This is a genomic window from Rhodococcoides fascians A44A, from assembly GCF_000760735.1.
Lineage (GTDB): Bacteria > Actinomycetota > Actinomycetes > Mycobacteriales > Mycobacteriaceae > Rhodococcoides > Rhodococcoides fascians_E.
In genome coordinates this window covers 1,575,173-1,690,515 of the sequence record NZ_JMEX01000008.1, presented here as the reverse complement: position 1 = coordinate 1,690,515, position 115,343 = coordinate 1,575,173, and the positions used below count along the sequence as shown (strand labels likewise).

98 protein-coding genes (1 of these 98 cut by a window edge) are annotated in these 115,343 nt (G+C 61.5%); 41 read left to right on the top strand and 57 right to left on the bottom strand.

What is annotated here, in order from left to right; translation table 11 throughout:
- From BH95_RS20215 to BH95_RS20190, 6 genes are all read left to right on the top strand, one after another.
- Positions 1-106, top strand: partial view of an ROK family protein gene (locus tag BH95_RS20215; protein WP_080738057.1) — the end only. The gene continues 1,088 nt to the left of window position 1, outside the view; 106 of the gene's 1,194 nt are visible here — the last part of the coding sequence; its start codon lies off the left edge, out of view; its stop codon occupies positions 104-106.
- Positions 107-532: 426 nt separating this feature from the next.
- Positions 533-1,483, top strand: a complete 951-nt coding sequence (locus BH95_RS20210; RefSeq protein WP_037183766.1) for an aldo/keto reductase — start codon at positions 533-535, stop codon at positions 1,481-1,483.
- A gap of 104 nt (positions 1,484-1,587) precedes the next feature.
- The gene (locus tag BH95_RS20205; RefSeq protein WP_037183763.1) at positions 1,588-2,358 is read left to right on the top strand and encodes an SDR family NAD(P)-dependent oxidoreductase; all 771 of its coding nucleotides are present in this window, start codon (positions 1,588-1,590) and stop codon (positions 2,356-2,358) included.
- 49 nt (positions 2,359-2,407) lie between these two features.
- Positions 2,408-3,094: an NAD(P)H-binding protein gene (locus tag BH95_RS20200; protein ID WP_208601189.1), complete on the top strand. Its 687-nt coding sequence runs from the start codon at positions 2,408-2,410 to the stop codon at positions 3,092-3,094.
- Between the two features lie 435 nt (positions 3,095-3,529).
- On the top strand, positions 3,530-4,621 hold the full coding sequence (locus BH95_RS20195) for a PQQ-dependent sugar dehydrogenase (RefSeq protein ID WP_080738056.1): 1,092 nt from the start codon (positions 3,530-3,532) through the stop codon (positions 4,619-4,621).
- Positions 4,622-5,341: 720 nt separating this feature from the next.
- Positions 5,342-6,577 carry an MFS transporter gene (locus tag BH95_RS20190; protein WP_244165063.1) on the top strand — a complete coding sequence of 412 codons (1,236 nt, stop codon included), beginning with the start codon at positions 5,342-5,344 and terminating at the stop codon, positions 6,575-6,577.
- A 154-nt stretch (positions 6,578-6,731) separates the two neighbouring features.
- On the opposite strand, the gene BH95_RS20185 is transcribed toward BH95_RS20190, so the two are convergent.
- Positions 6,732-7,682, bottom strand: coding sequence for a hypothetical protein (locus BH95_RS20185; protein WP_157773111.1), 951 nt, complete (start codon positions 7,680-7,682; stop codon positions 6,732-6,734).
- Between the two features lie 158 nt (positions 7,683-7,840).
- On the opposite strand from BH95_RS20185, the gene BH95_RS20180 reads away from it, so the two are divergent.
- Positions 7,841-8,227, top strand: coding sequence for a winged helix-turn-helix transcriptional regulator (locus tag BH95_RS20180; RefSeq protein ID WP_052060110.1), 387 nt, complete (start codon positions 7,841-7,843; stop codon positions 8,225-8,227).
- Positions 8,228-8,373: 146 nt separating this feature from the next.
- Here BH95_RS20180 and BH95_RS20175 read toward each other — a convergent pair whose 3' ends face one another.
- Both BH95_RS20175 and BH95_RS20170 read right to left on the bottom strand, forming a co-directional pair.
- Entirely contained in the window at positions 8,374-9,078 is a 705-nt protein-coding gene (locus tag BH95_RS20175; RefSeq protein ID WP_157773109.1) for a serine hydrolase, read from the bottom strand.
- Between the two features lie 259 nt (positions 9,079-9,337).
- Positions 9,338-10,522, bottom strand: coding sequence for an MFS transporter (locus BH95_RS20170; protein WP_052060108.1), 1,185 nt, complete (start codon positions 10,520-10,522; stop codon positions 9,338-9,340).
- Positions 10,523-10,741: 219 nt separating this feature from the next.
- Between BH95_RS20170 and BH95_RS20165 the strand changes: the two genes are divergently transcribed.
- Both BH95_RS20165 and BH95_RS20160 read left to right on the top strand, forming a co-directional pair.
- Entirely contained in the window at positions 10,742-11,404 is a 663-nt protein-coding gene (locus tag BH95_RS20165; RefSeq protein WP_037183756.1) for an SDR family NAD(P)-dependent oxidoreductase, read from the top strand.
- Positions 11,405-11,501: 97 nt separating this feature from the next.
- Positions 11,502-12,548: an NAD(P)-dependent alcohol dehydrogenase gene (locus BH95_RS20160; RefSeq protein WP_037183754.1), complete on the top strand. Its 1,047-nt coding sequence runs from the start codon at positions 11,502-11,504 to the stop codon at positions 12,546-12,548.
- A gap of 128 nt (positions 12,549-12,676) precedes the next feature.
- On the opposite strand, the gene BH95_RS20155 is transcribed toward BH95_RS20160, so the two are convergent.
- Positions 12,677-14,167 (bottom strand): NAD-dependent succinate-semialdehyde dehydrogenase, encoded by a 1,491-nt coding sequence (locus BH95_RS20155; protein ID WP_037183752.1) that lies wholly within the window; start codon positions 14,165-14,167, stop codon positions 12,677-12,679.
- Between the two features lie 122 nt (positions 14,168-14,289).
- Positions 14,290-15,129 carry a hypothetical protein gene (locus BH95_RS20150; RefSeq protein WP_037185304.1) on the bottom strand — a complete coding sequence of 280 codons (840 nt, stop codon included), beginning with the start codon at positions 15,127-15,129 and terminating at the stop codon, positions 14,290-14,292.
- Between the two features lie 148 nt (positions 15,130-15,277).
- On the opposite strand from BH95_RS20150, the gene BH95_RS20145 reads away from it, so the two are divergent.
- From BH95_RS20145 to BH95_RS20110, 8 genes are all read left to right on the top strand, one after another.
- Positions 15,278-16,099 carry an SDR family NAD(P)-dependent oxidoreductase gene (locus BH95_RS20145; RefSeq protein ID WP_037183750.1) on the top strand — a complete coding sequence of 274 codons (822 nt, stop codon included), beginning with the start codon at positions 15,278-15,280 and terminating at the stop codon, positions 16,097-16,099.
- A 39-nt stretch (positions 16,100-16,138) separates the two neighbouring features.
- Positions 16,139-17,593 carry an aldehyde dehydrogenase family protein gene (locus BH95_RS20140; protein WP_037183749.1) on the top strand — a complete coding sequence of 485 codons (1,455 nt, stop codon included), beginning with the start codon at positions 16,139-16,141 and terminating at the stop codon, positions 17,591-17,593.
- A gap of 107 nt (positions 17,594-17,700) precedes the next feature.
- Positions 17,701-18,417 (top strand): HpcH/HpaI aldolase family protein, encoded by a 717-nt coding sequence (locus BH95_RS20135; RefSeq protein WP_208601188.1) that lies wholly within the window; start codon positions 17,701-17,703, stop codon positions 18,415-18,417.
- 17 nt (positions 18,418-18,434) lie between these two features.
- Complete coding sequence (locus BH95_RS20130; RefSeq protein WP_037183746.1) at positions 18,435-19,430, top strand: ketopantoate reductase family protein; 996 nt, start codon at positions 18,435-18,437, stop codon at positions 19,428-19,430.
- 45 nt (positions 19,431-19,475) lie between these two features.
- The gene (locus tag BH95_RS20125; protein WP_037183744.1) at positions 19,476-19,898 is read left to right on the top strand and encodes a nuclear transport factor 2 family protein; all 423 of its coding nucleotides are present in this window, start codon (positions 19,476-19,478) and stop codon (positions 19,896-19,898) included.
- Positions 19,898-20,425 (top strand): cupin domain-containing protein, encoded by a 528-nt coding sequence (locus tag BH95_RS20120; RefSeq protein ID WP_052060105.1) that lies wholly within the window; start codon positions 19,898-19,900, stop codon positions 20,423-20,425. The genes BH95_RS20125 and BH95_RS20120 overlap by 1 nt, the downstream gene beginning before the upstream one ends.
- A 475-nt stretch (positions 20,426-20,900) precedes the next feature.
- A complete protein-coding gene (locus BH95_RS20115) occupies positions 20,901-22,337 on the top strand; it encodes a sugar porter family MFS transporter (RefSeq protein WP_244165062.1) in 1,437 nt (478 codons plus the stop codon).
- A 54-nt stretch (positions 22,338-22,391) separates the two neighbouring features.
- Positions 22,392-23,159 carry an SDR family oxidoreductase gene (locus tag BH95_RS20110; protein WP_037183743.1) on the top strand — a complete coding sequence of 256 codons (768 nt, stop codon included), beginning with the start codon at positions 22,392-22,394 and terminating at the stop codon, positions 23,157-23,159.
- 89 nt (positions 23,160-23,248) lie between these two features.
- Here the strand turns inward: BH95_RS20110 and BH95_RS20105 are convergent, their stop codons facing one another.
- Complete coding sequence (locus BH95_RS20105) at positions 23,249-24,025, bottom strand: IclR family transcriptional regulator (protein WP_167336911.1); 777 nt, start codon at positions 24,023-24,025, stop codon at positions 23,249-23,251.
- Between the two features lie 283 nt (positions 24,026-24,308).
- On the opposite strand from BH95_RS20105, the gene BH95_RS20100 reads away from it, so the two are divergent.
- Together BH95_RS20100 and BH95_RS20095 are read left to right on the top strand one after the other, a co-directional pair.
- Positions 24,309-24,767, top strand: a complete 459-nt coding sequence (locus BH95_RS20100; RefSeq protein WP_037183742.1) for a MarR family winged helix-turn-helix transcriptional regulator — start codon at positions 24,309-24,311, stop codon at positions 24,765-24,767.
- Positions 24,764-26,158, top strand: coding sequence for an MFS transporter (locus BH95_RS20095; protein ID WP_037183741.1), 1,395 nt, complete (start codon positions 24,764-24,766; stop codon positions 26,156-26,158). The genes BH95_RS20100 and BH95_RS20095 overlap by 4 nt, the downstream gene beginning before the upstream one ends.
- Positions 26,159-26,243: 85 nt before the next feature.
- On the opposite strand, the gene BH95_RS20090 is transcribed toward BH95_RS20095, so the two are convergent.
- Both BH95_RS20090 and BH95_RS20085 read right to left on the bottom strand, forming a co-directional pair.
- Positions 26,244-27,743 carry an aldehyde dehydrogenase family protein gene (locus BH95_RS20090; protein ID WP_080738054.1) on the bottom strand — a complete coding sequence of 500 codons (1,500 nt, stop codon included), beginning with the start codon at positions 27,741-27,743 and terminating at the stop codon, positions 26,244-26,246.
- Between the two features lie 225 nt (positions 27,744-27,968).
- On the bottom strand, positions 27,969-29,087 hold the full coding sequence (locus BH95_RS20085) for a tartrate dehydrogenase (protein WP_371828335.1): 1,119 nt from the start codon (positions 29,085-29,087) through the stop codon (positions 27,969-27,971).
- Between the two features lie 158 nt (positions 29,088-29,245).
- Between BH95_RS20085 and BH95_RS20080 the strand changes: the two genes are divergently transcribed.
- The 4 genes from BH95_RS20080 to BH95_RS20065 all read left to right on the top strand — a co-directional run bounded on the left by BH95_RS20080 (position 29,246) and on the right by BH95_RS20065 (position 33,468).
- Positions 29,246-30,139, top strand: coding sequence for a LysR family transcriptional regulator (locus BH95_RS20080; RefSeq protein ID WP_037183733.1), 894 nt, complete (start codon positions 29,246-29,248; stop codon positions 30,137-30,139).
- 161 nt (positions 30,140-30,300) lie between these two features.
- Positions 30,301-31,836: an MmgE/PrpD family protein gene (locus tag BH95_RS20075; protein ID WP_208601187.1), complete on the top strand. Its 1,536-nt coding sequence runs from the start codon at positions 30,301-30,303 to the stop codon at positions 31,834-31,836.
- A complete protein-coding gene (locus BH95_RS20070; protein ID WP_037183731.1) occupies positions 31,833-33,170 on the top strand; it encodes a TRAP transporter large permease subunit in 1,338 nt (445 codons plus the stop codon). Before BH95_RS20075 ends, BH95_RS20070 begins: the two co-directional genes overlap by 4 nt.
- Positions 33,171-33,186: 16 nt before the next feature.
- Entirely contained in the window at positions 33,187-33,468 is a 282-nt protein-coding gene (locus BH95_RS20065; protein WP_052060103.1) for a hypothetical protein, read from the top strand.
- 55 nt (positions 33,469-33,523) lie between these two features.
- Here the strand turns inward: BH95_RS20065 and BH95_RS20060 are convergent, their stop codons facing one another.
- Positions 33,524-34,645, bottom strand: coding sequence for an XdhC family protein (locus BH95_RS20060; RefSeq protein WP_052060102.1), 1,122 nt, complete (start codon positions 34,643-34,645; stop codon positions 33,524-33,526).
- A gap of 291 nt (positions 34,646-34,936) precedes the next feature.
- Here BH95_RS20060 and BH95_RS20055 point away from each other — a divergent pair, with 291 nt between their 5' ends.
- From BH95_RS20055 to BH95_RS20045, 3 genes are read left to right on the top strand one after another with little or no spacing between them, the layout of a single operon-like run.
- Positions 34,937-35,572 carry a (2Fe-2S)-binding protein gene (locus BH95_RS20055; protein WP_037183729.1) on the top strand — a complete coding sequence of 212 codons (636 nt, stop codon included), beginning with the start codon at positions 34,937-34,939 and terminating at the stop codon, positions 35,570-35,572.
- Between the two features lie 3 nt (positions 35,573-35,575).
- Positions 35,576-36,553, top strand: coding sequence for an FAD binding domain-containing protein (locus BH95_RS20050; protein WP_037183726.1), 978 nt, complete (start codon positions 35,576-35,578; stop codon positions 36,551-36,553).
- Positions 36,550-38,715, top strand: a complete 2,166-nt coding sequence (locus tag BH95_RS20045; RefSeq protein ID WP_037183724.1) for a xanthine dehydrogenase family protein molybdopterin-binding subunit — start codon at positions 36,550-36,552, stop codon at positions 38,713-38,715. Before BH95_RS20050 ends, BH95_RS20045 begins: the two co-directional genes overlap by 4 nt.
- An 80-nt stretch (positions 38,716-38,795) precedes the next feature.
- On the opposite strand, the gene BH95_RS20040 is transcribed toward BH95_RS20045, so the two are convergent.
- The 10 genes from BH95_RS20040 to BH95_RS19995 form a co-directional block, all read right to left on the bottom strand.
- Positions 38,796-42,203 carry a pyruvate carboxylase gene (locus BH95_RS20040; RefSeq protein ID WP_037183722.1) on the bottom strand — a complete coding sequence of 1,136 codons (3,408 nt, stop codon included), beginning with the start codon at positions 42,201-42,203 and terminating at the stop codon, positions 38,796-38,798.
- Between the two features lie 55 nt (positions 42,204-42,258).
- Positions 42,259-43,128 (bottom strand): NAD(P)-dependent oxidoreductase, encoded by an 870-nt coding sequence (locus BH95_RS20035; RefSeq protein ID WP_037183720.1) that lies wholly within the window; start codon positions 43,126-43,128, stop codon positions 42,259-42,261.
- Positions 43,129-43,187: 59 nt separating this feature from the next.
- Entirely contained in the window at positions 43,188-44,453 is a 1,266-nt protein-coding gene (locus BH95_RS20030; RefSeq protein WP_244165061.1) for an MFS transporter, read from the bottom strand.
- A 62-nt stretch (positions 44,454-44,515) separates the two neighbouring features.
- On the bottom strand, positions 44,516-46,174 hold the full coding sequence (locus tag BH95_RS20025) for an AMP-binding protein (protein ID WP_037183718.1): 1,659 nt from the start codon (positions 46,172-46,174) through the stop codon (positions 44,516-44,518).
- Positions 46,171-47,097, bottom strand: coding sequence for an SMP-30/gluconolactonase/LRE family protein (locus tag BH95_RS20020; protein ID WP_306430906.1), 927 nt, complete (start codon positions 47,095-47,097; stop codon positions 46,171-46,173). The genes BH95_RS20025 and BH95_RS20020 overlap by 4 nt, the downstream gene beginning before the upstream one ends.
- Positions 47,090-49,600 carry an ATP-binding cassette domain-containing protein gene (locus tag BH95_RS20015; RefSeq protein ID WP_037183716.1) on the bottom strand — a complete coding sequence of 837 codons (2,511 nt, stop codon included), beginning with the start codon at positions 49,598-49,600 and terminating at the stop codon, positions 47,090-47,092. Before BH95_RS20015 ends, BH95_RS20020 begins: the two co-directional genes overlap by 8 nt.
- A complete protein-coding gene (locus BH95_RS20010) occupies positions 49,597-50,730 on the bottom strand; it encodes a substrate-binding domain-containing protein (protein ID WP_037183714.1) in 1,134 nt (377 codons plus the stop codon). The genes BH95_RS20015 and BH95_RS20010 overlap by 4 nt, the downstream gene beginning before the upstream one ends.
- Positions 50,731-50,919: 189 nt before the next feature.
- Positions 50,920-51,978 (bottom strand): ABC transporter permease, encoded by a 1,059-nt coding sequence (locus tag BH95_RS20005; RefSeq protein ID WP_037183712.1) that lies wholly within the window; start codon positions 51,976-51,978, stop codon positions 50,920-50,922.
- A gap of 168 nt (positions 51,979-52,146) precedes the next feature.
- Positions 52,147-53,001, bottom strand: a complete 855-nt coding sequence (locus BH95_RS20000; RefSeq protein ID WP_080738113.1) for an HpcH/HpaI aldolase/citrate lyase family protein — start codon at positions 52,999-53,001, stop codon at positions 52,147-52,149.
- On the bottom strand, positions 52,974-53,981 hold the full coding sequence (locus BH95_RS19995; protein WP_037185282.1) for a MaoC family dehydratase: 1,008 nt from the start codon (positions 53,979-53,981) through the stop codon (positions 52,974-52,976). Before BH95_RS19995 ends, BH95_RS20000 begins: the two co-directional genes overlap by 28 nt.
- Positions 53,982-54,198: 217 nt before the next feature.
- Here BH95_RS19995 and BH95_RS19990 point away from each other — a divergent pair, with 217 nt between their 5' ends.
- Both BH95_RS19990 and BH95_RS19985 read left to right on the top strand, forming a co-directional pair.
- On the top strand, positions 54,199-54,921 hold the full coding sequence (locus BH95_RS19990) for a FadR/GntR family transcriptional regulator (protein ID WP_037183709.1): 723 nt from the start codon (positions 54,199-54,201) through the stop codon (positions 54,919-54,921).
- 56 nt (positions 54,922-54,977) lie between these two features.
- Positions 54,978-55,946 carry an NAD-dependent epimerase/dehydratase family protein gene (locus BH95_RS19985; RefSeq protein WP_037185279.1) on the top strand — a complete coding sequence of 323 codons (969 nt, stop codon included), beginning with the start codon at positions 54,978-54,980 and terminating at the stop codon, positions 55,944-55,946.
- Between the two features lie 53 nt (positions 55,947-55,999).
- Here the strand turns inward: BH95_RS19985 and BH95_RS19980 are convergent, their stop codons facing one another.
- Genes BH95_RS19980 through BH95_RS19945 form a run of 8 tightly spaced genes read right to left on the bottom strand, consistent with a single transcriptional unit; the run spans position 56,000 to position 64,656 of the window.
- A complete protein-coding gene (locus BH95_RS19980) occupies positions 56,000-57,019 on the bottom strand; it encodes a zinc-dependent alcohol dehydrogenase family protein (protein WP_037183708.1) in 1,020 nt (339 codons plus the stop codon).
- A 47-nt stretch (positions 57,020-57,066) separates the two neighbouring features.
- Positions 57,067-58,266 (bottom strand): CoA transferase, encoded by a 1,200-nt coding sequence (locus BH95_RS19975; protein ID WP_244165059.1) that lies wholly within the window; start codon positions 58,264-58,266, stop codon positions 57,067-57,069.
- A gap of 8 nt (positions 58,267-58,274) precedes the next feature.
- Positions 58,275-59,765, bottom strand: coding sequence for an aldehyde dehydrogenase (locus tag BH95_RS19970; protein WP_037185277.1), 1,491 nt, complete (start codon positions 59,763-59,765; stop codon positions 58,275-58,277).
- Positions 59,766-59,773: 8 nt separating this feature from the next.
- Positions 59,774-60,943 carry an acyl-CoA dehydrogenase family protein gene (locus BH95_RS19965; RefSeq protein WP_037183704.1) on the bottom strand — a complete coding sequence of 390 codons (1,170 nt, stop codon included), beginning with the start codon at positions 60,941-60,943 and terminating at the stop codon, positions 59,774-59,776.
- Positions 60,940-61,710 (bottom strand): enoyl-CoA hydratase/isomerase family protein, encoded by a 771-nt coding sequence (locus BH95_RS19960; protein ID WP_037183702.1) that lies wholly within the window; start codon positions 61,708-61,710, stop codon positions 60,940-60,942. Before BH95_RS19960 ends, BH95_RS19965 begins: the two co-directional genes overlap by 4 nt.
- Positions 61,707-62,963, bottom strand: a complete 1,257-nt coding sequence (locus BH95_RS19955) for a CaiB/BaiF CoA transferase family protein (protein WP_244165058.1) — start codon at positions 62,961-62,963, stop codon at positions 61,707-61,709. Before BH95_RS19955 ends, BH95_RS19960 begins: the two co-directional genes overlap by 4 nt.
- Positions 62,960-63,889 (bottom strand): acyl-CoA dehydrogenase family protein, encoded by a 930-nt coding sequence (locus BH95_RS19950; protein ID WP_037183700.1) that lies wholly within the window; start codon positions 63,887-63,889, stop codon positions 62,960-62,962. Before BH95_RS19950 ends, BH95_RS19955 begins: the two co-directional genes overlap by 4 nt.
- Positions 63,886-64,656, bottom strand: a complete 771-nt coding sequence (locus tag BH95_RS19945; RefSeq protein WP_037183698.1) for an enoyl-CoA hydratase-related protein — start codon at positions 64,654-64,656, stop codon at positions 63,886-63,888. The genes BH95_RS19950 and BH95_RS19945 overlap by 4 nt, the downstream gene beginning before the upstream one ends.
- A 150-nt stretch (positions 64,657-64,806) precedes the next feature.
- Here BH95_RS19945 and BH95_RS19940 point away from each other — a divergent pair, with 150 nt between their 5' ends.
- Entirely contained in the window at positions 64,807-66,273 is a 1,467-nt protein-coding gene (locus tag BH95_RS19940; RefSeq protein WP_037183696.1) for a 3-hydroxyacyl-CoA dehydrogenase NAD-binding domain-containing protein, read from the top strand.
- Between the two features lie 48 nt (positions 66,274-66,321).
- On the opposite strand, the gene pntB is transcribed toward BH95_RS19940, so the two are convergent.
- The 10 genes from pntB to BH95_RS19890 all read right to left on the bottom strand — a co-directional run bounded on the left by pntB (position 66,322) and on the right by BH95_RS19890 (position 76,549).
- Positions 66,322-67,713 carry a Re/Si-specific NAD(P)(+) transhydrogenase subunit beta gene (pntB, locus tag BH95_RS19935; protein WP_176458691.1) on the bottom strand — a complete coding sequence of 464 codons (1,392 nt, stop codon included), beginning with the start codon at positions 67,711-67,713 and terminating at the stop codon, positions 66,322-66,324.
- A 6-nt stretch (positions 67,714-67,719) separates the two neighbouring features.
- A complete protein-coding gene (locus BH95_RS19930; RefSeq protein WP_037183692.1) occupies positions 67,720-69,261 on the bottom strand; it encodes a Re/Si-specific NAD(P)(+) transhydrogenase subunit alpha in 1,542 nt (513 codons plus the stop codon).
- Positions 69,262-69,269: 8 nt separating this feature from the next.
- On the bottom strand, positions 69,270-70,067 hold the full coding sequence (locus BH95_RS19925; protein ID WP_037183690.1) for an enoyl-CoA hydratase/isomerase family protein: 798 nt from the start codon (positions 70,065-70,067) through the stop codon (positions 69,270-69,272).
- A gap of 1 nt (position 70,068) precedes the next feature.
- Positions 70,069-71,679 (bottom strand): class I adenylate-forming enzyme family protein, encoded by a 1,611-nt coding sequence (locus BH95_RS19920; protein WP_244165057.1) that lies wholly within the window; start codon positions 71,677-71,679, stop codon positions 70,069-70,071.
- A gap of 2 nt (positions 71,680-71,681) precedes the next feature.
- Positions 71,682-72,455: an SDR family oxidoreductase gene (locus BH95_RS19915; protein ID WP_037183687.1), complete on the bottom strand. Its 774-nt coding sequence runs from the start codon at positions 72,453-72,455 to the stop codon at positions 71,682-71,684.
- 63 nt (positions 72,456-72,518) lie between these two features.
- Positions 72,519-73,286 (bottom strand): SDR family NAD(P)-dependent oxidoreductase, encoded by a 768-nt coding sequence (locus BH95_RS19910; RefSeq protein ID WP_037183685.1) that lies wholly within the window; start codon positions 73,284-73,286, stop codon positions 72,519-72,521.
- 98 nt (positions 73,287-73,384) lie between these two features.
- Positions 73,385-73,726 (bottom strand): carboxymuconolactone decarboxylase family protein, encoded by a 342-nt coding sequence (locus tag BH95_RS19905; RefSeq protein ID WP_037185272.1) that lies wholly within the window; start codon positions 73,724-73,726, stop codon positions 73,385-73,387.
- A gap of 5 nt (positions 73,727-73,731) precedes the next feature.
- A complete protein-coding gene (locus BH95_RS19900) occupies positions 73,732-74,550 on the bottom strand; it encodes an aspartate/glutamate racemase family protein (RefSeq protein ID WP_244165056.1) in 819 nt (272 codons plus the stop codon).
- A gap of 25 nt (positions 74,551-74,575) precedes the next feature.
- A complete protein-coding gene (locus tag BH95_RS19895) occupies positions 74,576-75,787 on the bottom strand; it encodes an acetyl-CoA C-acetyltransferase (protein ID WP_037185268.1) in 1,212 nt (403 codons plus the stop codon).
- 18 nt (positions 75,788-75,805) lie between these two features.
- Positions 75,806-76,549, bottom strand: a complete 744-nt coding sequence (locus BH95_RS19890; RefSeq protein WP_037183683.1) for an SDR family NAD(P)-dependent oxidoreductase — start codon at positions 76,547-76,549, stop codon at positions 75,806-75,808.
- 62 nt (positions 76,550-76,611) lie between these two features.
- On the opposite strand from BH95_RS19890, the gene BH95_RS19885 reads away from it, so the two are divergent.
- Positions 76,612-77,802 carry an acyl-CoA dehydrogenase family protein gene (locus BH95_RS19885; RefSeq protein ID WP_037183681.1) on the top strand — a complete coding sequence of 397 codons (1,191 nt, stop codon included), beginning with the start codon at positions 76,612-76,614 and terminating at the stop codon, positions 77,800-77,802.
- A 116-nt stretch (positions 77,803-77,918) separates the two neighbouring features.
- On the opposite strand, the gene BH95_RS19880 is transcribed toward BH95_RS19885, so the two are convergent.
- Complete coding sequence (locus BH95_RS19880; protein WP_037183679.1) at positions 77,919-78,341, bottom strand: universal stress protein; 423 nt, start codon at positions 78,339-78,341, stop codon at positions 77,919-77,921.
- Positions 78,342-78,397: 56 nt separating this feature from the next.
- Complete coding sequence (locus BH95_RS19875) at positions 78,398-79,141, bottom strand: SDR family oxidoreductase (RefSeq protein ID WP_037183677.1); 744 nt, start codon at positions 79,139-79,141, stop codon at positions 78,398-78,400.
- Between the two features lie 99 nt (positions 79,142-79,240).
- Here BH95_RS19875 and BH95_RS19870 point away from each other — a divergent pair, with 99 nt between their 5' ends.
- Positions 79,241-80,773 carry an aldehyde dehydrogenase family protein gene (locus BH95_RS19870; protein ID WP_244165055.1) on the top strand — a complete coding sequence of 511 codons (1,533 nt, stop codon included), beginning with the start codon at positions 79,241-79,243 and terminating at the stop codon, positions 80,771-80,773.
- Positions 80,774-80,783: 10 nt separating this feature from the next.
- Here BH95_RS19870 and BH95_RS19865 read toward each other — a convergent pair whose 3' ends face one another.
- Positions 80,784-82,076, bottom strand: coding sequence for an MFS transporter (locus tag BH95_RS19865; protein ID WP_244165160.1), 1,293 nt, complete (start codon positions 82,074-82,076; stop codon positions 80,784-80,786).
- Here BH95_RS19865 and BH95_RS29630 point away from each other — a divergent pair.
- Positions 82,009-82,194 (top strand): hypothetical protein, encoded by a 186-nt coding sequence (locus BH95_RS29630; protein WP_244165170.1) that lies wholly within the window; start codon positions 82,009-82,011, stop codon positions 82,192-82,194. The two genes, BH95_RS19865 and BH95_RS29630, sit on opposite strands and share 68 nt — an antisense overlap.
- Before the next feature lie 6 nt (positions 82,195-82,200).
- Here the strand turns inward: BH95_RS29630 and BH95_RS19860 are convergent, their stop codons facing one another.
- Positions 82,201-83,589 (bottom strand): MFS transporter, encoded by a 1,389-nt coding sequence (locus BH95_RS19860; RefSeq protein ID WP_037183671.1) that lies wholly within the window; start codon positions 83,587-83,589, stop codon positions 82,201-82,203.
- Between the two features lie 404 nt (positions 83,590-83,993).
- A complete protein-coding gene (locus BH95_RS19855) occupies positions 83,994-84,590 on the bottom strand; it encodes a DedA family protein (RefSeq protein WP_052060096.1) in 597 nt (198 codons plus the stop codon).
- A gap of 278 nt (positions 84,591-84,868) precedes the next feature.
- On the opposite strand from BH95_RS19855, the gene BH95_RS19850 reads away from it, so the two are divergent.
- The gene (locus BH95_RS19850; RefSeq protein ID WP_037183669.1) at positions 84,869-85,744 is read left to right on the top strand and encodes a helix-turn-helix transcriptional regulator; all 876 of its coding nucleotides are present in this window, start codon (positions 84,869-84,871) and stop codon (positions 85,742-85,744) included.
- Positions 85,745-85,877: 133 nt separating this feature from the next.
- Here BH95_RS19850 and BH95_RS29625 read toward each other — a convergent pair whose 3' ends face one another.
- The 8 genes from BH95_RS29625 to BH95_RS19805 all read right to left on the bottom strand — a co-directional run bounded on the left by BH95_RS29625 (position 85,878) and on the right by BH95_RS19805 (position 94,307).
- Complete coding sequence (locus BH95_RS29625; protein ID WP_037183667.1) at positions 85,878-86,237, bottom strand: cyclophilin-like fold protein; 360 nt, start codon at positions 86,235-86,237, stop codon at positions 85,878-85,880.
- 206 nt (positions 86,238-86,443) lie between these two features.
- The gene (locus tag BH95_RS19840) at positions 86,444-86,902 is read right to left on the bottom strand and encodes a lipocalin-like domain-containing protein (protein WP_037183665.1); all 459 of its coding nucleotides are present in this window, start codon (positions 86,900-86,902) and stop codon (positions 86,444-86,446) included.
- Between the two features lie 454 nt (positions 86,903-87,356).
- Complete coding sequence (locus BH95_RS19835; RefSeq protein WP_037183663.1) at positions 87,357-87,695, bottom strand: carboxymuconolactone decarboxylase family protein; 339 nt, start codon at positions 87,693-87,695, stop codon at positions 87,357-87,359.
- A gap of 180 nt (positions 87,696-87,875) precedes the next feature.
- Positions 87,876-88,904, bottom strand: coding sequence for a zinc-dependent alcohol dehydrogenase family protein (locus tag BH95_RS29830; RefSeq protein ID WP_037183661.1), 1,029 nt, complete (start codon positions 88,902-88,904; stop codon positions 87,876-87,878).
- Between the two features lie 29 nt (positions 88,905-88,933).
- On the bottom strand, positions 88,934-90,307 hold the full coding sequence (locus BH95_RS19825; protein WP_208601185.1) for an MFS transporter: 1,374 nt from the start codon (positions 90,305-90,307) through the stop codon (positions 88,934-88,936).
- 809 nt (positions 90,308-91,116) lie between these two features.
- Entirely contained in the window at positions 91,117-91,968 is an 852-nt protein-coding gene (locus BH95_RS19815) for a class II fructose-bisphosphate aldolase (protein WP_037185259.1), read from the bottom strand.
- A 76-nt stretch (positions 91,969-92,044) separates the two neighbouring features.
- A complete protein-coding gene (locus tag BH95_RS19810; protein ID WP_208601184.1) occupies positions 92,045-93,586 on the bottom strand; it encodes a four-carbon acid sugar kinase family protein in 1,542 nt (513 codons plus the stop codon).
- A gap of 43 nt (positions 93,587-93,629) precedes the next feature.
- Complete coding sequence (locus tag BH95_RS19805) at positions 93,630-94,307, bottom strand: aspartate/glutamate racemase family protein (RefSeq protein ID WP_037183658.1); 678 nt, start codon at positions 94,305-94,307, stop codon at positions 93,630-93,632.
- A 524-nt stretch (positions 94,308-94,831) separates the two neighbouring features.
- Here BH95_RS19805 and BH95_RS19800 point away from each other — a divergent pair.
- A complete protein-coding gene (locus BH95_RS19800) occupies positions 94,832-96,070 on the top strand; it encodes an MFS transporter (protein WP_157773107.1) in 1,239 nt (412 codons plus the stop codon).
- Positions 96,071-96,096: 26 nt separating this feature from the next.
- Here the strand turns inward: BH95_RS19800 and BH95_RS19795 are convergent, their stop codons facing one another.
- The 3 genes from BH95_RS19795 to BH95_RS19785 are packed head-to-tail and all read right to left on the bottom strand — an operon-like array spanning position 96,097 to position 99,743.
- The gene (locus BH95_RS19795; RefSeq protein WP_208601183.1) at positions 96,097-96,855 is read right to left on the bottom strand and encodes an SDR family NAD(P)-dependent oxidoreductase; all 759 of its coding nucleotides are present in this window, start codon (positions 96,853-96,855) and stop codon (positions 96,097-96,099) included.
- A 53-nt stretch (positions 96,856-96,908) separates the two neighbouring features.
- Positions 96,909-98,390, bottom strand: a complete 1,482-nt coding sequence (locus tag BH95_RS19790; RefSeq protein WP_037183653.1) for an aldehyde dehydrogenase — start codon at positions 98,388-98,390, stop codon at positions 96,909-96,911.
- A 51-nt stretch (positions 98,391-98,441) separates the two neighbouring features.
- The gene (locus BH95_RS19785) at positions 98,442-99,743 is read right to left on the bottom strand and encodes an MFS transporter (protein WP_157773105.1); all 1,302 of its coding nucleotides are present in this window, start codon (positions 99,741-99,743) and stop codon (positions 98,442-98,444) included.
- A gap of 374 nt (positions 99,744-100,117) precedes the next feature.
- Between BH95_RS19785 and BH95_RS19780 the strand changes: the two genes are divergently transcribed.
- Positions 100,118-100,900 carry an IclR family transcriptional regulator gene (locus tag BH95_RS19780; RefSeq protein ID WP_037185251.1) on the top strand — a complete coding sequence of 261 codons (783 nt, stop codon included), beginning with the start codon at positions 100,118-100,120 and terminating at the stop codon, positions 100,898-100,900.
- A 34-nt stretch (positions 100,901-100,934) separates the two neighbouring features.
- On the opposite strand, the gene BH95_RS19775 is transcribed toward BH95_RS19780, so the two are convergent.
- From BH95_RS19775 to BH95_RS19765, 3 genes are all read right to left on the bottom strand, one after another.
- Entirely contained in the window at positions 100,935-102,281 is a 1,347-nt protein-coding gene (locus BH95_RS19775; protein WP_052060091.1) for an MFS transporter, read from the bottom strand.
- A gap of 79 nt (positions 102,282-102,360) precedes the next feature.
- A complete protein-coding gene (locus BH95_RS19770) occupies positions 102,361-103,740 on the bottom strand; it encodes an MmgE/PrpD family protein (protein WP_037183651.1) in 1,380 nt (459 codons plus the stop codon).
- A gap of 136 nt (positions 103,741-103,876) precedes the next feature.
- The gene (locus BH95_RS19765; RefSeq protein ID WP_037183649.1) at positions 103,877-104,632 is read right to left on the bottom strand and encodes an SDR family NAD(P)-dependent oxidoreductase; all 756 of its coding nucleotides are present in this window, start codon (positions 104,630-104,632) and stop codon (positions 103,877-103,879) included.
- 1,590 nt (positions 104,633-106,222) lie between these two features.
- Here BH95_RS19765 and BH95_RS19755 point away from each other — a divergent pair.
- The 4 genes from BH95_RS19755 to BH95_RS19740 all read left to right on the top strand — a co-directional run bounded on the left by BH95_RS19755 (position 106,223) and on the right by BH95_RS19740 (position 111,687).
- On the top strand, positions 106,223-107,674 hold the full coding sequence (locus BH95_RS19755; RefSeq protein ID WP_037185246.1) for an NAD(P)/FAD-dependent oxidoreductase: 1,452 nt from the start codon (positions 106,223-106,225) through the stop codon (positions 107,672-107,674).
- A gap of 1,168 nt (positions 107,675-108,842) precedes the next feature.
- Positions 108,843-109,286, top strand: coding sequence for an acyl-CoA thioesterase (locus BH95_RS28345; protein WP_244165159.1), 444 nt, complete (start codon positions 108,843-108,845; stop codon positions 109,284-109,286).
- A gap of 528 nt (positions 109,287-109,814) precedes the next feature.
- Complete coding sequence (locus BH95_RS19745) at positions 109,815-110,630, top strand: SDR family NAD(P)-dependent oxidoreductase (RefSeq protein ID WP_037183643.1); 816 nt, start codon at positions 109,815-109,817, stop codon at positions 110,628-110,630.
- 52 nt (positions 110,631-110,682) lie between these two features.
- Complete coding sequence (locus BH95_RS19740; protein WP_037183642.1) at positions 110,683-111,687, top strand: GAF domain-containing protein; 1,005 nt, start codon at positions 110,683-110,685, stop codon at positions 111,685-111,687.
- Between the two features lie 95 nt (positions 111,688-111,782).
- On the opposite strand, the gene BH95_RS19735 is transcribed toward BH95_RS19740, so the two are convergent.
- A complete protein-coding gene (locus tag BH95_RS19735) occupies positions 111,783-112,235 on the bottom strand; it encodes a helix-turn-helix transcriptional regulator (RefSeq protein ID WP_037183640.1) in 453 nt (150 codons plus the stop codon).
- Positions 112,236-113,356: 1,121 nt separating this feature from the next.
- Here BH95_RS19735 and BH95_RS19730 point away from each other — a divergent pair.
- Both BH95_RS19730 and BH95_RS19725 read left to right on the top strand, forming a co-directional pair.
- Complete coding sequence (locus BH95_RS19730) at positions 113,357-114,697, top strand: hypothetical protein (RefSeq protein WP_244165053.1); 1,341 nt, start codon at positions 113,357-113,359, stop codon at positions 114,695-114,697.
- 49 nt (positions 114,698-114,746) lie between these two features.
- On the top strand, positions 114,747-115,340 hold the full coding sequence (locus BH95_RS19725) for a hypothetical protein (RefSeq protein ID WP_244165050.1): 594 nt from the start codon (positions 114,747-114,749) through the stop codon (positions 115,338-115,340).
- Positions 115,341-115,343: the final 3 nt, after the last annotated feature.

Below are 115,343 nucleotides of genomic sequence, written 5' to 3'. Positions count from 1 at the left end.
AATCACCTTGGCCACATACGGACTGGAGTCTCCACTGATCGGTGCCTGGCATCACGCGCGCAGAACCGTGCTGGACAACCCAACCGTCGTTCCATACTTGTCGTGAGGCCGGTGGCCACAAATCAGAAGTAAAGCAAGCACGCCTGCCGAAGGTCGACCCGTCCGTCGCGGCAGCCCAACCGCGACACATGAGTCGGGGCACACTTTCCCAACTCGTTCTCGGGCTCCTGTGACGGAATCCGACGATTCCTCTGTGAGGTCGCGGGAGGTCGAGCAAAACGGGACCCCACATTTTCTGGTCCTCGCCGGGAGCTGAACACCCGCCGGTGGCCGGGGTGCCCTGTCAGGGTATTCCACCCAGCATGCCGATCGTCCTACGGTGGAAAGCGAAGCCGGCATCAGCGAGCGGGTTTGTCGTCGCGGGCGCGTTCGCGAACACGAAATGGCAAGTCGGCAGGCTCAACCGTCCGCAGAGCCTCACCAAACGAGGCGATGCGACGGATCACCCCTTGACGAGACCTTCGGAGGATCTATGCGTACCGTCCGGTTCGGATCGACGGATATTCAGGTGTCCAACATCGTGGCTGGCATGATGCGGATTGCTGGTAGTACCGATCAGGAGATCCGGCAGCTGTACGGGACAGCTCGCGAGGCAGGGATCGACTTCTTCGACCACGCTGACCTCTATGGGTTCAACCACCCCGGCGGTGGTCCACACCTGTGCGAGCGCCGGTTCGCCGAGGCTTTACAGCTGAGCCCGTCGGAGCGGGAGCAGATCACTGTGCAAACCAAGACAAGCATCGTCGCCGACCCGTGGGGTTACGACCAGTCTTACGAGCACATCGTGACCTCGGCGGAGAAATCCCTGAAGGCATTGCGCACCGACTACCTCGACGTGTTGCTGTTGCACCGTCCCGACGCACTGGTTGAGCCAGAAGAGGTTGCCCGTGCGTTCGATCACCTGGAATCCACCGGGAAGGTTCGCGCGTTCGGGGTCTCCAACCACACACCACGGCAAATCGACCTGCTCGAGACTGCGGTCACGCAGCCACTCGTCGCAAACCAGGTGCAGCTGTCTTTGACGCACTCCACCATCATTGCTCAGGGACTGTCTGCGAATATGGCCGGACAACCGGACTCTGTGACCCGCGACGGCGGCGGTATCGTCGACTACTGCAGGATCAAGAAGATCACCCTTCAGGCGTGGTCACCCTTTCAAAAGGGCTTTCAAGATGGCGTGTTCTTCGGCTCCGAGGACTACCTCGAGTTGAACGCCGAACTCGACCGGCTCGCTGAGAAGTACGGTGTCACCCCGATTGCGATCGCGACCGCCTGGATCACCCGACATCCCGCCGGGATCCAGGTCGTCCTTGGAACGACCACGCCGCGACGGGTGTCCGACGCTGCGGCGGGGTCGAACATCGCGCTGACTCGCGGAGAGTGGTACGGACTGATTCAGGCTGCCGGCCACAACGTGCCCTGACCACCCCGCGCAAAGCTCGAGGCCGAGCAGCCACCGCAATCTGGGGTCATCTCACTGAAATGCAGCGGGTCGGCCGGTCTACCCCGAAACACGAAAGGTCGATCATGCCAGTAACTTTCGACTTCACCAACAAGAATGTCTTCATCACCGGGGCCGGCAGCGGCATCGGCCGAGCCACAGCGGAAGCCTTTGCGGCCGCGGGTGCCGACGTCGCCGTCAGCGACACTACAGAAAAGCCACTACAGGAGACCGCTGAGCTCGTCGAAGCGCACGGCCGGCGCGTGCACATCGCCATCTGCGATGTCACCGACAGCAAGAGTGTCGAGGACGCGGTGAAGTCCGCTGTCGAAGCTCTGGGTCCAATCGACATCGGGGTGAACAATGCCGGCATCGAGCAGCCACCCAAACCCCTCGCCGAGATCAGCGATGAGGAATGGGACCGTCTCATCGCGGTCGACCTGCGTGGGGTGTTCGTCTCCATGAAGCACGAGATTCTCGCCATGACAGGCCGCGGCGGCTCGATCGTCAACATCTCCTCAGGTGCCGGAGTCATCGGCATCAAAGGCCAGTCCGCCTACGCAGCTGCGAAGCACGGCATCCTCGGTATGACGAAGTCGGCGGCCCTCGACTACGCCGCCCAGAACATCCAGATCAACGCGATCTGCCCCGGAATCATCGAGACTCCGATGATGGGCCGGTTCTCCGGTGACACACCGGAGGGGCGGGCGCGGGTCATCGCCCAAGAGCCGATCGGGCGCATGGGTACCCCCGAAGAGATCGCCTCAGCCGTCCTGTGGTTGTGCTCAGATCTCGGAGGTTTCACAATCGGCCATTCCCTGGTCGTGGACGGTGGCCAGACCATCGGCATCAGCTAGCACCAGAATCCGCCGGACGGCGCAAGTGTGACCTGGTTCGCGGTGTGGCGTGCCGATCACGCACCGAACCCGCAAAATCGTAGGAAGTGAACCCATTAAGAACGTCGTCATCATCGGAGCGAACGGCCGTTCTGCACGAGAGATCATCTCTCGCCTGGCCCAGCAGGAAGACGTTGCCCTCACGCTGTTCCTGCGCCGTCATCATCGACTCGACGGCGTCGCGACGGAGACCATGACGCTGGTCGAAGGTGACGCACACGACCGGGACTCGCTCCGTGCAGCGCTGACGGACCAGGACATCGTGATCGTCGCCCTCGGAGGCGAAGACCTGGACATCACCACGGCCGCAGTGGTGGACGCTGCGGAGGAGGTCGGCGTTCGCCGAATTGTCACAATCAATGCCGGAGGCATCTACGACGAGCTGCCGGAGCCCTTCAACACCTGGGACTACCAACGCGCCGGGGCCACCCGACCCAGGAACCGGCAGTCCGCAGATATCGTCGAGCAGTCATCGCTGGAATACACCATCCTGCGGCCGGTCTGGCTTACGGACGAGGCGGTGACAGATGTTGAACTCACACGGAAAGGCGAGACCTACAAAGGCACCGAGACCTCGCGCGCGAGCCTCGGAAAGTTCATCGCGGACATCGTCGCTGACCCCAACTCCTACATCGGTGAGAATTTGGGGATAACGCAGCCGGACACGGACGGGGACACACCGACGGCGTACCGCTGACCTCGATTGCTGGGCTCCGATCGTCCCAGCGAAGAGGACAGAACGGTGGTCGTTGCGTTCAGGTTCATCGCGCGGATTTCGGTTCGAAAACCCTGAGCAGTCGAGTCACTTCCTTCCCAGACGGCCGCACGGGTGCCCTGATGTTGGGTGTATCAGGAGGGCGTCCCATACGTCCCAATTGTCACCTAGTGTCGATCCAGGCCCTGTCGAGATCGACACATGGGTCGCCGACATCGCACTTACGAGCGGGTTCAGCACGAACGGGAGCAACACAATGCCGCACGACAGATTGTTCGGCGCATCAGGTCGGGCAGCCGCCCCAAGCGCGATGAGAAGAAAAGCTGGACACTCCATTCTGGCTGCAGACAGCGAACCATTGGGCACCGCGCAATCGAGATTCAGGACGCTCTCGATCGGTGCAGGAACGGGCACCCGATGAGAACTACGCATCCCGTTGCCCTCTGCGCCGCGGCGTCCGTCATCGCCGTCACTCTGTCGTCGTGCGCATCGCAGGCCATCGACAGCGAGACGGTGCCTCCAAGGTCCACTGCGTCGATCGAGGTACCCGTGTCGTCGAGCTCCGGTGGGGCCTCGGTCGTGACCGATGGCTTGGATGCACCATGGGCGATTGCCATTTTCGAGACCAGCATGCTGGTCAGCGAACGCGACACCGGACAGATCATCGAACTCGGCGCTGACGGCAACCGAACCACTGTGGGGACAGTGGATGTGGCCCCCGCGGGCGAAGCCGGGCTTCTGGGGCTCGCGGTCCGCGAGGGTGACCTCTACACCTATTCGACCGCCGCAGATGGAAATCGCATCGATCGATTCGACGTCCTCGGCGCACCAGGCTCTCTCACCTTGGGTGAACGAACCGCTGTGCTCGACGGCATCCCGGCGGCCAGCTATCACGACGGTGGCCGGTTGGCTTTCGGGCCGGACGGCATGTTGTACGCCACAACTGGGGACGCCGGACAACGCGACCGGGCCCAAGACCTCTCCTCGCTCGCTGGCAAGATCCTGAGAATCACCCCCGAAGGGGCTGTGCCACCGGACAATCCGTTCCCGGACTCATTCGTGTACAGCTATGGTCACCGCAACCCCCAAGGCATTGCATGGGACGCAGATGGCGCGATGTACTCGAGCGAGTTCGGTGCCAACACGTGGGACGAACTGAACCTCATCGAGCCCGGAAGCAACTATGGCTGGCCACTGATCGAAGGCATCGGGAATACCGACGGCTTTGTCGACCCGATCCACCAGTGGGCCACGAGTGAGGCCAGCCCGAGTGGCATCGCTGTCGATGGTTCCACCGTGTTCATTGCGAGTCTCAGAGGCGAGCGCCTGACCGAAGTCAACCTCGACGACCCCGACTTGTCCGTCGATCGACTTGTCGGTACATACGGACGCCTGAGAGACGTCACCGTCGCCCCCGACGGGTCCCTGTTGATACTGACCAACAACACAGACGGGCGCGGTAACCCCGAGATCGGTGACGACAGGTTGCTCCGGTGGCGCATCCAATGATGTGAAGGTGCGCACCGGTGCGTGAGCATCGGACTGGCCGGGTGTCGAGAAGTGCCTTGATCCGCAAACTTCGACAAAGGACTCAACATGGACAACGACAATCCCCGCGGTCCACTGCCCGGGCCCGACCCACCAATGCCCACTGTTGTGCTTTTCGTCGCTCTGATAGTTCTACTAGGAGTGCTGACCTATCTGGACGCGCGCGGTACGTGAAACGACCGTTCAGCTCGATATTCCGGACTACGGCATTGACTCGGGGCTCATCAGAGGTCCGTGAATGCAATCGATGTCACTGAACGCGTGCATCGAGATTTATGTCACTCAGGTGCTGGTCGCTGCACGCAGCCGCATAGGCATGTCGGTGAATTCTACCTCCGCCGGAAACCGAGAGACCAACGAGATTGCAACTCACTTTCGGTCAAAACCATTCAGTACGAATAACTTTGACTCTCGCGTTCGCGAATTCTCCCGGCGTGCCCGAACTTCGGATACATCTGAGACAAACTGCGCCGTGCGCCTTCTCCTCGTTCGACGCAGGTGGGGTTCCCTGTCCGTGCCTTCCAAGGCTACGTCGTAGCAAATACTGTCGAAGACGGAGCAGTTCAGGACGAATCCCGGTTCAGTTGGCAAGTCGGTATTGCCATATAGGGCCGAAATCGATCTCGCCGGCGCCTGTTCCCAACTAGTCATCAATACGACCCCACCCGAGAGAATTCAGCTGTGTCTACTTCCACCATTGAACGAAAGTCCTTGCCCTTCCTCGTCTACATCCTCGCAATGGGTACGTTTCTCATGGGCACGTCGGAATTCGTCGTTGCCGGAATCCTGCCCGATATCGCCTCGGATCTCACCATCGGCATCTCGGAGGCCGGACTGTTGGTCACTGCGTTCGCAATCGGCATGATCGCCACCCCGTTGATCGCAGTGGCGGCACTCGAGATTCCCGAACGGACGACTCTTCTCCTCGCACTCGCCGTCTACTCCGCCGGACACATCGTCGTTGTACTCACCGATGACCTCTCGCTCGTCCTCGTGGCCCGGTTCGTGACCGCGCTCGCAACGGGTGCGTTCTGGTCTATCGCAGCATCTGTCGCGTCCCGCGTTGCGGGACCGGACGCCAGCGCGCGCGCCATCGGCCTGGTCCTCAGTGGCGGCATTCTCGCGACGGTAATCGGGGTGCCCCTCGGCTCTGTTGTCGGCCAGCTCGTAGGCTGGCGCGGTCCGTTCTGGATCCTCGCGGTACTTGCCGTGCTCGCATCGGTGCCCATTGCCCGCTTCGTTCCTGGTGGTCGTCCGTCATCTACGGTCATCCCTCTGCGCTCACAACTCGCATCGATCGCCACTGGACGCTTCTGGGTGGTCATGGCAGCGTGCGTTCTCATCTCGACCGCCGTCATGTCCACCTACTCGTTCATCGCACCCCTACTCACGGAACGCTCCGGCTTGTCCGAGGACCTTCTACCCGTCGGTCTCGCGATCTTCGGTGTCGGTGCCGTCACCGGCACTCTCAACAGCGGCCGCTTCGCAGACCGGGCACCTTACGCCACCGCTTTGACCGGTGGCATCATCGTCGTGACAGCACTCGGCTTGCTGAGTATCTTCTCGTCGTTCGCGGCGCCATCGATCGCCCTTCTCGCAGTTGCAGGAATGGCCGGCCTCGGCACGAACCCCGTGCTCATGTCGATTGCCGTCCGATTTGCAGAGGGAGCGCCGACTCTGGCCACCTCACTGTGCACGTCGATGTTCAACCTCGGCACCGCCGTCGGCACCTGGGTGACATCTCAGGCGATCAGTGGATACGGACCTGCCGCGATCCCCGTCGCGGGTGCGCTGTTCGCGGTATTGCTCCTGCTTCCTCTGGCCACGCTCGTAGTCATGGACAGGGCACGTCGGAGCGACGTTGGCGCGTCGGCACCCAAGCAGTCTGTCGCCGACCACGACGTGGCGGTGTGCTGACCGATCCGGTCATGAACGCATCGCGGTGCGGCGGTAGTTCGGACCCGTAAGCACACCGGCGACGATCCAGGGGATGGCCTTGCCCATCGGTCGAGTGGCACGAGATTCAGCACGGAAGACTTTGGGGCTGAGCACTGCAAGGCACTGGTCTTCATCACAGCGGCGTCTTGCTTCGCCACTCTTTCAAAAGTGTGAGTCCACCTGCCACCACGATCCAGACAGTGAGTACCGACCAGCCCACCCAGTGGTGCTCACCGCCGAAATAACTGACGTCGCTGATCGAACGGATTGCAGCCCCGGGCGGGAGTGCCTGACCGAAAACCCGTGCGAGGTCCGGCAGCAAGTCGAGGCCGACAGTTGCGCCACTGGTGGAGTTCCCGACCGTGATCAGCAGCACCGTCGCGATCGGGACTCCGACCGCCCCGAACCACGCACCCAGCGCCGTCGTGGCCAATGCCGTCGCCGCCGACAGCAGCGCAAGCGTGATGGCCAACGACACACTGTGACCGGGAATTGCCCCCAGGACCGGGCCGGCCAGGACTGCCGCCATCACCCCGACCAACGCCGCAAAAGCGGTGACCGTGAGGAGTCGATGGTGCAGGTGCAGCCGAGCAGCCGTCAAGATCAACATCTGCGCGAGAACGAACGACGCCAGAGTCACACCGAAGGCCACGTAGAACCCGGCAATTCCCCGACTGTCGTACCTGACGAGTGGGATGACGTCTTCGGTGACGACCTGCATTCCGGTTGCCCTGCCGTATACGCCCACCAACTGTTCCACAGCACCGACCGTCGAAGGACCATTCGCACCGGCCACATCGAGATCGATTGCTGTCGGTGACGCCGACGAGACCATCGCGACAATATCGCCCCTGTCGAGAAGGGCTTTACCGCTTTCTATATCGGGAACCGACTGCACGCTCACCGCACTGCCGAGAGCATCCGCCAGCCCATCAGCGAGCTCGGTCCCCACGACCGCGATCGGTATGTCGTGTGGCACTGGTTCGCGTTGCAGACCTACGTACATACCGATGAATGCCACGGCGATGAGGCTGGCGATGATCAGCGGCTGCAACCAGGCACGAACGGGCGGGCGGGCGGGCATGTGCGCATGCTCGGGCCGGTCTTCGGACACCGCAGCTGGAGAAGTCGAATCGGACACAACACCCCTCGAGGTAATTTGGTTGGATAACCAGACCAAATGTAGGGGCAATCAGTTTGAAAGTCCAACCAAATGACGCGCTCACAATCGCACTCGATGCTGTGAGCGACCGCTGGTCTCTCCATGTCGTTCGCAGCCTTGCACTCGGCTCGGTGCGGTTCACCGATGTGATCGCCGATACGGGAGCGCCGAGAGACGTGCTGGCCAGTCGCTTGCGCAAGCTCGCCGACGAAGAAATCGTCGAAAAGCGTCCCTACAGGGAAGGATCGCCCCGCGACGGTTACTTCCTCACCACGAAGGGCCTGGACCTGGCGCGAGTGTTGCTGGTGCTCAAATCATGGGGCGATGCCTACAGTCCGCCGGATGCCCGGCGTCGCCGTTTCGTTCACACTCGCTGTGGAGAAGCCTTCGAGGCCATGGTCGTCTGTTCCCACTGCCGAGAACCACTCGGAACCGACGAACTCACCGACGAGACGCCGAAGAGCTGAACTGGAGACGCACCGGGCCCCTGACCACGTTCAAGCTTTCGACTTCCACTGAAAGAATGGTCCCGGCTTGCCATCGAGCGAGGCACCGGACAAACCTCGAAGTTCGGAGGGGTCACGACCGAGATCGAACTCGGTCAGCTGAGGGGTCAACTGGGATCGACACGGCCCGAAGGGAACAGCTCGGACGCAATCGCGGTCATGGTCCGACGAGCATGGTCCGCACCGACCGAACCTCCGCCGTATTCGCTCGCGGCCTCGCGAGAGGCGATTGCCACCAAGTAGCGGTGGTCGGGACCGACGAACCCGGTCGACAAATGAATCCAGTCGCCACCCACGCAGCACATCCACCCCTGCTTGACACCGAGGCTGTTCTCATCGGGTAACGCATCGGGAAGTCCAAAACGCTGGTAGTAGCCGTCCGCGCCGAAACGCGTGAAGTTCTGCAAATTCGATAGGACAGCAACCGACCGCGAGCGCGAGAGACCACCGGCACCGTCGATCATCGCGGAGTAGAAGGTCACCACATCGTTCATCGTGGTTCGAGTTCGACACCATTCGTCCCCCGGCTGCACCGAAGTGGAGGGCAACCCGTAGCGAGCAGCTACACGCCCCACGATGTCGTTGCGCCCAAAACGATTCCAGAGTTGCTCGGCCGCGGCATCGTCCGAGGAGCGCAGCATAGCGTCGATCTGGGTTCTGTCACTTCCGCTCAAATCGACCTCACCGCGCTCGTTACGGAACAGCAGATCGTCCGCGATGAAGAGCTTCGACACCGACGCAGTTTCGATCGGCTCCTCGTTACCGTTGGTAGCCCGAATCCCGCTGACCCGGTCCATGAAAGTGATAGACACTCGCGCACCGTTCAGCGCCCCCACCTCGGTGGCAGCGCGCATCCTCGTCTCGAGGCTCGCCGGTTCGATCCCTGACACTTCGGTGGCAGTCTCGGCAGGTGGTTCCGCACTCTCGACAGCGCTAGGCGCAGTGACCAAATCGGTGGCAACGCAGTGCATCGGTGCCGACACGGACAATACGAGAACGACGACTGCAGTCAGGGCAGCACGGCCGACTGCAGTTCGAGACACGGCCCGAGCGATCTGCCGGCGCGGTATTTCAGCGCTCTGCACGAGAAGTCCTCACTGTGACGACGGCGGACACCGCGGCGATCGCCGCATATCCGAATGCGACGTGCGGGAGGGCAACAATGCTGGACAAACGGCCGGCGACAAGGCTCGGTGCGGCGGCTCCACAATAGGAGAAGAGGTACACCGCCGACATCAGGCCTGCACGTTCGCCCCCAGCCGTTTTTGACAGTAACGCGCGGACGGACCCTGTGAACGTCATACCCTGTGCCGCACCGGCGATTACGCCGAAAGCGATGACCCCGAGGGTCGATCCGGCAAGCAAACTTGTTGCGATGCCGACGACGGCAACTGCGAACACCACGATGCCCGCGCGCTGCGCCCCGGATGGCGTAAGGCGGGCGGTGAGTGGGCCGCCCAATGCGTACGGGGCCATGAACGATGCGAAAACCACTGCAGCCACGAGGGTGTTGGTGGTCCCCAGGTCTCGGGCCGCGATCGTCGGGCTGAAAGCTTGGTAGAAACCGCCAAGCGCCCACGTGGCACCGAACACGGCAACAGCGCCCGGCAACAACGGTCGAACCGCAGCGGGAATGGACACGCGAGGACGTAGCGACGTCAATGCTCCCTGTCGTCGGTTCACAGGATCGTGAGCGAACAGGAGCAGCACAGCACACACAGCGAGCAGGCCGACATCGATCACGTAGGTGGCCGCCAGGGGTGCCGGAGCGTACTGAGCGAGAGCTCCGGTTCCGAGCGAACCGATGGTGAGCCCCGAGACCGGCGCACCCGCAGCTGCGCCGGCAGCAAGCCAGCGCGGGCGGTCGGGGGCAGTGTCGATGACGTAGGTGGTGAGCGCCGAAGACGCAAGCCCACATGCCAAGCCGTGAAAGACTCTGCCGGTCAACAATATACCGAGGTTGGACACATCGAGCAGAATGAGGCTTCCGATCGCGGCGAGGATCACAGCCGCGACTGCAACGACACGGCGGCCAAGATGGTCGGACAGGCGGCCCAGTACTACCAGTGCGATCAGGACGGCGACGAAGTACGCGACCGCGGCCAGCGACAGGTCTTGCGTGCTCAATCCTGCCGCAGCTCGATATCGCTCGTACAACGGAATAGGGGCCCCGGACGCAGCGAACACCGCAACGAGCGCCGCTGTTGCGGTGGCGAACGCGAACGGTTGCGGCGTTCGATCGTCAGGCGCGGTCATCGGCGGCGATGAAAGGCGATTGTCGTAGGGGCATGCGCTCGAGTAAACAGAGCGAGCGGCGACCGCGGGAGTCCCTGCTGTGGGGTGTACTGACAGGGAACCGCTCACGGCGGAAAAGACCTGGTCGCCGCCAGCGCCGAACTTGCCACTCGGGCGATTTCACGCCACTGTGGAAAGGACGGAAATCGGTGAGCGCCCCAACACGAGGAGATAGAAGAAATGACCACGATCGCAATCATCGGCGCGGGTGAAGGTCTCGGCTCCGCTGTGGCTCGACGTTTCGGGCGTGAAGGACTCGCAGTAGCGCTCATTTCCAGGAACCAGGACAACGTCGACCGCATCGCCGGACGGCTTGTCGACGAAGGAATTACCGCCCAGGGTTTTGCCGCCGATGTACGGGACGCGAAATCGCTGACAGCAGCACTGGATTCAGCGGCCGAACGACTGGGCCCGATCGAGGTACTGCAATACAGCCCCGTGCCCGCGAAGGAATTCATGAAGCCTGTACTGGAGACCACCGCCGATGATCTTGCCGGTCCAGTCGAGTTCTCCATCTACGGACCTGTCACGGCTGTGACGCACGTGCTGCCCGGAATGCGCGCGCTCGGGCGTGGCACCGTCCTCTTCGTGAACGGGTCGAGCGCTGTTCGGCCCGGACCCTCCGTCGCGGGCACCTCGATCGCGTTTGCCGGGGAAAGTGCTTATGCTCGACTGCTTCACGATGCCCTTGCACCCGAGGGTCTGCACGTCGGCCAGCTGATCATCCCGCGGGGAATCGGCGCAGGTGAGCCATCGCACGAGCCGGATGCCCTCGCCCAGTCGCTGTGGGGAATCCACACCGAGCGCAAGGAATTCCGCGTCTTCGTGGCCCCTCTGGATTGAGCTTCGGACCGGCGGTCGAGCGCCGACAAAGGTACCTTGCCAGTACACCTTTTCTCAGAGACTGGTTCGATTGCCGTCCGCGGTGTTCCATCGAAACATGACAACTTCAGTGAAGGCTTACGCCGCCACCGCAGCCGACCAGCCCCTGTCCCCCGCCACCATCGAACGCCGCGACCTCGGGCCGCACGACGTTCGCATCGACATCAAATTTGCCGGCATCTGCCACTCCGACATCCACACCGCACGCGGCGAATGGGGACCGATCAACTACCCCCAGGTCGTCGGACACGAAATCGCCGGCATCGTTGCCGAGGTCGGATCCGAGGTCACCACGCACGCCGTCGGCGATCGCGTCGGCGTCGGCTGCATGGTCAACTCCTGCGGCGAATGCGCCCAGTGCGTCAAAGGACTCGAACAGTACTGCCTCGTCGGCAACATCCAGACCTACGGCAGCACCGACCGCGACGGCACCACCACCCAGGGCGGCTACTCCCAGCAAGTCGTCGTCACCGAACACTTCGTCGTCAAGATCCCCGAGGGCATCGAACTCGACGCCGCCGCACCCCTGCTGTGCGCCGGCATCACCACCTACTCACCCCTGCGCCACTGGGGTGCCGGACCCGGCAAGAAGGTCGCCGTCGTCGGCATGGGCGGACTCGGGCACATGGCCGTCAAGATCGCCCACGCCATGGGTGCCGAAGTAACGGTGCTGTCGCAATCACTGAAAAAGCAAGAAGACGGACTCCGACTGGGCGCCGACCACTACTACGCAACCAGCGACCCCGACACCTTCGAGACGCTCGCATCCACATTCGACCTGATCATCAACACCGTCAGCGCCTCGATCGACCTGAACGCACACCTGTCACTACTCGCAGTAGACGGTGCCATGGTCAACGTCGGTGCCCCCGCGGAACCGCTTCCGATACAGGTCTTCTCGCTGATCCCCCACCGCAGAACGTTCGCAGGATCGGCCATCGGATCGATCGCCGAAACCCAGGAAATGCTCGACTTCTGCGCCGAACACCACCTCGGAGCCGAGATCGAAGTCATCTCCGCCGACAAGATCAACGACGCCTGGGAGCGGGTCCTGGCATCCGACGTCCGCTACCGCTTCGTCATCGATACCGCCACCCTGGTCTGAGTTCTCACTCGACTATGACGCCGACCGCCGGCGCACGCGCGTAATGTGCTTGCGCCGGCGGTCGTCAGCGTCGTTTCCAGTGGCGTCGGCATTGAAACGACTGGGCACCGGATGTAATCCGGTGCCGGTCAGGTACGCGGTATCGCCATGTATTTGTACTCGAGAAACTCGTCGATCCCCACCCGTCCACCCTCGCGCCCCAATCCAGAGGCCTTGACACCGCCGAACGGCGCGGCAGGGTTGGACACGATGCCGGTGTTGAGACCAACCATTCCGACTTCGAGGGCATCCCCGACGCGAAAGCTTCTATCGACATCCTGGGTGAACAGATACGCGGCAAGACCCCAAGGGGTGTCGTTGGCGAGACGCACAGCCTCGTCCTCCGAGTCGAATGGCACTATGGCGGCCACGGGCCCGAAAATCTCCTCGAACATGAGGTCAGCGTCGGCCGGGACGTCGACGAGAACCGTTGGTAGATAAAAGTATCCAGGACGGTCCGGCCTCGCACCGCCGCAGATCACCTTCGCTCCCCTGCGGAGGGCATCACCGACGAGATCTTCGACCTTCGTCAGAGCTTTCGTATCGACGAGAGGGCCGACTTCCGTAGCTTCGTCGACTCCGTCACCGAGCGAGAGCGCGCCCAACCGCTCTGCGAGCCGTCTGGCAAACTCATCTGCGACCGACCGTTGCACCAGAATGCGATTGGCCGCCGTGCACGCCTCTCCCATGTTCCGCATCTTGGCCGCGAACGCGCCTTCGACGGCTCGATCGAGATTCGCATCCTCGAACACGATCAACGGAGCGTTACCGCCGAGCTCCATCGACGACCGCATGACATGGCGAGACGCCTGCTCGAGAAGCAGGACACCGACAGCCGTCGAGCCGGTAAAGCTGATCTTGCGGGCAATTCCACTAGCCATCCACGGCGACACGACAGCCGATGCATCGGTCGTACACACGACGTTGACGACACCTTCGGGTAGGCCGACCCGAACAAGGATGTCCACGAGTGCGAGGGAAGCGAGCGGTGCGAGATTCGCGGGTTTGAAGACCACAGTGCATCCTGCCGCGATGGCCGGCCCGATCTTTCGCGTACCCATCGCGAGCGGAAAGTTCCACGGAGTGATGAGAACACATGGTCCAACCGGTTCACGAGAGACGATGATGCGATTCTTTCCGTCACCCGTTGTCGTGACGTCACCGGCGACGCGAACTGCTTCCTCGGAGAACCATCGGAAGAATTCGGCAGCGTAGGCGACCTCGTCCCTCGCCTGCCCAATGGGTTTGCCCATCTCGCTGGTGATGATGAGTGCGAGATCCTCCTGCTCGAGCAGCATCAGTTCATACGCCCGGCGCAGGAGCTCGCTTCGCTCGCGGGGCGAGGTCTTCGCCCAGTCTTTCTGGACGCGGCCGGCTGTTTCGATGGCGCGCTGCGCGTCCTCAGGTCCTCCGTCCGCGACCGTCGCGATAACGTGCCCACTTGCTGGGTCGATGACCTCGAAACGTTCACCGGATGCTGCTTCTGCCCACTCCCCACCGATGAATACGCCGGTAGGGACTGCGGCGATGGTCGCCCTTGCTCGTTGAGACGAACGGCTGTCGCTGAGATCGGTAGTCATGATTTTCTCAGCCTACTTTCCGGTGACGGGATGTCGACCAGTCGCCGATCGTCCAACTCTTGCGCACGCGGCGCGTGTAGGCGTACGTCAAGGCAAGGGCACGCCATCGTTCAGTAGCAGGCTCAGAACGTGTGCAGCACAGCGCGAAAGAACTCTGTGGGTTCGACGGCTTCGATGGCCACGGGCCCCTCGTTGGCCAGGAACTCGTAACCCGTTTCGGCACCGTACTTCTCGCCACCGACCAGCACGTTACCGTTGAGCTGGAACAGAATCTCGATCGACGAAAACTGTCCCGCCCCGTAGGTCGCACCCGCGTCGAGGCGGACGAACCCGAGGCGGAGGTTGCGCTCGGTGAAGTTGCCGAGCCACTTGTCCCACACTCCCGATTCACCCTGCTGGATCCAGTCGTATGCCTCTGGATTCATGGCTATCACGTCGGTGTAGCGCGGAGTCGCAAACTCCAGTTTGCGGCCTGTAGCGTGCTCGAAGATCGCCTGTGAACCGTCCAAGGTCTGCTCTACCCCGTTTTCGTCGGTGTAGTGGTAAAGACCCTTCTTGAACACACCCTTCTTGTTCAACTCGGCATTGGTCGCTTCACGCTGCGCTACAGAGAGATAGCCGTTGCCGCTGGCTCCACCGGCCTGCAGAACCAGTGTGCGCAAGCCTTCCTCACGTTCCTGGGGTCCGTAATGAACGCTCTCGGGGAAGTAGCCGACCCAACCCTGCTCCAGGTAGTCGGTCTCCGAGTACGGCAGACGGCCCTCGACGACGTAGCGGATCTGATCGAAGTCGTGTCGGTGACGCGGAGTCCTCCAACCACCGCTACCGGTGTAGCCGGTGTTCAGATCGTAGTTGTTGGGCGAGCCGTCCACACCGAACAGAAGGTGCTTCTGTTCGAGCTTTCCCTCGCGCATTGTGCCGACGGCTTCCTCGCCGGTCTCCGATGCCCTGCTCACTCGCATGTTCTGCTCCTTAGCTGCTTGTGCGTTCGTTCCGAACTTCATTGACAATATCCCATAGTTCGGGATATTGTCCACCACTAAGTAGATGCGGATCACAATTTCGCTGAAGACCCAGACACCACACAACGAGACTTCGACAAGGACCGACATGACCACAGCGCTCACACACGCCCCCCAGGATTCGGGAGTCCCCGCTTCGGCGCGCGACTTCAGCGTCAACGATCGCGTGGTGATCGTGACCGGTGCTGGACAAGGCATCGGCCGTGAGGTCGCAAGACAGTTCGCTGCAGCCGGGGCTCTCGCCGTTGTTGCCGATCTCGACGAAGGCAGGGCAAAAGCAGTTGTCGGCGAGATCGAGAATGCAGGCGGCGTCGCTTTGGCGGTGAAGGTAGATGTCGCCGACGAGCAAGCTGTGGGTGCCATGGTCGATACCGTCGTCTCCAAGTGGGGCCGTGTCGACGTGCTCATCAACAACGCATCCGTGTTCGCAACCATCGAGAAGGGGCCCTTCGACGAAATCCCCGTCGAACAGTGGGAACACGTGTTGCGGGTCAACATCACCGGGACATATCTGTGCGTCCGGGCAGTAGCGGCCCACATGCGCAAGGCGGGCTTCGGTCGTATCGTCAACATCTCCTCCGACGCGGTGACCCGCGGCACGGTGAACTATCTGCACTACGTGACCTCCAAGTCCGCGCTGATCGGTATGACCAATTCGCTGGCGCGCGAGCTCGGCCCGCACGGGATTACCGTCAACTGCATTCGGCCGGGGTCGGTTGCCACCGAGGTCGAACGAGTCATCAACCCCACCGCCGAGGTGCGCCAGCGCGCCCAGTCGCTCCAATGCATTCCACGCGGAATGGTGCCCACCGATCTCGTCGGCATCATGTTGTTTCTGGCAACTCCTGCGTCCGCGTTCGTCACAGGGCAGACGATCGCGTGCGACGGGGGCTACACACACAGCAGCTAGTCCAACCGACCTGACAAACACCCGAGGAAGGCTCGATCCATGAGGCAGTACCCGCACCTGTATATCGACGGTCGATGGGTCGAGCCCATCGCACCCAAAACGATCGAACTGATCGACCCCACCCGCGAAGAAGCATTCGCCACCGTTGCCCTTGGTGGCGTCGCAGACGTAGATCTCGCGGTTGCAGCCGCGCGCCGTGCGTTCGAAACCTTCTCGGAAAGCTCCGTCGAGAGTCGAATCGCGCTGTTGGATCGGATCATCGACGTCTACGAGTCACGTCTGGACGACTTCTCCGAGCTCATCGCGCGAGAGGTGGGCATTCCGGTCGCGAACCGTGCACAGGTCACCGGACCGGCCGATCACATGAGGGTTGCCCGCGACCTCCTACGCGACTATCCGTTCGAGTCGAGGGTCGGCGGAGCTATTGTTCGTCGCGAACCGATCGGCGTGTGCGGGTTGGTCTCACCGTGGAACTGGCCAGTTCAAACGGGAGCCATCAAACTCATCTACGCCTTGGCGGCCGGGTGCACCGTAGTCGCCAAACCGAGCGTCGAATCCGCTGCCAGCGGCGTGCTCTTGGCCGAGGTACTCCACGAGGCCGGTGTTCCAGCGGGAGTATTCAACCTGGTGAGTGGCACCGGTCGCGAGGTGGGTGACCGGTTGTCCCATCACCCCGACGTCGACATGATCTCGTTCACCGGATCCACCGGTGCCGGCAAGCTCGTGGGAGCAGCCGCGGCAACGAGCACCGTCAAGCGGGTATGCCTCGAACTGGGTGGCAAGTCTGCGAACATCGTCCTTCCGGATGCTGACCTCGAGAAGGCCGCGCGATGGAACATTCAGAGGTGCTTCCTCAACACCGGCCAATCCTGCCACGCGCCCAGCCGAATGCTGGTGCACGAGAGTCAAATCGAAAAGGTGGTCCCCTTCCTTCTCGATGAGGCGCGGCGATTCCGAATCGGCGATCCACTGGAGAGTTCGACCACGATGGGACCTGTCGTCAGCGCCGGCCAGCTCACATCGATCCAGAATCTGATTCGGAACGCCATCGACGAGGGTGCGGTTCTCGAAACGGGTGGCGCTGATCGGCCGAAGGGCCTCGACCGCGGGTACTTCGTGCAGCCAACAGTGTTCACCGGAGTCACACCGAAGATGACGATCGCCCGCGAGGAGGTATTCGGACCTGTTCTGGCCGTTCTTTCGTACCGCGACGAAGACGAAGCAGTGAACATCGCGAATGACTCCCCGTACGGCCTCGGCGGCTACGTGTTCGGCGGCGACCTCGCGAACGCCAGAAAAGTGGCGAACCGAATTCGCGCCGGGCGCATCAGCGTGAACGGCGCAGCAACGGACTCCCACACACCGATGGGTGGCTACAAGCAATCCGGAATCGGCCGCTCGATGGGCAAGCTCGGCCTCGAAGAATATTTGGAAGTCAAGTCCGTCTACGGGTTCGAGGACGAGGCGAGCGACTTGCCTGCCCTGTTCGGCTGAACACACCCAGATCACACAGGAGACCACAGCACATGAGCGACGAAACCCCAGTTTTACTTCACAATTTCGCGAAAGAGAAGCTTTCCCGAGGCGAACCCGTTTACTCGATGACGGTCCGCCTCGTACGGACGATCGACATCGCCTCGATCGCGCATACTGCGGGATTCGACACTGTCTACATCGACCTCGAACACAGCAGCTTCTCACTGCAGGACGCAGGCCAGATATGTATGGCCTGCAATCATCTGGGTGTCACGCCTTTGGTTCGCGTTCCTGACCTCGATCCGGCGCTCATAGCACGCGTGATGGACTCTGGCGCAATGGGAATCGTCGTTCCGGGTGTTGCGTCCGCCGACGAGGCGCGGGCCGCTGTTCGAGCGGTCAAGCATGCCCCGCTCGGCGAGCGCTCCCTTGCCGGGGCTGCCCCCCAATTGCATTATCGAACACTGCCGGCCGAGCAAGTCGTACGCGAGCTGGACCAAGCGTCGATGGTCATCGTCATGATCGAATCTCAGGCCGGTCTGGACGCAGCCGAGGACATCGCGGCGGTCGACGGCGTCGACGTGGTGCTTGTGGGAGCCAACGATCTGAGCGTCGAACTGGGTGTCGCCGGGCAGGTGGATCATCCGAAAATTCACGAGGCGTACCTGCGAGTCATCGCAGCATGCAAGGCCGGTGGAAAGACTGTGGGAATCGGCGGAATGGGCGGTCGTCCGGACTTGATCCGTCAGTACCTGGACATGGGTGCCGGCTACGTCTCGACCGGCAACGACATTTCGTTCCTTGCCGGTGCCGCCGCACAGAAGCGTCAGCAGTTCTCCTGACGCGGGAAAGCAGTCACATGCCCACGAAAGTATGTATTTACGGAGCCGGAGCCGTCGGCGGACACCTCGCAGGCCGCCTTGCTGCAGGCGGGAGCGGACCTGAGGTCTCGGTCATCGCGCGCGGCCCACATCTCGCAGCGGTACGCGAACGCGGCCTCCGGGTGCGAACCCACGATGGGGAGTTGCACTCACACCCGTCCGCCACCGATAGACCGGGCGATCTCGAGCCACAGGACATCGTCTTCGTCACGGTCAAGGCCCCCACGCTGCCGTCCATCGCCGCGGACATCGCGTCGCTGCTGCACGACGACAGCCTCGTCGTGTTCGTCTCGAACGGAATTCCATGGTGGTACTTCCACTCCCACGGTGGACCTCTGGACGGTACCGATTTACGACGACTCGATCCCAATCTCTCCCTGTTCTCGCTCATCGGTCCCGACCGGTCGGTGGGTGCCGTTGCGTACACCGCGGGAACCGTCGTCGCACCAGGCGAAATCGCCGCCGTAAATCCACGCAACAGGCTGATACTCGGCAGGCCTGACGGTCGAGTCGACAGTCGCTTGGAGGCCGTTGCGTCGCTCTTCGACTCGAGCGGGCTCGAAGCAACAACCACCTCGACGATCCGCGACGCCGTCTGGGCAAAACTGTCGATGAACCTAATCGGTGGCGCGCTGGGCGTGCTGAGCAGCTCCGTCATGAAGGACGTTCTCGACAAACCACCTGTGGCAGCGACCGCGTTGACGATGGTGACAGAAAACGGTGCCATCGCACGAGCGCTGGGATGCGAACCGGCCGATCCCGGAGACGTTCTACGTAAGCAATCGGCATCGACTCATCTGCAGAGCGTCGTTCAGGATCTACAGGCCGGCCGGCCGATGGAGATCGACGCTCTGTTTCGAGTCCCTCTCGAGCTGGCCGCACTGGCTGACGTCCCGACACCGACGTTGTCTTTCGTGATCGAACTGGTCATTCAACGAGCACGTGCTGCGGGCCTCTATCGCGACTCGGCGTGAACCGTCGACCCACACCCACCACTGTCAATTACGGAGATCGCACCTATGCGCGCAACGCCCGACACGATCACTCTGCTCACCGAGTACTACACGGCCATGCAGAACAACGATCCTCGACAATTCTCAACGTACTACGCAGAAAACATGACTCTGACGTTCGGCAACAGCCCAGAGATCGTCGGGCGCGAGAAGGTCATCTCGGCCTTCAGCACCGCGCTGGACAGGGTTGAATCACTCGCACACGATCTCGTCGACGTCTGGGAAGAAGACAACGGTGTCGTCTTCTTCGAGTCTCTCGGCCGTTGGACGTTGCGCGGCGGCGAGGTCGTCGAAATCAAAGCCGCCTCGAAGATCACCATCGTCGACGGAAAGTTCGTGGATCAGAAAATCTACGTTGACAATGCACCTGTAGACGAAGCACTGCTGCGCGAATCGGCGACACTCGACAGCGGACGGAAGGTTCACTGATGACCGGAGAACACCGCGAGTTTCAGTCTCGCCTCATCGTCACCGGCCTCGACGACAAAGGCCGATCAGCTATCACGAGTGACGGTCCAACGACAGACCGCCTTGTGGCCGACGGCTACACCCGGAATCACCTGTGGCAGGGAACCGAAGTTCCGACTCCGGTCACGGCTCCGAACGGCCCTCCGAGTGCCGCCATAATTCCGCCCCCGCCGGCGGGCTACAACTACGTCATCACCGCTTTCGCCCCCGACAACGAGTGGGATTACGAAGGCGGCTACGCGCGAATCCTGTCGGAATCCGGCGCAGGCGACGCGGTCGACTCGTCGGATCCTCCAGGCATGCATACGACGGACACCATCGACATCGTCACCGTCATCTCGGGTGAGGCGTGCGTCATCCTCGACACCGGCGAGACAGTCATGCGGCCGGGCGACACCATCATTCAACGTGGAACCAAGCATGCGTGGCGAAATCGGACCGACGAATTCTGCGTGGTCTCCGCTGTGCACATCGCCGCGACTCGCTGACTCATACCGACTCGAGCTCTAACCGACTCGAGCTTCAACCGACTCGAGATTCCGGTTCCGCTGAGCGGGGCCGGAATCTTTTGTCCGTCAACGTGACCGAAGCAATCGAATCCAGGGTCGATACTCGGCACCCAAGATCTTGCTTCTTCACCTTCCGCGTGGCGACAGTGCTGAACAGATCGAATCAAACTGTTGACTATTTCCCACATGGCAGGATATCTTCAACGATGTGAGTGCCGTCACTTTGCGTAATCGCAGCAAGTGTCAACACTCCACCGACGCGTGTCACTCAAGCAGCGCGGCCACTACCGCCCGCCCCTGGGCTCGCGCCCCGCGTTTCACCGTAGGACTTGCCGCTGCCGTGACAACCACGGCTGCACCCACACTGTTGCCGAAGACCGACCGCAAGACCGGGCATCGACCGATACATGCGAACTTCCGCGGCACAGGCCGTTCATCACGAAGGAGAATTTCTGTGTCCGACAAGTTGGACTCCACGCGGGTCGCGACCGATCAAGGTAGTCGTGAAGACCCCAGAACGTTTCTGTTCCGGCTGACGCTGATCGCCAGTATCGGCGGGTTGCTGTTCGGTCTCGACACTGGCGTCATCGCGGGTGCACTCGTATATCTACGTGACGACTTCAACCTCACCGCCGTCAGCGAAGGGTTGGTGGTCACCTCGCTGCTGTTTCCCGGCGCGACAGCAGGTGCACTCTTGGGCGGTCCGATCGCAGACCGCTTGGGACGCAGAAAGTCATTGGTCATCGCTGGCTTCATCTTCATCGTCAGCACCATCGTCTGCGCTCTCGCTCCGACGGTCGCAATTCTGGTCGCAGGACGAATTGCCTTGGGCTACGCCGTCGGAGTCGCATCCGTCGTCGTTCCGCTTTATCTCGCCGAAATGGCACCTGCGTCGCAGCGAGGCCGCATTGTCACGATGAATCAGTTGATGATCACCGTCGGGCTGTTCTTGGCCTTCGTACTCAACGCGTTGCTGGCCAACCTGGTCGACAGCTCAGTGGTGTGGCGCTACATGATCGGCATTGCCGCGATTCCTGCCGTCGCCTTGTTCTTCGGCATGCTCGCGCTACCCGACACCCCTCGTTGGTATGCGAGCAAGCAGAGATGGGACGAAGCCAAGAACGTGCTCCGACGCGCCCATATGGCAGACCGGGTCGAAGCCGAGTACAAGCAGATTTCCTCGATCGTGGAAGACGACCAAGTCCAGGGCAAAGTGTCGGTCATGGCCGTGCTTCGCAACGAACCCTGGATGAAACGCTTGATCATGGTCGGCATCGTTCTGGCGGTTGCTCAGCAGACCACAGGGATCAACGTCGTGATGTATTACGCACCGACGGTTCTCGAAACGTCCGGCCTGACCAGATCCGCCGCTCTGCTCGCGTCCGTCACAGTGGGAATTGCGATGATCCTCTTCACGATCATCGGAATGTGGATTCTCGGCATTATGGGACGGCGCAAGATGATGCTGTTCGGCTTCGTCGGTGTCGCGGTGTCGCACTTCGGTCTTTTGATTACGTACATGTTGCCCGAAACCACCGTGCGTTCCTACCTGATCCTGCTGTTCATGCTGTCGGTCACCGGCTTCATGGTGACCTTCCTCGGAACGACAGGCTTCCTGGTGCTGTCCGAACTGTTCCCCCTACCAATCCGCGGATTTGCCATGGGCGCCTCTTTGGGCGGGCTCTGGATTGCGAACTCGCTCATTTCGTTCCTCTTCCCAATCCTCGCGGAGCGGTTCGGGTCCGTGGTGGTGTTCGGCGGATTCATGGTACTGAACGTGCTCGCCGCACTGTTTGCGTTTCGGTTCATTCCCGAGACCAAGGGGCGCACCCTCGAAGAAGTGGAAGTCGAGATGCGAGCCCGCGGCACCGCATCCGCAGCAAGTTCGTAGCCTGACGCACAGCAAACCTTTCTCACTCACCCAACAGAAGGCGATTGCCCGAAAATGACTGAACGCAGATTTGCCGGAAAAGCTGTATTCGTGACGGGAGCCGGCAGCGGAATCGGCCGCGCAACCGCCTTGGCCTTTGCGAGCGAGGGTGCGGACGTGGTTCTGGCCGACATCGATACCGCCGGAAATGGCGAAACCGCCAGGCTTGCAGCCGAACACGGCGGTCGAACGGTAGCCGTGCGCTGCGACGTGTCGTCCTCGGCGGACATTCGTAGCGCCATCGAGCGGACCGTCGCGGAATTCGGACGACTCGACGTCGCATTCAACAACGCAGGCATCGAACAGCCGGCCGCACCGCTGGTCGACATCGAGGAAGACGAGTGGACTCGGCTGATCGACATCGATCTGCGAAGCGCTTTTCTCTGCATGAAGTACCAGATTCCCGCGATGCTCGAAAACGGTGGTGGATCCATCGTCAACACGTCTTCGGGAGCAGGTGTCATCGGAATTCGAGGACAGGCCGCATACGTCGCAGCCAAGCACGGATTGATCGGACTGACCAAGTCCGCGGCACTCGATTACGCTGACCAGGGCATTCGGGTCAATGCCATCTGTCCTGGCATCATCGAGACGCCCATGATGGACAGGTTCTCGGGCGGCACTCCCGAAGGCAGGGCTCGTGTGATCGGCCAGGAACCCGTGGGACGGATGGGAACCGCCGCCGAGATCGCGTCTGCGGTTCTGTGGCTGTCGTCAGACCTCGGGAGCTTCGCGACCGGTCATGCAATGGTGATCGACGGAGGCCAGACCGTCGGAATCTGATCGACCTTCCAGTATCGACAAATTGCCGTCAGACCGTGTGAGAGCACATCGTCTGGCGGCGATTTGCGTTGCGTACTCGGACGCTTCGATCACAGGGAGGTCGGGACCGGCCCCGCCCCGTCTGCGGCGTCGGCTCGACGTTGTATGTCGGCTACCCCGTCCGAAATCTTCGACGCTGCAAGCTTCACAGCCGCCACTGCCCGCCGCACGTCGACATCGCGCCGCTCGTTCACATCCCACGCCACCCCCACACTTCCAAGCGCGGTTTTCTGGCCAGTGAGAACCGGTGCCGCGACGCCGCAGACCCCAGGGTTGAACTCCCCCACTGTGACAACGAAGCCGTCTTTCTTGAATGCACCCAAAGTCGCACGGAAGGCGGTCCACGAGTCACCCAGACCCGCCTGCTGAATTTGCTCGCGTTGACGCGGGTACAACGCCTTCAGGCGGTGGTGCGGAAGGTAGGCCAGTATTATTTTCGACACCGCTCCTTGAAACAACGGACGCCGTTCACCGCGAGAAAAACGATTGGCCGGACTGAGCGGAGCTCGGTACTCACCGACACAGAGGACCGAGTCACCAAACGGTCGGCACAACAACGCCGAGTGGCCGATGTTGTCCACCAAGTCCTCCAGCACACCACGACTGGCCAGCAGAAGAGGATCGGTCTCACGAATCTGGCGATCCATCTCGATGATTCGGGGGCCGAGAGTGTACTGCCCGTTACGCACAGCGGCGATCAACCCGGCATCGTTCAGCGTCTTGATGTACCGATACCCCGTCGAACGAGAAGTATCGAGGTACTCGAGAATCGCGGCAGTGGACCACATCGGCTGAGCTTCACTGAACAATTGCAGGATGTGAAGCATCTTTTCCAGACTGCCAGCCGTGTCCGGGCTTTCCGCCACGTCATCGACGTCATTCGATGCATGAGACTGTGCCATCGTTCGAGTCCGACCCGTTTCTTCCGTCGTTCGCCGCGTACCGCTCATCCTAGTGCTCCGGCCCGTCATGGCGTGTAACGCCGCACGGCTGCCCGGTCGACGACCGATTAGCCAGTGATGCTGCCTACTTATCCGCCAGTGTACCCCCCAAAACGTACTAAAAGGCGTATATTCGTAAGCATTGCTGGCTATTAATGAGGAGGATCGCGTGGACGATCGGGTCGATGCACTTCGAGAAGACATCGTGCTGTTCAACCGAGCTATTCGAGCGAACGTCGCCGGCCATCTACTGACACCCACCCAGCTTCAGACCCTTGGGAACCTCGACCGCATCGGTGCAATGAGCGCCCGTGAACTGGCCAAAGTGGAGCGGGTGACACCGCAGACCGTGGCCAGGACGGTCACACTACTGGAAGAGCGCGGACTGGTGACCCGCATTCAAGACCCTGATGACGGTCGCGCGCAAATCATTTCGATCACCCACGAGGGCAAGGCCAAGCTCGGAGCCGATCGTCGCAAGCGCGACGAGTGGCTGGCAAACGCACTCGACACGCATTGCAGTGCTGTGGAACGCGACGTGCTCTTTGCCGCCGGAGCCCTGCTGCGCCGTCTGTCGAGCGCACCTGTCGTCAGCGACAGCGTCGAGGACCGGGCGGTGCGTAAATGACGCGGAGTACCGAAACAGGGCTGGCGCGAACATCGGTCCCCTTCAGCGTGCGAGGAGCAGCAGCCACCGGAACCGTGCTTCAACCGCTCAACTCGTCCATGATCGCTGTGGCCATCGTTGGAATTGCTGCCCAGTTCGGCCCGAGCGCCAATGTCTCGTGGGTCATCTCGGCTATGTACATCACAACGGCCGTCTGCGCGCCGATGGCGGGTCGCTTGGGATCGATGCTCGGCGCACGTCGCGTGTTTTTGGCAGGTTTGGCTTTCGTGGCGTCGGGTTCCGTCTGTGGTGCCTTCGCACCGAACATCGGAACGTTGATCGCGTCGTATGTAGTTCTAGGAGTCGGGATCTCGGCGCATATGCCCAACGCGATGACCATGGTCCGGGCGTACGGAGAACTGCACGGGCAGCAAACCCGCACTGCGCTCACCACCATCGTGATGTGCGGGCAGTCCGTTGCCGCTTTGGGCCCGACAGTCGGCGGGCTTCTGGTCGGAACGTTCGGCTGGCAGTCGATCCTCTGGGTGAACCTTCCCGTCGTGGCCATCAGCGCGATCGCAGTGTTATCGGTCGACGTCGGAGACGAGGGTCGGTCGACGGTCTCCCTGCGAGAGGCACTCGGAGCCATGGACGGAATAGGGATCGCGTTCTTCGTTACCACAGTGGCGTCGTTGATGGTGTTCCTGGCGTCGATCGCACACACAGCCCGATGGTGGATACTCCCTGTCTCCTCTGTCGCGTTCGTGCTGTTCGTCGTGTGGGAGCGTCGCACGAACCAACCATTCTTCGACGTACGCGCTCTCGCCCATAACCGTGCGCTGGCCGCGACCCTGGGCGGTGCGCTGATCACCTACACGTGCTTCTATTGTGTGTTTTTCGGAATCCCACAGTGGCTGCAGGCGTCTCGGGGAATGACACCCATCGAGACCGGCCTGACCATGCTGCCGGTCGCCGGAGTCACCGTCCTGTCCACGGTCCTCGGAGCCCGCGTATACGGCCGGTTCGGCGCGCGACGCACCCTTCTCGCCGGCACGGTGATGATGCTCGTCGGCGGCACTCTGATCGCCACCGTCGAGTCCAGCACCGCCCCGATGTACGTGCTTCTTCTGGTCGCCGCCGTACTCGGAATTCCCAACGGCTTTCACAACATCGGAAATCAGAGCCTCATCAATGCCACGACCTCGGTCGACGACGTCGGCACCGCTATCGGGATGTACCGCACCATCGCCTTCGTCGGAGCAAATCTTGCGGTGGTCGTACTCCAGATCACTGCAGGTCCGGTTGTCGACGACGCGGGCCTGCACCGTACAGGTGTGTTCATCATGGTCTGCGCTGCAGTCGTACTTGCGGGGTTGCTCGCGTACCGTCGAGCGGCGACGTCACGGAGTTGAGTACAAAAATCGGGCCCCCTCCGTTGATTGCGCAGTGACGCAACAGAATCGACGGAAGGGGCCCGCTTGGGCGGTCAGCGAGTCGTCATAGCTCCATGTAGACGCACTTGGTGTAGAGGTAGTTGTCCATATGGGCGGCGTTGCCTTTGGCTCCGTATCCGCTCAACTTGGTGCCGCCGAAACCGACCATGGGATCGATGTAGCCGTAACAGTTCACCCACATCGTGCCGGTGTGCACCCCACGAACCACTTTCATGGCAGTCGACAGACCTTGCGACCACACTGCACCGCCGAGCCCGTAGTCGCTGTCGTTGGCAATACGAATGGCCTCGTCCACGTCGTCGAACGGTAGAATGGAGAGCACCGGTCCAAAGATCTCCTCGCGAGCGATACGCATACTGTTCGACACACCGCCGAACACGGTCGGTGCCATGAAGTAGCCGCTGCCGAGATCGCCGCCCAATCGCTCGCCGCCACGGAGCAGTTCTGCTCCTTCCTCACGACCGATGTCGGTGTAGGCCATGACCTTGTCCAACTGAGGCTGCGAGATGATCGGGCCCAGGGTGGCCGCGTCGTCGAGGCTGTGTCCGACTCGGATCTCGTCCATGTACTGCAGGAGTCGTTCGGTGAACTGATCGACGATGGACCGCTGAACCAACACACGCGTTCCGGCGAAACAGATCTGACCGGAGTTGGCGAACACACCCATGGCGGCACCCGGTACCGCTTTGTCCAAATCTGCATCGGCACAGACGATGTCGGCGGATTTCCCACCGAGTTCGAGCTGCAGGCCTTTGATGTTCACAGTCGATGCTTTGATGATGCTGCGGCCGGTCTGCGTCGATCCGGTGAAGGCAATTCGGTCGACGTCAGGATGACTGGCCAGCGCGTTGCCTGCATCTTTGCCCAAGCCAGTGACCACGTTGACGACGCCGGCGGGAACGCCCGCCTCGTGCAGTATTTCTGCTGTCCTCAGAACGGATAGCGACGCATCCTCGGAGGGCTTCAGAACGGTGGTACACCCACTTGCCAAGACCGCACCGACGATCCAGAACTGACCGCCCAGCGGACCGTTCCACGGAATAATGCCTCCGATGACACCCACCGGAGCTTTCAACGTCATTGTGGCAATGTCGCCAGGGATGCCATTCATCAAGGTCTCACCCGAGATGTTTCCCGCTTGCGTCGAAAAGAACGACAACATCTTCATCAAGGCTGCCTTGGAGTTACGCAACCTCGTGACCGGGGCACCCATGTCCAGCGCCTCGATCTGAATCAGCTCGTCGAAACGGTCGTCCATGATGTGCGCGACGCGCGTCAGCAGAGCTTGACGTTCGTAAGGAGACCAGGTGCTCCACGGACCGTGGAAGGCGCGGCGGGCGGCGACTACCGCCCGGTCGATGTCGGACTCACCGCCTGCACCTATCCGGGCGAGAATCTCGCCCGTCGACGGATTGACGGTCGTCAAAGTCTCCCCGGAATCAACCGGCACACTGCGCCCGTCGACGAAAGGGTGGTGCACCTCCCGTGCCAAGAAGTTCTGGGCACCATCCAACAGGGCGAAATTCTGGAGATCTGTACTCACTTGCATCCTCTCGAAAGAATCTACGACACCGCGTCGATCGGCAGAGAATCAACCGACGGGTTCACACGTGCGCTCTACATATATAAGCCGAAACTGGTTCGCGTACAAGGATTTCACATCTGGTGTACCCCTCGGGCGAACTACGCCACGCTCGGATAAAACTTTCATTGGAACCGGTCGGCTCGACAAGGTCATATCGAGCCGACCGGGGTCTGATGCACCTGTTCACGCTGGGGTGAGCGCGGCCCGCAGCGCGCTCACGATGGCGTCGGTGACGGCCTCGGTGTCTGCTGTGCCGCCGATATCGCGGGTGAGAACTCCCCCCGCGGTGGTGGCTTCGATGGCGGCTTCGACCTGCCTGGCCTCGGCGTGGCGTCCGAAGTGATCGAGCATGAGGGCTGCGCTGGCGATCGCGCCGATGGGGTTGCTGATGCCTTTGCCAGCGATATCGGGGGCCGATCCGTGGACGGGTTCGAACATGCTCGGATAGCGGCGTTCGGGGTTGAGGTTGGCACTCGCTGCGATGCCGAGGCTACCGGCGAGTGCAGATCCGAGGTCGGAGAGGATGTCGGCGTTGAGGTTCGAGGCGACGACGACGGACAGTTCCTCTGGGTGAAGGATGAATTTTGCGCTCATCGCATCGACCAGAACGCTCTCCGTGGCAACGTCTGGATAGTCCGTTGCCACCCGATGGAAGACCTCGTCCCACAGCACCATGCCGTACTGCTGGGCGTTGGATTTGGTAACCGAGGAGACTTTTGCAACGGTGCGAGTGCGCGCCAGATCGAACGCGAAGCGCATGATCCGCTCACAGCCCTTGTCGGTAAACAGTGACGTCTGCAGTGCCACCTCGTTGCCCGGTCCGCGTCCGCCGAGGTTGCGTCCACCGAGGCCCGCGTATTCGCCCTCACTGTTTTCTCTGACGACGACCCAGTCGAGTTCTGTGTCGTCGGCCTTGCGTAACGGGGATTGCACTCCGGGCAGAAACTTCACCGGTCGCACATTTGCCCACTGATCGAAGTTTTGTGTGATGTTCAGACGCAGACCCCACAGACTGACGTGGTCCGGGACGTTCTCCCATCCCACGGCACCGAAGTAGATGGCGTCGTAAGTTCTCAGAATTTCGAGCCCGTCGTCGGCCATCATCTTGCCTGTCTTCGCGTAGTATTCGCTACCCCAGGGAAACTCGTCCCATTCAAAGGCGAACGCACCGCCGGAGTGTCCGGCCACGGCATCCAATACGCGTCTGCCCGCGCCCACCACCTCTGCGCCGACACCGTCGGCGGGGATCGACGCGATCCGATACGTGGTCGACTGCGAGCCCACTACTACCTCCGATGTCAGACAGATCACGCTTGATCCCACTAATTAAGACTGCGCAAGCTACCCCCCGTCCATTACCAAGTTCCGATGCCGCTCATAGGATCAATCAATAGAAGAGGTTCGACCGCAGCTAGACTGCATCGAACCTCACGACCAGCACAACGTGGAGGCAGGTTCGAATGGATGCACGAAAGCTCAAGTACTTCCTGGCTATCGTCGATGAAGGAAGCATCAATCGCGCGTCCGAGGTGTTACTCATCGCCCAACCCACTCTTTCTCAGGCCATCGCTGGACTGGAGCGCGAATTGGGAGTGCCGCTGTTCCATCGCATCGGTCGGCGACTCGTACTGAGCGACGCCGGCGAAACCTTGGTGGGGCCGGCTCGAGTGGTGTTGCGCGATCTGGACGACGCGGAAGCAGCTGTCCATGGCTTGAAGGGACTTCGGGGCGGACGCCTCGACCTGATTACGATGCCGTCACCGGGAATAGAGCCCCTCACCACTATCCTCACCGCGTTCGGTCGACTGTTTCCGGCAGTAACCGTGAATGCCCAAGCCGCATTCACACCTGAAGAGGTCCTCCGAGCGGTTCGCACCGGCGTCAGCGAGATCGGCATTCTCGGCTCACCTCAGGCCGTTCAGGCACCGGACCTGCGGGTGGTGACGTTCAAGAGCCAGCCTCTGTTGCTGCTGTCGAGCCCCGACGCGGATCTACCTGACCGGCCCGAGATTCAGCGGTCGGAGCTGTCAGGGCTGAGGTTGATAGCTTCACAGCAGGGGTCGCTGATGCGATCGCTGGTGGACGACATTCTCGCCAGCGGGATCCCCGCCACTATCGCTGCCGAAGTCGCACACCGGACGTCTATCCTTCCCATGGTGCTCAGCGGCTTCGGCCACGCAGTCACTCCCTCTGCCTGGGCGGCGTCGGCCGAGAAGGCAGGTGTGCGAGTTCGCCGCATCGTCCCGGAGTCATACCTGCACGTCGCCGCCGTATGCCGACTGACACACATGACTCCCCCGGCGAGAGTGCTGATGGACGAAGCCCAGAAATACGCCGGCGAAGTACCCAATTGAGCACTACCGAGAATGCTTCAACGCATCGCGCAGACCATTGTGGGCACTGTCGGAACGCGACCTCGCCCGGCACTTGAACATTGGCGCTACCGATAACTTCTATTGGTAAAACGTATTGGACATTCGAGGCTGCTTAGCCCCTTAATAGATCGACTCGAATTGTGACACAGGCGACAACGCGTATCCGGAACCGGACGCTGTCATTCGAGATAATCGCGATAGGGGTTTTTCAAATGCCGACCGAAACCGACGATCTGGTACATCACCTGGCGTACGCAGCGGCCAACAGTGCGTTCGAGTCACTGTCACCGGAGGCGATAGAAGCCGCCAAAAAAAGCATCTTGGACACTCTCGGAGTAATTCTCGCAGCCAGTGGCGTCGAGCCGGCGGTACGCGCAGCTATCGACCTGGTCCGAGAGGGTGGTGGTACCCCTGAGGCGTCCCTCATGGCTTTCGGAGGCAAGCTGCCGGCAATTGCTGCAGCATTCGCCAATGGTGCCTTGGCGCACTGCCTCGACTACGACGATCAGACTCCCTGGGGCCAGCATGCTTCCAGTTCGATCATCCCTGCCGTTTTCGCCGTCGCAGAGCGCAAGGGCGGGGTAACCGGCAAAGACCTCATCGCGGCGGTCGCGACGGGTCAAGACCTGTTCGCCCGGCTTCGGTGCAACGTCGGTTGGCGTAAGGACTGGAACCTGTCGACAGTGGTGGGGGTGTTCGCCGCCACCGCGGCAGCGGGCCGCGTGCTCGGCCTTTCCGCCAGTCAGCTTGCCCATGCACTCGGCATAGCAAGCATGCAATCGAGCGGTGTCATGGAGGTAGTGGCTGGAACCGGAAGCGACCTTCGTGGTATGTATGCTGGCTTTTCTGCCCGAGGCGCAGTGACAGCCGTTCTATTGGCCGAGAAAGGCACCACGGGCGTCGACACCCTGTTCGAGGGCGAATATGGCTTCCTGAAAACATACTTCGGCGGCGTATACGATCGCGCGCAAATTCTCGAGGGCCTGGGAAGCGATTACCGAGGTAGCGGAACTCTCTACAAGAAGTGGCCGGCTGTCGGTACCGCTCACAGTCACATTCACGCGACCATCGAACTACTGAAAGAAAATGAATTGACTGCGGACGATCTCATCGAGATTCGCGTATTCGTCGGCGACTACCACGATCTCATGTGCCGTCCGCTCGAAGCACGCCGAACCCCAACGACGTTGGTCGACGCAAAGTTCAGCCTCCCATTTCTCGTCGCAGTCGGCGCAGTTCATGGGACCGTAAAGATCTCGCACTTCAGCAGCGAATCTTTGAAGGACAAATCCGTCCTGGCCGTTGCTCAGAAAATAGTGCCGATAAGTGATGCATCTCTGGACTGGACTCTCGAGTTACCTCCGGGGCGAGTCGAGATCGTCACTCAGGACGGTCGGCGATACGAGAAGACCGGCACCGGGGTACCAGGGAACGATGATGCGCCGCTCTCTTGGAGTGACCTGGCCGAAAAATTCAGCGATTGTGCGGCAGTCGCCGTTACCAAGCATTCAGACGACGTTATCGTCAAGGTCGTGGACTTGATCAAGAACTTGGAGTCGCTCGACGACGCAACGGTCGTAATGGAAAATCTCAGTCCTGCTGTGGACGAGCGTTTTTCACTGAAGTACGAGACATCGTCGCAGTCGACTTCGACGGAATCCGAGGCGCGGTCGTGATCGCTATCTGGGCGCTCGTGGCATTCATCGGCGCCATCGTAGCGTGGAATGCAGTACTCAAACGAAACATCGGCGAGGCGATGCTCGTCGGCTTCATCGTAGTCGGCGCGTTCGCCGGCCGAGATGCGCCACGGTACATGGCGAGCGGCTTCGTCGACGCGATTCAGGCCGAAATTACTTTTGCTGCGCTGGCGTTCATTTTCATGAGTTTCATTCTGGCGAAAACACCGGTGCTCGATCGGCTCATCGATATTCTGAACTCATTCCTCGGGCGAATGAAGGGAGGGCCGATTTACACCACGACGCTGGCTGGGGCGATTTTCGGTGCGGTCGCCCATGTCGGCGCATCAATGGCCGCGGTCGTGGGATCGGTGACTGTTCCATGGATGAAGCGTTCCGGCGTCAGCGGAGAATTGTCTGCCACCGTCGTAGCCGGTTCAGCAGGCATGGGTTTGACGTTTCCATTCAGTGCGACCATGTTCATCTTGGTCGGATCTGCCACAGTCAGTGGCATGATGGACGCGGACGACATCATCGTCCCTCTCGGCATCGCCGGTGTGTGGTGTCTCGTCTACCGACTTGTACTCAATTTCTATCTGATTCGCAGGAACGGCCTGCAGCCGATCGCTGTCGAGGACCGAATTCCTGCCCGACGCAGTCTTCGCGCTGGGTGGACCTCGGGCCTTCTACTGATTCCGCTGCTCGTCCCCCTGTTCCTCACCCAGGGGCCGATCGCGAACGCACTGGGGCAATACACGGACTTGGTGATGTCGAGAGCAATTAGCATCATCACCTGGATCCCCGTTCTGATGATTCTGCTCGTCCTCTTTCTCGGACGTAGACACCTGCCCAGAGACGGCAGAGGCTGGTGGAAGATACTCGGCGAATCCGCGCCCCAGTTCGGAATCATCGGCACGACGCTCGTCGCGGCGTTCTCCGCGTCCGCCGTCCTTGGCCAATTGCGCCTTCCCGAGCAGTTGACCTCGATGCTCGAGTCATTGGCCGCACCGAAATGGCTGATGGCAATTCTGGTCGGAATCATCATAGTGGTCATCGCAATCCCCTTGACGGCGTCGGCCACCGTAGCAACCGTCGGACCGGTGGCGGTCGCAGCATTGGCCGGGGCGGGCGTTCCTGTACCGATCGCAGCTGCCGCGGTGCTGGTCTTTGCGTCCACCGAGGGAGCTTCACCACCGTCCGGCGCGCCGATCTACATCGCGGCAGGAATCGCAAGAATCGATCCGTCGAAAATATTTGTGCCGCTGCTCAAGTACTACTGCATTCCAATTCTCGCTATCGGTGTGCTGATCGCGCTCGGCCTTCTCCCCGTCTGAATGGATAGGACACCACATGTTCCGCACAGTCGTCTCGACCCTCTTCCGCCTCAGCACAGTGGTTTTTCTGGTCGGGGGGCTGGTGATCGTCCTCTGTCAGGCGGTCGGACTGATCCTCGGCAGAGGGGAATTCGTTACTCAGACTTTTGCCTCGATGAGCCCTTACGTATTCGGTAGCGCGGGAGTAGCCGGGTTGCTTGCATTCGTCATGTCGTATCTCGATGATCCCGAGGACTCTTCGACCGACTCCAGCTTTCATGACGCGGCACCGGGTGGAGCATCGTCCGCGCCGCAATGAACGAGTCCTGACGACCAGCGGTCGGGCACCTACCGACGAATACGCAATTCTACTGCTAGACAACCGCATTCGTCGACGGGCGTCGGTCGACACCGATAACCCCGTGCTGTCGATGTATGGGACCGTCCAACTGGCGCAGCCGCTGTCCCGATGCGCCGCTTCGGTCAGCTATCAGCTGCGCCAGAATCGAGATGGCTGTCTCCTCGGGGGACCGCGCATCGAGATCGAGTCCGAGGGGTGAGTTCACACGCGCGATCACATGCTCGGAAAGTCCCGTAGCACGTAGTCTTTCGAGCCGCTCGGAGTGCGTGCGCCGCGAACCGAGCGCGCCCACGAAGGCGAGCTCGTCCAGCTCCAGTGCGGCCACCAACATCGGGACATCGAACTTGCTGTCGTGTGTCATCACACAGACCACCGTGCGACCGTCGAGTCTGCCGGCAGTGTGTTCGGCTTTCAGATATCGGTGCGGCCAGTCGTTCACTACCTCGTGCACGTTCGGGAAACGTTCGGTCGTCGCGAAGACGGGCCTCGCGTCGACGACGGTCACCCGGTACCCGAGCAGCGTGGCAGATGCACCCAATGCTCGGACGAAATCGTTCGCGCCGGCCAAGACCATCCGCGGCGGAGGGAGGAAAGTATGGACGAACGCGCGGGCACCGTCGCCCGATACTTCGACAATTCCGGTCGATCCCGACTCGTGCAGGCTGAGCTCACCGTTGTGAAACGCGCACGTCGACCGGTTGCCTCCTGGCACCTCCGGGTCACCCGTCACGAAACGCCGCGGCTCGTCGTCGAGCACCGTCACCAGGGCGAACCGGCGATCCTGGTCACGGGCCGCGATCAACCGATCGATCATCTGTTTGTCCGAGGGGTCAATTCGCTCGATGAACACTTCGATCTCGCCCCCACACGGGAGTCCGACCTCGAGTGCGTCGGGGTCGGAGTAGCCGAACAGCTCGCACGCGGACGTCCCGGTTGTGATGACCTCGAGCGCTGTATGAATCACAACTGATTCGACGCAACCTGCCGACAACGAACCCAACGGCTCCCCGTCAGCGGTCACGACCATGCTGGCTCCGACGGCACGCGGGCCAGCTCCGGAAGTTGCCACGACACGTGCCAACGCGACGGGAGAGGACTCCAGGAGAATACTGATGTCATCGAGCAATTCGAACATTCAAGAGCCTTTCCCGAATCGCGACGCGATTGAGATCTCGGCATTCGAGAACGCGTGCGATTACATACATCAAATCCGCCGATGCCGCGGTGTCGAGACGCGAACGATATAGCGACGACCTGGCTTCCGCTCGACGGTACGCCGCAGTAACGGCCCCTGCCACCGAACCTGCGGCCAGAGGGGTTCCCTGCCAGTACGTGCCTAACCAGTGCCTGTCCGATTCACCGATCCGCTGCAACCATGGGGCCAACAGTCGCGTCCTCACGTTCGTACAGTGACCAGGAGAGTGCAATGGCCCCACAGCACGACACCGATTCGCCCCAAGAAGCTCGCGTTCCACACAGCATGACGCGCCGAACGTTTGTCGGTACCTCTATCGCTGCAGGTGGCGCAATAGCGGCCGTTTCTTTGCTGAACGGTTGCTCCAACGAATCAACCACACCGGTCACCCCGTCCGAAACGTCGCCGGTGCGATTGACGGTGAACGGAGCCGAACGTGAACTTGCCGTTGACAATCGCACTTCCCTGCTCGACATGTTGCGGGAGCACACGGAGTTGACCGGAACGAAGAAGGGCTGCGACCAGGGCGCGTGCGGTGCCTGCACCGTCCTGTCGGACGGTCAGCGGGTGTTGTCCTGCCTGACGCTTGCCGTCCAAGCGAACGGATCAGACATCACAACCATCGAAGGCCTCGAAACAAATGGCCAATTGCATCCGCTACAGCAAGCATTCATCGACGAAGACGGCTTCCAGTGCGGCTTTTGCACCTCCGGCCAGATCCTCTCGGGAATCGGCTGTATCCGCGAAGGTCACGCCGGCTCTCCCGAAGAGATTCGAGAATCGATGAGCGGCAACATCTGTCGATGCGGTGCCTACACCAACATCGTCACCGCCATCTCCCGCGTGGCGGAACAGGGAGGTGCGTGAATCATGTTTCCTTTTCAGTACGACACGGCTGCCGATGAGGCAGCAGCACTGGACGCAGCCGACGGCGGTGCCCGTTATCTCGCCGGAGGGACCACCCTAGTCGACCTGATGCGTCAGACCGTCGAACGTCCCACCCGAGTCGTCGATATCAACGCGCTGCCCTACCGCGACATCGAACTCGACTCGAACCGCCTGCGCATCGGTGCCCTCGCTCGAATGTCGGACGTTTCGGCCGACGAACAAGTGCAGAAACAGTTTCCGATGCTCACCCAGGCGTTGGATCTCAGTGCCTCGGCGCAGCTGCGCAACATGGCTTCCATCGGCGGGAATCTACTCCAGAGGCCACGTTGCCTGTACTTCCGCGACGTCAATGCAAGATGCAACCGTCGCCAGCCCGGATCCGGCTGCGCCGCAATCGATGGCCGCAATCGCACATTGGCGATCTTCGGAACAAGCACGGAGTGCGTGGCAACCCACCCGTCCGATCTTGCTGTCGCGCTGACCGCGCTCGACGCCACGATCGTCACCCGAGATCGAGACGGAGAGCGGACGATCCCGATCGCCGACTTTTTCAGGTTGCCCGCAGACACACCCGACCGCGAGAACAACCTCGCCCCCGGAGCACTCATCACCGCCGTAGAGATCCCGGTCCGCCCTGACACCAGGCGATCCGGGTACCTGAAGGTGCGTGACCGCTCGTCGTACGAGTTCGCTCTGTGTTCGGCTGCTGTCGCGCTCGACATCAGCGACGGTACCGTTCGTTCGGCCAGAGTCGCTGCCGGCGGAGTAGGTACGGTGCCATGGCGCCTGACCGGCGTCGAGGAACGACTCGTCGGACAGAGGCCGAGCCCCGAGTTGTGGAACACCGCGGCGGACGCTGCGACAGCGGGCGCGCAACCCCTCTCCGAGAACGGATTCAAGGTGATACTGCTCCAACGCACCGTCCGACGTCAGCTCTCGAGAGTGGCGGCCCTGTCGTGACGACTCCACTGAGTGCGAGACTATCCGGTCAACCCCTCACCCGCGTCGACGGCCGTCTCAAGGTCACCGGAGCTGCGCTCTATGCTGCAGACAACCCGGTACCGGACCACCTGCACGCAGTCCTGGTGTGCAGTACTGTTTCCCGGGCAACCGTGGCGTCGATGGACACCGATGCGGCCAGCGATCATCCTGACGTCGTCAGGGTGATCACCGACTTCCCGGGTATCGAACTCCCCTACGACATCTCTCGGGTCAACTTCTTCGGCCAACCGTTGGCGGTGGTCGTCGGCAATACCCTCGAGGCAGCGACGCACGGTGCGGCACTGGTGTCCGTTCGGTACAACGAAGAAGCCCAGAGCACCAACCTCGACGACGCGTCCGGAGAGAACCGCGAACCCAGCAGAATGGAGCCCGCGTACTCCCGCGGAGACGCGGACACAGCACTTCGCACCGCGCCTGTCGTCGTCGACCGCGAATATTCCATTGCGCGCAACTATCACAACCCGATGGAGATCCCCGCGACAATTGCGTCGTGGGACGGCGACCAGCTGACAGTGTGGGACAAGGTACAGGGAATCCACTACAGCAGGGCCGCATACAGTGGCGCACTGGGAATTCCGGCCGAGAACATTCGCGTCGTCTCCCCCTTCGTGGGTGGCGCATTCGGTAGCGCCGGCGAGACCTGGCCGCATCAATTCCTGGCCGCAGAGGTAGCCCGTCAGCTTCGTCGTCCAGTGAAGCTGTCACTGACGCGACCCCAGATGTACGCCGCGATCGGCTACCGCCCCACGAGTCGTCAGCGACTGGCTCTCGGCACCGATCGTGACGGAAGATTTCTTGCCACCGTGCACGAGAGCGAAGTCGAGGTGTCGCGTTACGGAGGGTACGAGGACTCCCCCACGGAGGGGACGAGGCTGATGTACACGTCTCCGGCATTCCGGTCGGCTGCAAGCGTAGTTCCCCTCGACACCAGTGAAGCGACCTACATGCGAGGACCAGGAGCTGTCACGGGCGCGTTCGCGCTCGAATGCGCCATCGACGAAGTCGCCGAGCAACTCCGGCTCGATCCGATCGAAGTTCGGTTGAGGAACGAGCCTACGGAAGACCAGACCAACGGCACCCCGTTCTCCACGCGCAGACTCACCGAGTGCTTCCGCAGAGGTGCCGATGCGTTCGGGTGGTCTCGACGCAACGCGACCCCCGGCGCCGTACGTGACGGCGACCAGCTCATCGGTATGGGTACCGCTTCGGCGCTGTACCACACGCTTCGCTCACCGTCCTCGGCGATGGCTCGGGTCAACTCCGACGGTAGGGCCGAGATCTTCGCCGCCGCAAGTGATATCGGGCCAGGTACATACACTGCGATGACTCAGCTGGCTGCCGACGCGCTAGGTTTGCCACTCGACAGGGTCACCTTCTCCCTCGGCGACAGCGACTATCCGCAGGCCGCAACGCAATACGGGTCACAGGGAATGGCGAGCGTCGGTTCGAGCATCGAGATCACCGCGAACATTTTGCGAGATCGCATCATCCGAACCGCCGTACTCGATCCCGCATCCCCTTTGAATGGGGCTCGGCCGGATGAGATCGACGTCGTCGACGGGCAGATGCAGGTACGCGGCGACTCGGGCAGAGCTGAGACCTATCGGGACATGTTGCGCCGCCGAGGCGAGCCGAGCATCGAAGCCTCCGAGACCTACACTCCGGAAGATGTGAGTGCCCAGTTCTCCATGCACGCATACGGAGCCGTGTTTGCCGAGGTTGCTGTGGATGAGCTACTCGGAACCGTGAGGGTGCGGCGAATCTACGCCGTGTACGACGCTGGCCGAATCATCAACCCCAGGATGGCGCACAGCCAAGCCCTCGGCGGTATGACACAAGGCATTGGCATGGCGCTGCTGGAGTCCGCAGAAGTCGACTACCGCGACGGACGTCTGGTCAATGCGAATCTTTCCGACTACCTCGTACCGGTGAATGCGGACGTTCCCGTTCTGGACGCTGTCTATCTGGACGCCCGCGACGATATTGCAGATCCGATCGGCGTCAAAGGTCTGGGTGAAGTGGTGATGGTGGGAGTTCCTGCAGCGATTGCCAACGCGGTGTACAACGCCACAGGGCGCAGGGTGACCGATCTGCCCATCAGCGTCGAGAGCCTGCTTTGACCCACGGCAGAAGCAGGCTCGGCCGATAGTGCTTGCTATCGGCCGAACTTGTTCTCGGTCTCGGTCTCGGACTGTCCCACTTACGACGGATCGGTCGGATCCCCGACACTGATGACGGCGATGAGGTCTCCACCTTCGACCTGCGCGACACCGGTGATCGCAAGGCGGGTGATACGGCCGCCGCGTGGTGCGGTGATTGTGGCTTCCATCTTCATGGCCTCGATGGTGGCCAAAGTGTCCCCAACTGAGACAGAATCCCCCTCAGCCGCAACCATCGTCACGACTCCAGCGAACGGTACCGCTACGTGAGACGGATCGTTTCGATCCGCTTTCTCCGAAGCCGGGGCATCCGCGGCAATCGACCGGTCGCGCACCGACACCGGGCGCAACTGCCCGTTGAGGATGCACATAACCGTCCGCATTCCGGCGTCGTCGGGCTCCGAAATGGCCTCGAGCCCGATCAGCAGCTCCACACCCTTTTCGAGCTTCACTCGGTGCTCGTCACCCTGTCGTAGACCGTAGAAGAACTGGTTCGCCGACAACGACGAGGTGTCGCCGTACTTCTCGCGGTGTTCGGCAAGTTCCTTGGCGGGGCCGGGGAACAGTAACCGGTTCAACGCTTCTCGACGAACCGGTCCGGCTGTGTCGAGTGCTGTCTCGTCGTCGGGTGTCAGGGGTGCGTCACGGCGTACCCCGGTTCGGCCGGCGAGCGCCCTTTCGCGGAACGGTTCCGGCCATCCACCGGCTGGCGTCCCGAGATCTCCGCGCAAAAATCCGATCACCGAATCGGGGATGTCGTATTTCCCCGGGTCCGCCGCAAAGTCGTCGACACTCACTTCGGCACCCACCAGATGCAGTGCGAGATCGCCGACCACCTTCGAACTCGGGGTCACCTTGATCAACCTGCCCAATAGGCTGTCCGCGTCGGCATAGGCCCTCTCGACCAGTTCGAATCGGTCCCCGAGTCCGAGAGCGATCGCTTGCTGACGCAGGTTCGACAGTTGGCCGCCCGGAATTTCGTGACGGTACACCCGTCCTGTCGGCGAGGGGAGCCCGGACTCGAATGGCGTGTACACCTTTCGCAGAGCTTCCCAGTACGGCTCTAGATCGCACACGCTCTGCAGGCTCAAACCGGTATCGCGTTCGGTGTTCGCCGCAGCCGCCACGATGGCCGACAACGCCGGCTGGGACGTCGTGCCCGCCATTGGAGAGGACGCACCGTCGACGGCGTCCGCCCCCGCCGTCCACGCAGCGAGGTACGTCGCCAGCTGCCCACCGGGTGTGTCGTGAGTGTGCACGTGCACCGGAAGGTCGAAGTTCGCGCGCAGCGCTGTCACCAAAGTGGTCGCCGCCGGTGCCCGCAACAGACCCGCCATGTCCTTGATCGCCAACACGTGCGCGCCGGCGTCGACGATCTGCTCGGCAAGCTTCAGATAATAGTCGAGGGTGTAAAGGTCCTCTCCAGGGTTCGACAGGTCACCGGTATAGCTCAGCGCCACTTCCGCTACAGCAGAGCCGGTTTCGTGCACAGCGTCGATAGCCGGTCGCATCTGGTCGACGTTGTTCAGCGCGTCGAAGATACGGAAAATGTCGACACCGGTCTGCGCGGCCTCCGCCACGAATGCGGACGTCACCTTCTGCGGATACGGGGTGTACCCCACTGTGTTCCGGCCGCGAAGCAACATCTGTAAGCAGATGTTGGGAACCGCCTCGCGCAGGGACGCCAATCGATCCCAGGGATCTTCGTGCAGAAAGCGCAGTGCCACATCGTATGTCGCACCGCCCCAGGCTTCGATCGAGAGCAGCTGCGGTGTCGATCTGGCCACGAAGGGAGCCACGGCCATCAAACCCGTCGTGCGCACCCGCGTGGCCAGCAGCGATTGGTGGGCGTCTCGGAACGTCGTGTCCGTCACCGCCAAAGCTTTCTGCTGTCGCAGAGCTCGCGCGAAGCCATCGGGGCCCAGTGCCCGCAGTCGTTGACGACTCCCGTCCGGCGGGGCAACCGACAGGTTCAGGTCCGGCAACTTGTCTCGTGCGTAGACCACAGTCGGACGGATGCCGTGCGGCATGTTGACCGTGATATCCGCCAAATAATTCAGGATCTTCGTGCCTCTGTCACCGGATGCGAACGAGGTCAACAAGCCGGGCCGCTGCTCGATGAACGAGGTCGTGATGCGTCCGGCTCGGAAGTCCGGGTCTGCCAGAACACTCTGCAGGAACGGAATGTTCGTCGCGACTCCGCGGATGCGGAATTCGGCTACGCCCCGTTGTGCACGCGCGACCGCGGTCTCGAAATTCCGGCCACGACACGTGAGCTTCACCAGCATCGAATCGAAGTATGCGGACACCTCCGCTCCGGTAGTGGTGCCACCGTCGAGACGGATGCCTGCCCCGCCGGGCGTCCTGTAGGCGGTGATCCGGCCGGTGTCCGGCCGAAAGCCGTTGGCCGGATCCTCCGTGGTGATGCGGCATTGAAGGGCAGAGCCGCGAATCTTGATGTCCCCCTGGAGGAGTCCCAGGTCCTCCAGCGACTCGCCCGCTGCGATCCGCAACTGCGACTGCACCAGATCGACGTCGGTGATCTCCTCGGTGACCGTGTGCTCGACCTGGATACGTGGGTTCATCTCGATGAAGACATGGTTTCCGTCGCGATCGACCAGGAACTCCACGGTTCCGGCACACGCGTACCCGATTTCCCGCGCGAAGGCGACTGCATCCGCGCACAGCCGAGAACGGAGCGCCTCGGCAATGTTCGGGGCCGGAGCGATCTCCACCACCTTCTGGTGGCGGCGCTGCACCGAGCAGTCACGCTCGAACAGATGGATGACGTTGCCATAGGTATCGGCCAAGATCTGCACCTCGATGTGGCGGGGCTCGATGACCGCCTGCTCGAGGAATACCGTCGAGTCACCGAACGCCGACTCCGCCTCTCTCGCAGCAGCTTCGATCGCCTCTCGAAGATTTTCTATCTTTGCAACCCGACGCATGCCGCGCCCACCACCACCGGCGACAGCTTTGACGAACACCGGGAAAGTCATGGCCTCGGCCGCAGCCAGCAACTCATCGACATCCGACGAAGGTTCGGACGACGAGAGCACGGGCAGACCAGCCGCCTTTGCCGCTGCGATTGCCCGAGCCTTGTTGCCCGTCAATTCCAACACCGTCGACGAAGGGCCGACGAAGGTGATTCCAGCGGCAACGCACGCAGACGCCAGATCGGGGTTCTCGGACAGGAACCCGTAACCGGGGTAGATCGCGTCTGCGCCGGCGCGGACTGCGGCGTCGACGACCTTCTCGACCGAGAGGTAGTTACGAACTGGATGGCCCGGTTCACCTATCTCGTAAGCCTCGTCGGCTTTGGTGCGATGCAACGAATTTCGGTCCTCGAACGGGAACACAGCAACGGTGCCCGCTCCAAGCTCGTAGGCAGCACGGAATGCTCGAATTGCGATCTCACCGCGGTTGGCGACCAGTACTTTGGAGAACATGTGGACAGCAAACCCCTCGACGAGCTGGAATCGGACTGTTGAGTCGTGCAGAACGTCAGTCGGTCACAGATGGGTACCACTTCTGCATGAGGTCGGTCTGATCGGCGGAGCCCCCGAGTCGTTCGACTGCCTCATCCATCATCTCGGCGACCAACGATCCGACTCGCAGTTTCTGCCCGACGTGGTCTGCCAAAGCCTCGGCGAGATGCGCGTCCTTACGCATCAATTCGAGCGTGAAGCCCTGCTTCAAGTTGGGGAAAACGATCTCAGGATACGTGTAATCGGTGACATAGCTGCGCCCGGACGACACGTTCAGGACGTCGACCATGACGTCAGGGGCGATTCCGTATCGCTCTGCAAGAGTGATCATTTCGACCGTCGCGAACCGATTGCAGTGGTTCAGAAGGTTGTTGACCAGTTTCGCGGCGTGTCCGGCACCTACCGGCCCCAGGTGAAACACGTTGGAGGTGATTGTGTTCAGCAGCGGCTCGGCGCGGGCGAAATCCTCGTCGGTTGCACCGACCATGAGGGTGGCCAGACCGTCGTAGGCGCGTCGGACCCCGCCGGCGATCGGTGCGTCGATGTACGAGATCGACTTCACGGCGAGGTCGCGGACGAGTCCCTCGTCGACGATGGGGGTGCTGCTCGTGGTGTCGATGACGAGTGAACCCGGATCCATCTTCTCGGCCAGGCCGCCGTCACCAAGCAGAAGCTTCAGGACGTTGTCGGGGCCGGGAAGAGACAGGAACACGACATCGCATGTCGCGATCTCGTCGAGCGGCGCGAACCTCGCTCCCCGTTCCTCGAGGGGGGTTGCGAGGGCGGGGTTCAAGTCGTTGACCCACAGCGTGTTCGTGTCGACGAGTCGAGACGCGATGGCCGACCCCATCGCTCCGATGCCGACGAATCCAATAGTTTGCGACAAGAGTCCGCTCTCCTCATAAAGTCTGACAATTCACATACTGCTGCACTGTGAATGGATTGTCAATGAACAGAGGCCTTCCCGGCGATGTGATCGGCACCGGACCGCCGAGAAGGAGCATCGATCTGCCGGACAGACAGGGCACACAGGGCCGAGATGATGGTCGATGCCGCGATCCAGAGCACGACCGGCATCCCAGAGTCCATGTCCGCCACCAACTTCGTCAGCACCAACGGCGTCACCGCACCGCCCAGAATGACTCCCAGGGTGAACCCGATCGACAGACCCGTGTATCGGACCGCACCGTCGAACGCCTCGGCGAAGAACACGCCAATGGTTCCCCACGTCATCGAGTACCCGGTCAGCATGACCAGGTAAGCACCGAGAACGACGGCCTGGTTCTCCGTGTCGAAGGCCCGCATCCATCCGTACGCGGTCACCGCGATAGCGATATTGCCCGTGATGAAGATCTGCTTTCGACCGACGCGGTCGCTCAGCGCACCGAAGAAGATACTGGCCGCGATCACCCACACGGCCGCCGGGATGATGATCACGAGCATCTCGTTTCGTGTGAAACCATGGTTTGAGCCGTACGACAGACCGAAGACGGTCGCAGAGTAGAAGGTCACCGAGTTGCCCACGGCTGCACCGGCTATCAACAGAACAGCCATTTTGTGACGCCGGAGCACTACCAAAACAGGAGCGGGGGCTATTTCGTGCGACTTCTGCAAGGACTCGAACGCCGGGCTCTCCTCGAGCCGCAACCGAATGATCAACCCAAGGATGACGAGCAGACTGCTGATCCAGAACGGGACGCGCCACCCCCAGCTGAGGAAGGCGTCGTCGCCCATCGCCGTGCCGACCACCAGGAACACGATGTTCGCTACGATCAGGCCGCACTGGGCACCCGTCTGAACCCACGAACTGTAGAAGCCCCGCTTGCCCTTGGGGCTGTGTTCGACTGTCATCAGTACGGCACCGCCGTATTCGCCGCCCAGCGCAATACCTTGGATGAAGCGGAGAACAACCAGCAGGATGGGGGCGGCGATCCCGATTGTGGCGTACGACGGAATCAGCCCGATGGCGACAGTGGCGGTGCCCATCATCACCAGAGTCGTCACCAACGTGACCTTGCGACCCACTCTGTCCCCGAAGTGACCGAATACAACTCCGCCGAGCGGCCGTGCCACGAACGCCACACCGAACGTCGCGAGTGAGAGAAGCGTTCCGGTCACGGGGTCGGAATTGGGGAAGAACACCGTCCCGAACACCAGCGCGGCGGCGGTTCCGTAGATGAAAAAATCGTAGTATTCGATCGTGGTACCCATCAGGCTGGCGATTCCCACCCGCCTGACGTCACCCGTACTCGGTGTCCGGGACATCTTGTGCCTCAATTCCGGTCGTCGTGTGCGAGTCGCTCGCGCAGCTCGACCTTGCGGATTTTTCCACTCATCGTTTTCGGCAGGTCGTCGACCACGACGACCCGTTCAGGGCAGTAGCGCTTGGCCAAGCCGCACCCAATCAAGAACTCCCGCAACGAGTCCACCGTCACAGTCGTTCCTGGCCGGCAACGAACGAACGCACAGGCTCGTTCACCCAATCGGTCGTCGGCGTAGCCGACCACGGCCACATCCGTTACGGCCGGGTGGCGGAATATTTGACTCTCCACGGCCCCGACGGGGATGTTCTCGCCGCCGCGAATGATGATGTCCTTGGTGCGGCCCGTTATCGTCACCGACCCGTCCGCGTGCTGTATCGCTGTGTCTCCGGTTGCAAACCAACCGTCTTCGTCGAACGCATCGACGGTGGCCTCGGGGCGGTTGTGATATCCCACGAACAATCCCGTTCCACGGAGCCACAGGTCACCCACCTCTCCTGTCACTGACTCGACACTGTCGGCGGTGCGAACGGACACCTCCGCATTCGCCAATGGCAGACCGTCGGTCGTGCGATTGATGTCACCGAGTCCCGGTCGGCCGGACACTGCAATGCCGAATTCCGTCATGCCCCATGCGGGGATCACGGAGCATCCGAGCACGGCTTCCGCCTCCGACATCAGGGGTCGAGGAATGGGGGCACCGGCAACGGCAACGAGGGCCAGATCGCGCGCGTGTTCGCGGGTCAGACCCGACGAGCGAATCAGGTCGATCAGGAACGTCGGAGAACCGACCATGCACGTGATCCGCTGCGACTCAAGGACTTGTGCGCCGACCTCGGGGCTCCATTTTTCCATGAAGACAGCCGTTCCGCAGAGATACACGGTGAACAAGGCACCCCAGAAGAACCCCGTCGAATGACCGACCGGTGACATCACCAAATTTCGCATCGGTTGTCCGAGCGAATCCGGACCGACGTGTGCAGCCCAGCCTCGCACCACGACGTCGAGCGTTGCGTGCAGGTTCATCACAGCTTTGGGGGTGCTCGTCGTTCCCGATGTGAAGGCGAGCTGAGCGGGACCCAGCGGGTCGGCCGGGACCTCCACGAACGAGTCTGCGGAGCCCATGAGCCCGTCAAGCGACAATGTTCCGTCGACTGGCTCACCGACCACCACTACCGTCAGGGCGACGTTGCCCAGCACCTCCTTCGGCAAGGCGGTGGCCACGACGTCGGAGGAACCGTGGTGGCGTGAGACGATGAGCACCGTCGTCCCCGTCGCACTCGTCATGGACTTCACTTCGTGTGAGCCGTAGGTGATCGGGATCCCCGAATAAGTTGCCCCTGTGCGCAAGACGCCATAGACGACGCCGAGAAACTCCGCCGAGTTCGTCATCATGACAGATACGACGTCACGAGGCACCACGCCGCGGGACTGCAGTCCCGCGGCAACCCGACGGCTCATCGCGTCCAACTCTGAGAACGTCATCTCCCGGACGGTCCGGCCCTCGTGGTCGACGCTGACCGCCGCCACTCGGTCGGGGTGCCGCGCGACGGCCTCGTCGAGGTACTCCCACAACGAGGCGTGTCGCCACAACCCTTGGTCGAGCCTGCGCAATGCCTCGTCGGCCGAGACCACCGAACCGGCGGGCAGGTCTCGCATCATCGTGCTCATCGCGCCGAGGGAATATCGACTCGCATCGACACGATGCTGCTGTCGCGCGCGGCCTTGCGGGCTTCGACATCGAAATCCGGTGTTGCACAGAAGAACAAGGTGTGGCCATCTGTGCCTCCGAGCGCACAGGCAAAGACGCACGAGCCCGGATCTACGCTCTCCACGATCGCACCGTCGACCACCCGATGCAGCCGATCCTGCCGAATGTCAGCCAGCCACACCCCACCCTCGGAATCGATGCACGATCCGTCCGGAGCGACCGTTACCTCTTTCAACGCCTCGTCCGCGTTCGACGAAATCGGTAGCGGCCCGAACGACGCCCAGACGCGTCGGTTGACTAGATCCCCGGATTCGGTCAGGTCGAAGGCTGTCATGCGATTGCCGAACGTCTCGTTGACGAGCATGACGTCGTCGGCGGTAATGACACACCCGTTGGGGAACCACAGGTCGTCCGCCACCCGCGTGATGGTGCCGTCCGGATCGACTCGGTGAATGAATCCCCGTCGCATGTCTTCGCCGGCGTAGAGGTCGAATCCGAAGTCTCCCAGATAGGCGCGTCCGTGCCGGTCGACCACGATGTCACCGAGGAATCCTCGGACGTGGTCGGACAGATCTGCATGTACGACGAGACTGCCGTCCGCCTCACGACGCAAGAGCGTCTTGTCCATCATCGACACGATCAGAAGACGACCGTCTGGCAACCAACCGAGACCCGACGGTTGTTGGGGTACCGTCGCTTCCTCTCTCAGGTCCGAGCCGTCCTCGCAGGCCGACTGCACCTTGTGTGTGTACAGGTCGGAGAACCAGATACGGCCGTCATGCCAGCGCGCGCCTTCGGTGAATGTCAGTCCGGGAACGACGGTGTCGAACGTTGTGGGCACGGTGAACTCCTCGATGGTGGATTCTGTGTCGAGCTCAAGCACGGCGTCGTCCCCGTTGGGCATACGCATAGGTACCGACAGCGATCAGCAGAATGAAGCCGTAGATGGTTTGGCGCGTCGAATCCGGGATGTTGAGCAGCGGCGTGACGTTGTTCAACAAAGAGAGGAACAGTGCTCCGAGGATCGCACCGATGAACGAGCCTCGACCGCCCGTCAGTACAGCTCCGCCCAGGAACACGGCGGCGAAACAGGTCAACGTGTATCCCGCACCGACCGAATTGGACCCGATGCCGGTCTGCGACGCTAGGAAGATTCCACCGACAACAGCACCGAACGAACACACCAACAGTCCCACTGTGCGCACGCGGGTGACCGATTGACCGACCCGTCGGCTGGACTCCATGTCGAACCCGGTCGCCCGCAATGCGAGGCCGGAGGGGCGACGTTGGAGCCACCATTCGGCTCCGATGGCAATGACGACGAGAACGATGAAAGGTGCAGGAACGAAACCGATTCCGAGTGAGAACATCGAGTTCAACCCGGGTGCGATAGTCCCCTCAGGCTTGGGTCTGAGCACGATAGCGAGCCCAGCAATGATAGCCATCGTCGCGACGGTCGCAACGATGGCGTTCACCTTGAGCCTCTCGATCAGGAATGCGTTGAGACATCCGATGACCAGCGCGGTGAGCACGAATGCCGGTACCGCGACGAGCAAGGTGCCCGCCGACAGATCCGGTAGCACCAGCGATGCGATGACTACGGTGAGACTCATGGTGGAGCCAACCGAAATATCCAGGCCACCTGACACCATCACGTATTGCTGTCCGAGCGCGACGAACGCGAGCGGCAAAGTCAGTAGCAAGAGGTTGGCAAGGTTCTGCGGAGTCCAGAAGACCTCCGATTGCGTTCCCGTGTAGATGGACACCAGTGCCAGCAGAATCAGCAGCATCGCCACTGGAATCTGGCCTGACACCCGACCGAGTGCCCGCCCCAACCAACTCGGGCCGATGGGAAGGCCGACCGACTCGTCGTCGACATCGACCGCACCGACGAAGCTGCGAACGATTGCGGCTTCCGTTGTGGGAGAGGGCAATTCCTCAATCGCCACGCCCTTCGACATGACGACGACTCGATCGCACAGTCCTGCCAGTTCCGAGGAATCAGACGAGTTGATCACAACGGCGACACCGGAGTCCGCGGTGTCGGCAATGAGGCTGTAGATGTCCAGACGTGCTTTCGCGTCCACTCCCTGAGTGGGTTCATCCAGCATCAACACCTTGACCTGGCGCAACGCGGCGCGCGCCAGCACTGCTTTCTGCGCATTGCCACCGGAGAGCGCACTGATGGGCTGATGCGCCGATGCGGCGACAATTCCCAGACTGGCTTTCGCGCTCTCGAACTCAGAATTGAGACGGCCCGGCAGGGCCAGTCCGAACGGTCCGGCGTCCGACCCGAGTTGGGTTGTGGCATTCGCCATCACCGACAGTGGCAGAAACACCGATTCTGCAGCGCGATCGCCGCTTTGGAAACTGATTCCGGCGTCCAGCGCCGAGGGCGGACTGAGCCGCTTGATCGGAGCACCATCCACCGAGACATCGCCTGCGTGCCGGTCGATCCCGATCATTCCGCGCAGTACTTCGCGCTGCCCGTTCCCTTCGGCACCGGCAAGTCCCACGATCTCGCCGGCTGCGACGCTGATGTCGACAGGACCGTATCCTTGCCCACTGAGTCCGACGACCCTCAACCGCTCCGGTGCACCATTCACTCGCGGTGCGCGGGTGGGAAATTCGAGCGCAGTCGGCGCGCCCACCATCATCTCGACGATGTCGTCGACTTCCCAGTTTCCCGAATCGAAGGTTCCCTGGATGACGCCGTCGCGAATGACGGTCACGCGGTCGGCGAGACGCCGAACCTCAGGCAGTCGATGGCTGACGTAGACGATGGCCGTGCCCTCGTCGCGAGATGTCCGAACCAGTCCGTCGAGATGCTCTGCGTACCGCATGTCCAACGCTGCGGTGGGCTCGTCGAGCATCAGAACGAGCGGGTTGTGAGCCATGGCCTTCGCAACTTCGAGGAGCTGCCTGGAACCGGGTCCGAGAGCTCGCACTGTGTCGCCGGTTCCGAAGGGCAGGTCGAATCGTGCGAGCAGACCGTCGAGATCCTCCGGTGGCGTCTCACCGACAGAGTGGAACGAGAGTTCGACGTTCTGCCGAACGGTCAGGTCTTCCACGAGGGATGTGTCCTGGTAGGCAACCATGAGCCCGAGCTGACGAGCTCGCCGCACACCGCTTCCGGCGAGCTCCGTGCCACCGATCAACACATTGCCCTGCTCCGGCGTGAGTACACCGGAGGCCGATTTGATCAGAGTCGACTTGCCGGAACCGTTTTCGCCGACGAGCGCATGCACCTCGCCTGGTCGTACGTCGAAGGAGATCGAGTCGAGCGCTCGGACACCCGGGTATACCTTGGTGACATCGGTCATCACCAATACTGGATCGAGGTTGGTTGTCGACGCCTGCTCGACGGGAGAATTCGCTACGGTCATGACGCGGACAATGCGAGCGCGATCTGAGCGGGCGTCAGAAGACTCGGAACCGGTGTGCTGGCGGGGATGGATGGGTCGGCATTCTGCAGTACGCTGTCGAGCGGAACCACCGGGTTGGGCGAAATCATCTGCCGGTTGACGTCCTGCCCCGCTCTGAGCATGATTCCCGCAGTAACTGCGATTCGTCCGCTCCATACCTGACTATTGGTGACGAAGCTGGTTGGGTTGAGGTTGGCGTTCCGAGCTTCCGTGAACGCGGTCAGCCAGGACTGGTTCACCACGTCGGACATGACGACCGGCGGTGTCTGGCCGCGGTCGACGAACGGACGCACCAAGTCTTCGGGGGTGTAGTCGTACACGATTGCACCCGGTGTGGTTCCGGACGACAGGAGTGCGTTGGCTGCCTGGGCTGTTCCCTGGGGAGTCCACTGCGTGAATCCTTCCAGTGCGCGAGTCCACCCTGCGGCTTGCATCGACCGCTCGAAGCACGGCTGCCATGTTGCTGCGTTGCTGTTTCCCGGGATTCCGGTGTACATCGCGTAGGACTTGTTGGGCGCGTTCGTCGCGGCGATCGCTGCACCTGCTTCGGTGTAGGTCTGGCAAAGGTCCGGAACCACCTGAGCCGCTACCGTTTCGACCACATCGTCGGGCAACGGTGTTTGGGCCTCGACGACGAGAATGCCGGCGTCCTTCGCCTGCTGCAGGACGGGGCCCACGGCTCCACCGTAGATCGAGTTGAGCACGATGACGTCGACGCGCTGTGCCACCAAGCTCTGGAAATTGGCGAGGAAACCGGCGACATCGGTGGACGAGTTGTAGACGATCTTCGCGACCTGCGGCGACGCTATCGCCTGAGCGGTGATCTCGCCTCGGAAGATGCTGCGCCACGGGTTGACGTTGTCGTTTGCGAACGCGACGGTGAGCGATCCGCGGCCGGTTTCGCAGACGTTGCTCTGCATGCACTCCGCAAACGTCTGATCTTGCTCGCCGGTGAGAGGAACGGATGCCACGGCCATGGTGTTCAGGATGGTCGGGTCGAGTGAATCCGCGGGAATCGGCTGTAGGAAGGCCTTGTCGATGGTCGCCTGCAGGGCCTCGGGAGTGGCGATATCGGCCGACACCGGTTCCACAGACGCACCGCTGCCGCTATCCCCGGCAGTAGTGCTCGAGCAGCCTGCAACCAAGGCCGCTGCAGCCAAGGCTGCGGCGTATCGAGCGCGCCGTGAACGGGCACGATGGCGCTGATTGGGCAGTGACGCGGAAGATCTCATATCTGACTCCATGTGTTGGGGGAACGCGGGACCGAAGAAGGGAACATGTCAGCTCTTGCTGCGAAGCAACCGGGTGAATCGACGGACGCTGCTGGCGCCGACCGTTCCTACGGTGATTGCGGCGACGGCGATCACCAGGGCGGCGCCCTGGACGATCGTTCGGGCACCGGCGGAGAGGCCGAGGATCGCAAGAGCCTGGTCGAGCAACTGGAGAAAGATGCATGCGACGACGACGCTGGCGACACTCGCGGGCCCGCCCGCAAAAATTCCGCCTGCGATTCCGACCGCGGTCACCGTGGCCAGCTGATACGGAACACCCACGGTGCTGTCCGGCGTACCGACGAACCCGGACAGCAGCACTCCGGAGAGTCCGTAGAGAAGGCCTGCAGCCGCGAAGCTCGACAGCCGCACTCGGGTGACTCTGACTCCTAGCGCGCGCGCCGCTCTCGGATTCGAACCCACCTCCGCGACTCGTCGACCCGCACGTGTCAGGTGCAGTACGCCCGCGAGGAGTGCGGCCAGTACGACTGCGACCAGGAAGCACGCGTTGACGCGGAAGACCGACAGCTGCGCGAAGTCTTGGAGAGCTTGGGGCGCTTGCCCGGTCAGCGAGAAGGAGACGCCGGTCGAGTAGCTGATGAGGCCGGTGACGATTCCGAACGTCGCCAGCGTGACGATCAGTGAGTTGAGTCCGAGAACCGAGATCAATATCCCGTTCACCGTGCTGATCACCACCGCCATCGCTACCGCTGCGACGAGGACGAGCGGGGCGTTGGCACCGTCCCCGCCGTAGTGGACGATGATTCCCGCCACTGCCGCAAGAATTGCCGGCACGGAGAGGTCGATAGCTCCGAGCATGATGATGAGCATCTGCCCCATGGAAGCGAGCGCAAGTGTCCCGGCGAGCGCCGTGACAACCCAGACCGAGTCTCCCTTGAGGCTGGCAGGTGCAACGATGAGCGCTGCAACGATGAGGAGCGCCAACGCGGCCCATGCCGCGAGGTAGCGACCGGGGTATCGATACTTGATGTCGGTCAGTCTGCGCGTGCTCCTCTTGGGAGCATGCGAACTCGCCGCCGTCGAACCACTCTGCACGACCGTTGACATTTGGTAACTCTCTTTACATTCAGCGAAAAAGACTGACCGAGGTGATGGCTGTCACAGCATGACTCAGAGTCGAGTCTCCGGTCAAGGCTTTCGGTCAAACAATTTACTGACTGTAGTGTTGAGCATGCCAGTGAATGCCGCGCAGGCTCACCATGTCCGGTCGTCAGCTCAAAGCCTGGCGAGAATCGTCCGCGCGCGAGAAATGACCGGTGGATCCACCATCTCACCGTCGATGGCGACAGCTCCCCCGCCTTCGGAAACCCAACCTGCATCGACGGCCGCCGCGACGCGACGCGCCCAGGCGATATCGGCCTCCGACGGACGTAGGACGTCGTGCACCAAGTCGACCTGACGTGGATGAATACACAGCTTGCCAGTGAGTCCCATTGCTTGTGCATGCATCACGTCGTCGATCAGACGTGCCGGGTCGTCCAACGACGTGGTGACACCGTCCACCGGGCCGGCGATTCCGGCTCCGGCGCTGGCAAGGACCAACTGAGACCTTGTGTAGAGGAACGCATCCCGTGAATCAGGATCGACCCGCAACGCTGCGGCAAGGTCGATGTGTCCGAGAGCAACCCGAACCACTCCCTCGGCGGCCGCGATCGACTCCGCCCGAAACACTCCGGCGGGTGTCTCGATCAGTGGTACCAACGGCAGTCCCGATCGGCGGTGCAAGGCCTCGACCATGACCGGAGAATCGGTCTTGGGGACCATGAGGGGCACACCGAATCTGCGCAACGAATCGATCTCGTTCTCGTGCCACCGCGAGTTCACCGCATTGATACGAACTATCGACACCGACTGTCGCCGTCCCGGTTCGAGCCACTGGACAACCGAGGCCAGTGCCGTGGACTTGTCGCCCGCACTCACCGCGTCTTCCAGGTCGAGAACAACGACATCCGATCCCGATGCATGAGCTTTCTCGAACCGGTCGGCTCGTGACGCCGGGACGAAGAGGAAGCTTCGGGCAGCTCCGATCTGCGCATGGACGCTCATCTCACGATCACGATCGGACGCCACACCAGCACCGTGGACGAACCCTGGTCGAGCGCGTCACGGCTCGAGGTGACAACTCGCAGTCCGAGAGCCCGGAGCCCGTCGGCGCTCGAGTCCACACTTTCGATCGTCACGGTCGAGGTGAGAAAATCTCCCTCGCGCACGGGGCCTACGTGATCGCAGCCATGCCAGCCGGCGACCGCAACGATTCCCGGAACGGCTTGACACACGTGATGGAACGCGATCCCGATGGAGTGACCGCCGTACACCAGCCTCTCTCCTCCTCCCGCCTCCGAATCGTGATGCACGCGTGCGACGTTCCCCGTCATCCGCGCGAGTTCGGGGGCACTGGAGACCACGTCGCCGCCGAGTACGTCGAGCTCGGTGCCCACCTCCCACGTCGTCGGACCGCCCGGTTCTGACAATTCGTGAACGTTCCATCCCGCCACCGACGAGAACAAGCCGGGATGTGCGGACGAGTCCGTTTCCGATGAGATGTCGTCGCGGTGGTCGGTCTCGGGGGCGAGCGGTGAGAGCAGAACCATCGCGCATCGGCGGTAGTCGAGGACTGTTCGCCCGTGCTGATCCACCGTGGTGATACGCAGTACGACGAGTCCCGTCGGCGGCCGGTCCGGCCGGCGGGCGTTCTCACGAAGGGCTTCGACGACTGTCGTGGTTCGCAGAGTGTCGCCGACCACGGGAGAACGATGAAAATGCAGCCCTCGGTAGAACAGATTTGCTCGTACGTGTTGTGTTGCCGGTGTCGACTGGCCGATCGAGATGTCCCACACCAGAGCGGGGTTGACGATCGAGCCGCCGCAGATCGCCTGCGCGGACGCACGATCGAGGGACAGTGCATACCGGTTGCCCACGATCGAACTGTGCACCGCAGCGAGCCCGTCGGTCAGCGTTACCGCCGGCGCGGTATCGAACAGCTGGCCCACGACCAGTTCATCGAAATAGGGACTCCGGACCGATTTCCGAGGGGACTCGACCACCGACATGCACATACCACCATTCACGAGTTGACCGATGAACAGCTAGACTACTGTCAGATTATTGATTGGCTGCAAGGTTTTGCCGTAGATGTTGCTGAGATCCAGTCGGTGGGAACTCACTCGCAACCGGAAGAACGTGCACTCGGGCTACAGCGTGGGAGACTGTGAAAATACCGCCGCAATCTCGATACTTGCACCTCACACAACGCCTTCTGGAGATTCCATGACGTCATCCTCGACCAACTCGTTCAAAGCGCGACAGGTGACTCGTCCGCGCGATCAAGTCGAAGCGCAGTTGCGGGAAGCGATTCTGGACGGACGGTTCAAGCAGGGCGCCAAGCTTCCCCCCGAAACCGAGTTGGCCCAGCTCTTCGGGGTCAGCCGACCCACCGTGCGGGAGGCACTCGGAGCCCTGGTCAGCTCCGGCCTGATACGAAAGATCCCTGGAGTGGCAGGGGGTAGCTTCGTCAACACCGTGACCCCGCACTCGCTCAGTCAGATGCTGACCGAGTCGATGGACACCATCGTGCGCATCGGCGCGTTGGATATCGAGGAGATCACCGAGGTTCGCCGCCTCCTGGAAATTCCGGCCGCGGAATGGGCTGCGCGCAACCGAACGGACGAGGACATCGCCAAGATTCGCAGCGTCATCGACCTGCAGAAGAACATCACGATCGACGATCCCGAGATCCCGGAATACGACCTTCGCTTCCACACCGCGATCGGATACGCCTCCGGCAATCGCCTGCTCGCCGCATTCATCTCGTCCGTACACGATGCGACTCACCCCGCCCAATACTTGGACGTGACTCCCGAGGTCGCCAAGAAGACGGTTCGTCAGCACATTGCCATCGAGGCTGCCATAGAGGCGGGCGACGCGGAGAAGGCCGGCGCGGCGATGCGCGAACATTTGGACTTCGTCCTTCAGTACTCGCTTCCCTGCTAATTCCCGCAGCATCGGCGATATTGTCAGACATTATCCTGGCTGCTATTTTGGGGATCATGAGTACTACAGAACCGCAGCCGGCCGACGCGCCATCGAGAATTCTGGTCACGGGAGCTGCAGGTTTCGTCGGCTCCCACGTGGTGGAATTGTTGGCTGCCCAGTCGGACGCAGCGGTGCATGCCACAGACGCGGGCGGCGAGGCCATGCTGGGGCAACTGGACCAATTGCCCAATGTGACTGCCTCTCTCGCCGATCTACGCGATCGGTCTGCAATCACCTCGCTGGTTCGTGACGTCGATGTCGTTGTTCACCTCGCAGCCGTGCGAACCAAAGCGTCCTCCTCGAACACCCGCGACGCACACGAAGTCAATGTCGGCTCGACCTACGACCTGTTGACGGCGGCAAGCGACGCCGATGTCCGTCGGTTCGTCTTCGGGTCGTCGCACACGGTGTACGGCTCGTTCCCCAATCCGAACAGACGGCCGTTCGCAGAGGACGAACCGTGGGCCTGCACAGGCATCAACATGTACGCGGCCACCAAGCTCGCCGCCGAGGCTTATTGTGAGGCGTTCGCATCCGCAGGTGGTCCCGACTATTTGGCTTTACGACTCGGCACGATTTACGGCCCCCGCACCAGCCCCGGGTCGAACGGGTCGTTGATGACCGACCTGCTCGCGGCTGTTCACGACGGCCGGACACCGACCATTCCATGGGCCTCGGGCGCTCGACACGGCTTGATTCATGTTTCGGACGTTGCCGAAGCCGTCCGTCGCGCGATCGAATCCGATGCGACGGGAATGGCCGTGAACGTTTCCGGAACTCCGCGAACCTCCACAGAGATCTACGGCACCCTCGCCGAGCTGGCCGGGAGCGATCCAACGGCAATCGTCTTCGACGAGAACCGGACTCGGCATCAACTGGTCAGCCAGCGGAGGATGCAGGAGGTGCTGGGCTTCACGCCGCAGGTCGAACTGAAGGACGGCTTGCTCAGTGTGATCGAGTGGTTCCATTCGACGCAAGAGTGAACGACGAACGACGCCGACCTCACGGTCGGCGTCGTTCGTGGATACACGTCGATTCAGAAAACGATGACACCCTTACCTGCACGCTGCTGGTCGAATTCCTCGTACGCCTCGGACACCTCGTCCAACTTCCATCGGTGAGTGAAGAGGGCGTCGACCGGAAGGTTTTGCGCCACAATGAAATCGGCGCATTCCTTCTGCCCCACCCAGGACATCGACCATGACGTCATGACCGTCAGTTGGCGTCGAAGGTACGGCAACACGCCGATTCGAATCTCGGCACCGACACCCACGAAACATGCACGACCCCATCGCGCCAGACTGTCGATCAACGCGGCAGCTGCGATCGACGAACCTGACGTCTCCAATCCGACAGGAACGCCGTCGGCACCAGCAATTTTCCGAATCGCCTCCGGTACAGGCCCGCTCGCCGGATCGACGGCGGCCACCGCGCCGAAAGCGAGAGCCTGCTCGCGCCTCTCCGCGTTCAGGTCCACCGCGATGACGCGCGCGCCCAAGGCCGTCGCAAGCATGGTTGCCGACAGGCCGACCGGACCCTGACCGAACACCACCACGAACTTGCCGCCGACGTCGCCCACACGGTCGAGTGCGCCCCACGCAGTGCCCGTTCCGCACGAGATAGCAGCGCCCGCCTCAAAACTCAGTGTGTCGTCGAGTGGAACCAGTGTCGACGCCGGGACCTTGACGTAGGGCGCGTGACCACCGTGGTCGTCGCTTCCGAGCACCACGATCGGCTGCACAAGACACATCTGCGACCACCCCGACCGGCAGTCGGAGCAGGCCCCGCAACCGATGTAGTGGTGGATCATCACACGGTCTCCGACTTTCGCCACAGCATCGGACACACCCTCACCCACCGAGTGCACCACGCCTGCGGGCTCGTGTCCGGCGATACAGCGTCCGGCACTATCAGCTGCGGCGCGGTAATAATTGAGGTCACTTCCACACAGTCCCGACGCCTTGGTCGCCACGACGACCTCACCCTTACCCGGTGTGGGCTCGGGGAAATCACGCAACTCGATCTTGCGGTCGCCGAGATATACAGCTCCTTGCATCACTATCTCCCATCTCACTTCTCGAGTGGTATGCAGCGGTACGCCGGCTAACCGACGACCCCGCGTACGCGTAGTCCAGCAAGCTCGGCGTTCGACAATCCCAGCGCGTCGCCGAGAATTTCGTCCGTGTGCGCAGACAAGTCCGGTGCCGCACATGACTTCGCGTGTACATCGCCCCACCGCCACGGCGCGGCAGCGCTGAGCATGGTTCCGACTCCCGGCTGTTCGATTTGGTGCACGATGCCGGTTGAGTCCTCGAGCGCGATCTTCACGACCTCGCTCATGTCGCGGTACGGGCTCCACAGCACTCTCGCTGCGTCCAGCGATTTTTCTACGTTCGCGAAATCGCGCGTCGCGAACCAGGGCCGAAGTATCGATTCGATCGTATCCCGGAATCGGTACCGCGCACCCTCGTCGTCGAGATCCGCACCGAATGTCTGTGCCAGCGCTGTGAATATGCTCTCGGTGCCCGTGGCTCGCTGCAGGGCGTGCCACTGGCCTGTCGTCAGGGCAACCACCATCACGCGTCGTCCGTCGGACGTCTCGAAATCGACACCGAAGGTGCCGAACATGTGATTGCCCAGTCTCTCTCTGGCACTCCCGGATTCGTGCGCCTCGGCCAGCCAGCCCATCTCCGCTACACCGGCGAGCGCCACGTCCGACAAGGCAACGTCGACCTTGGACCCGCGTCCCGTTCGGTCCCGGTGGACAACAGCCGCCGCCACCGACGTGGCCGCGATCATTCCTGTCACCAGGTCCCACGCAGGCAGCACATGGTTGACAGGCCCGATCCGGTCACTCGGACCGGTCATCATCGGCACACCGACCTCTGCGTTGATCGAGTAGTCGACCGCCGGCAGTCCCCCCCTACGCCCCTCGATATGGACGTGGATGGCGTCGGCGCGGCGCGCGATCAGCTGCTCGTGTCGAATTCGGCTGCGCCCTACCATGTTGTCGACCAGGATCCCCGTGCCGGGACCGGGTGCGGTCACCAGCCCGAGCAGAAGCTCCAGCCCCTCCTCGGTGCGGTGGTCGATAGTCACGGAGCGCTTACCCCGATTCAGATTCGTCCAGAACAGGCTCGCCCCGGTACGGGAAAGCGGCCATCGTCCCGCATCGCTCCCGCCCGTGGGTGGATCGACCCGAATGACATCCGCACCGAGCTGGGACAACGCCAACCCGGCAGACGGCCCGGCGACGAACGACGACGCCTCGATGACGCGGATGCCCGCGAGCGGACCCGTCACCCGACCGATCACGGCATCGCCAGCGACGGGTCCGCTGCGACGAGGGCGTCGGCCACCTCCGCCGAGACACCAACCGCCTTCAACTCGACATACGCTTCGAGCCCCTCGGGCCCGTTCTCCCGGCCAAGTCCGCTGAGCTTTATTCCGCCCATGGGCGCGGAGAAGCCGGCCGGATTTCCATTGACCTCGACGGTGCCGGTGTGGATCCGTTCGGCGACACGCAGACCGCGCTGAGCGTCACCGGTAAACACCGCGCCGTTCAGCCCGTAATCGGAATCGTTTGCCAACTCGATAGCGTGTGCCTCGTCGCGGTACGACAGCACCGACACGACCGGACCGAAGATTTCTTCGCGCACAATCTTCATGTCGGGGGTGGCATCGACAAAGACTGTTGGTTCGACGAACCAACCACGATCCAGATGGGCGGGTCGACCACCGCCCAGAACGCACCGTGCACCCTCTGCTCGACCGGCAGCGATGTATCCCTCCACGATGGTGCGCTGGCGTTCGGTCACCATCGGACCGATCTGGGTGTCGGGGTCCATCGGGTCGCCCACAGGCATAGCGGACACCATGTCCACGAGGCGGTCGGTGAACTCCTCCTGCTGCGACTGGTGCACCAGAATGCGTGTCTTGAGCGAGCACACCTGACCGCTATTGCGGAACGATCCCATGCGGAGCGCTTCGACAGCCGCGTCCAGGTCGGCGTCGGGAAGCACGACCGCCGCCGACTTGCCGCCGAGCTCGAGAGTCACACGCCGCAGATCCTCGCCACAACGCGCCGCGATGCTTCGTCCCGCCGCGGGGGATCCCGTAAACGTGACCTTGTCCACCATCGGGTGTCCCACGAGGTAGGCGCTCGCCTCTCGGCCTGCAGGAACGACGTTCAGAACGCCCGGCGGCAGACCGGCTTCGGTAGCCATCTCGGCCAAGAGGTAGGCATCCAACGGTGTTTCCGGCGAGGGCTTGAGCACCATCGTGCAGCCCGCGATGAGAGCGGGTACGAGCTTCTGCACATTGATCGACAACGGCATGTTCCACGGCGACACCGCGGCGACGACGCCGACCGGGCTCCGCGTGACAAGAGCATTGGCCGATCCGGAACGTCGCAGCGCTCGCCACGGGAAATCAGCGGCGATGTCGAGGGACGCGTCGATGACCCTGACCGGGTTTGCCGCCTGAATCGTCCTCGATTGCGTAATTGGACAACCCATCTCGGTCGTGATGGTGGTAGCGAGATCCTCCGCGTTCTCGACGAACAGCTGCCGTAGTCGACGCAGAATCTCCAGACGATCGTCGAGCGTGGTGTTCGACCACTTGCCGTCGTCGAACGCCATGCGCGCAGCGCGAACGGCGGTGTCCATGTCCTCGATGGATCCCGCAGGCACCGTGCCGTACACCTCACCTGTCGTCGGAGAGACGAGCTCGGTCACCTCCGACGAGGCGGGCGCGATCCACTTACCGTCGACGAAAATTGTTTCGTACGTTGACCTCTGCATCGAATCCCTCACGCGTCCGCGGTTGCACGTGTTGCAGCGAGACGAATGTCCCGTGCGACGAGCATGCTCTGAACTTGATTGGTGCCGTCGTATATCTCGGCGACCTTCGCATCGCGCATCAGCCGTTCGGCCCCGAGCGAAACCAAATCTCCGTCCGGCCCCAGAAGCTCGACGCATCGCGCGGCAACGCTCGTTCCCAATGTCGTGCAGTGCATCTTTACCAAGGACACCTCTGCGACCGGCTCCTCGACACTGGCGTCGACCTGATCGGACACCGACAACAGCATTGCCCGCGCGGCCGTGATGTCGCCGCGCAATCTGGCGAGCTCGAACTGCAGATCCTGGGCATGCGCGGTCTTGGACGAGAGTAGATCTCGATAGTTCGCCCAGGCCACCACGACGTCGAACGCACCCTGTGCGAAACCGACGCCCTGCGCAGCGGCACTGATTCGAGATCGAACGACCGAGCGCAAGAGCAGTGGGTAGCCGTCGCCTTCTTCGCCCATCCGGGCCGAGACGGGGATCCGGCAGTCCTGGAACGACAACGTCACCGTCGACGCACCCTTCTGACCCAACTTCTTCATCGGCGCTCCCGGCACGAAGCCGTCGAGTGTCGCAGTGTCGAGAAGGAAGGCAGTGATACCCGACTTCCCGAGGGCGGTGTCCACAGTGGCGAACAAGACGATAACGTCGGCACGGTCACCGTTGGAGATGAATGTCTTCTCGCCGTTGACGATGTAGCTGTCCCCGTCGCGTCGGGCGACCGTTCGCATCGAACTGACGTCCGAACCAGCACCGGGCTCCGTGAGCGCGATCGATCCGATCGCAGTTGCCTTGCACAGCTTCGGTACCCACCGCTCGCTCTGCTCCTGCGAGCCCTGAAGGTGAATCGGGTGAGCGGCATGCATCTGCGTCATGTAAACCGTCGAGGTCGCACCACAAACGGCCGAGATGCGCAGCAGCGCTTCGGCATACGTCGAGGTGCTCGCTCCTGCACCACCCAGGGACTTCTGCATCTGCAGAACCCCGAGGCCCGCGTCCGCCAGTTCGGAGATCGCAGCGGAGGGGAACGTGCCGGTCGCGTCGATCGCCTCGGCTTCGGGCGCGATGGTGCGCGCGATAATCGAGTCGACAATGTCGATGATGTCGTAATCGACGCTGGCCCATGGTGTGTTCATGTGATCTCCTGATGAAAGACGGGTGCCCGACGCTCGGCAAAGGACGTGATGCCTTCCTGCCCGTCGCGAGCAGCTATGGATACGGCAGCGAGTGCAGCCTCGTGATCGAGCGCCGCCGCGCGGAAGGCGGACCGTGCAGCGTCGAGGATGTTCGCGACGCCGGTTCGGCTTCCCGACGCGATCAACTCGGCCAGTCTCCGAGCTTCCGCCGCCGAATCTTCGGGCGGTAGCGGGGGAACCGAGAGAAGACCGATCTGCCAGGCTCGATCGGCGTCGATTCGTTCGCCCCCGAGCATCATCGCAAGGGCTGCCGGTTTGCTCACCGACATCGCGAGCCGTTGCGTGCCACCGAAACCCGGGATGCAACCGATGCGTGCCTCGGGAAGGCCGAATCGGCTCCGATCCGATGCGACGACCAGGTGGCAGGACAGCATCATCTCGAAACCGCCACCGAGCGCGAAGCCGTCCACGTCGGCGACCACCGGCACCACCGAGTCGGCGATGGCCGTCATCGTTCGTTGGCCTGCTCGAATGAACGAGTGCGCGGCCTCGACGTCGAGTCCGCGGATCTCATCGAGATCGGCACCGGCGCTGAAGGCGCGGTCTCCGCTGCCGCGAATGATGATGGCTCCCAGGGAATCGTCGTGTTGCGCTTCGACGACGACGCCGAGGATCTCGCCGAGAACGGTGGAGTTGAGCGCGTTCAATTGTCCGGGCCGAACGATCTCGATGGCCAGAACTCGCCCGGAACGGGTGGTGTCGATCATGGAACCCACACGACCTCCTCGTTCGCCAACTCTGCGATCGCCGCGTCGTCGAGCCCGATCTCTGCGAGCACATGTCGCCCGTGCTCTCCGCGCAGCGGCGCCGGAATACGAGCCTGCCGATCCTCGCGATCGGAGGCAAGTCTCCACGGAGTCCCGACTCCGCGGAATGTACCCGCCACCGGATGCTCGTAGGACACAATTGCCGAGCGTGCTTCGACCTGCGGGTCCGCGACCACCTCCGACAACGAGTTGATCTGCGAGCATGGAACGCCGACGGACTGCAGCGTTTTCAGTGCGGTCTCCGAGGACATGGTCTCGAGCCGAGCTTGGAACAAGCCGACGACTTCATCCCGCTTGGCACGGCGATCGGCGTTGGTTCGCAGGTCCTCCCGCTGCCCCAGATCGTGCAAGCCGAGCGCCTCACACGCGCGAGTCCAATGACCATCGTTTCCGATGGCGACGACGATGGGACGATCAGCGGTCTGCATGGACTGATAGATGGCCACGACCGAGTCACGACCCGAGCACGGTGCGGGTTCCGGATCTCCTGCGAGGTAGCTTGCGATGCGCGGCGACATGAACGCCAGATCGGCTTCAAGCAAGGCGATGTCGACGATCTCGCCCTCCCCCGTTCGCTGCTGTTTGACCAGAGCCGACGCAACAGCGAACGCGGCGACGGTCCCTGCTGCCACATCGGAGAGCGCCGTACTGACACGCTGCGGCACGCCGTCTGCACCCGTTACACTCATGATTCCCGATCGGGCCTGGGCAATGAGGTCGTAGCCCGGGAGCGCAGAGTCCGGTCCAGTGAGCCCGAAGCCCGAGAATGCGCATATAACCAACTTTGGGAATGCTTTTCGCAGAGTTGCTGGACTCAAACCGTGCTTGTCGAGTTTGACCGGGTTGATGTTCTCGATGAAGACATCGGCGGTCTCGAGCAATTTGAACAGGACGTCGCGGCCGGCCTGTCCGCGGATGTCGAGGCACATGCTGCGCTTGTTGCGATTGACCGACAGGAACCACGCGGCCTCACCGTTCAAGAATGGAGGGCCCCATCCGCGCGCGTCGTCCCCGCGAATCGGTTCGATCTTGATGACGTCGGCACCCATGTCTGCGAGGTACATCGAGGTCGTCGGTGCAGCGTAGGACGACGAGATGTCGACTACCCGCACACCGGCCAATGGCCCAATGGATGCGTCCATGCTGTTCTCCGATTCTGTGCTGGTGCCGCTCTCGCGCGATGCGGCGGTCATGGCAGCACTGTTGCTTGAGAACCCAGACCGAGCTGGGCAACCCGTGCCAGGTGAAGGCGCCGCCCACCAGCCCTCGACTGGATGCTGACTGCATCGCGCAACAGTCCGGCGATGGGGTACTCCTCGATGTATCCATACCCGCCGTGGGCCTGCACGGCATCGATGCACACGGCGACGGCTGCGCGCCCGGCCACGGCCGACACCGGCGACGAACTGTCGCCGTCGAGGGCCCGCAGCAGCAACGCCTCCGCTTCTCGAACGCGGAGATCCATCTCGGCGAGCAGGGCACGCAGACCCGCGAAGGACGCGACGGGGACGCCGAACTGGTGACGCCCCAGAACGTAGGACTGTGACTCGAGCACTGCCCGTCGGGCTGTGCCGATCAGCGCGGCCCCGGTGAACAGGTCCCACCGCGAGACCAGTTCCGTTGCGTCGCAACCCTCGACCACTGTGCCCGAGTCGATGGTGATGGAGACGAGCTCCGCCTGCGCCAGACCGGATCGTTTCGCGCTGGCGTCGGGGACGACGAGGTTCCACGGTGCTGAAGACACCGACCCGGTCACTGAGTCCCAGACAACCACGCGCTGTGGCTCCAATGCCGACGACACCACGGTCGTCGAGCCTGCGAAGGCCAATCCGAACGTCGAGCCACCCGGCCCCACATCTCGGCCGACATGGTCGGCCGCGTAGCGCCCGGCGAGCACGAAAGCGAGCGACGGAGAGGTCTGCGCGACTTCTCGCACGGTATGAGCGAGCCAGGCCAGACCATCGGGCTCATCGGCGACATCGCCTGCGAGCTCGAGAAGCCCGGTACTTTCCAACGCCCCCCGTGAAGCACTCATCGAGTCGGACGAGTCGGCCACCGACGATGCAACCTTCGTGGCTGTCGCCAGAAACTCCCGTAGCTCGGAGCCGAGGCCGCTCATCGGTTGAACTTCGAACGGTCGGGCTCGCGGCGCTGCTCGAACGATTCGGACATCTCGGTGGCCTCCTGAGTGCTGCGATACGCAGTGAGCAAGAGGTCGTGAGCCATCCGAGCCTGTCCGACGACACCGGTGTGGCGTCCGGAGAACGCAGCCTTGAGCGCACTGAGGGCGAAGGGGCCACGGCTGCGCAATGTCTGCGCCAACTCGATCGCATGGGAAACCGGATCCTCGGCGATGTCGTTGACGAGCCCTATCTCCTGCGCTTGCTCGGCGGTGTACTTGCGGTTGAGGTACCACATTTCCTTAGCGCGTCGACGCCCGATCGTCTGCTCGAGGTACCACGTGCCGTACCCGGCGTCGAAGCTTCCCACCATGGGCCCGACCTGCCTGAAGATCGAATGCGGTGCTGCAACGGTCAGGTCGCAGACAACCTGGAGAACGTTGCCGCCGCCGACAGCGAATCCATTGACGGCTGCGATGACCGGTTTGGGCATCGTGTCGATGAACTCGTACAAATCGATGACCGGCATCACGCTCGAGTAGTCGAGCGACGTAGGTTCCTCGTGTTCGCCGCCGATACAGAAGAACTTGTCGCCGACTCCGGTCAGCACCGCGACATCCACCGACGGCGTCTCACGCACCATGCGGAATGCGTCGAGCAACTCGCGGGCGGTCGTGAAACGCAACTTGTTCGCGTTCTCGGGGCGGTTGATCGCAATGGTCGCCACCCCCTCGTCGACCGAGACGACGATGTCTTCGTAGGTCATTGCGGTACCACTTTCTGTTCCGGTTCAAAGATCGATCTTTGTAAGACATTTAGTCTGATACTTTCTTTACAGAAACGTACATTGTCATACAGATAGAAGCAACAAGTTTCGTCCGTCTCGCAGCCTTACCATCGACTTCCAGGAGAGAACATGACCACAGCATCCACTCCGATCTGCGTCGTGGGCGCAGGCACAATGGGGCGTGGAATCGCGCAGACCGCGCTCGCTGCGGGCCATTCGGTCACTATCGTCGATCCACAGGAACATCAGCTGGTCGCCGCGGCAGCCGACATCGAAGCCCGCCTGACCAAACGGCACCCCGCATTGGCGGCCGACCTCGAGTCCGCGTTGACCACCTGCACGTCGATCCCACTCTCCCCGCGTCATCCGAACACCGTGGTCATCGAGGCGGTTCTCGAGTCGCTCGATGTCAAGTCTGCTGTCTTCACAGCAGCCGCGGACCACTTCGGCCCGCAGTGCATTCTCGCCACCAACACCTCTTCGCTGTCCGTCTCCGCGATCGCCGCACGCTGCCCACTCCCCACCCGGGTCGTCGGAATGCATTTCTTCAACCCGGTTCCAGTGATGAAGCTCGTCGAAGTCGTCACGGGGCTGCAGACCGACCCGCAGGTCGCAGAAGAGATCGACACGCTCGCGGTCGCATGGGGCAAGACGGTCGCTCGAGTGACGAACGCACCGGGCTTCATCGTCAACCGGGTCGCTCGTGGCTTCTACGGTGAACCCCTCCGACTACTCCAGGAGTGCGTCGCCTCACCCGCCACCCTCGACGCGGTCATCCGCGGCTCCGGGCAGTTCAGGATGGGGCCGTTCGAGCTGATGGATCTCATCGGCAACGACGTCAATGCAGCAGTGACCAGAACGGTCTGGTCGGCTTTCAACTTCGATCCCAGGTTCGAGCCGTCGCGAATCCAGGACGAGCTAGTCGCCGCGGGACGCTACGGACGCAAGAGCGGGCATGGCTTCTACTCCTACGCCACAGAGCACACCCCCGCCGAAGCTCCAGCACAGGTCCAGCTCGGCGCGCTTGCACCGCATGCCGTTCGACGCGGTGACAGCGCCGAGCTGGACGCGGTGTTGGAGCGATCCAGCATCGCAGTCACCCGCGACGAGCAGGCACCGGACGCACAGGCGGAACTCGTTCTCGACGGAACAGTCGTCGTCATCACCCGCGGCCGCACCGCGAGGTCGGAATCGGCAGCACGAGGCGGCACACCCGTCGTCGTTCTCGACCGCTGCATCAGCGTTGCCGAGGCCACTGCGATCGCGGTCGCATCGTCGCATGTGGAGTCGCTTTCGGCGGTGGCGGCCATGCTGCACCGGGCAGGCATCACCGCCCACCCCGTGTCCGACGTGCCCGGCCTTGTGCTCGCTCGGACCCTTGCCGTCATCGCCAACGAAGCCTGGGAGGCAACGATGCACGGCGTGGCCTCCCCCGCTGACATCGACATCGCGATGAAACTGGGCACGAACTACCCGGCAGGCCCGTTCGAGTGGACTCGCGATTGGTCACGTGCAGCTGTGTTGGAACTGCTCGACGCGCTGTGGTTCAGCTACCACGACACCCGCTACCGGGCCAATCGCCTACTGCGGGACTGACGCGAAAATCCCGTACGTTCACGCCGATGCGCGAACGTACGGGATTCTTCATGCCATGTAGCGGACGATGTCCTCTACCCGAGCCTTGGCGTCGCCGAACAACATTCGGCTGTTGTCTCGGAAGAACAGCGGGTTCTGCACACCCGCATACCCGGTTGCCATGGAACGTTTGAACACAATTACATCCTTGGCTTCCCATACGCGCAGCACCGGCATACCCGCGATCGGTGACGATGGGTCCTCGGCCGCGGCCGGGTTGACTGTGTCATTTGCGCCGATCACCAGCACCACGTCGACACGATGCAACTCGTCATTGATCTCGTCCATCTCCAAGACGATGTCGTAGGGCACCTTCGCTTCGGCGAGTAGCACATTCATGTGGCCGGGCAATCGACCTGCAACCGGGTGGATGGCGAACTTCACGTCAACTCCCCGCTCACGCAAAGCCTTGGCCAACTCTGCGACGGGATACTGCGCCTGCGCGACAGCCATTCCGTAACCCGGAGTGATGACCACCGAGGACGCGTTCTGCAGAAGGTCCGCCGCAGTCTCTGCGTCGACCTCACGGTGCTCGCCGTAGTCGGTATCGTCCGAGACCGAAGCGGTGGAACCGAATCCACCGGCGATGACGGAGACGAACGAGCGGTTCATCGCTGTGCACATGATGTAGGACAGGTACGCGCCCGAGGATCCGACAAGGGCTCCCGTCACGATCAGCAGGTCGTTGTTCAGCAGGAAGCCCGAAGCCGCTGCAGCCCAACCGGAATACGAGTTCAACATCGACACGACCACCGGCATGTCGCCACCGCCGATTGACGCCACCAGATGCCAGCCGAGGGTGAACGCCAGAACGGTGACCGCAACGAGCAGCCACAGCGACGGCACCGCGACGAACCAGACGGTGAGCGCGAAGAAAGCCACCAACGCCCCGATATTGAGAGCATTCTTGCCGGGAAGCATCAACGGGGACGAAGACATCTGGCCGGACAGCTTCAGGTTCGCAACGATCGAACCGGTGAACGTCACCGCCCCGATGAACACTCCGATGAACACCTCGGCGTGGTGAATACCCTCCACCGCCCCGGACTCGAAGGTTTCGTGCGCGAGATAGCCGTTCCAGCCCACCAGTACCGCTGCGAGCCCAACGAAAGAATGCAGTAGAGCAATCAGTTCCGGCATCCCCGTCATCTCGACCACCCGGGCACGCCACCGCCCGATGGCCGCGCCGATCAGCAGCGCCACGACGAGCAATCCGATTGCCACGCCGCCCGAGCCGTCGACGATCACCACGATGGTAGAGCCGACGGCGATCGCCATTCCCACGATGCCGTAGGCGATGCCGTTCTTCGAGGTTTCGTGCTTCGACAGCCCTGCGAGAGAAAAAATGAACAACACAGCGGCGACGAGGTACGCGGCGCTCGTCGCGGACAACACGGTCATGATGCCTCAGCCTTTACTGAACATCCGAAGCATCCGCCGAGTGACCGCGAACCCTCCGAACACGTTGATTGCGGCCAGAAGTGTAGCGACGAAAGCCAACACACGGATCACGCCGGCATTGGTGGAATCACCGCCAACACCGAGTTGGACTATCGCACCGACGACGATGATGCCGCTGATCGCGTTGGTCACCGCCATCAGCGGCGTGTGCAACGCATGAGCAACGTTGCCGATCACGTAGTACCCCACGATGACCGACAGCACCAGCACCGTCAAGTGTTGCGGGAGTGGAGCGGGCGCAAATCCTAGAATCAGGAAAAAAGCAAGCACTCCGCCCGCAAGCCAGACCCATCGATGCCAGATCGGCCGGGGCAATTGTGCCTGCGGAGCGACCACTTCGGCGGGTGCGGCGAGCGGCGCTGCGGACACTGCCGTCGGCGGCGGCGGCCATGTCGTGTGGCCGTCGCGCACCACGGTGACACCGCGCTGAACAACATCGTCGAAGTCTATGACCAATCGGCCGTCTTTCGCCGGTGTCAGCAGCGTCAGAAGGTTCACCACATTGGTGCCGAATAGCTGCGAGGCCTGGGTGGGAAGTCGGCGCGCCAGATCGGTATAGCCGAGGATGACCACACCGTTGTCTGTGACGACGCGCTCCCCGGCAACGGACCCGGCAACATTTCCGCCCTGTCCGGCAGCCATATCGAGCACGACACTTCCCGACTTCATCGAGGCGACATCAGCCTCGGTGATCAGACGAGGTGCCGACCGCCCAGGAATCAGCGCGGTGGTGATGATGATGTCCACATCGGCCGCCTGCTCGGAGTAGATTTCCGCCGCGCGTCGGCTGTAGTCCTCGCTGGTGGCCTTGGCGTAACCGTCGGTCGACACCGACTGCGCCACATCTACTTCGAGAAACTCTCCACCGATGGAACGGACCTGTTCGGCAACCTCGGGTCGCGGATCGGTGGCCCGAACAATGGCCCCGAGGCTCGAAGCCGTGCCCACTGCCGCCAGCCCCGCCACCCCGGCTCCGGCAACCAGCACCCTCGCAGGTGGGACCTTGCCTGCGGCGGTCACCTGACCGGTGAAGGACCGACCGAACTCGTGAGCCGCTTCGATCACCGAGCGATAGCCGGCGATGTTCGCCATCGACGACAGAACGTCCATGGACTGCGCGCGCGAAATACGAGGCACCGCATCCATCGCGAGAACTGTCAGATTCCGTTGTGCCAATGCTGCAACGAGTTCCGCGTTCGACGCCGGACCGATCAGACTCACTGTCGTCGCGTCGTCCGACAATCGGTCGATCTCCACCGGTGTCGGTGCATCGACCTTCAGGACGACCTCGGCAGCCCACACGACATCACCTGAGGCCACGGTCGCGCCCGCCTCGCGGTACGCACTGTCGCTAAAGCTCGCCCTCTCCCCCGCACCCTGCTCGACGAGGACCTCGTAGCCGAGGCCGAGAAGCTTGCGAACGCTGGCAGGGGTTGCTGCAACACGGGTTTCACCCGGCGTCGACTCGGCAACCACCCCGAGGCGCATGGGTTCGCTCAACTGCTCGAACCAGCGCTGTAACGCTCCATCACGGCAAGAATTCCAGTCCGGACGTCGGGCCGGGCGATCAACTCGATGTTCGCGGCCAGGCTTGCCCGGAGTGCTGCGTCCAATTCCACAGTAGATATCGCACGAGTGATCTTCTTGACGCTCGCGTACGTGGCCGATGGGCCGTGCGTCATATCATGGGCCAACTCCTGCGCCCGGTCCATCAACTCGTCGGGCTCGCGGACCTCGCCCACCATGCCAAGAGCGAGAGCGCTTTCGGCGGAGATGAACTCGCCCGTCGCGAGCAGTCGTAAAGCGGCCGCCGAGCCGATGAGCGAGGGCAGAAGGTACGCGCCGCCGGCGACCGGAACCATGCCGAGATTGACGTAGCTCTCGGCGAACCGTGCCCGCGAGGACGCGATCCGAACATCGCACGCGAGGCCGAAATCGAGTCCGCCTGCGGTAGCAGCACCGTTGTAGGCGGCGACGACCGGAACGGGAGCGCCCCACAGCATGCGCACCGTCGCCTGCACCGCAGGCATCCAGATATCGGCGAGGTAGTCCATCAGTGCATCGGGCCCATCGCCGGTATAGACGCCGTACATCTCACGAACATCGGCACCTGCGCAGAACACCTTGCCGGTACCGGTGAGCACCACAGCGGAAACCGAGTCGGTCTCCGCGAGTTCGGTTACTGCTTCGCCCATGCGTTGCACGACATCCGGAGTCACCGAGTTTCCCCTGTCCGGTCGGTTCAGCCGCACCGTTCCGACTCCGTCCGCCACTGATACGACGATATCGGTCACGTCACTTCTCCACTCTGGTCACGTTGGCAGGGACGCAGCTGGGGTCGGCGACCCAGGACTGCACGGTCTTCTTGATGTCGCCGCGGGCAATCTTCGACTCTCCCGATGCGCGTGGAATGGGATCTGGTGACACGAAGATATGTCCGGGCCGCTTGAACCCGGCGAGGTTGGTCTTGAGCCACTGATCCAGTTCGAGGCCGATCGACTCCCAGGGCTCCGAAAGGTGAACATACGCAGCTGGAGTCTCCCCCCATTTCGCGTCGGGAACACCGACTACGACGGCCTCGCGGACAGCAGCGTGCTCCTCGAATGCCCGCTCGATCTCCACAGGTTGAATATTCGTACCGCCCGTGATGATCGTTTCGCTCGCTCGACCCACGATGTAGATGCGCCCCGCGTCATCGAAGTGGCCGAGATCCGAGGTGCGCCACCAGCCGTCGGGTAGCGACCGTTCGGCGTGCTCGGCCTCGGCACCGAGAAGAGTGCTCGCGACACTCGGCGTGCGGATGACGAGCTCGCCGTCGACACCCGGTTCCGGACTGTCCAGGACAACGCCGTCGGCGTAGACAGAGAACTCGACACCGGGGACCGGGCGTCCGATCGACGCCCAGAGTTCGCGGTGCTTCATGTCGGTTCGCGACAGCAGCGTCGTCGATGCGGGCGCTTCGGTCTGGCCCCAGCACTGAATCAATGCGTTCGTGTGTTGCCCCACCACCTCGAGCGCGGGCAGAGCCGCCGGTTCACCGGCCAGCATGAGGCAACTGAGCGAGGATTCTCGGAGCGCGGACAGTCCCGTAAGCGTGCTCATTCGCCGTAGCATCGTCGGTACCGCGAACATCCACGTGATACCGCGTCGGACGATCACCTCCAGCATCTGCTCGGCATCGAAGCGATCCATGAACACGTTGGTTCCGCCGCACAGCAAGGTGGGAAGAATACTCCAGCCACCGGCGTACACCAGCGGCGCAACTTGCAGCGTTCGCGGCCTGTCGACGGGTCCACTGCTGCTCATCACCCAGGTGTTCCCGAGGATCGCCGCACGAGCACCGCGATGAGAGATGGCTATCCCCTTCGGTTTTCCGGTGGAGCCGGAGCTGAAGCGAATGTGATAAAGGTCGTCGGGACCGGTCGCGGCCTGTACGGATGTCGGTGCGCCGCCTGCGATGATCTCGGCGAAGTTCAGCCATCCGTCCCGTGGCCCGATGTGCACTCGCAGGATGTCGGCGTCGTGGAGAACCTCGTCGAGTACGGCAGAGGATGCCTCGTCGGCGACGACAAGTCGAACGTCCGCCAGTTCGATGCACCGACGGAGCTCGTTCGGAGCGAACCGATGATTGAGGGGAACTTTGACGAGTCCTGCTTTGAGCAAAGCGAATTCGAGCACCACGTACTCGACGTGGTTCTGCGCTACGTATGCGACGCGACTGCCCGGCGTCAGGCCGAGGCCTATAAAGGCGTTGGCCAAGCGGTTCGACGAGAGTACTAGTTCGGCGATGGTCAACCGATGCTGTCCGACAATGTCTTCCGCAGCCACCTCGTGCCCGGGGCGACGTTGGATCTGACTCATCAACTGGACGACGGTCTGGGCGACCGCCGGTGACTGCGCACTCATCATTAACCTTGACCGAAGCCGATTGGCATGGTCGCCAGTGACAGCCCGCCGTCGACCACGATGGTCTGGCCGTTGATGACAGCGCTCTGGGGAGAGCACAGGAACGCCATGACCTCGGCGACCTCGGCCGGTGTCGGGTACGCACCCGACGGGGTCTGCGCGAGCCACTGCGTCGCGTAATCGTCCCACGCGTCGCCGGCGTAGTAGCGGAAGGAGTCGGTGTCGATCGGTCCTGGGCAGACTCCGATCGTGCTCACCCCGTTGGCAGCCAACTCGATCGCAAGGTACTTCACGATCGTCTCCATCGCAGCCTTGGCCGCGCCGAGGAGGCCGTGTCCCGGGAGGACGCGGAAGCTGTCCCAACCGCTGACAGCCATGACGCGACCGCCACGGTTCATGTGTGGCAGAGTCAGTCGAACCAGGTCGAGGAAGCCCTGCACCGTGATGCCCATGGTCTTCTCGATGTGACGTCCATGAATGTCCATCAGCGGCTTGAACGCGCTGGCTGCGGCGTTGGCCACGACGACGTCGAGGGAGCCGAAGCGGTCGACCGCGTGTCCGATCATGGCCTCGACGGCGGCAGTGTCGGACACGTCCGCCTGCACAGCGAGTGCCTTTCCTCCTGCCGCTTCGATGGCCTCGACGGTCTGGCTCGCGGCCTCGGTGTCGCGGCGGTAGTTGACGACGATGTTTGCGCCTTCACCGGCGAGACGCAACGCGAGTTGCTGCCCCATTCCGCGGGAACCGCCGGTGATCAGGACCGTTTTGTCACGCATGGGGTGAACGACCTCTCGGTGTGGGATTGGAGAAACTCATGATCGGAATGGCAGGGCGGCGCGTCATGAGCCCATCGTCAATCCTCCGCCGACGCACAGGGTCTGCCCGGTGACGTAGCTGGCACCGTCGCCCGCGAGATATGCGATCGCAGCTGCGATTTCGGACGGCTCACCCGCTCGACGCATCGGCACGCCCCTCAGAATGCTGCCCAGCACCCCACCGTCCGCGCCGTCACCGGATACCAGACCTTGCTCCTCGAGCAGGGGGGTGGCGGTGATACCCGGTGCCACTGCGTTGACACGGATACCGAAGCGGGCCCACTCGCGAGCGAGCGACTTGACCAACGCAATGATGCCGGCTTTGGCGGCCGAGTAGACGGCTTCGCCGGAGGTGCCGACCGTGCCTGCTTCGGACGAGGTCAGCACGATGCTTCCGCCGCTGTCCTTCATCACGCGACCCGCGGCCGCCGACAGGTAGATCGCCGACATCAAGTTCACGTCGATGATGCGACGCCAGTAGTCCGGAGACTCGTCGAGGAACTTCGTGATCGCCGTCCACCCCACGGTGGAGACGACAGTGTCCAGATGCCCGACGGCCTCCACGGCGGCCGCGACCAGCGCGTCGCAGGCCTCCGGGTCGGTCGCGTTCCACGACTGTCCCAGATCGATGATCCCGTCCACTTCGGCGGCGAGTGCTGTCACCGACTGCGCATTGAGATCCGCCGCGACGACGCGAACTCCCGCGCCCGCCAATTCGATGGCGCTCGCGCGTCCGATTCCGGATCCCGCTCCCATCACCAGCGCGGTGCGGGTGCCATTACGTTCTGTCATCGACGATTCTCCTGTAGAACTCGAATACGCTGGTCGGTCGTGGTCGTGGTCACGCGTAAAAATATCATGGTGCGTATTGTCTGACAATACAGTTGCTGTTAATCAGCGAGTTCGTCGTGCGCCCACGACAAGGCCTCTACGACGGGTACTAGGCCGAGGCTCGTGCCGAGTTGGAGGATGACGATCTGTTCTATCTCCTCCAGCGTCGCGCCTGCATCCTTCGCGCGCGTGCAATGCACGCGGAAACCTCCCTCGTTCCGCGTGACAGCAAAGCCCACCAGCAGACTGAACTCCCGCTGTTTCGGTTCGAGAGTGCCGTACGAGTCGGCGGCCACGCGCAGCCCACGGAAGGCATCGGCTACGTCCGGCGCGGTTTCGCGAAGACGGTCCAGATTGGAGACGAACACATCCTGCTTGCTCAACGGGTAACGCACGTCCATCGAATTCACTCCTCTGTTCGTTGTGTGGCGGGGTCGGAACGGTCGATCGATCGCTTCAGGGCAGGCACGTTGTAGCCATCGGCGTATTCGGCGGCAGATTCCTGGATCGACGCTTGGGGTGCCCGCGCGTACAGCCTGCGGCGACTGACGAAAGTGCCTGCCTGCCGGTGTATTCGGACAGCCGACTCGACTGCGGTCACAAGCGAGACGGTTCCGTCGAGGAGCGGTGCACCGTCGACGTCGCGGATCCCCACTGCATTGAGGAACGCGGTCAGGCGACCACCCGCGGGGATGACCACCTCTGCCCCTTTGTCGAGGGACGCTCGCGCCGCCGCGACAAAGGAGTCGATCGCTTTCTGGCGACCACTGTGGTCCGAAAAGCACGCATCGAGTTCGTGCGGAGTCAGGCCCATGCATTCGATGCTCGCGAGCCGGTCGCGCAATCCGTATCTGGCGACGTTCTCCTCGAAGCGACCGCCGAAGTAGGGATTGACTCCTACGAGCGAGAACTGACTGCCCATCATGCAGGCCGTCAACATCGAGGTCTCCCCGAGGCCCAGCACCGGGATATCGACCATCGACCGTGCCTCGCGAAGCGCCGGATCGAGGATGTTGCCGATCGCCACCGCGTCGAAGCCGTCCTGTTCCGCACCCACGACGGAGTCGAGGATCGACACCCAGTCGAGTACTTCGAAGAACCGGAAGCTGTCGATGCGGCCGACCCGCGTGCCTCGGAGTTCGAACTCGACCTCCGGTGACTTCACCCCGTCGATATAGGTCCGCAGATACGGAAAGTAGTTAGGTGAGTATCTCTCCCGAGACATGCTCAGATACAGGACTCGTGTCACCTCACGCCACCCGCTCGAATATTGCAGCCAGTCCTTGACCGCCGCCCATGCACATGGTCTCCATCCCGTATCGCGACTCTCGTCGATCCATCTCCCGCAACAGGTTCGCGAGAATACGACCTCCCGTCGCTCCGATTGGGTGGCCGAGCGAGATGCCGGAGCCGTTGACATTGACGCGGTCCAAATCGGCGTTGCTCAACTCCCATCCGCGGAAGCAACCGATCACTTGAGCAGCAAAAGCCTCGTTCAATTCGATTAGATCGATGTCTTTCCAGGACAACGACGCCCGTTCGAGGGCCCGCCGTGCCGCCGGAACAGGGCCGATACCCATCAGCTTGGGCTCGACGCCGGCCAGGGACCAGCTCACGAGCCGCGCCAACGGACGCAACCCGAGCTGCTCGGCCTTCCCTGGCGTCGTCACGATCGCTATTGCGGCCGCGTCGTTCTGACCGCTGGAGTTGCCGGCCGTGACCGACGCGCCGGGCAGGGTCGCTCCCATTATCGGTTTCAGCCGCGAGAGTGACTCGATTGTGGTGTCCGGGCGCGGATGCTCGTCTTGAGAGACGATGAGTGGCTCACCTTTTCGACCCGGAACGACTACAGGGATCATCTCGTCCTCGAACAGCCCGGCGTCGATGGCCGCAGCAGCGCGCTGCTGCGACCGCAACGCCCACTCATCCTGCTGTTCGCGCGTGACAGAGTACCTGGCTGCAACGTTCTCGGCGGTCTCGATCATTCCGCCCCGAACTGGGTACCGCCGCCCTCCAGAATTGCTACGCGGGCTCGCGAGTCGATCACAGAGATCGGGCAGACCGCCTGAGTTCCATCGGGCATTCGGCATGTAGTACTCCGCTTGACTCATACTCTCGGCACCGCCGGCCAGCACCAGATCAGACCCCCCGGTAGCGACCTGCATGCATGCGTACAGCACAGCCTGGAGACCGGACCCGCAGCGCCGGTCTATCTGTAGACCTGGCACTGACACATCGAGACCGGCGTCGAGTGCTGCAATCCTGCCGATGGCGGCTGCCTCGCCGTTCGGGTAGCCCTGGCCGAAGATGACATCGTCGATATCCTCGGCAGTCAGACCAGTGCGATCGACCAGACCTTTCATCACCGTCGATGCGAGGGACGTCACCGGGACGTCCTTGAAGATGCCTCCGTAGCGGCCCACCGGCGTACGGATCGGCTCGCAGATCACTGCATCGGTCATGCTTGTTCCTTTCACTGTTCAGACGCTCGCTTCTCCGCCGTCGACCGCGATGGTCTGCCCGGTCAAAAAATCCGGTGCCGTAAGCGCCAGGTACGCCACGACGTTGGCGAGTTCGTCCGGCGTGCCCATGCGGTAGGCCGGAATGCGGCGCATGACCTTGGCCATGGCTGCGTCGTCGGCGCGGAGTTCGGCATTGATATCGGTTGCGAAGTAGCCAGGCGCAACGGCATTCATCTGCGCCCCGAACCGCGCCCATTCCGCAGCGACGGACCGAGTGAAGTTGATGACGGCACCTTTGGACGCGCAGTACGCGGAATATCCAGGCCGGCCAAGCAAGCCGAACACCGAAGCAACGTTCACCGCGCGCCCGGACCCGGCAAGAGCGAATCGCCGTCCGGCCTCACGACTGCACAGGAACATCCCGCGGACGTTGGTGTCGAAGATGCGGTCCCATTCGGCCTCGCCGAGATCGACAAGGTTGACACGGTTGGCGATACCCGCATTGTTCACCAGCACGTCAATCCGGCCGAAAGCATTCTCCGCGTCCTCGAACAATGCCGCCACTGAGTCGGAATCGGTCACATCCGTTGCGCGCACCAGCGCGCGTCCGCCCTGCGTTTCGATCCTGGACTTCACTTCTTCGAGCGGCTTGATCGATCTTCCGGCGAGGACAACCGGGGAGCCTTGACGCGCAACCTCGAGCGCTATCGCCTCACCGAGCCCTCGCCCAGCACCAGTAACCACTACTACCGAATTAGACATGCATGTAATATGTCTGACATCTAGTACCTTAGTCAAATGCATTTACAGAGGAGATACCGATCATGAGCCGACTCGCGCGCACAACGGGACTGACTGCCGAGCAGGACGAGATACTCGATGTCGTTCGACGCTTCGTCGAGAAGAAGATCATTCCCGTCGCAACCGAGTTGGAACATGCAGACGAGTATCCGACGGAAATCGTCGAGGGACTCAAGGATCTGGGAATTTTCGGACTCATGATCCCGGAGGAGTACGGCGGTCTCGGCGAGTCACTGCTGACCTATGCGCTGGTGGTAGAAGAAATCGCCCGTGGCTGGATGAGTGTCTCGGGTGTCATCAACACCCACTTCATCGTGGCGTACATGCTGACTCAGCACGGCACCGAGGAACAGAAGCTGCGCTACCTGCCGCGGATGGCGACCGGCGAGGTTCGCGGCGCGTTCTCGATGTCCGAGCCCGGGCTCGGTTCGGACGTGGCGGCCATCTCCACCAAGGCCAAGCGGACGGCCGAAGGATACGAGATCACCGGGCAGAAGATGTGGTTGACCAACGGTGGCTCCTCGAATCTCGTCGCCGTGCTGTGCAAGACGGAAGACGGCTCCGACTCGGTCTATAGGAACATGACGACATTCCTGGTGGAGAAGGAACCCGGATTCGGCGAGACCGCACAGGGCGTGACCATCCCCGGCAAAATCGACAAGATGGGCTACAAGGGCATCGACACCACCGAGATGATCCTCGATCATCATCGGGTGGACGAAACCCAGGTGCTGGGCGGCGAAACCGGTAAGGGGTTCTATCAGATGATGGACGGCGTCGAAGTGGGACGTGTCAATGTCGGCGCGCGCGCAGTGGGAATCGCCAATCGAGCCTTCGAACTGGGCGTCAAGTATGCCCAGCAGCGCGAGACCTTCGGCAAGCCGATCGCCCAACACCAGGCGATCTTGTTCCGCATCGCCGAAATGGCCACCAAGGTCGAGACCGCACACTCGATGGTGGTGCGCGCGGCTCGGCTGAAAGATGCCGGAGAGCGGATGGACGTCGAAGCGGGAATGGCGAAGATGGTGGCCAGCGAATACTGCAACGAGGTCGTTCAGGCCTCGTTCCGCATTCACGGTGGCTACGGGTACTCGAAGGAATACGAGATCGAACGGCTTTACCGCGAAGCAGCTTTCATGCTGATCGGCGAGGGTACGACGGATATCCAGAAGATCATCATCGGTCGAGCGATGCTCGCCGAGTACAAGCTCTGAAATGTGGTGCGGCGGGACGAGCACACCCTCGTTCCGCCGCACCACCTGTCGCTCATACAGGCCTGGACGTGACCCTCACGGGGGTCACGTCCAGGCCTGTATGTGCGATTGTGCGATCAGACGGTCTTCGCGATGTACACGTCGCAGGGCGCATGAGCAGCGACGGCACTGGCAACACTTCCGAGCACACGCGAAAGTCCCTGTGCCCGCTTGTTTCCCACGACGATGAGCTCTGCATCGAGCCGAGCAGCCTCCTCTGACAGAGCGACCGCGGCGCGGCCGTACACCACCGAAGTCGTCACCTGCTCGACCGTGGTCCGAAGCTCGTCCGCAGCGTCACCGACGATGGCGTCCGCAAACTCACCCGAGGTCACGGCAGTAGACCCCGGACGGCCGGGATACTCCTTGACGGTGCCACGGTCGACGGCGTTCACAACGTGCAGACTCGATCCCAGCCTCCGAGCGATCTCGGCCGCTCGGCGGGCAGCACGCATCGAGGCCTCCCCGCCGTCCACTCCGACAACGATGATGCTTGACACAGAGAACTCCTTGTCCTGATCAGACGACGACTATTGGCGGAAGGCATTGCATCGAATCACATCCCGCCGTCGACAGCGATGTCTTGGCCAGTGATCATGTCCGATTGCGGCGTGGACAGGAAGACGGCAAGGTTTGCTATGTCGACCGCTGCGATGCGCTTCTTCATACTCTGGTTCTCGAGCACCCACGCGTCGTACTCCGGCTGCTTGTCTCCACGGTCGCGGTATTCCGCGTCGGAGAGGACCGCACCGGGCGAGATTCCATTCACATTGATCAGGTAATCACCAAGCTCACGGGCCATACCCTTGATCAGTCCGTACATTGCTCCCTTGGACGCAATGTAGGGCACATAACCTGTCCAGCGGCCGGTGAGGGTGAGCGAGGTGATGTTGACTATCTTTCCGTAGTTCTTTTCCTTCATGTGCTCCGAACACACGCGCGACAATACGAAAACGGCCGAGGAGTTCACCCTCACCTGATCCTCGTATTCCTTGATGGTGAATTCGGCATGAGGCTTGAAGATCACCAGCGCGGCATTGTTGACCAAGACATCGACCCCACCGATCTCGTCGGCCAGAGCTTTGACCGACGTCTCGATACCCTCCAGATCGCCCAGGTCGCACCCGAAGAATCGAATCCCATCGCCGATACCGTCCAGGGTCTGCTGAGCGTCGGGCGCGTCAGGTCGATCCAACGCGATGACAGTGGCACCTTCCTCTACGTACCGGCCAACCAGTGCCTGGCCGATGGTGCCGAGAGCGCCAGTGATCAAGACGCTCTTACCTGTCAATGAACCCACGAAATATTCCTCACGTCGTCGAGCGCCCGGAGCCGTGCAGTGGAGTGGAGTGGCTCGATGGTAGGGCATGTTAAATGCATAATGTCAGACAGTTGATTTTTGGTCAAGCGATTAAAACGTTCAGACACTTTTTGGCGTCTGCAATACAGAGTATGCTTCGGTCTGACATTTCACATTCAGTTTGACTTTTTCAACGCACGGAGGCTTGAAGTGGAGCATTTCGGACAGCACTACATCGGTGGTCGATGGGTCACGCCCAGCGGCCAAGGAACACGGACCCTGGTCGATCCGACATCCGAAGAGCCCTGGGCCACGGTGGCATCCGGGGGTGGGACCTCAGATGTCGATCATGCTGTAGCGGAGGCGAAAACTGCATTCTCCAGCTTCTCCAAAACGACCGTCGGCCAGCGGATCGAGTTGATCGATCGCATCATCGCGGTGTACGAAAGCCGTGAAGCCCAACTTGCTCAGCTCATTGCGCAGGAGGTCGGCGTTCCAGTCTCCTTCAAAGCACAGGTGAGCGGCCCCGCCGGTCACATGAAGGTCGCTCGTGACCTCATTCGCGACTACAAGTTTCAGCGCGAGCTGGCCGATACGCTTGTCCGGCGCGAGGCCATCGGCGTCTGCGCCCTCATCTCGCCCTGGAACTGGCCCATTCAGACTTCGGTCATCAAGGTGATCTACGGAATTGCCGCCGGCTGCACGATGGTGCTCAAGCCTTCGGACGCCTCGCCTGCCTCGGGCGTCGCGCTCGCCGAGATCATGCACGAAGCCGGAACACCTCCAGGCGTCTTCAACCTGGTCATCGGGCGAGGAAGCGTGGTGGGCGACGCCCTCTCGCGACACCCCGACGTCGACATGGTGTCGTTCACCGGCTCTACGGGCGCGGGAGTAAAGGTCGGCGAATCGGCGGCCCTCACAGTCAAGCGCGTATGTCTCGAACTCGGCGGGAAGTCCGCAAATATTGTTCTCACCGACGGTGATCTTGAAAAGGCCGCTCGTTGGAACGTACAGCGCGGGTTCTCGAATACCGGGCAGTCGTGCCACGCCCCCAGCAGGCTCTTGGTGCACGAGTCCCAAGTGAAAGACATTCTGCCTTTCATCGAAGACGAGATCGGACGGATGCGCCTCGGCGATCCCCGAGACCCGGCGACAACTCACGGTCCGCTCGTGCACTCCCATCAGTACGACAGCGTCCAAAACCATATCGAAGTGGGCATCAACGAGGGCGGGACGCTCGTCACCGGAGGTTTGGGCAGGGCGGACGGTTTCGATCGCGGATTCTTCTGCAAGCCAACCGTTCTCGCCGACGTTGATCGCAAGATGACACTCGCCAAGGAAGAGATCTTCGGCCCCGTGCTCGTCGTCATGCCCTACCGCACCGAGCAGGAGGCACTCGATATCGCGAACGACTCGATCTTCGGTCTCGGCGGTTACGTCTTTAGTGAGAATCGTGATCGTGGTTACGAGTTCGCGTGCGGCATCAAGGCTGGCCGGGTGTCGTTCAACGGTGCCAACACCAACTCGCTCACGCCCATGGGTGGCTACAAGCAGTCCGGCATCGGCCGATCAATGGGCGAGTTCGGACTCGAGGAGTACCTCGAGGTCAAGTCGATCTACGGGTTCGCCTGACTCCAGCTTCTCACCCGCGGGAAACGCGTTTTCCGCGGGTGAGGCTTCGAGTGACCATAACACCGGACAGCAGCGCGATCGAGATTGCGATGACCACCCAGCCGGTGTCACGGATCCCGTCGTCACCCACGTCCGGACCGGCGGTGAACTGAAGTACTGCTGCGGCTAGATTCGCTCCCAGAAACTGCACCGTGCGATACATCCCCATAGCTGTACCGACTTCGTCCACCGAGGTCGCAGAGTTGACCATGCTCTGGTTGCTCAGGTTGTTGAACCCGCTGGGCACGCCGAGGACTGCTGCAACTAGAAGCACGACGACGATGGGGGCCGTGGAACGCTCCACGGTGGCCAATAGCAGTCCACCGATCGACAGGGCAAGCGACCCTACGGTGAGGGTGAATCGAATTCCGCAGCGTGCCAATACCTTCGAGGCAACGTATGTCGACCCCATTGCCACGATGGCAACGGGTAACATAGTGAGGCCTGTTTCGGTCGCCGTCATTCCGCGCTGATACTGCAGCCACTGCGGGACCGAGAAAAACACCGAATAGAACGCCACGTAGGTCAAGAGCGTTCGGACCAGAGTCGCGCTGAGTGAACGATTCCGAACCAGCGCCCTGACATCGATGAACGGTTCGTCGGTGTGCCATTCTCTCGCTACGAAGGCGATCAGCGCTAGGGCGGGGACCACGAGCAGAAGCCACGAAGGCGTTTCGGCCAGGGAGAGCAGAAACATCATGACACCAGCGGTCAGGACGACGAAGAGCCCGACACCGAGGAGGTCCAACGTTCGAAGCACCGAGCGTCGGGACTTTCCCAGCGCTGAAGCCGAACCCCGATCGACGTATCGAAGTACTGCGATCGCGCTGGCTGCGATTACCGGAAGGTTGATCCACAGAATCGATTGCCATCCGAAAGTCCCGACCAGAAGTCCCCCCAGAGTGGGACCGAGGGCAGCAACGGACTGACTGCACAGTACGAGCGTCAGCAATGCCGATTTCGGGTCACTTCGGTGACGGTCTGCATAGTTGCGAATGATCGTCATCGCGTTCGGAAAATGTGTAGCCATGCCCGTTCCGAGCAACACGTACGCGGCAACGAGCCAGTTGATATTGGGCGCGAAAGAGCCCACGATCGTTGCCACTCCGACGATCCCGAGCCCCACGAGATAGATCCTGCGCGCCCCGAAGATCGAACCGAGCTTTCCGCCGATGGGCGCGGAAACCGCTGTGGCTATGTACATTCCGGAAATCAACCACGATGCGCCTGTGGTCGATCCGAAATGCGTGACGATGGCAACCATTGCCACCGCGATCATCGAAGAGTTCAACGGCTGCAAGACACTTGCCGCCGAAGCGGAGACGCTGACTTTCGCCGGGACCTTCGCTCCGACGGCTCTCTCTGTCAGATTCATCGAATGAAGTGACTCACGATCGATGTGCGACCTTCGTCGAGTCGGACGCTTCGACGACAGGTTCCGAGTCCGAACGGGGCAGTCCGTAGACAGAAGTCCGCAGGTCGGTGTTCTTGGTTTCCGGTACGAGCCACACCCCCACCAATCCGATCAGACCGATGAGCGCCATTGCATAGAAGGCAGGCGATACCGGATTTCCGGTGACGCTGATCAACGTTGCTGCGATCAACGGCGTTGTGCCACCGAACAGGGCTACGGAAAGGTTGTACGAAATTCCGTGTCCCCGGCACCGGAGTGCGGTCGGAAAGATCTCGACCATTCCGGTGAACATCGCGGCTCCGTACACGGACAAGCCAATCGAGAGAAGCGCCTGTCCGACGAAGGCTCCGGCCACCGTTCCCGACCCCGCAAGCGCAAACGCGGGATATGCGGCGACCAGGAGCCAGATTGCCCCGGCGTAATACATCGGCTTGCGGCCGAGCCGATCACACAGAATGCCCATCACAGGAAGCAGTGCCGCGAGCACCATGATGGCAGCCATGTTCGACAGCAGGGCACTCGTTGCAGCGATACCGCCCTGGCTGACGACGAATGTGTACATGTAGCCGCTGAGCAGGTAGGCACCGATCGCGTACGGGGGCTGCAGCATTATCACGAGCAGCATGGACTTACGTGTGCTGAAGGTCCCACGCAGTGCGCCGGCCACCGCGTTCCCCGATTCGTCACGGGGGGTCATCTTCTCGTACTCCGCTGCTGCTTCGAGGAATTCGTCGGGATCCTCCAACGTCCTCCGCAGCACGTAGCCGACAACGGCCACGACTCCACCAAGGATGAAGGGGATCCTCCATCCCCACGCCTCGAACGCCTCTTCACCCAAGGCCGAGCGAAGCCCAAAGATGATCGCCGCCACCGCTGCGACGGGCCAGTACGAGAAGGACTTCACTGCTCCCATCCACGATGCTCGCTTCGTCGCGGGTGCCGACTCCACGATATAGCTCTCGACTCCTGTCGTCTCACCGCCGATCGACAGGCCCTGCAGCAGGCGGCAGAAAATGAGGATGAGTGTCGCCGCGATGCCGATCGACTCGTAGGTTGGGATCATTCCGATGAGCATCGTTCCGACACCCATCAGCACGACGGTCCAAGACAAGACGGCCAGGCGGCCGAACTTGTCGCCGACATACCCGAAGAGTGCACCGCCGAACGGCCTCGCAACGAATGAAAGTGCATACACCGCAAAGGTTCCCAGAATCGCGGCGGCTGGGTTTCCTGCCGGGAAGAAGTGAATCGCGATGGTCGGCGCCATCAGCGCGTACACCGAGTAGTCGAACTGCGTTCCGATTTCGCCTATCGCTCCGCCAAGCTTCTTTCGACGGTCACTGTCTTCGTGCGACGCGATCATTCGCTCTCCTTTGTTCTGCGACGAGAACCTCTGCCCGCTCAGGCCTCTTTGACGGCACAGACGGGTTCGCATGATGTAACGGACGACACATTCAAGTACATGCTGTACTAAACCAATCTGCATGTCAATAAGGTGCTAAAGTAATTGTCATACGTTTGACAACGAATATGACTCGACGGGGTGCAGGCAGGACCGCGGTCACCCAACGTCTGATCAGATACCGAGCGAGCAGGTGGGATGAAACAGGTCGGCCACAGACGGCATTTCGACGCGGCAGCGATTCGACAATCGACAACGGGGCTACCGTCCACTGGACTGCTGAAATCGCAGTCGTAAGAATCCATTTACGGGGATGCAGCTACATCGAAGGTCGGTGCCGACTCTATCGGCAACGCAGAGGGTGTTCATGCCCGGCGGCGCACGAGTCCCATGCCGTATGTGATGGACATTAGGCCGACACCGGCAGCGATGAGATACGGGGCAATGTTCGGATTGGCACCGACGGTGCTGCCCAACACCAGCAGAATAGTTACCCACAGCGCCGCGGCGGCAAAATTGCACAGCGCGAAAGAGCGGAACGACATGGGGGAGGCAGCCGCTAGTCGCGGACCGAGGGTTCTGGTGCCGCCGAACAGATGACTGGCGATGGAGGCGACGGTGGCATGGCGAGCGAAACCGCTCTGTGCCCGCCTGACAAATTTCGCTGAAGAACCTCTCTTCGAGGGAAGCGGTGTCGCATTCTCGCCGCCACGACGGCGGCGCAACAAGAAGGCAGTTTGTGCACCCCCGGACGACGCCAACACCATCACCACTGCCGCAACGATCGGGTCTACGCGACCGAGCCCTACAACCGACCCGACGATGAGCACGGTGCTGGTTCCCGGAAGAACGAGCCCCACGAGCAGCGCAGACTCCGCCAGCAGGACTATCCCGGCTGCACCAAGCAGATACGGCGCACAGATTCCGGCCAGACAGATGAGAACAAGTCCGACATCGGGCACCGCTCCAACCTTTCCAAGCTTCTTGACGAGATTGCTGAATACCGCAACCAGGCTCCGTTGCGGTGGTGCCGGTTGTCGACGTAGCCGCAGTGGCGCTCAGCAAGGACGGAGAGTTCAGATGATCGATCGATCCACATTGTGCGACCTGACCCGGTCGGATTCGTGACGAGTCAAGCTTCGCACGCGAAGTCGGAATATGCGACGTCGCGACAGTGCCTCCGCGAAAGGTGTACGGATAGGGCATCCTTCATTGCCGTGAATGGCTCTACGCTCGACACATGGACAACAAAGCGGAGGTACGCGAGTTTCTGATGACCCGCCGAGCGAAGGTCTCGCCGGAGGATGCGGGCATCACAGGCGGCGGGAACAGGCGCGTAGCCGGTTTGCGACGTAGTGAGGTAGCTGCTCTCGCCGGTCTGTCCGTCGAATACTATGCCCGCATCGAGCGCGGCGCGATCGGCGGTGCGTCGTCATCCGTACTCGATGCGCTATCGCGCGCTCTGCGCCTCGATGATACCGAGCACGCACACCTACTCGACCTCGCGCGGGCTGCTGATGGGGTCCCCACCTCCGGACGCCCGCGCCGAAAGGCCGGGCGCGCCGCTGCTCCTCGGATAAGCCTCCAGTGGGCACTGGATTCGATTACCGACGGCGTCGCTTTCGTACGAAATCAGCGACAGGATCTCCTCGCTACGAACAACCTGGGCAAAGCGTTCTACGCGCCGATCATCGGTGACGGTGGGCGAATTCCAAACCTTGCGCGGTTTCAATTTCTTGACCCGATATCCCGCGAGTTTTATCCCGATTGGGATGCATTCGCTCAGATGTGCGTGTCCATCATGCGAGCAGAAGCCGGACGCGATCCACACGATAAGGGCCTGCAAGACTTGGTGGGAGAACTCTCGACGCGAGACGAAACTTTCCGAACGCTGTGGGGGGCGCACAACGTTCGGTCGCATGGCGCTGGCAAGAAGCGCTTCAATCACCCGATCGTCGGTGAGGTCCACCTCGCCTACGAGGAATTGGTCATCACCGCCGATCCCGGTTCCATCCTGATGGTTTACACAGCCGAACCAGGTTCTCCGAGTGCCGAGCGACTGCACCTACTCGGGTCTTGGGCCGCCGAACACAGCCCGAGCAACAGTCAGTTCTAACACTGCGAATTTCGACCGCTGCCGGTCCGTCACCTGCTCAGTGACAACGACACGACCGCCGAACCTGCTACGCGTCGAACACCCGCCCGCCGGCTGGAAGGCGGGTGCACGAACCGCTCCTATTGTCCGCTGTTCATCGGTCCGATCGAGCAACTGTACCCGTCACGCTGCCTTCGATCGCCCCGACGACGTCGGGTCCGATCTCGTCCATGCTCCCCAAGATAACGATTCCGGGGAAGTAGCTTTGGTCCCCGTAGTACAGGACGAAATCGTTTCCCGGAGAGTAGTACCCGATGTCACCCGGGTTGGGGTCCGCTCCCGAAGGTGAACCGTCGGTTGTCAATTCGGCAGGTAGCGGTCCGGTCTTCTCCACCGAGCCGTGATCGGACAGGGTAAGCGTCAGTGGAAGTTGTGCCAGCAGTTCACGACTTGCCGCGCTGTCGTTCAGCGTTCCACCGACCGTTGTGCCGCCTACCTGAATTTCGACTCGCATGGATTCTCCATTCTCCGTCGTGACATTCTCCCCGCTGGTCGTCGCGGTATCCGCGGTCCGTGGCGTGGCAAAAGATTCCGATGCTGCGACGTCGGGGGAATCGGTTCCCCCGGAGCAGGACACAAGTGCAAGGACGCACAGCAGTCCAACCGCAGACGACGCCCCGCGCATTCTCGATCGGACCCTGGCTGTCGTGCCCATCCCGCTCACGAGCTGGAGTGACGTTCGTAGGTCACACGAAATCCGTCTGCCGGATCACTCGGCGTCAGGACCAACGTGTCGCCATCGACCTCGTAGTTTCGATCGAGGGTCTGCCCGATCAAATCGCGTGCCAACGCCGATTCGACTGTGATGGTGAATGTTCCGGCATCCGCATCGGTGGTCAGGTCGCCGTAGAACGCCTCGTATCCCTGCACCGTCAAAGCCGTGTCAGGTGCCTCGGTGTCTGGGTTCATGGCCTGGACGGACACTGTGTCACTGGTGAAGGTGATCTGGCCCGAGTAAGGCACCGGCTGCAGGTCGCCCTCGGTCCCGACCTCGAGTGACGTCATGCGCCACTCGCCGACCAGCGAGTCGCTACCCTCCTCGTCCGAGCCTTGCGAGCACGCAGCGATCGAACCCAGCAACCCCAATGTGATTGCTCCCGTAAGTATTTGCTTCTTCATCGTTCCTACCTCGAGTGTGAGACAAATCGTCTCTCCACACGGTAGGTGCACAAATCGGACAATGGGAGTCCCTGCCAGGGCACCTATCTCGCATCCTCTGTCGCCGTCGTACCGATCAGCCGCGTTGCAACACCGAACATGGACATTCAGCGACCGCCCATGGGGCCGGTCCGGGCAGGCGATCGACATCTGAACGCATCGGATCGGCGTCAAAACACTGCTGGCTGGCAGGATCCTCGCCCTTCTGAACCACGGAGATGTGTTTCACAACACCCCCGACGCGGCAACGGGGCAGTCCTATTCTTTGCATGACGCGTAAGTGTTGACCGTTCATGTGTAAGTGCATGCCGTGCTGGCTCCCGGGGCGAAACGAACCGTCGCGACAATACAGCGGACTCGATTTTCACGATCCTGCAATCTCGATCGATTCGATTGAGCTCACCTGCAGCCCAACTTATTGGGCAGCATCCCCGTCGAACAATTCTTTAGCGACGCCCATCGCAGCCATCCCCTTGGGCCAACCCGCGTACATCATGACGTGCGTGATCGCCTCGATCAGCTCGTTCTGCGTTAGGCCGTTCTCAACAGCGCGCCCGAGGTGGAACCCGAGCTGCTCGGTGTCGCCCCCGGCCGTCAGCACCGCTACTGTCAGCAGGCTTCGGTCGCGGGCAGCAAGTTCGGTCCTGTTCCAGACATCGGCAAAGAGCACGTCGTCGGTGAGCTCGGCGAGCTTAGGGGCGAACTCCCCGAAGCTCGCCCGCCCACCTCCTACTTGCTTTGGTTGGTCGGTCACGGCAATCCTTCCTGGTCGATATCACCAGCATGGCGTGTAAGGCCCGAGGAGGGAAGGCACTGCCGAAGAGCGCACCGACAGGGCATCATTCACTGCTCGAACCTGAAGATATGAGACCCGGAGCTCTCGAGGATTGTGGCCAAAGCGCTGGTCCCCTGCTGCCCGTGCGACACCGAGGCGTCAGTCGAAGACGAATACGCCCTTGCCGATCTCGCGTCGATCGAACAACCTGTAAGCACGTTCAGCTTCGGAAATCCGGAAGTCGTCTGTGAACAATGCTTCGATGTCGAGGTCACGCTCCGCCACGAACGATGCGCACTCCTCCTGGAGATTCTTGCTGAACGTAAGCGACCCCACGATCGTCTTGTGAAGATGGATCAGCTCGTCACTGCTGATCTCCAAGGGGCCGAATACACCGACCATGCACGCAGTCCCCCAAGGCCGAATCGACAGCACTGCGTGTTGACGCACGGTAGCGTTGGCGCTGCATTCGATCGACTTGTCTGCACCCTCGCCGTCACTTGTCAACGCTCGAACGGCCTCCACTGCATCGACTTCCGCGGAGTTGACAACGAAGTCGGCACCGAACCGCTTCGCCATCTCGAGTCGTGCAGGATCGATGTCCACCGCAATGACGCGAGCACCGAATGCTTTGGCCAACAACGTCGCACTCAATCCGACAGGTCCCTGACCGAAGATCGCGACCGTGTCAGTAGCGTTCAGGTCGATCCTTTTGATCGCCGCAAACGCAGTACCCGTTCCGCACGAGATCGCCGCACCCGTCTTGAACGACAAAGAATCCGGCAGTTTGATCAGCGTGTGCGCAGGGACCTTCATGAAGTCAGCGTGTGCACCATCGCCGTTGAGGCCCCCGTACACGATACGGCCGTTCGGGCAGTATTGCGTCCAGCCGGAGCGACAGTACCGACATGCGCGGCAGCCGTCGTAATGATGGACCATGACGCGATCCCCCACCTGTGCCTCGGTGGGTCGGACCGCATTTCCTACGGAATCGACAACTCCGCACGGCTCATGGCCTTCGATTACCTGTGCGTCCGCGGGCCGTTTCGGGCTGTGTAGGTGATGCAGGTCGCTGCCGCACATCCCGGAGGCCTTGACACTGATGACCACCTCGTCCGGACCTGGCACTGGATCCGGCAAGCGACGAACCTCGATCTGGTTCTCGCCAAGAAAAACTACAGCATCCATTTTGTGGCTCCCATGTGTGGTTGACGGGGTCAGTTGCCGGTTCGCGTCGGTCCGACCGACACGTCGGCGTCCTTCTGCGTCCGAGAATCGGCCTCTCGATCGACTCCAGACAGAGCCTCCTCGGAGATCTGGCTGAGAGCTTCTCGAGAAGTGTCGACGCGCGCAACGGCGTACATCAGGGTTGCGATCACATACAAGCCCGACAGAGCCAGGATTACTCCGACAATTCCGAAGTGGGAGTACAACCAAAGGACGATGAACGGGGAGAAGATCAAGCCCACACGACCGACGGTCTGAGTCAATCCCCCGCCGCGGAACCGGAAGGCGGTCGGGAAGAACTCAGGCACTGTGCCGAGACACATCGTCAAGAACGATGCGGCCATGGCCACCAGGATGAAGCCGATGACGACAATCAGAGCCGGATGCTGCATGAAGGGATAGATACCCGCGAATATCGCAGCGAGTGTTCCGAAGATCACGATGCTGTTTCGACGACCGATTCGGTCAGCAATCAGAACGCACAGCAACGGCCCGACAACGTATCCGGACATTATCGCGGCGTTGAAGCCTAAGGACCGCGACACAGTGAGCCCCTGCTCGACGAAGAAAGTGGGCATCCAACCAGTAATCACGTTGGAGCCGAACAAGCAGATGACAGTGAGGAACAAAGCCATTGCCGTCCGAGCGATCACCGGACGGGAAAACAGCACCGTGATCGGTACCCATTCGGCCTTCGCGCTGACGGAGGTCGACGCGGCGTCGGAGCTCTCCGGTGAGTTGTTCAGGCTGTGCGGGGTGCCGTTCTGCCTTTCGATCTCCTGCATGACCGCTTCGGCTTCTTCGTACCGCCCGCGTGACTCCAACCACCGCGGCGACTCCGGCATCGACCGGCGCAGCCACCACGCAACGAGTGCACCTACGCCCCCGATAACGAACATCGCGCGCCACGAGAAGGTGGGAATCACCAACCAACCCAAGACAGCGGACACTGTCACTCCCAGTCCACCGAAGAAGCCGAGGATTCCCAGATACCGACCACGACGAGCACGCGGAATGAACTCGGTGATCATGCCGTAGCAGATGACGTATTCGGCACCCATCCCGATACTCATGAGAAAGCGCAGGGCAATCAGAATTTCCATGTTTGGTGCCATCGCGGCGCACAACGCCAAGACTGCGAACAACCCCAGGTTGAACTGAAATGCGAAGCCTCGGCCGACGCGGTCGCTGAGCCAACCCGCGAACGCTGCCCCGATCGCCAGACCAGCGAACGTGAACGACAGAAACAGAGAGTTCAGTTCCAGCGTAGAAAAGCCGGTAGGCAGCATCGAAGCAAGAACTGCAGCAGAGAGCTTGTTGTCGAATGCATCCCAGAACATTCCGAGCCCTACCAGAATGATCATGCGCCGATGGAATCTTCCCATCGGCAAGTTGTCGAGTCGCCTACCAACATCGATGCGTGTGCTCACTGCCCCGCCCCTCTCGACACTGGCTCAGTACCGACACCGAGAAGCCGTACACCTCGCCTGCTTCGATCGACCGGACACGTTCGAAGTTCAGCTTTCACTGCAACATACCTTTGATTGGTGTTCTTATTTCGTCGGGCGCAAGCACCGAGCTCCAGGTGGTCTTCGCGGGATCCGTTGGCAGGCAACAGCGAGATGCTGCACTTGGTCGCGTGCAAGATCAATCGTCCTTCTTGTTGTACAGATCACGTTGAGCTCGATGTCCATTAAGTCGTCACAGCTCGCCCACGTCCAATACCGAAAGCCGATTCGGCATATAGACCACTACGATCTCCACCGACCAACTGCTGGTCGATCGAGGTGCCGGACACAGCGGATGCGTTTCGCCTACTCGAATTTCGGTCGGCCGAGCGCAGGAATCGGCGCGATGTGCGGTGCACCCGGTCGGCTCGGAATTTTGCTCGGCCGAGATAACCCCCGCGCGCAGCGCAGCCATTTCGAGTGGAAAAGTGCGGGTCTACAAGCAGGCCTGTCGACAGGGGCCACGACCGGCTCGTCGATCGCCAAATGATCAACCCAACCGCCCGATTTCCGATGACAAGCAACGGTGTTGGCGGCGGAACAAGATATAGCGGACACCGTCACCGACGCTGCTCATTCGGTTGTACGGTCCATCCGATCGCCATAATCGAGCGAGGACCCTGACGCTCTTTACAAGATGCTCGGTGCCGATTGCTCTGTGGCTCTCAACGAGTGAGGTTCGTCAGGGTCGCAACGCCGAATGCGCGGGCAGCATCATCCCACCGCCCCAGCAGACCGAGCAGGTTCTCCCCGTCCGCACGGTGCGAACGGATTTCGAGTTCGAGAACCTCGAGAATGCCAGTTCGCAGCTCTGTGTTGAAGTTGATCTTGCCGACGTTCATCGTTCTCGCCCTGGCCAGATCCTCCGCTAGGATTCCCGATGCACCGTGCAAGACGAGTGGTATCGAGGTGCGCGTGGCGACGTCGCGCAGAACATCCCACTTCAACTGTGGTTCGCCGCGATATGCGCCGTGAACATTGCCCACTGCAACGGCAAGAAGTTGAGCACCGGTCCGAGCCAGGAAGTCCGTGACCAATGTGGGATCGGTGAGGCCAGCACTGGATTCCTCGGCATCGGACGCGACATGAGCACGGTCCTCGTCGCCGGCGAGGCCACCCAGCTCTGCTTCGATAACGATGTTCGGGCCGATGAGCTCTCGTGCCGCTCGAACCAACGCGATGTTGTCCTCGTACGCGAGGGCAGAACCGTCCACCAGAACGGAATCGGCCCCCGCCGCCACCGCCGCGGCGATCACTTCCAAGTCTCCAGCATGGTCCAGCTGGACTGCGACCGGAACGACGGCTCCGTCCGCGAGGCCTCGAAGTGCCGTGATCAGCCGGCACCCGTTCTCGGTCGCCGCCACCTTGGGAGCGACCAGCAACGTCGTCCCGCAGCCGGAAGTCTCCGCAGCGGCGACAACGGCGAGCGCCGTCGTGAAGTCGTAACAGGTGAAGGCGGGCACAGCCGACCCACGCAACAGGCTCACGGAAACCAGATCATCGAGTCGCGTGCGCATCAGAGGACACCGTGCCAACACCCAGCAGTGGAACCCAGCTGTCGGATTACGAACGAGCTCGATCCGCGATATGTGCTCATGCTGTCCCGCCGACTTTTTCCTCGAATTTGCTACTCAGTTTTCGAGTCACATCGACCAGCGATCGATCGTCGCCGACGTTGCCGGGAAATACGATGTACGGGATGCCTTTACCCGGACCTTCGGCTGGCTCCCACAGAGAGACAATGCCGGGCAGCATGGGCCCGCGCACAATCGCGTGGCGGATCTCCATACCGTATGCGGCCACGTCGGAGGACGTAATCCCTCCCTTGGCGATGACAAACCGGGGCGGAAAGGCTTCGAGGGTCCTCTTCACGACATCAACGACCGCAGCGGAGACGGTACGAGCAATTTCCAAACTCGACGATGCATCATCGGTCTTGACGAGTGCTCGGCAAGTGTGCACGATGACGTCTCCGTCATGCAGGCCATCGACTACATCGGCGACGATACCGTCGATATACGGGTTGTCGGGCGCTTGGCGACCGGAAAGCAGTAGCTGCTCGACATCGATTTCGATGACACGAGCCGATCCGTGAGCCGATGTGAGGGCGTTGAGTTGACGGGTGGTGATCGCAACATGCGATCCCACCACGATCAATCCGCCGGCTTGGGCGGAAGTATTGCTTGCGTATACGTCCTCTGACACCAGAGCGGCACGGATTTCCTGACCGATGCGCGCCCGGACGAATGGCGGACCGACTCGGTACAGTAGCTTCTTTCCGCGGCGTTCGGCTTCCAGCAGTCCGAGCGCCAAGGCTCGAAGATCGTTCTCCGTGACAACGTCTGCGACGATCGGAGTCGAGTTCGTTGCAGGCTCGATGGCATCGGCAATAGCTTTGGCCGAGACGCTCGGGTCCTGTGTGGCCGCACCCGCTCGGATGACGTTCAGGTCCAGGACGATCACGGACTTCGCAGGAAAACGACCGTCCGACTTCTCTTCGATGTACTCGGGCAGCGACGAGTGGACGAAGCCGAAGCTGGCATCGCTCGCAAACTCCGTTTCCCCGACGGGTATCAGGTTTCCCGACTCGGTACCCGTCGCGCGCATGTAGTGGACTCCACCGATGGTGATCCGACCTGCGTCGGGAAATGCAGGGACGACCACAACGCCATCGGTGCCATCGCCGGTCACCGCTTTCACGGTGGCGGCGATGACGTCGGGCTCGAGTGGGTAGTGTCCACGCAGAGTCGAGTCACTCCGGCTTACGAACGATAGTGTCAAGCGTCCGTCTACGGTCGCGGCCGATGTCAGCGCGTTTCGTACCGCCTCTTCGTTGCGGGCAGCGGCCTCGGCAGGGCTGAGGCTGCGAGTGTTGGTCAGTACGTATACAGCCGGTTTGGTTTTCTCTTCTCGAATGTGCTTGAAGGCCCAGTCGAAATCACTCGGCTCCCACCGGGTGAGTACCGGTACGTCCCACACGGACTGCGTGCCTGTGGGGTCGTCATCCAGTACGACCAATACGCGAAAACTGTCGCCGTCGTGCGCGATGTTCTCCGACACGGCCGACGCTGAAATCGTTACCTCTTCGGGAAAAGCTGACAACACTTCATGTTCGAGCAACACTGCGCACTCCATTGTGACGGCTAGTTCGGTTTCGAGGTAGACAAACTCGGATCTGTCAGACGGCCACTGCGGAGACGCGTTCAGCCAGGTAACCGACACCCATGCGCGGACTGGACAACACAGTAACCCCAGTTTTCTCCTGCAACACCTCGGCGAGGCGGTTCATCGAAGCTTGCGCCAGAACGATCAGGTCGACCGTTTCGGCGAGGTTCGTCGCCTGCTCGATAATCAGTGCGTCATGCTTTTCGCGGTCTCCGGCCATCAGAACCGCGAACGCACCCTCACACAACCGCTGCTGGATTTCCACCTCGCGGCCGATCTCGACTGCCTTCTTTTCGATCAGATCGGACGTAGGGCCCAGAGTGGTCGGCACCGTTGCCAGAACGCCGATCCGTCGACCGTCGCTGGCGGCTTGGAGTGCCATTGCCTCGTCGATCTTAACTACGGGGGTGTTGACGTTCTGCGCGGCAACATCCAACGCCGGGCCGAGCGAGGAGCACGCGGAAAAGATGATGTCGGCACCTGCGGCCTCCGCAGCCTGGGCAAGACGGGTCATCCGTTCCTCACTCTTCCGAGAGATTCCCTGTTCGCGAACGACTGTGGCCAGAACATCGGAGTCCACGAAATGCATCACCTCTGCATCGGGAATCAACTCGGCGATCAAGTCGTTGATCACAGGCTCGACGGAGACGAAAACGAAGCTCGTATGGAGAATTGCAATCTTCTTTGTCACGATATCCTCTTTCTAGGTGGCACCGGATTGTGAATCAGAGCGTGTTCGGCGAACGGTTCATTGGGGCGAACGGCTACGTCCGCAGATCGCGACGCGTAATCAATTTGCATGACGCAGTGGCACGGCCGTGAATTGGTCACAACACGAGCCGGCTGACGGTCGACGCGCTCACGAAACGGCAGGTCCGCGGCGAAGGGTGGTCGCAGGGAGTCAGCCCGATCGGCGCTCGAGCGCGATCCGACCATTCCCTCCCCTGAAAGTCCTTTCGGGTCACATACCATTAACAGGCATGCACAATTCCATGTCCAATATCGGTTTGTGATCAGCCATATAGCCTCCCTCTATGGACCCGCGATGTGCGTAACCACGCGGCTCACGTCGGCCGAACGAGCGTGATCGCCCAATTCCCCCGCGTACCAGAATATGTGCCGATCAACGTAGAGTGGAGTCGACAGTCTGGAATGGGCGCACTCCCCTGATGCGCCTCACCGACGAGTATTCGACGCCCACAGCAAGGATCGGCATTGGCATCGCGAGAACGAACCTGGACCATCCGTCTGCTGATTCTTGCGGCTTCGGCTTCCATTGCAGTGAGCATCATCTATCTGCCACAGGCGCTATTGACCGCCATGGCGGCGTCGTTCGGTATCTCACCGTTGGTCACCGGTGCAGTGGCGACCGCGGTCCAAATCGGCTACGCAATCGGAATATTCCTGTTCGTTCCACTTGCCGACCGAGTACATCCGCGTCGACACATCACGATTCAGTCGGCCGCGCTCGGCGTGGCATTAGCAGTGTCCGCGGTGGTGCCCAATGTCGTTGCGCTAGCGATCAGCTTCTTCACAGTTGGGCTGGTGGCCAATATTGCGCAGGTCCTCATTCCGGTGGTGGGCAAATTGGCTCCGGAGGACAAACGGTCCCGGGCTACCGGGACCATGGTCGGCGCTCTTCTGATCGGGGTCTTCGGTGGCCGAATCATTGCCGGTCTGCTTGTCGACTCGATCGGATGGAGGCTCGTCGTTGCTGTTTTCGCCGCGACGATCCTCTGCACCATTCCGCTTACTCGACGAATTCTGCAGGTGAAGTGGGTAACTCCCGCACCGGGCAGTAAGTACCGCGTGCTTCTGGCCGATACTTTGAGGCTCACCACACGTAGTCCCGAACTCGTCGAATCCTCGTTCATACAGTTCTTCGCATTCGCGACGTTCAACATGTTCTGGACTGTCAGCGTGATACATCTGACGTCGGAGACCCACGGCTGGTCGGTTGCGTCCGCGGGACTCTTCGGATTGGTCGGCCTTTCAGCGGTTGTGATAACCCCACTTTTCGGCCCGGCTATCGACCGATTCGGATCCCTTGGGGTGATCGCAGTGAGCCTGCCGATCTTGTTGTGCGCCTGCATATCCGTCGCACTCGATTCCGATCACATCGCGTTGTTCGCGGTATCACTGTTCGTCGTAACTGCCTGCAACCAATCGCTGCAGGCAGCAAACCAGACGAGGGTGCTCTCCGCAAACGAGCAGTACGAGGCGCGAGCCAACACCATGTTCATGGTCGCCGTCTTTGCGGGTGGTTCGACGGGTGCCGTCCTGGCACCTCTTGCTTACGGGCTCGGCCAGACGCCTGCTGTCGCCATGATCGCATCGATACTCATTACCGTCGACATCGCGGTGTTGTGCGTGGTCTGCGTGCGTCACAGGCGCCGAACCGCAGTCACATCGAGCGATCTGGGGCTGGTCGATGAGTCGACCAGCCCCAGATAGTTCCGATGCGCTTGGCAGTAGCCGGTTCAGTGGAAGGACCGGCCTCCATCGGTCGCGAGCGCTGAGCCTGTGACGTACGAAGATTCCGAGCTGGTCAAGAACAGAATCGAACGAGCAATTTCGATCGGCTCAGCCAAACGGCCCAGCGCATAGTTCCCAACGTTGTTTCGGTGCCCGTCTGCCATCGCGGTGTCCACCATCCCGGGGCACACACTGTTGACTCGCACTGTCGGTGCCAGCTCGGCGGCGAGAACGCGAGTCAGGTTTAACACTCCACCCTTGGAGGCGGCGTATGCGGTGTATCCGGGGGCATTGGGTAGCAAGCCTTGCGCTGACGCGATATTCACGATTGTCGCGGTCTCCTCCTTCTGCAGCCAGGGGATACAACTACGCAGAACTATGTAAGCACCGGTCAAATTGACCTCCAGCACGTGCCGCCAGTCCGCCGCCGTGACGTCGGATGCCAGGCCGCGGAACATAATTCCTGCGGCATTGACTACACCGTCTATGCCGCCCAGCGCAGTGCCCGCTCGATCGACCGTGTACCCAACCGCCTCCTCGTCGGTGATATCGACCGCGTAACCGGTTCCACCGGTAAGTTCGGCAGACTGCATTACGCCACGTTCGTCACGATCCAGTAGCGCGAGCGAAGCACCCTCGCTCGCGAAGAGCTGGGCAGTCGACTTGCCGATTCCCGACGCTGCGCCGGTCACAACTATTTTGCGTCCGAGCAATCGTTGCCCGGGGGTCGTCGAATGAGCTTCCATGCCTATCGAAGGCGTCATGATGCCGTCCCTCTCCTCTGTCTTCCGATCTCAGCAACCAACGACGATCCGACTCAGCGCATCACGAAAGCATTGGATGGCGCACCGTCATCGGTGGAGATGACAATGCTCTTGGTATCGAGATATCCGTCCACGGCTTCTATTCCGTGTTCGCGACCTAAACCGGACTGTTTGGTACCGCCGAATGGAACCATGTAGCTGTACGTACGGTAGGTGTTCACCCACACGGTCCCGACGTCGAGGGCCTTCGACATTCGTAGCGCGCGTCCAACGTTTTCGGTCCACACGCCTGCAACAAGGCCATACGCCACGTCATTACCGAGGGCGATCGCGTGCTTCTCGTCCTCGAATTCGATGATCGAAAGGATGGGGCCGAACACTTCCTCCTGCGCGATCCGCATGTCGTTGGTGACGTCTGTGTAGATCGTCGGCTCGATGAACTGACCACCGGTGAGATCAGCGCCACTGGCCGGCTTACCGCCGAGAAGGCAACGAGCTCCCTCGGCGTTCGCAATGTCGATGTAGTCCAGTACTTTTCGATACTGCGGTGGCGTAGCGATGGGGCCCACATTGGTCAGTGGATCGTTCGGATCGCCGAGTCGGATGCTGCGGGCAATCTCCACCAACTTCTCGGTGAACGCGTCCTTGATGGAACTGTGGACGAGCAGCCTCGAGCCGGCGGAACACATCTGCCCTGAGGCACCGAAAATCCCCGAGACCACTCCTGTCGCGGCCTTGTCCAGATCCGCGTCCTCGAACACGATGTTCGGTGATTTTCCGCCCAGTTCGAGCGACACACGCTTCATCGTGCGAGCGGCGCTCTCGTAGACCCTGGCCCCGGTCGTATCGGACCCAGTGAACGTAATCTTCGCGACATCGGGATGTTCCACGAGCGCCGAGCCGACATCCGGGCCGAGTCCTGTCACGACATTGAACACACCGGCAGGCAACCCGGCCTGCCTGGTCAGCTCGGCGAATTCCAACGTACTGGCAGAAGCGAACTCCGACGGCTTCACGATGACGGTGCACCCGGCGGCCAGCGCCGGTGCACACTTGACCGCCGCAAACCACAGTGGCGAATTCCACGCGGTGAGAGCTGCGACAACCCCGATCGGCTCTCGGTACGTGAAGGCAACCGAATCGGACTTCTCGATGGGGATTGTCGATCCCTGAATTTTGTCGGCCAACCCGGCGTAGTAGTACCAAACATCGGCAAGCGATGCCAACTGTCCGTTAACCTCAGCGAGTAGCTTTCCGTTGTCACGAACCTCGACGGCCGCCAAGTGATCGGCGTTCGCGAGTACGAGATCTCCCAAACGGCGCATGATCTTTCCGCGCGCCGACGCCGACATCGACGACCACGGTCCGTCGGTCATCGCGCGGCGGGCTGCCGAAACCGTCCGTGTGACGTCGTTCTGATTACCGAGAGGGATCTGCGCCCACGCTTCCCCTCGATAGGGATCGACGGTGTCGGTCCACTGCCCTCCGTCGGGGTCGACCCAATCTCCGTCGACGAACATCTGGTACTTCTTCATAGTCGATCCCTTCGTTTTATTGTCATGCGAGAGTTGGCCATGCGAATTCGGTCACGGCGCAGGTCGAGCTCCGGCTGTACCGTGCGCGGTGGCGGCAACTCGGTCGGTCGTGTATTCGGACAGCTCGATGTGACGGCCCTCGTCGAGATTGGACACCGCGTATGCCGAGCCGACAATCACTGCCAGCGTGAACACCATCACCGAGCTGGTGCCACCTACGGCAGCGAGAGCTGCTGCAACGAAAGGTGCCGGGGCAGAGAAGATCAAGTTGGAAAACGTATGTGACATGGCAGCGCCTGAAAATCGCACCTCGGTCGGAAACTGCTCCGCGAACAATGCAGGCTGAGCGCCACTGAGGAATTGAATCGAGCACAAGACCAAGGTCACTATCAGGCCTGTCACGAATCCGTTCGCGCTGGCAAGGGTGAAGAAGAGTAAAATTCCAGCGAAGCAGCTTGCGAGTCCGATGTAAAAGACTTTCCTGCGTCCGATGCGGTCACATACCCATCCACCGGCGATCGAGAAGAAGATGGATACGCCGTTGGCAATCATCAGGATCACGAACGCCGTCTGCGAGGACATCCCCGTCTCACTCGGAAGGTAGCTCAGCCCGTACACAGCGATCAAGTAGAAACTGAGTGACGAGCCGCCCCAGGCCAGCGTGAGCATGAAAACCTTGCGTGGATGCGTCCTCAGCACCGACAGTCCGGCACCGCGAGACTTCTCGATCCTTTGCTCGACAGCACTGTTGACTACGAACGCTGGGGTTTCCTCGAGCTTCGTTCTGATGAAGACGGCTACGACGACGATAAGGATGCTGCCGAGGAACGGCACGCGCCAACCCCACGACTCGAACTGCTCCTGGCTGAGTGTTGCACTGAGAACGACCAAAGCGAGGTTCGCGAGTACCTGACTGACCGGCGAGCCAACTATGATGAACGAGCCCAGTAGTCCTCGCCGGCTCTTGTCGCCGTGTTCCATCGTCATGAGTTGGTTTCCGATGGCTTCGCCGCCCAACGAAAATCCTTGAACGAACCTCAGACCCACGAGCACAGCGGCAATGCCGAACCCCTGTCCCGTCGGCAGAAAACCGATCAGGATCGACGAACCGCCCATGAGAATCAGCGTGGCGAACAAGATGGGCTTCCGCCCATGTCGATCGCCGAGATGGCCGAATACCACCGCGCCTACCGGTCGTGCGACGAAACCGACGCCGAACGTCGCGAACGATGCCAGGAGCGCACCAGTGGACCCCAGACTGTGAAAGAACAAGGCCGGGAACAGTGTTGCTGCGAGAGCGCCGTAGACGGCAAAATCGAAATATTCCAGAGCAGACCCTAGGGTGCCACTCACGACGGCGCGAGTCTCCATCGTTCTGGGCTGCATACGCGCGGCCGGGATAGGAGCGGCCGACTCCGGTTGACTATCTGTGTTCACTTCACTCTCCGAATCTCTTCATCGAGTCGCCGGGCGGTCGCTGCGGTGGACCGGGCCCAGGAGGTCCCGATACGGAATGGCTGCTCGATTTCGGTATTGATGTTGCCTCGATCACAACTCCCCTGACCCATTAACCCCTCTCCCAGGACCCGCGTCCAATACCGACATCCGAACACCCGGATAGCCACTTCCTATCGCCAACGCCTCTCCTCGATTCTTCTTGACACGATGTTTCATATATGAAACTATTTGGCAGTTACGATGACTACCGCGAAAGATGGGCTAAGACGTTGACCGCAGAAGCACAGGATCAGAAGTACCGAGCGCCCGCGCTGGCGAAGGGCCTCGACATTCTGGAGCTTCTCGCTTCCACCGAAAACGGTCTTGCTCAGGCCGAAATCGGTAAGCAACTGGGGAGAACGACATCCGAGATCTTCCGAGTTCTGATGGTGCTACGCGAGCGAGACTACGTCCAGGTCGATGAAGCCGACAGATACCGACTGACGACAAAGTTGTTCGAAATGGCGCACCGCACCCCTACCATTCAGCGTCTCACTGCAATTGCAGGGAGCGAGATGCAGAAGCTTGCCAATCGTATCGGCCAGAGCATCCACCTCTGCATCCTTCATTCTGGTCAATTACTCGTCGTCGCTCAGGTCGATTGCCCCGATACTAACGTGCACACCGTTCGACTGGGTGCGCTCATTCCGATCGACAACTCTGCGTCCGGTCGGGTACTCGCTTCGCAGATGGATCCCGCCGACCTAGAGATTTTGCTTACCCTTGCCGGGCCCGGTGATAGTGACCAGCGCACTAGGTTTCTAGCAGATCTCGCCCAAGTACGGGGAGCAGGCTACTGCCAAGGCAGGTCGCTTACAATCGAAGGTATCACCAACATTTCTGCACCTGTCTTCGACTTCACAGGCAATGCCGTGGCCGCAATGACCACCCCGTTCATTCACCGACTGACGGGAACCGAGAATGTAGACCCGGACCATGCTCGGATGTTGTTGGTGCAGACCTGCGAAAGCCTTTCCCGCAGAATGGGAGCGGGAGCGAGTGCCAAGCACTGATGTCGAATCGGAGACGCATCTCTAAATTGTCGACTCAGCTTCTTTGCGCTTTCTCGATCCGGCTAATGCGCAGGGGGTCTCGCTGCGGAACCTTGACGAAAAGCAATAAGACGAAGGCCAGAGTTAGTGCAACCAACGGGACGCTCATTCCGACGATGATGTCGCCGGGGGTCGCTATCTTGCCGATGAGGAACGGTCCGAAAAATCCGCCCGCGGAGGCGAGCGAGTTGATCACTGCAATACCGACAACGGCCTGACGCTTGGTCAGAACCTCACTGATCAGGGCCCAATATGTCGGAATGTTCCCGATGACACCGCATGCAAGAAGTATCAAACCAATCATCCCCAGCAGCGGCGAGTCCCGGAACACACCAGTTGTAACAAGACCTACTATCGCAGTGGCGAAGCAGAACAGAACAATTGGCTTTCGTCGACCGCTGATATCGGCATACCGAACCAAAAGCAACATCACGATGGCGCCGCAGACGTACGGAATCGCTCCGTAAATTCCGATGCTGGTGGGTGAGTATTCCGGATTCAGCTGGGACACGACCTGCGGAAGGAAGAACGTCATTCCGTAGGTGGCAACTCCTGCGAGAGCATTGATGAGTCCGAGATACAGAACTTTGCGATTCTTCAGCGTCTTGAGCTCGCTCGAGTGGTCCTGGTCGTCTTCCGGCATGGCCGCGTACTCGTCCGCAATCGAATTCTCCAGCCAATTCTTCTCGTCGGCATTGAGCCACTTTGCCTTGTTCGGACGGTCCGCCAACGTCAGCAATATCCACACTCCGAGCAGGACCGGCGGCAAACCTTGCAAGATGAAGATCCAGCGCCACGAACTGAGCCCGAACCAATCGACATGATCGAGAATAAGCCCACCGCTGAGGCTACCGACGATGAGGGCAAACGGCATTGCCAGCGCCATAACACCTATGGCGCGGCCACGATCGTGGTTGAGGAACCAAAATGTCAGAAACAGAATCAGACCGGGGAACAACCCCGCTTCAGCGATCCCGAGCAATATTCGTGCGACGTACAGCTGAGTAACAGAGTGTACGAATCCGGTCGCAACAGTGACCAAGCCCCAGGTAATCGCAATACGCGCCAGCCAAACCCTCGCACCGACCCGAGCGAGGATGATATTGCTCGGAACTTCCAAGAGCACGTAGGCCAGAAAGAAGATTGCCGCAATAGCACCGTAGGTTGCCACATCGATGCCGAGCTCACTGCCCATTGTGAGTTGGGCATAGCTGATCGATGAACGATCCATGTAGTTGAACGCATAAAGCAGAAAGACAATCGGCAGGATCGTCTTTCGCACTTTCCTGACAACTGCCTTGCCGTCGACCGGCGAACTGACCGGCTGAGGATTTGTAGTCACCGCACTACCTCCATCTTGATTCGACCAGAATTTTTTGAACAGAACTTTCGGAACTCGGTACATCTAAAAGAATCATCGCTCAGCGAAGGAGCTCGATGATTTCGGTCAGGTCGTTACACGCCTCCAACCCCCAGAGCAGTGTCGTCACCCGGTCGATGTCCACCGTCGGTAGTGGTCGAACAGAAACGCGGGCACAGTCATCGAACTTCTTCGACAGTTCTTCCACGGTCATCGGTCGCTCCGGCGTGCCAGGAACATCAGAACCCCGGCGGGTGAATACTTGTCCGTTACTGAGTTGCACCTCGACTTTGCCATCCGGCAATTTCAGATCCCAGTTGAGTTCGGCATCCTGTACCGGAACCACCTTGCTCGCCACAGAAAGGACTTCAGCATCTTTCAATGTGTCAATAGAGAAGGCGGACAACAGCATCGAGCCCTTCACCAGTGCTACTGCGACTGTGAACGGTAGCGAGAATTTAGCGTCCATCATGGTTTGCGGTGCTTGTCGAGCGTGGAGTGGGAGAGTCATCCGTTCTGCGAAGTTGCCGACGTACACTCTGACCTCGGCGATGTCGGCAGCGTCGAAGGGGTTTTCGCGCACCAGCTCGATTGCGGCATGAATGTATGTATGCGCGTTTCCGACCGCTGGCCAGTACTTGTACGTCATGCCTTCGCTAAGGTAGTCGACTCCCAGGCCTTCAAGCATTTTCTCGCGGTCGTACTTGCCGCCGAAGTAGACGTTGAAAATTCCGGCCTCCCCCTCGAAGAGGTTCCGCATTCCATGCATACCTTTCCCGGCCAGGAGGGTTGCGTTCACACAGCTTTGAGCAATGAATCCCGCGTACAGACCCCGGACGTCGCTACCGACACCGAATATTTGCTCCATGGTGCCGCCTGCGGTAAGGCTTGCAATGCCCAACGAGTGGGCTATTTGCTCTGCGGTCAGCCCCATCAATGAGCCACAGGCGGCAGTGCCCGAGTACGTCCCGACGACACTCGACAGATTCCAGTCCATGTTCCATCCGACGTTGCAACGTAGCCGGATGAACAACTCTTGACCGATGGCCACCGCGGTGATGAGGTCCCTGCCGGTCACGGAGCCCTTGCGTTCGGCCAGAGCAAGGAGAGCCGGCACAAGTGAGCTGTCCGGGTGTGCACCCCACGGAGTCTGGCTGTCGTAGTCGAGACCGTGTGCGAGAGTGCCGTTCGCGAAGGCTGCGGCTGCGGCGGGAACGCGGCCACCGAAACCGAGGATGGTTGCTTCTTCCTTACCGCCTGCATCGGTGACAAGCTCGATGATCGGTCTGACAGCGGGCTCCATGCCACTTGCGCCCAGGATTACCCCGAGTGTGTCGAGAATGCTCTTCTTGGCGGCCGCGACCGCGCCCGCCGGCAAGTCCACATATCGCGTGTTTGCAGCGAACTCAGCAAGGTCCTGAGAGAGGTCACGGTTCGTCATCGTCGGTTTTCTCCGATTGGGTGATTGGTGTTGTCGGTTTGTCGGGGTGGCCGTTTCGTTGGCAATCCAGATCTCGAAACAGTGATCGGCCGATACAAAGTGTCGGTAGTGGCCCATGACCAACACTTCTGCGCCCCTATAGGCATGCTGTCTGCCCGCCGTCCACCGAAACGACCGAGCCCGTCATGAAGCTGGCGTCATCGCTGAGCAGAAAGACGATTGCCGCCGCGATTTCTTCGGGATAACCGATTCGACCAATTGGATGTTTTGCATTGATCGATGCGGCCTTCACCGGGTCGTTCATCATGTAATCGGTGAGAGGCGTTCTGGTCATTCCGGGAGCCACCGCATTGACGCGTATACCTAGGGGACCCAGCTCAGGGCACATCGATTTCGTGATTCCGGAGATCGCAAACTTGGACGCGACGTACGAGAGCCGATTCGGCACACCGAGAATCCCTGCCCCTGAGGAGATATTCACGATCGCCCGCGGACCTTGGGTGTCTTTCTCGGCCAGCACGAAGGCCTGGCACATGTTTATCGTGCCGTCGAGATTGACAGACATGATCTTGCGATGCGCCTCAGGGTCGAGGTCGACAATTGTTCCTGCACCGGTGATGCCGGCGCAATTGACGAGCCCGTTGATACTGCCGAACTTCTGGTGCATCGTGTCGAGAAGTTTCACGGCTGCGGCGTGATCGCAGACATCCAGCACCGCTCCGTGCACGCGGTCGGCGTTGGACACGTTGGCGATTGCCGCGTCGACCGCCTCCTGCGTGACGTCCACGACGACGACAGTCGCACCCTCGTCGATCAATCGAGCCGAGGTCGCGGCACCGATTCCACTACCCGCGCCTGTCACAACGACAGTCCGGCCTTCAAATCGCAACATCACTCAATCTCCTATGAATTGTCAGAGGCGTCGAGGTCACAGCCAGCTCTGGATGTGACGTGACGCACGTTCGCCTGTGAAAGACAGTTTCATATGTAGACGGTTGCGTCAAGGTCAGGTGCCCGCCGACTTGCACACCAGGTGACACTCGCGTGGCAGATCCACCGAAAAGGCACACGTCGTGGGTAAGTCGGATGAGGTACTCGATCCGTAGCGCGCGCGTTGTGAATTCGATGCCGCCGAACGGCGGTATCTGGTCGACCGCGCTCCGGCTCCGCGGCCCACGAGCACAGCTCCGCGGCGACGAAAAGTGGGAGCCATCCCGGCTGCAATTGCAAGGGTTGCCGGATTGCATGACTACGTCAGCGGTGGTTCTGCGCAACGTGCGAATCGACTTTGCCGTAACCAATGCGCTGGGCCGAGCGGAGCACGCTCCCCTACTTTGCGAAGGTCGGCGAGCCGACATCGCCCGCTATCAGTTGCTGAATACCTCGGCCCGGTACTTCGTTCCGGATTGAGGTGGAGCTGCACCTTCGTCCGTACTGTTGCTCTGGTCCGAGGCAGGACGGGCCCAAACAACCGCGCGCTGCCTGAGCTCATCGGCGAAATGGGCACCAATCAACGCGGGATCCAAGTCGAAGCGAACGGGCCCGAACGGCATTTCTACTACGACTCCAAGTTTGCGGTGGCGACGGGTGGCACCGACCATGGACGGCTAGTCGGTGAACCATCGTCGCCGACGGAGAGGCGTTTCAGAATTGTTGATGACAAGTCGGCGGTGCCGGGCAGATGACGGCCCACATCAAGTCGACCGTCCAACCGTTTGGATCCGACTCTGCATCTCGAGGTTGCTCTTAGAGCAGTAGCGTCATCGGTCAGCTCGTTCAACCGCTCGTGAGGACGTCGATTGTCCACATTCCAGGCGTGTACGAAGCCACTCGTACCCGATCATGGTCCAGTACCAGCAGATCTCCGCCTTGCATCACGCGAATGAGGTATGCATTTGGGTAGCAGTCTGCTCCCCCATCGCTGATCACGTGGATACAGCTGCGGTTCGAGACCTGACAGTCTTTTGCGATCGTTTCTCTCGTTTTCGCGGTCATTCAGCTGCTTTCGGGATCATATGAGCGTCGGCTAACCTCGGAGATCGGAACTTCAAGATTTTTCCAGACCAATTTCACAACTTCCTTATATCAAAATCCAGTATCGAAAGCCGATACCACTTATAGGCCTGGTAGTGACTTCTCCCTGACGTCGCTCCCCGTACCAACAAACCGGTAGGAGCAGATCGGAGGTCGACATGACCAGTTCACACTGATGATTCATCCTCTTACGGTGCCACCAAGTCGCGACTTCGAGGGGCGTTGGTCGCGGGCCAATCCCCACGACTCAGCCTGAATTGCTGAGACTGATAAGCCGTATCGAGTTTCGATATTGGACTTGGCTCACCAGATAGTGGATAAAGAAGGCTGACGGTGACGGAATCTACCAATGCAGCCGATGCAAACAGTAGTGACCCCGATGGTTCGCTGCATCAGCGAGTGCTCGACAGCCGTATCCCGGCCGTCCCGAACGTGGAAGGACCTGACCATTCTCGCATCTGACACGCCCGAGCTAACCCCTGCTCTCGCGGAGCGCATCCACAGACACCAGGTCGTTATTATTGGCTCCGGGTTCGGTGGATTGTTCGCGGCGAAACAGTTGCGTAAAGCCAACGTCGACGTCACGCTCATTGCCAAGACCACTCATCACCTGTTCCAGCCCCTGCTGTACCAGGTGGCAACCGGGATCCTGTCCGAAGGCGAGATCGCCCCGTCGACCCGGTTGATCCTCAAGGATCAGCACAACGCATCGGTCATCCTCGGCGATGTCACCGCCGTCGACCTCTACGCGAAGGCCGTCACGTCCCGCTTCCTCGAGCGCGTCACCGTCACCCATTACGACAGCATCATCGTCGCCGCGGGCGCGGGTCAGTCTTATTTCGGCAACGACCACTTCGCCGACTATGCACCCGGCATGAAGACCATCGACGACGCCCTCGAACTCCGCGGCCGTATTCTCGGCGCATTCGACCAGGCCGAACTCGCAACGGATCCAGCCGAGATCGAGAAGCTGCTTACCTTCGTCGTCGTCGGCGCAGGACCGACCGGAGTCGAAATGGCCGGTCAGATAGCCGAGTTGGCGCACAAGACGCTCCGTGGCACCTACCGCCACATCGACAGCCGCAGTGCCCGCATCATCCTTCTCGACGCCGCACCGAAGGTACTGCCGCCGTTCGCCGATTCCCTCAGCCAGGCCGCCGCAAAGCGTCTGACAAAGATGGGCGTCGACATCCAGCTAGGCGCGATGGTCACCGACGTCGATGCCGACGGCCTGTCGGTCAAGGACGGTGACGGCACTGTTCGACGCATCGCGGCCCGCACGAAGGTGTGGTCCGCAGGAGTTGCGGCGAGCCCGCTCGGTAAGCAACTCGCCGAGCAGTCCGGTGCCAAGATCGACCGCGCCGGACGCGTAGTGGTGAACAAGGACCTGACGCTCCCCGGCCGCCCCGAAGTTTTCGTCGTCGGCGACATGATGAGTCTCGACAAGCTCCCCGGCGTTGCACAGGTTGCGATTCAGGGTGGCCGCTACGCAGCACGTACCATATCCGCGGGAGTCGAAGCCGTCCGCGCAGGCCGGGACGTACCGACGCGCAAGGACTTCAAATACTTCGACAAGGGCTCGATGGCGACCGTCTCGCGATTCAGTGCCGTTGCGCAGGTCGGACCGATCAAGGTCACCGGGTTCATCGCCTGGATGATGTGGTTGCTGGTGCACCTGGTGTACATCGTTGGCTTCCGTAGCCGTCTGACGACCGTCATCTCGTGGCTCACGGCGTTCTTCTCCCGCGGCCGTGGCCAACTCGCGATGACCGAGCAGCAGGTGGACGCACGGGCCGCGATGGTCCGTTTCAATGCGCCCGACCCGAGCGACGCCGGTATCGAAGTCACTGCACCGGACCCAAAGTCCGTTACGCGCCCACTGCAAGGAACCCGAGGTTAACCAGCAGACCAATACACGAATGCGCCGAATGATGCGCTGCCGGCTTCGGAAGAGGCGAAGCCAAGCCATTCGCCTTTGATTCGCCGGACTTCGCCGATTTCCGATCGATCTCATGAACCTAGGACAACAATAATGACGCCAATTCTGAAATCGTCCATACCCATCCCGAACCTTCAGCAACCGGCACATATTTGCCCGTCGACGGTGGATATCTGGTCCGTGAAGCCGATGCACTCATGCCGGCCGAAGTCAGCACGATCATTCGTTGTTCGATCTTTACACGTGTACAAACTCGCTTCAATGAGAAACAACTCTGTGATCGCTGATCCAAAATGCTGGCGGACGTACAGAGTAGGACTGTAGATGCCGGCCGCTTCGACTCCACACGCACGTCCTGCCAACGCGGCCGGGGACTGGTTAGCAGCGCTTGCCGGCCGGTTGATCTGCGTCATCAGTAAGCCCCTCGAAGCTCGTCATCTCAGCCTCGAATTGTACGCAGCATCGCGTTTACTAGTTCCGGACGGCGAGCAGTGATGTAATCCCTACTTCTACGTGGAGCGCAATTCCCGTGCACGGCGTCGCCAGCATTTCCACGGTTCCCACACTTGGCACTCCCCCCACGTCGGACACCAACGCCATTCCTGGCATCGTCACAACCGCTGCGCAGATCAGTTTTCCAAGGTGTACTCTACGAAGCTCGCGCGATCGAAACAATGTCGAATCTGGCCGATCGGCTAGGTACACGCCTGAGCGCAAAGGACTTCGAGAAGTGAAAGGTCCCGATGACGACCGTCTCGCGGTTCAATATCGTGGCGCGGCCGGACCCATCAAGGTCGCCGAGGACAGCGCGTGTGTAGCACGTTTGCTGGTACACATCGTCAGATCGAACGTAGATTGTCGGCTACACTTCGGTCCCCGTATAGGCAGACTGACTTACGCCAAAGTGGCCCTATCACCACCCACCAACATGCACTGAGCGTTCGCCGTCTCCGAACTGTTCGCAAGGAAGCGCTTCGAAGTGACCACTGGATTTGCTTCACGGAATCGCTTACTCAGTCGGATCTACGCCTCAATTATTGACGTTATCAGGAGTGCAATGCAGCATAGTACCGAGACCGACCACGTCTCATCCGATCAGGCCGTCCCGCGCGGCCAAGTGGCACTCTCAATGTCTGTCCTCATGACACCGGACATGAGCAATTTCTCGGGAAATGTTCATGGTGGTGCGCTACTGAAATTACTGGATCAAGTTGCCTATGCTTGCGCGAGTAGATACGCGCAAACCTATGTCGTGACAATCTCAGTTGACCGAGTAATTTTTCGAGAGGCAATACACGTCGGTGAGCTCGTGACTTTCTCCGCTTCGGTCAACTACACCGGACGGACCTCAATGGAAATCGGTATTCGCGTGGATGCCGAGAACATTCGGTCGGGGCAACTCAGACATGTCAACAGTTCTTACTTCACGATGGTTGCCGTAGACGGGGCCGGCAATCCCGCACCTGTTCCACCACTGCATCCGAGCGGTGAGATCGCCATACAGCGCTATAACTCTGCCCGCGCCCGCAGACAGGGGTTCGCGAACCTGACAACACATCAGCAACCAATCTGACAGTATTCACGAGAGTCCCGCGTGCGACACGGGATTCGGCGGCGCCCGCGCAGATCCTACGAAGGTTGCGGCACTTGTGCTTGAGCGTCGACTACTGCGACTCAGCACACCATCTCCACCAACTCGCTTCGGCCGCAAGCATCGGTCAACTAGAAGCAGCAGGATGACCAAGTCACGGCGCTCAGGGAATGCGTTTGCACAGCCCCGACACCGTTCTCGGTCGAGTCCTCCAAACAGCTCGTGTCCTCGACGAGCAGTGGGTCGCATGGAGATGGTCGATCCCCGGCTCCGGCCTACTCGCGCCGTACCCCGGAGGGCTTCTCGGCGACGGGGTCATTCGCGGACGGGGACAGACGTCCGGCGGTGTGACGACGATAGTTGATCGCCACGATCGAGGTGCCGGAGGTGGCTGTCGGACACAGCTCATCCGAGCGACCGGATACAGACCAGCTGGTTGCTAGCGCGATGAGCGAGGAGTCGTTACGGTGCCTAGTTACCGATGGCACCGAGATCTAGGAGGCAGAGCAGATGCCGGGGGAATGGAAAGCAGCGGTCACCGGGGCAGGTTCGGGAGTGGGCCGTGAGGTCGCTCTGCAACTAGCACGCTCGAACTGGTCTCTTTCTCTCGCAGACAATAACTTTGATGCCCTCCTCGACACACAGTCAGAGTGCGCGGCTACCACCAACACCGCACACGCGACTCACCTGGATGTCACCAACCGAATCGAAATTGATTCGTGGGCGGCGTCGTCACGCTCCGCACTGGGCGGTATCGATGCGGTCTTCAACGTCGCAGGCGTTCTCTACAGCGGCGATGTCATCGACACTCCCCCAGCTGACTTCGATCTAGTGATGGCGACCAACTTCGAGAGTGTCGTCAACAGCTCTCGCGCTTTTTTGCCGGACATCCTGAAGTCGCGTCGAGGTCGAATCGTCAACGTGTCGTCTGCATTTGGTGTCATGTCTGCACCCGGCTATTCGGCGTACAACGCATCCAAGTTTGCCGTACGAGGTTTCACCGAGGCCCTCAACCAAGAACTGCGGCTGGCGTCACGAACCGCGCGTGCGACCTGTGTGATACCTGGTGGACTCAAGACGTCGATCGCTCGGACGGCGCGGGCGGCACCAGGCGTTGATCACGCGCGGACTGCCGATTTTTTCGATAGCCGCATAGCCCGAACCACCCCCGAAGTGGCCGCCCGAAGGATCATTGCGGGTGCGTGGAGGGGGAAGTCGCAGGTGACTATAGGGAACGACGCCCGCCTCGTCACCGCGACCACGCGCGTACTTGGCCCTCAGTACCAACGGCTGCTGCCTTCGCTCCAAGCACTACGACGGACCTAACAAGTCGTCATCAACAGAAACCATTCACCAGACCTGCGGGGGTCGGTCAACTATGTCGAACAGCTGGATCCTGATAGAGACGTTCGGAGACGCGGAGCCTACCGTGATTGGAGTTGGGTCTTCGCCCAAATCCTTTGTTCCACCTCGTAAAGTTCTCCGCAGCTCCACCAGCCGCGAAGAGGCAGTCGCCGCGGTAGCTGAGGCGCTTTCCACAGGCACCGTAGTGGATCGGCCATGCAAAGACCGCTACAGGCGAATTCTGGCCGAACCACTGCACACCTTCGCGGGCCGTACACATGGCGCATGGGTGTGGCTCGGCCAGCGCGACGAGACTCCACCTCGACGAGACGCCGCCGGGGCGTGGCAGTTCAACCTAACCAAGAGCACAGCAAGCGGTAGCAACGATCTACTCGACCTTTACTGCGTTCCGCAAGACGAGCGCGAGACGCAGCGTGCACTCGCCGGAGCGTTCACCCGACTTGTCACCAACCGGGACGAGAGCGAAGCTATGGCCAAGATCGTGCAATCAGCGCCGGGCACCACTCACCAAGCGGTCTGGACAGTGAGGCGGGACGACGGCGAACTTCGAGCCGCGCATTTCTCGTGCCGGATGATTGCCGAAGACGGGATTTCGGGCACCGAAGTCATCCTGAGGGGTATCACCCAGGACATCGGCCCCGCAGGTGAAATCAATATCGCTCCCCCACCCACGATTCTCGAGCATCGCGTTCTGGAGGCTTCCACCAAGGAGGGCGAGTACCGCGCACTGGTCAACCTTAGAAATCTGAGCTTGCTGCGCTGGTACAACTCTGAACCTGCACCGAGTATCTGCTGGGAAAACCTTCCTGACGAACCGGTACCGGCGATTCATCCGGACGACATACCAATTGCGAAGCAAATGTCGAACGCACTCGCACGCGAACGCACCAACGGCGTGCTTCGGTTCAGAACTCTTGACGGCGACTGGAAGCCGATGACAATTGATGCCGTTCTAGTTTCACTCGATCAGCACACCACGGCCGCACTCGTCACTCTGACCGAATTGTGCGAGGAGTAAATAAGTTCGCGGACCCATGCGGACCCACATAGCCCACTCCGGACTGAGTGCAGTTGAAGCGTGAACTCCGAAGGTGCGTTTAATAGTTGCGTCTTTTACAAGGATTGTGCGCGTGTCGTGCGGGCATCGCGAGTTCGACTCCACGCAGCTGCCACTGTTCGAGTCGACACACCATACGTTTCGGCGAACGACTCGATGCGCTCCTCGGTCTCGGACTTTCGCCCACGCTCGATGTCGGCGAGAACGGTAGTCGACATCCCGAGCAGCTGCGCAGCGTCACCCTGGGACAGCGCCGCATGCACCCTCAGGTCGGACAATTTGAGCTGAGACTGCGGGATCGGAACCAGCGCCGCTACGGACGTGTGCAGGGCGTTCGCGATTCGGCCAAGCGTCGCAGGCGGTGGCGTCGAGCGTCCAGTTTCCCAGGTCGATACCGCCTGCCTCGTCGCGCCCACCTTCGCTGCGAGGTCGTCTGCACTGAACCCCGCCCGTACCCGTAGCTCACGCAACCGGTCGGCGCGAAACCCACGAACTCCGCTTCGCGGCACTGTCCCCAACTCCCTGTCGACCTTTCAAGACAGTCCCATCTTCCTCGATCCGTCATGACTTTGGACTCTTGTGCGTTTTATAGTTGCGCGTTACAGTTGCTGTCATGCATCCCTTCGATCTCGGTGCTACGGAGCTGAACCAATTGCGCGGTGCACTGAACCTGTTCTACAGTCCTGATGCGCGCCCAAAAGGGATTCCTCGGTGCTTGCCTATCTCGGCACTGCTTGTAGCGCGGGACATCAGGTCGGTCTGTTCAAAGAATCCGTCCGATCATTCCTGTCGGGAGTTCCACATGTTCGCGTCGCTCGCCCTTGCCGCATCGCACATGCCATCGACGGCTCAGACCAGCATTTACCGTCGTCGAAGTTCAGCGTTGAGCCGTTACGGACGAGGTGCGACAGCAAGCGCATTCGACCGACATTGCCGTTTCCGTCGAAGTCACGGGGCCGAACCGAAGTGAGCACCGCACGGGATGCGATGGAGCCGAATTTCCTCCCAGAGCATCAGTTCTGCACGGCGATCGTCGTGAATCGGACACATGGCGACTTGATTGCATGCTCGCTCGACCACGGGCATTCCGGTCGCCATCAATACATCGGTGACGACGGAGCACTGCTAGCCGAGTGGAAGCCATCCACATCGTGCAACGAGCGGTCCATTCCTACCCGTATGCCGTAGACCTGGCAGTTCGGACTGCCCCGACTCGAGTGGGCTTTCGCTGATAGCCCCACTCGTGAGCTACAGGAGCTCCCCCGCGCCTTGTAGCTCGACCGGTGGACCGGCGCGAGGGTCGCGTAGTAAGCGCATTTCATCATGTTCAGCGCTGCGTGGCCCCGCCGGGACATCGCCCCTCGAACCCACACCCGTTCGCACAGAAAGGATTCCGTACCTGATGTGGATTTTCCAGCAGCCTTGGTTCTGGTCGGTGGTCTTCGGCTGGCTCTGAGCCTCTAGCACGTGATGGGTGCGTGCAACTGGCCCACAACCTATCGATCGCACGCACCCATCCACTTCTCCCCACCGACTCACTAAAACCAATTGTCGCCAGAGTAATTGGCCCGCAGACGCATTCACCAGCACGACCCGATCGCCGGGTCGCACCAGGAAGGGATCGGCACCAATGCCAGCATCACAGGGCACCGGACACCACCGCTCATCCAAGAAGCGAGGGCGGGTGATCAAATCGCTGCCCGCCGTGGCCGCGGTGACGATCGCCGGCCTGACCGTGCAGGCCGCTCCCGCGCAGGCTGCACCATCTCAGCCGGGAGTGACCAGTCCTCGAGGATCACAACCGGGGGTCACGAGCACACCGCAGACGGCACCGGCCATCCCGCCGCCGCCAGCTCCGAAACCGCGCCAGTACTTGGACGGCTACCAGCCCTCACCACAGGTGCAGCAAACCCCATCGCGTAGCTACGACGACTACTTGGCCGGTAACCAGCAGTCCTCGAACTACCAGAACACTTACTACCAGGCCCCCGCTCCGCCGGCTGCCCCGAGTGAAGCACCCCCGGCGCTGCAGGCGACTCCGCCGCCACCGCCGCCACCGCCGCCGGTCCCGACGGTGCAGCGCAAGGTCATCGCCCCGATCGAGGCCCCGCCCGGAACCTTCATCGCCGGCGGCACGTTGGTGCCGGTCGATACCAACATCGTCGACCAGAACCTGCTCACACGTACCAACAACACGTTGCAGGCGATACAAGCCGATGGCGGAAACTGGCTTGTGGACAACGGATTCGCCGACGCGCCCCGCGCCGACCGGATCGCAGCGGGTACCGCGACCGGTGTCATCACCGGTGGCGCTGTCGGCCTCGCTGCATCGGTGGTCCCGGCCGCGGTGATCACCGGCACCGCTGCTGCTGTCGGCGGCGGACTCGGAGTCGCCGCTACCACCGGCACCGGTGCGGTCGTCTGGGGAGGACCGGTGGGTTGGGTCTTCATCCCCGGCGCAGCCGCACTTGCCGGTGCAGGCGTCGGCGCAGCACTGTCGGCACCGATCGTGCTGGGCCTGACCGGCGCAGGCGCTGTCATGGGCGGCATCCTCGGTGCCACCGTCCTCGGCGGCGAGCAGCAGATCATCGAAGAGCCGGCCCCCGCCCCGGCAGTGGTTCCCCCGGCTGCCGACAGCGTTCCGACGATCCCGCCGGCCGCGACAGTCGATCTCCCCGGTCCCATCGGGCAAGTTCGCGACACTCTCGCGGCCGACCCGAACGGCCGTCAGGTTCTCGCGGCGGCCGACAAAGCCGTTCAGAACGCGGCTCCGATCGTAGACAAAGCCGTCAACGATGCGTCGGTGTGGACCGCACCGGCCGTCGAAGCAGCACAGGGGTTCACCTCGAAGGCCCTCGAGCAGCCTGCCGTCGCCGACACCGTCGCCGCGGTCAACACCGCAGCCGCACCCATCGTCGATCAGGCCACTGCCGCTCTCGGCGGCTTGCAGGCGGCGTTCGCACCCGCCTGATTCGCCCTACAGCCAGCTAGTTGAACCAGCCAGGAAGGACACATTCCAGATGATCCGCCGTTCGACGACATCTCCGATTGCCAGTGCCACCGGCCCAGCCCGATCAGGGGTGCCGTCGAGCTCGCCCCGTGTGCCGCGATCGCGCCGACGCGCGATCGCGGCCGCCGGGGCTGCTGTCGTGTTCGTAGCCGTCGCCGCCGCTGTGTTGCTCAGCGGTGGCGACTCCGAGCCGGACACGACAGCCACCGACACGATAGCCGCTTCCTCCGTCGCGCCGACAACCGTTGCGGCCGGGCCGGATTGCTCGATGCCGACCGGTGATCAGAACAGCGGCCCCGGGGTCATCGCCGCGTTCGAGCACGCGTACTACGTCCAGCGATCGGGCGCGGCCGCGCACGCTCTGGTGTCACCGAACGCCCCGGCAAGTGCCCCGTTCACCGTCGAAGCCAACCTGGACGCAGGTATCGCCACCGTCCCGGTCGGCACCACCTACTGCCTCGACATCGACCCGCTGCGCACCGGCTGCTACACCCTCACTCTCACCGAGAGCGGCCCGAACGGGCCTGGGACGCAGTACCGCCAACGGATCACCACCGACAAGGTCGACGGTCGCTACGTCATCGCCGCCATCGAGCAAGCGTGATCA

Bases quoted from the DNA above. Each gene is read 5' to 3' on its own strand.
- BH95_RS19790 (WP_037183653.1), bottom strand. From the start codon at position 98,390: ATGAAGAAGTACCAGATGTTCGTCGACGGAGATTGGGTCGACCCCGAC.
- BH95_RS20195 (WP_080738056.1), top strand. From the start codon at position 3,530: ATGAGAACTACGCATCCCGTTGCCCTCTGCGCCGCGGCGTCCGTCATC.
- BH95_RS19730 (WP_244165053.1), top strand. From the start codon at position 113,357: ATGCCAGCATCACAGGGCACCGGACACCACCGCTCATCCAAGAAGCGA.
- BH95_RS19825 (WP_208601185.1), bottom strand. From the start codon at position 90,307: ATGATCATTCTGGTAGGGCTCGGAATGTTCTGGGATGCATTCGACAAC.
- BH95_RS20095 (WP_037183741.1), top strand. From the start codon at position 24,764: ATGACGCGGAGTACCGAAACAGGGCTGGCGCGAACATCGGTCCCCTTC.
- BH95_RS20055 (WP_037183729.1), top strand. From the start codon at position 34,937: ATGGCCCCACAGCACGACACCGATTCGCCCCAAGAAGCTCGCGTTCCA.
- BH95_RS29625 (WP_037183667.1), bottom strand. From the start codon at position 86,237: ATGCGAGTCGAAATTCAGGTAGGCGGCACAACGGTCGGTGGAACGCTG.
- BH95_RS19905 (WP_037185272.1), bottom strand. From the start codon at position 73,726: ATGGACGTGCGTTACCCGTTGAGCAAGCAGGATGTGTTCGTCTCCAAT.
- BH95_RS19950 (WP_037183700.1), bottom strand. From the start codon at position 63,889: ATGAGCGGCCTCGGCTCCGAGCTACGGGAGTTTCTGGCGACAGCCACG.
- BH95_RS19895 (WP_037185268.1), bottom strand. From the start codon at position 75,787: ATGACCGATGCAGTGATCTGCGAGCCGATCCGTACGCCGGTGGGCCGC.
- BH95_RS20210 (WP_037183766.1), top strand. From the start codon at position 533: ATGCGTACCGTCCGGTTCGGATCGACGGATATTCAGGTGTCCAACATC.
- BH95_RS19920 (WP_244165057.1), bottom strand. From the start codon at position 71,679: ATGAGTGCGCAGTCACCGGCGGTCGCCCAGACCGTCGTCCAGTTGATG.
- BH95_RS29630 (WP_244165170.1), top strand. From the start codon at position 82,009: ATGTACATTCCGGAAATCAACCACGATGCGCCTGTGGTCGATCCGAAA.
- BH95_RS20150 (WP_037185304.1), bottom strand. From the start codon at position 15,129: ATGCGAGTGAGCAGGGCATCGGAGACCGGCGAGGAAGCCGTCGGCACA.
- BH95_RS19940 (WP_037183696.1), top strand. From the start codon at position 64,807: ATGACCACAGCATCCACTCCGATCTGCGTCGTGGGCGCAGGCACAATG.
- BH95_RS19970 (WP_037185277.1), bottom strand. From the start codon at position 59,765: ATGCAGAGGTCAACGTACGAAACAATTTTCGTCGACGGTAAGTGGATC.
- BH95_RS19955 (WP_244165058.1), bottom strand. From the start codon at position 62,963: ATGACCGCCGCATCGCGCGAGAGCGGCACCAGCACAGAATCGGAGAAC.
- BH95_RS20105 (WP_167336911.1), bottom strand. From the start codon at position 24,025: ATGCTTCACATCCTGCAATTGTTCAGTGAAGCTCAGCCGATGTGGTCC.
- BH95_RS20185 (WP_157773111.1), bottom strand. From the start codon at position 7,682: ATGCCCGCCCGCCCGCCCGTTCGTGCCTGGTTGCAGCCGCTGATCATC.
- BH95_RS20015 (WP_037183716.1), bottom strand. From the start codon at position 49,600: ATGACCGTAGCGAATTCTCCCGTCGAGCAGGCGTCGACAACCAACCTC.
- BH95_RS20025 (WP_037183718.1), bottom strand. From the start codon at position 46,174: ATGAGCACGATGATGCGAGACCTGCCCGCCGGTTCGGTGGTCTCGGCC.
- BH95_RS19850 (WP_037183669.1), top strand. From the start codon at position 84,869: ATGGACAACAAAGCGGAGGTACGCGAGTTTCTGATGACCCGCCGAGCG.
- BH95_RS20065 (WP_052060103.1), top strand. From the start codon at position 33,187: ATGTTCCGCACAGTCGTCTCGACCCTCTTCCGCCTCAGCACAGTGGTT.
- BH95_RS20050 (WP_037183726.1), top strand. From the start codon at position 35,576: ATGTTTCCTTTTCAGTACGACACGGCTGCCGATGAGGCAGCAGCACTG.
- BH95_RS20160 (WP_037183754.1), top strand. From the start codon at position 11,502: ATGACAACTTCAGTGAAGGCTTACGCCGCCACCGCAGCCGACCAGCCC.
- BH95_RS19745 (WP_037183643.1), top strand. From the start codon at position 109,815: ATGCCGGGGGAATGGAAAGCAGCGGTCACCGGGGCAGGTTCGGGAGTG.
- pntB (WP_176458691.1), bottom strand. From the start codon at position 67,713: ATGACCGTGTTGTCCGCGACGAGCGCCGCGTACCTCGTCGCCGCTGTG.
- BH95_RS19985 (WP_037185279.1), top strand. From the start codon at position 54,978: ATGAGTACTACAGAACCGCAGCCGGCCGACGCGCCATCGAGAATTCTG.
- BH95_RS19910 (WP_037183685.1), bottom strand. From the start codon at position 73,286: ATGACAGAACGTAATGGCACCCGCACCGCGCTGGTGATGGGAGCGGGA.
- BH95_RS19930 (WP_037183692.1), bottom strand. From the start codon at position 69,261: ATGCGCCTCGGGGTGGTTGCCGAGTCGACGCCGGGTGAAACCCGTGTT.
- BH95_RS19865 (WP_244165160.1), bottom strand. From the start codon at position 82,076: ATGGTTGCCATCGTCACGCATTTCGGATCGACCACAGGCGCATCGTGG.
- BH95_RS19900 (WP_244165056.1), bottom strand. From the start codon at position 74,550: ATGTCTCGGGAGAGATACTCACCTAACTACTTTCCGTATCTGCGGACC.
- BH95_RS20130 (WP_037183746.1), top strand. From the start codon at position 18,435: ATGCCCACGAAAGTATGTATTTACGGAGCCGGAGCCGTCGGCGGACAC.
- BH95_RS20205 (WP_037183763.1), top strand. From the start codon at position 1,588: ATGCCAGTAACTTTCGACTTCACCAACAAGAATGTCTTCATCACCGGG.
- BH95_RS19810 (WP_208601184.1), bottom strand. From the start codon at position 93,586: ATGGAGTGCGCAGTGTTGCTCGAACATGAAGTGTTGTCAGCTTTTCCC.
- BH95_RS20030 (WP_244165061.1), bottom strand. From the start codon at position 44,453: ATGGGTACCACGATCGAATACTACGATTTTTTCATCTACGGAACCGCC.
- BH95_RS20145 (WP_037183750.1), top strand. From the start codon at position 15,278: ATGACCACAGCGCTCACACACGCCCCCCAGGATTCGGGAGTCCCCGCT.
- BH95_RS19770 (WP_037183651.1), bottom strand. From the start codon at position 103,740: ATGACGAACCGTGACCTCTCTCAGGACCTTGCTGAGTTCGCTGCAAAC.
- BH95_RS20005 (WP_037183712.1), bottom strand. From the start codon at position 51,978: ATGTCAACGGTCGTGCAGAGTGGTTCGACGGCGGCGAGTTCGCATGCT.
- BH95_RS19885 (WP_037183681.1), top strand. From the start codon at position 76,612: ATGAGCCGACTCGCGCGCACAACGGGACTGACTGCCGAGCAGGACGAG.
- BH95_RS20110 (WP_037183743.1), top strand. From the start codon at position 22,392: ATGACTGAACGCAGATTTGCCGGAAAAGCTGTATTCGTGACGGGAGCC.
- BH95_RS19965 (WP_037183704.1), bottom strand. From the start codon at position 60,943: ATGAACACACCATGGGCCAGCGTCGATTACGACATCATCGACATTGTC.
- BH95_RS20165 (WP_037183756.1), top strand. From the start codon at position 10,742: ATGACCACGATCGCAATCATCGGCGCGGGTGAAGGTCTCGGCTCCGCT.
- BH95_RS20060 (WP_052060102.1), bottom strand. From the start codon at position 34,645: ATGTTCGAATTGCTCGATGACATCAGTATTCTCCTGGAGTCCTCTCCC.
- BH95_RS20170 (WP_052060108.1), bottom strand. From the start codon at position 10,522: ATGACCGCGCCTGACGATCGAACGCCGCAACCGTTCGCGTTCGCCACC.
- BH95_RS20040 (WP_037183722.1), bottom strand. From the start codon at position 42,203: ATGTTCTCCAAAGTACTGGTCGCCAACCGCGGTGAGATCGCAATTCGA.
- BH95_RS19725 (WP_244165050.1), top strand. From the start codon at position 114,747: ATGATCCGCCGTTCGACGACATCTCCGATTGCCAGTGCCACCGGCCCA.
- BH95_RS19840 (WP_037183665.1), bottom strand. From the start codon at position 86,902: ATGAAGAAGCAAATACTTACGGGAGCAATCACATTGGGGTTGCTGGGT.
- BH95_RS19890 (WP_037183683.1), bottom strand. From the start codon at position 76,549: ATGTCTAATTCGGTAGTAGTGGTTACTGGTGCTGGGCGAGGGCTCGGT.
- BH95_RS20155 (WP_037183752.1), bottom strand. From the start codon at position 14,167: ATGACTACCGATCTCAGCGACAGCCGTTCGTCTCAACGAGCAAGGGCG.
- BH95_RS19815 (WP_037185259.1), bottom strand. From the start codon at position 91,968: ATGCGCACGCGACTCGATGATCTGGTTTCCGTGAGCCTGTTGCGTGGG.
- BH95_RS20140 (WP_037183749.1), top strand. From the start codon at position 16,139: ATGAGGCAGTACCCGCACCTGTATATCGACGGTCGATGGGTCGAGCCC.
- BH95_RS20080 (WP_037183733.1), top strand. From the start codon at position 29,246: ATGGATGCACGAAAGCTCAAGTACTTCCTGGCTATCGTCGATGAAGGA.
- BH95_RS19860 (WP_037183671.1), bottom strand. From the start codon at position 83,589: ATGATCGCGTCGCACGAAGACAGTGACCGTCGAAAGAAGCTTGGCGGA.
- BH95_RS19795 (WP_208601183.1), bottom strand. From the start codon at position 96,855: ATGACGCCTTCGATAGGCATGGAAGCTCATTCGACGACCCCCGGGCAA.
- BH95_RS19765 (WP_037183649.1), bottom strand. From the start codon at position 104,632: ATGTTGCGATTTGAAGGCCGGACTGTCGTTGTGACAGGCGCGGGTAGT.
- BH95_RS19980 (WP_037183708.1), bottom strand. From the start codon at position 57,019: ATGCAAGGAGCTGTATATCTCGGCGACCGCAAGATCGAGTTGCGTGAT.
- BH95_RS19740 (WP_037183642.1), top strand. From the start codon at position 110,683: ATGTCGAACAGCTGGATCCTGATAGAGACGTTCGGAGACGCGGAGCCT.
- BH95_RS28345 (WP_244165159.1), top strand. From the start codon at position 108,843: ATGTCTGTCCTCATGACACCGGACATGAGCAATTTCTCGGGAAATGTT.
- BH95_RS20120 (WP_052060105.1), top strand. From the start codon at position 19,898: ATGACCGGAGAACACCGCGAGTTTCAGTCTCGCCTCATCGTCACCGGC.
- BH95_RS20125 (WP_037183744.1), top strand. From the start codon at position 19,476: ATGCGCGCAACGCCCGACACGATCACTCTGCTCACCGAGTACTACACG.
- BH95_RS20135 (WP_208601188.1), top strand. From the start codon at position 17,701: ATGACGGTCCGCCTCGTACGGACGATCGACATCGCCTCGATCGCGCAT.
- BH95_RS19915 (WP_037183687.1), bottom strand. From the start codon at position 72,455: ATGCGTGACAAAACGGTCCTGATCACCGGCGGTTCCCGCGGAATGGGG.
- BH95_RS19945 (WP_037183698.1), bottom strand. From the start codon at position 64,656: ATGACCTACGAAGACATCGTCGTCTCGGTCGACGAGGGGGTGGCGACC.
- BH95_RS19960 (WP_037183702.1), bottom strand. From the start codon at position 61,710: ATGATCGACACCACCCGTTCCGGGCGAGTTCTGGCCATCGAGATCGTT.
- BH95_RS19995 (WP_037185282.1), bottom strand. From the start codon at position 53,981: ATGTCGGTGGTCGAGTCCCCTCGGAAATCGGTCCGGAGTCCCTATTTC.
- BH95_RS29830 (WP_037183661.1), bottom strand. From the start codon at position 88,904: ATGGATGCTGTAGTTTTTCTTGGCGAGAACCAGATCGAGGTTCGTCGC.
- BH95_RS19990 (WP_037183709.1), top strand. From the start codon at position 54,199: ATGACGTCATCCTCGACCAACTCGTTCAAAGCGCGACAGGTGACTCGT.